Below are 111,141 nucleotides of genomic sequence, written 5' to 3' on the forward strand. Positions count from 1 at the left end.
GCCCGCAACGGCCAGATGATCCAGTAACACGTGCGCTCTCCAACAAAAACGACCAGACCCTAATGGATCTGGTCGCATGTTTTCGTCTACGCAGATGAATCACAAGGTTTTTTGGAGAAAAACCTTGATCGATGTCAGCCTTTTGCCTCGCCGATCAGACGCAGGATGTCCTGCGCGGCCTCGGGGATATTGGTACCCGGACCAAAAATCGCCTTCACGCCATGATCATAAAGGAACTGATAGTCCTGCTGCGGGATCACGCCGCCGCAGATCACAATAATATCCTCGGCTCCGGCTTTTTTGAGCTCTTCGACCAGTTGCGGGGCCAACGTCTTGTGCCCTGCGGCCTGCGACGAGATGCCAACCACATGCACATCGTTGTCCACTGCATCCTGTGCCGCTTCAGCAGGTGTCTGGAACAAGGGGCCAACGTCCACGTCAAACCCAATATCGGCGAAGGCCGTGGCGATGACTTTAGCGCCCCTGTCATGTCCGTCCTGCCCCATCTTGACCACTAGTAGGCGGGGGCGACGGCCTTCGGCCTCGGCGAATTCCTCGATGGATTTCTGAATGGCGGCGAAACCTTCATCGCCTTCGTAAGCAGCGCCATAGACACCGGCCAGCGTTTTTACTTCGGCGCGGTGACGACCGAATTCTTTCTCCATTGCCATGCTGATCTCTCCTACGGAAGCGCGGGCGCGGGCGGCCTCGACCGCGGCAGCCAGCAGGTTTCCACCCTCGCGGGCGGTCTTGGTCAGCGCGTCTAGCGCAACCTGGCACGCGGCCTCGTCACGGGTGGCACGAATGCGTTCCAGCCTTGCGACCTGCGCTTCGCGCACGGCAACGTTGTCGACGTCCAGAATGTCGATAGGGTCTTCCTGTTCCTTGCGGTACTTGTTGACGCCGACGATCACCTCGTCGCCCCGGTCGATCATGGCCTGACGGCGTGCGGCGCTTTCTTCGATGCGCAGCTTGGGCATGCCCGAGGCCACCGCCTTGGTCATGCCGCCCATCTCCTCGACTTCTTCCATCAGCGCCCAGGCCTTTTCGACCAGTTCATTGGTCAGGCTTTCGACGTAGTAGGAACCAGCCAGCGGATCGACCACATCGGTCACGCCGGTCTCTTCCTGCAGCACCAACTGAGTGTTACGCGCGATGCGGGCCGAGAAGTCAGTCGGCAGCGCAATCGCCTCGTCCAACGCGTTGGTGTGCAGCGACTGGGTGCCACCCAGAACCGCGCTCATCGCCTCATAGGCGGTGCGGATCACGTTGTTATAAGGGTCCTGTTCCTGAAGCGACACGCCCGACGTTTGACAGTGAGTCCGCAGCATTTTAGACCGCTCGGACTTGGCACCAAACTCGGTCATCACCCGATGCCACAAGGTGCGTGCGGCGCGCAGTTTGGCGATTTCCATGAAGAAGTTCATGCCAATGGCAAAGAAGAAGGACAGACGGCCCGCAAATTTGTCCACGTCCATCCCAGCCTGCGTCGCGGCGCGTACATATTCACGCCCGTCAGCTAGAGTATAGGCGAGTTCCTGGACAAGGTTCGCCCCGGCCTCTTGCATGTGATAGCCCGAGATCGAGATCGAATTGAACTTGGGCATCTCGTTCGACGTAAATTCGATGATATCCGAGATGATCTTCATCGACGGGTTCGGCGGATAGATATAAGTATTACGCACCATGAATTCTTTCAGAATATCGTTCTGAATGGTGCCCGACAGGACCGACTTGTCGTGCCCCTGCTCTTCGCCCGCGACGATAAAGCTGGCCAGGATCGGGATCACCGCCCCGTTCATCGTCATGGAGACCGAGACCTTGTCCAACGGGATACCGTCGAACAGGATTTTCATATCTTCCACACTGTCGATGGCCACACCAGCCTTGCCGACGTCACCAACCACGCGCGGATGGTCACTGTCATAGCCGCGGTGCGTCGCCAGATCGAAAGCAACCGAGACGCCCTGCTGACCTGCGGCCAGATTACGGCGGTAGAAGGCGTTGGATTCCTCGGCAGTCGAGAACCCCGCATACTGGCGGATCGTCCACGGCCGCCCCGCATACATCGTTGCCTTCACCCCGCGCGTAAACGGACCGAACCCAGGCAACGACCCCATATGCGGCAGATCGGCAGTGTCATCCTGCGTATAGAGCGGTTTGACGTCGATGCCTTCCAACGTTTCCTTGGTCAGGTCTTGCAACGGGCGGCCGCGCAGCTCTTTTTCAGCCAGCGCCTGCCAGTCTTTCGTATCGGTCATAGCGATATCCTTTTCTCAATTCGGGTCGCGCTGGGGCTTGGCCTGCGCGTGGTTGTGTTCGGACGGGTCGGCTTAGGCAGCGTAAAACGCAAAATTTTGAACCTTTGATGCAATTCGCCGGTCGCATTCATCGTCGCAGGGGCTATATTCAATTCAACAGGAGGCCCTATGACACGAACGCTTGCCCTTGTTTTCTCGGCACTATTCCCGCTGGTCGCCTTGGCCGCGGACGGATCTGCTCCGGCGGAAGACGAATTTGTTCGCCCCACTGGTGATAGCGATCTCAGTGAGTTTCTTTGGGTCAACCGGCCCATCGTCGTCTTTGCTGACACGCCCGCCGACCCGCGGTTCCAACAACAGATCGACATGCTGGTCGAAGGCGAAGCGGCGATGCGTGACCGGGACGTGATCGTGCTGACTGACACTGACCCGTCGGCCCAGTCCCCGATCCGTTCGCAGCTGCGGCCGCGTGGATTCCAAATGGTGTTCGTCGACAAGGACGGTGTGGTCAAACTGCGCAAACCGTCCCCTTGGAGCGTGCGTGAAATCGGTCGATCCATCGACAAAACTCCCCTGCGCGAACGCGAGATTCGCGAGCGGCGGCAAGGCGGCTGAACGCGTTCGCCACGCCCGAAGGATCCGACACAGAACGCCGGACCCGCTTGGATATGTGGCAAACGCGCAGTCATGATCACTCGAACTCGATGATCACATCGTCCACGGCAAGGCTGTCGCCGGGGCCCGCGTTGACCTTGGCGACCACGCCTTTTTTCTCGGCGCGTAGAATGTTTTCCATCTTCATCGCTTCGACCGTGCACAGAGCCTGACCTTCCTGCACCTCTTGCCCCACTTCGACGTCGATCTTTACGATCAAGCCGGGCATCGGGCAGAGCAGCATTTTCGAAGTGTCGGGCGGCAGTTTCTCGGGCATCAGCTTGGCCAGTTCCGCCTGACGCGGCGTGCGGACATGAACCTTCAGGTCAGCACCGCGATTTCGGATACGGAAACCGCCTGAGATTTTTCCCACCTTCAGTACAAGCGGGCTGCCGTCGACGTCCAGTAATGCAAGCTGATCGCCCGGTGTCCAATCCGATGCAACTCGCATCACCGTACCATCCACGAAGGTTACCGTTGAGCCATCGTGATCCGCATCAATGGCAACCTCGAAATCCTGACCTTGCAGAGTGACAACCCAATCGGTTCCGACCTTGCGCTCGTGATTGTCCATACGGCCCGAAACACGGGTGCGGCGAATCTCGGCAACACGGTGCATCGCCGCGCAGGATGCCGCGATACGACGCAGGTCAGCCTCGGGCAACGTTACACCTTCGAACCCGTCGGGATATTCTTCGGCGATGAAGGCAGTTGTCATGTCACCGCTGACAAATTTTGGATGATCCATCACGGCGGACAGGAACGGCAGGTTGTGGCCGATGCCTTCGACCTCGAAACTGTCCAGCGCCACTCGCATGGCTTCAATCGCGGCTTCACGGGTCGGAGCCCAGGTGCACAGCTTGGCGATCATCGGGTCGTAGTACATGCTGATTTCGCCGCCCTCATAGACACCGGTATCGTTGCGCACGGCAGCTTCGCCATTGGACGCGTCGCCTTGCCACTTGCCATTGTCCAACATTGGACCGGCGGCGGTTTCCTGCGGCGGGCGATAGCGGGTCAGACGGCCAATCGACGGCAGGAAGTTGCGATACGGATCCTCGGCATAAAGACGGTTTTCGATGGCCCAACCGGTCAAGGTCACATCGTCCTGCGTGATCGACAGGGGCTCACCCGCCGCAACACGGATCATCTGCTCGACCAGATCGACGCCGGTAATCAGCTCGGTTACTGGGTGCTCCACCTGCAGGCGCGTGTTCATTTCGAGGAAGTAGAAATTCTTCTCGCCATCCACGATGAATTCCACCGTACCCGCGCTGGCGTAGCTCACAGCCTTTGCCAGGGCGACAGCCTGTTCACCCATCGCCTTGCGAGTTTCAGGATCAAGGAAGGGCGACGGAGCTTCTTCCACCACTTTCTGGTTCCGGCGCTGGATCGAGCATTCGCGTTCACCCAAGTATATCCCGTTGCCGTGGCTGTCGCACAACACTTGAATTTCGATATGGCGCGGCTGGGTCACAAATTTCTCGATGAAAATCCGGTCGTCACCAAACGAGTTCGCTGCCTCGTTCTTGGAGGATTGAAAGCCTTCGCGCGCTTCTTCGTCGTTCCACGCGATCCGCATGCCTTTACCACCGCCACCGGCGCTGGCCTTGATCATGACCGGATAGCCGATGTCGTTCGAGATCTTCACCGCCTCATCCGCGTCTTCGATCAGCCCCATGTAACCAGGGACAGTCGACACGCCCGCGTCCTGAGCGATTTTCTTCGAGGTGATCTTGTCCCCCATGCTTTCAATCGCACCAACCGGGGGGCCGACAAAGGCGACGCCTTCGGCTTCCAGCGCCTCGGCGAATTTGGCGTTTTCCGACAGGAAGCCATAACCGGGATGAACCGCCTGCGCACCGCTTTGGCGGATGGCGTCCATAACCTTGTCGATCACGATATAGGACTGGTTCGCAGGCGGCGGGCCGATATGAACGGCCTCATCCGCCATCGACACATGCAACGCTTGCCTGTCCGCGTCCGAGTATATGGCGACCGTGCCGATACCCATCTTGCGTGCAGTCTTGATGACCCGGCAGGCGATCTCACCCCGGTTGGCGATCAGGATCTTGTTGAACATGGAACGTCCTTTGTCTTGATGTTCTGGAAACGCAAAACGCCGCCGCGGGGCGTAAACCCTGCGACGGCGTGATGCGCGATGACGAACGGGGCGACGGACGCCCCGAGTTTTACGTTAGTAACAGTTCTTCTGCGTTTTGCAGTAAAGCACGTTGCCTGCAGCCCCGACGACGGCGCCAAGCAGCGGGTCGGCACTGACGACGGCTGCGCCAACGGCCCCCGCGCCGCCGCCAAGTAGCGCCTGTTCACCGGTCGAGTCACCGCAGGCCGCAAGACCCGCGCAGGTCGCGACGACCAAGTAGAATTTTGAGAATCGCATGTGTTCTGCCCCTTTAGGTTTCTTGATGCATTGGGACGCAGATGCGGGAACCAAGCGCTGTTATTCAATAACAAGCGATATAATTCGGAATTTTGCGCAGATTTATGCCGCCTTACGCTTGCACTATGCGCAAAGAAAAACGCGGGCAGGATTTTGTGGGTTTCACAAACCTGCCCGCGGAAGGAAGGGGTACGGAATAGTAGGTGCTTGTGCGGCGCAGGCAAAGTAGAGCCGCACGGCCCGTTCACATTGCACGGCGCCAATGAGGCCGCAAACAAAGTATTGTTTCCAGCCAAGATTCCGGCTGGAAATCGCCCATAAGGCGAAACCCCGCGCAGAAACGTGCCGACATCCGGTAGTGCGAACAGAGAGATATCCCCCTCTGACACCGTCACACTTTCGTTACAAATCTCAGTCTCTGCGCAGCTTTCTGCACTTGCATCATCACGATCCGATCGGTTGGCCTTGTATGAAAAAGTATTCACGAACGGATGGTTAACTGATCTGTTCACCTTGGCGTGTAAAATCCAACCATTTTGAACAAAATTGCTTGAGAAAAACGGAGCTTTTTCTACCGTTCTCGTGATTTCCCCAGCTGACGTTTGCGTGAAACTTTGCTCGTGCACACTCGCACACAAGGGAACACCCATATGATTATAAAGAGAAAAACGGCATTCCTGCTTGCTGCCTCTGCTCTCACCATGACCGGATCGCTGGCTTTTGCTCAGGATGCTGAAACCCAGGCCGAACTGGACGCACTGCGCGCCCGGATCGAAGCACTGGAGTCCGTTGGACCAGGCTCTACACCCGGCGAATTTCGGATCGGTGACACCGCCCTGGACGTCTATGGTTACATCAAAGCCGACTTCTTTTATGACTTCGACTTTGATCAAGGCGACACGGCATTCGTGAACGTCATTGGTGAGCCTTCGGCCGCCACCAGCGGCACATTCGGTTCGACCCTCCGTCAGTCGCGGATCGGATTGTTGACCTCTACTCCTAGCGGGATTGGTGAAATTGGCGGTCAGTTGGAGCTCGATTTGTTTGCCTCGAACGGCACCGCCGAACTCCGCCTGCGCCACGCCAATATCCGTATCGGAGACAACTGGCTCATTGGTCAATACTGGACCAACTTCCAGCCGCTGGATACCTACCCTGTCTCGGTAGAATTCAATGGTCCGGTCGGCATTGCCTTTGCGCGTGTGCCACAGGTCCGGTACACGAATGACTTCGGTACCAAGACATCCTTCGCGCTCTCGGTCGAAGAGAACGTCAGCGGGTCGAACTCGGATGATCCGGTGCTGACCGCCTCGGCCGAATACAATGACGGCAGGTTTATCGCACGTGCAGCACTCCTGTACGGCAAGGCAGAAGGCGGCGGAGTTGAGGTTGACCAGACTGGTCTTACTTTGTCCGGATCTGCCAAACTCTGGGAAGGCGGCCTGTTCCAGGTCAACTACACCACCGGCGAGGCTCTGGGTCCTTACCTGATCGGTCTGGGTGACCCCGTGGTCGGTGGTGAGGCCAACGACGTCGACGGCTATACCATTGAGCTGCGCCAGCAGCTGGGTGAAAAATGGAACGTCGGTGTCGCATACGGTAAGGAAGACTATGACCTGCCTACCTCGACCGGTACGCTGGCCTTCACCGAACTTGAAACGGTCCACGTCAACGCTTTCTACCAGGCTACTGAAAACCTGACGTTCAGCGCCGAATACATCTTTGGCGAGCGGAATGACGCAAGCACAGGTCGGACGTTTGATGGCGATCGTGTACAGGTCGCGGCCCAGCTGAACTTCTAAACACATAACACCACCCTGCCCGGTCCCGGGCAGGGTTTTTTCCAAAGTTTCACCCGATTGGATATGTGCGGCAGCAGGTTGCACGGATCAACGCACCCCGTCGAAAATATCGGGGAACGACATCCGCGCCGCATCCACGTCAATCACCAGAAGCGCGTAATAACTGACCGGATCAAACGGGTCTTCGGCCGCGACAACCTCGCGTTCGAACAACCAGCTCAAGCGGCCGGCGTCTAAATTACCACGCTCGAAAGGCTGATCTCCGAAATTCTGCCACAACGCCTCCATGAACGCTGCGTCCGCGCGGCGGTCGGCCGGCTTACGATCACGGAACCGCTCGCGCCGTGTGATTGGCGTTACGCCTTTGGGATTGGCGCGTCGAATGGTGAACTGAAAATCTGTTCCGGGCAGACGCCCGGGGAATCCACGGTGCTTTAGCATGCTTGCACCTCTTTGTTAGACAAAATCGGGAAAGCAATCTCGTACCCGAGTGCAAACGGGGTCATTTCGCGCACCTCCAAAGCCGCTTTGGTGTTCAGAAACGCTCGGACGTGGTGAAAACGGGGTTTCATGGTCAGAGCCCCTCCCAGATACATTGGGATTGCTCCAACCGGTAGGCTTCAAAGAACTGAGTTGCGTCAGGCGCAGATCGTCCGAATTCAATAGGCCGATCAGACAGCGAGATCACGACCCGCGCCGGATCGAGCTCGTATTTCGCGACATAGGCCACTGCGAGGGTTTGGCACAGATGCTCCATATCGGCCGAAGCCACATCATACCCTATGCGCCCAACGGTCGACCCTATCTTGGGCGCAATAAAGCGGAACCTAACCCACAGCTCACCCGGATTGTTGTCCAGCAGCACATCGCTCAGATGCACGGGCTGGCCCGAGGGGACTGGCAGCAGGTTATCGGATTGGGCGAATGCAGGCGACGACCACGACAGAACGGCCAGTACAAAAGCGCGACCCCAGACCCACAGGTGGGCTCCTCTCTCCGGGATCGCGCGCGCATGGCTTTCGGCCAGCGCGTGTTTGTATCTGGTAAGACGTGTCATTTAGCAGCTTTGGCCTCAAAGTCAAATATACCGGCTGGCTCCCTTGAATGGTCTGCCCGCAGAGGGGCAAGCCATTCAGTTCTTCCTTCTTACAGCGGAATGTTGTCGTGCTTTTTCCACGGGTTTTTCAGCTGCTTGTTTCGCAGGCTGGCAAACGCACGTGACACACGACGGCGGGTGGATTGCGGCATGATCACCTCGTCGATGAAGCCGCGTTCAGCCGCGACAAAGGGATTGGCAAAGCGGTCTTCATAATCCTGCGTGTGCTGCGCGATCTTTTCGGCATCGCCCAGATCGGCACGGTGGATGATCTCGGTCGCACCCTTTGCACCCATCACCGCGATCTCGGCAGTAGGCCAGGCATAGTTGAAATCGCCGCGCAGGTGCTTTGACGCCATAACGTCATAAGCACCGCCATAGGCTTTACGGGTAATCACGGTGACCTTTGGAACCGTCGCCTCGCCATAGGCGAACAGCAGCTTGGCGCCGTGCTTAATCACACCGCCATATTCCTGCGAAGTGCCTGGCAGGAAGCCCGGAACATCCACAAATGTCAGGATCGGGATTTCGAAACAGTCGCAAAAGCGAACGAACCGCGCCGCCTTGCGCGAGCTGTCGATGTCCAGGCACCCGGCCAGAACCATCGGCTGATTGGCCACGATGCCAACCGTCTGCCCTTCTAACCGGATAAAGCCGGTGATGATGTTCTTGGCATAGTCTTCCTGGATTTCGTAAAAATCGCCCTCATCAGCCACCTTGGTGATCAACTCTTTCATATCGTAGGGCGTGTTGGGGTTGTCCGGGATCAGAGTGTCCAACGAACTTTCAACCCGCTCGGGGCTATCAAAGAACGGTCGCACCGGGGGTTTTTCTTGGTTGTTCAGCGGCAGGAAATCGACCAGACGGCGCACCTCAGCCAGTGCCTCAACGTCATTCTCGAACGCGCCATCCGCGACCGAGGATTTTTTGGTGTGGGTCGACGCCCCGCCCAGTTCTTCGGCGGTGACAACCTCATTGGTGACGGTTTTCACAACGTCGGGGCCGGTCACGAACATGTATGACGTGTCTTTGACCATGAAGATAAAATCGGTCATAGCCGGGCTGTAAACCGCCCCGCCCGCGCACGGCCCCATGATCACGCTGATTTGCGGCACGACGCCCGAAGCCATGATATTGCGCTGGAACACCTCAGCATAACCGGCCAGCGAAGCCACGCCTTCCTGGATTCGTGCACCGCCTGAGTCGTTGATTCCAATCACAGGTGCGCCGTTCTGGATCGCCATATCCATGATCTTGCAAATCTTCTGCGCATGGGTTTCCGACAGCGAGCCACCAAACACAGTGAAGTCCTGACTGAACACATAGACCATCCGGCCATTGATCGTGCCCCAGCCAGTCACCACGCCATCGCCCGCAGGCTTTTGATTTTCCATCCCGAAATCGGTGCAACGATGGCTGACGAACATGTCGAACTCTTCGAAACTGCCCTCATCCACCAGCAGTTCGATCCGCTCGCGTGCAGTCAACTTGCCACGGCCGTGCTGCGCGTCGATGCGCTTTTGCCCACCTCCAAGACGGGCGTTGTTGCGACGGTCTTCAAGCTCAGTCAGGATGTCTTTCATGGCGCTAATTCCCTGTGAAATTTGGCGCGACACTATACGTAGACCCATCAAAGCCAAAGCATCTTTCGGCAAATTTGCAAATCTTTGAATACTAAGTTACTGAATACTGTAAACTTGCTAAGTTTCACATTGAAACGCGGTCATGGATGGCTTTCCGTGAAACCCTCATTATACCTGTGAACCATGCAGTTCAGTTCACCTGTGGCCCGTCGGTCGCCACCCACCATTTTCACGCTGGTTTTACTGTCGGGGCTGTCCGCCCTCAGCCTTAACCTGTTCTTGCCCAGCCTTCCGAATATGGCGCTGCATTTTCAAGCTGACTACAAGGTCATGCAGCTGTCTATTGCGTTGTACTTGCTGATCAATGCAGTACTTCAAGTCCTGATCGGACCGATTGCGGACAAAGCAGGACGACGGCCCGTATTGATTTGGGGGTTGTCGCTGTTCCTGATTGCCACGCTGGGTTGCATCTATGCCCCAACGATCGAGGTTTTTCTGGCTTTCCGAATGTGCCAGGCCGTTGTGGTGGTCGGCATGGTACTCAGCCGCGCGGCAGTCCGGGACCTGTATGATCAGGATAAGGCGGCCTCGATGATAGGCTATGTGACTATGGGCATGGCCATCGTGCCGATGATCGGCCCTGCCATAGGCGGCCTGCTAGAAGAAAGCTTTGGGTGGAAAGCCAATTTCTGGCTGCCGTTTGGCTTGGGCGCTATGACACTGGCACTGACCTTCGTTGATTTCGGCGAAACTTCCGCCAAAAGCGGTAAAACGCTGATACAGCAATTCCGGGAATATCCAGAATTACTGCGCTCACCTCGATTTTGGGGGTATTCCTTGTCCTCCGCCCTGTCTTCGGGTGCGTTTTTTGCTTATTTGGGCGGCGCCCCCTTCATTGGCACTGAATTGTTCGGACTTACCGCTGCGCAGGTCGGCATCTATTTCGGCGCGCCTGCTGTCGGGTATTTTGTCGGCAATTTTCTCAGCGGTCGGTATTCGGTCAGGTTCGGCGTGAACCGAATGGTTTATTGGGGGTGTTGGCTAAACGCGATGGGTGTTGCCTTTTCGGCAATCTTGTTTCTGGCAGGTCTTGGCAGCGCACTTAGTTTCTTTGGCCTCATGACCTTTGTGGGCCTCGGAAACGGTATGACCATCCCCAACGCCACCTCGGGTGCCCTGTCAGTACGCCCGCATTTGGCCGCCACCGCATCCGGCTTAAGCGGTGCGATCATGTTGGGCGGTGGCGCCGGTCTGAGTGCTCTGGCCGGAGCGTTGCTGACCCATGAAACCGGCGCTATGCCGCTGTTGTGGCTGATGCTGGCGACATCGGCGCTGGCGATCTGCGCGATCATGTCAGTCATCCGACGCGAAAGGCAACTGGGCCTGTAACACGGCTTGCGCCCACCAGTTTGCAAAGTTAGCTTGCGACAATAGAAAAGTTGCAAAGGCACACCATGGCCACCCAAAAGCTATATGCCGGGGCAAAACTGCGCGAAATGCGCACGCGCCTGACCCTAACGCAAAAGGAATTCGCCACGAAATTAGGCGTTTCCCTACCTTACCTGAACCAGATGGAGAACAATAACCGGCCGATCTCGACCACCGTTGTTCTGGCGCTGGCGCAAGAGTTCGGCATGGATGTGACCGAGTTGAGTACAGGCGACAGCGAACGTCTGGTTTCGGACATGCGTGAGGCGCTGGCCGATCCGGTATTCGACGACGCCATGCCACCGCTGGCCGATCTTCGCCTGACGGCCTCGAATGCTCCTGCGCTGGCCCGTGCGTTCATCGCGTTGCATCGAACGTATCGCCAAACCCATGAACGGCTCGCTTCGCTGGACGAAGCATTGGGCCGCGAGGACGCGCAAATTCAGGCCAGCCCTTGGGAAGAGGTGCGCGACTTCTTCCACTACTGCGACAACTACATCGATGCGGTCGACCGCGCTGCAGAGCGTTTTTCGACCCGCGCCGACGAGGCCGGAGGCGTCCGGAGTGAAGCGATCAACAACCTTGGTGAACGCGACATTCGGGTCCAATTTGTCGACATCCCCGAAACGCGAAAATATGACGCTGACAGCAAAACACTGCAGCTTTCGTCACGGACCGCACCGCAGACACAAGTTTTTCAATTGCTGCTGCAGGTGGCGCTCATAAATCAGGACAAATTGCTCGAAGCCACGCTGGACTTTGCCAAGTTCCAAAGCGAAGAGGCCCGCGCCATCGCCAAGATCGGTCTGGCCAACTATTTCGCAGGGGCCTCGCTGATGCCTTACGACGCCTTTCTGACCGCGGCGCAGGAGTATCGACACGATCTGGAACTGCTCAGCAACCGATTTGGCGCGTCGATTGAACAAGTGGCACATCGGCTTTCCACGATGCAACGCCCCGGCGCCAAGGGCATCCCGTTTTTTTTCGTCCGTGTCGATCAGGCTGGCACGATCACAAAACGTCACTCGGCCACCCGTCTGCAATTCGCCCGGTTCGGCGGCGCCTGCCCGTTGTGGAATGTCCACCGCGCCTTTGAAACGCCCGGCCATTTCCTACGGCAACTGGCGGAAACACCGGATGGTGTGCGCTATATCTCACTGGCGCGGGATGTTTCGAAATCGGGCGGTTCCTACGGCGCGCCGGTGCGCCGCTATGCCATCGCCCTGGGATGTGAAATCCGCCATGCCGAGGCATTGGTCTATGCTGACAATCTCGATATCAACAACGCCAGCGCTTACGAACCGATTGGCATTTCCTGTCGCATCTGCGAGCGGCAAACCTGCCACCAACGCTCGGTGCCGCCGCTGGAACGCCGTCTGTCTATTGACGCGCATACCCGCGGCACCTTGCCCTACAAAGTCACCTGACCTGAAAAACTTCGGGGAGTCGCGGCCTGCCGCGACGGGGGCAGCGCCCCCGCCCTATGGCTTCAGGCTTTTGACAAGATCGCCCAGATCTCATCCTTGAGCGCCGCGCGTTTCTTGCGCATCTCGCCCTCGGTTAGATCCTCCATCGGTTCGATATTGGTTTCAGCCCGATGCACGATGCGATTGATCTCGTGATACTCATCCGCCAGTCGGGCAAAATGCGCATCCGATTGTTTGAGCTGGCTCATCAGCTCGACCTTGTCCGGAAACTCTTCGGCCAGTTCATGCGGGGTGTGGGACATTCCTGTTCGCTCCTGAAATTAAATCGTTGCGATTCAGGTCTATATGCCTTTCCCACACCCTGCTTTGACGCGGATCAAATCACCGCTGTGCCGTGGCCCATGCCGGGTGAATCCACGGGCGGTCATTGGCCTTTGGCAGCGCCTCTTTGCCCAGCAGGTGATCCGACACTTTCTCACCCACCATGATCGATGGGGCGTTGAGGTTGCCGTTGGTGATCTGCGGAAAGATTGAGCTGTCGGCCACGCGCAACCCGTCCACACCGATCACGCGACCTTCCGGATCGACCACTGCGTTTTTGTCGTCGGCCCGGCCCATACGACAGGTACCGCAAGGGTGGTAAGCACTTTCGGCATGTTCGGCGATGAACCCGTTCAATTCCTCGTCGGTCTGCACATCGGCACCCGGTTGGATTTCTTTGCCCGAATAGGGTTTGAACGCGTCTTGTCCGAAAATCTCGCGAGTCAGGCGAATGCATTTTCGGAAATCCTCCCAATCCTTTTCGTGGCTCATGTAGTTGAACCGGATCACGGGCGCATCCTCGGGCTTGTTCGAGCGCAACGTGACCGCCCCACGCGAGGGCGAGCGCATAGGCCCCACATGCGCCTGGAATCCATGCCCCTCAGCCGCCGCCTGCCCGTCATACCGCACGGCAATGGGCAGGAAGTGATACTGTATATCCGGGTATTCCACACCCGGATTCGAGCGGATAAAGGCCGCACTTTCGAACTGGTTCGACGCGCCAAGGCCGGTTTTGGTGAACAGCCACTGTGCCCCGATCAGGCCCTTGCTGAACAGGTTCCAGTGCTTGTACAGCGTGATCGGCTGCAGCGAGGCCTGCTGGATATACAGCTCCAGATGATCCTGCAGGTTCGCACCCACTCCGGGGCGGTCTGCAACGACTTCGATTCCATGCTCGGCTAGATGATCCGCCGGACCGATGCCCGATAACATCAGCAGCTTGGGCGAGTTGATCGAGGACGCGGCCAGAACCACCTCGCGCCGGGCGCGGATGATTTCCTTCTTGCCACCCCGCACCAATTCAACCCCGGTTGCACGGCCATTTTCCATGACCACACGCGCGGCAAGCCCTCGGACGATATCGCAGTTCTCACGCTTGAGCGCGGGCTTCAGATACGCATTCGCCGCCGACCAGCGCCGTCCTTTCCAGACGGTCTGCTCCATCGGGCCGAAGCCTTCCTGCTTTTCACCGTTATAGTCTCCGGTGACTTCATAACCTGCTTGTTGCCCAGCATCGACAAAGGCCTGGAACAGAGGGTTCTCACGCGGGCCACGAGACACATGCAGCGGTCCGTCTTTCCCCCGCCACGCAGGATCGCCACCGTGGCCACCATCGTGCCAGGTCTCCATCCGTTTGTAATAGGGCAGCACGTCCGAATAGGACCAGCCGTCAGCGCCCATCTCGGCCCAGGTGTCAAAGTCGCGCGCGTGACCGCGTACATAAACCATCCCGTTGATCGAAGATGACCCACCAATCACCTTGCCGCGCGGGCAAGCCAGACGGCGGTTTTTCAGATGCGGTTCAGGCTCGGACTGATAACCCCAGTCATAGCGCGACATGTTCATCGGATAGCTCAGCGCCGCCGGCATCTGGATGAACGGCCCCGCATCGGTGCCGCCATGTTCGATCACCAAAACCGAGGCCCCTGCCTCGCTCAGGCGATAAGCCATCGCGCATCCTGCGGAACCTGCGCCAACGATGACGAAATCTGCTTCCATTATTAGGTCTCCATACCCCGCCGAACTAAGTTTGCATTTTCGGCGGGGTGTCTTCGATTAGGTTGATAAGTCTATTCGCCACGCGGAAAACGGGCGTTTTCCTCAACGACGTTCAGATCCATGTGATTGCGCATGTAGCGTTCCGACGCCTTCTGCAGCGGCTGATAATCCCACGGATAATAGCCACCCTGCCGCAGTGCCTCGTATACCACCCAGCGGCGGGCCTGGCTGGCGCGGACATCCGCGTCGAACTGATCCAGATCCCAGCGGGCTTCGGACTTGGCGCGCAGCGTTTCCAGCGTTCCGGCATGCGCCGGATCTTCGGCCAGATTGGCCTGTTCGTGCGGGTCAGCCTCAAGATCGAACAGCTGGTCCGGGTCCAGCGCACAGCGGTTGTATTTCCACTTACCGTAGCGCAGCGAAACCAGCGGGGCGTACGACGCCTCAGCCGCGTATTCCATCGCAACGGGCGCAGTACGTTCAGCCCCCTTGGCGAGCGGAACGAGGTCTTCCCCATCGGTCCACGGTTCGATCTCGGCCATATCCACACCCGCCAACGCGCCCAGTGTCGGCGTGACGTCGATTGTCGAGACCGGCGTGTCGATCCGGCCGGCAGGCAGATCAGGAGCGGAAATCAACAACGGTACGCGTGACGAGCCTTCGAAGAAGGTCATTTTGAACCACAATCCGCGCTCACCCAACATATCGCCGTGGTCCGAAACAAACAGGATGATCGCCTCTTGCCGCGTGCTTTCCAGCACTTCAAGTATCTCGCCTATCTTGTCGTCCAGATACGAAATATTGGCGAAATAGGCACGGCGCGATTTGCGGATATCCTCTTCGGTGATGTCGAAGCTACGCCAATCATTGGCGTCGAAAATCCGTTTGGAATGCGGGTCCTGGTTGTCATAGCCAAGGTCCGAGACTTCGGGCAGCAGATGCTCGCAATCCTCGTAGAGGTCCCAGTATTTCCGGCGCGCGACATAGGGGTCATGCGGGTGGGTAAAGCTGACGGTTACGCACCAGGGGCGGTCATCCTTCCCACGCGCCAGATCATACAGCTTGGTCTTGGCGTTATAGGCGACCTCGTCGTCGTATTCCATTTGGTTGGAAATCTCAGCCACGCCCGCGCCCGTCACCGAGCCCATGTTGTGATACCACCAATCAATGCGCTCACCCGGTTTGCGATAATCGGGCGTCCAGCCGAAATCGGCCGGATAGATGTCGGTGGTCAGGCGATCCTCGAACCCGTGCAACTGATCGGGGCCAACGAAATGCATCTTGCCGGACAGGCAGGTGTAATACCCCGCACGGCGCAGGTGGTGCGCGTAGGTAGGAATGTCGCTGCGGAACTCAGCCGCGTTGTCATAGACGCCAGTACGTGAGGGCAACTGGCCAGACATAAAGCTGGCGCGTCCCGGCGCGCAAAGCGGCGAGGCCGTGTAGGCATTGGCGAACCGGGTCGACCGTTCCGCCAGTTTCTTCAGATTGGGTGCATGCAGCCAGTCTGCGGGACCGTCCGGAAAGAGGGTCCCGTTGAGCTGATCCACCATCAGGATCAGAATGTTCGGTTTTGTCATTTTTCAGCCTCGAGCAGAGTGTTCAGGACACGCATCGCGTGGTTCACGGCCAGTTGCGGTTCTTCAGGGGCGCTTAGTGCTGCGCGAATATACAGTCCGTCAATCAAGGCGATCATGTTCTCGGCAGTCTCGACCGGATCGCTTACCAGCGAGCGAAGGGCATCAATCAGATTGGATCGGACGCGCGCCTGATAAATTTGCCATAGGCGCAGCGCGTCATCGTTCGTCTGGGCCAGAACGTAGAACGTCATCCATGCAGCGATGACGTCAGGCGTAAAGCACGAAGGTGCAAAGCTGGCCCGAATGATCGCCTGCGCCCGCTCCTGCGGCGCGGCGACCTTAAGCTCATTGCGTGCTTCGGCACCGAAATCGGACAAGATGCGCCGCATCGCCGCCAGAAAGATCTGATCCTTGCCGCCAAAATAGTGATGCGCAAGGGCGCTGGACATTCCGGCCCGTTTCGCAATCTGGCTGACGGTCACATCGAGGGATTTCTTGGATCCAAGCTCGGCAATCGTCGCCCGGACGATTGCATCACGGCGGATTGGCTCCATTCCGACTTTCGGCATAGCTCTCCCCTCCCTACAATTGGTAAGGAAAACGCTACGGTGTTTTTATTGACTCGTCAATCAATAACCATTTTCGCACGCTGAAACCCGCTAGAGTTTTGGGGCTATACTGGGCGTGGTCAGGTTGCTGCGGTTCAGAACAGCTTCGCGCCAGGCGATAAAGCTGACGGCGGACAGGATCAGCGTACCCCCGGCAACGACCCAGATGTCAACACTTTCGTGAAAGACCAGCGCGCCCAGCAGCGTGGCCCAAATCAATTGCAGGAAGGTCACCGGCTGCGTGACCGCTACCGGAGCGGCCTGTAGGGCCAACGTCATGAAATAATGCCCTGCTGTGGCAAAGCAGGCGACCAGAAACAACACCCCAATGTCACGCAGGCTGGGTGGCTGCCAGACCGCAATGGCAAAGGGAATCAGCGCCAGCGTCACCCAGATCGACAAATGGGCCACGACCACGGCCGGAGGAATGTCACGTACCAGCAGTTTGGCCAGCAAATAGGAGCCGCCAAGCAGCAATGCCGTTCCCAGCATCGCCAGATGACCGGTCGACACCTCTCGGAAACCAGGGCGCAGGATGATCGCCACGCCGACCAGCGCTACCAGAATCGCCGCGATCCGGCGAAAGGCCAGCGGCTCACCCAAAAACAGAGCAGCGCCCAATGTGACATAGACCGGAGTCATGTAGTTCATTGCGGTGACCTCGGCCAAGGGAATTTGGGTCATTGCGTAGAACCACAGCATCACCGCAAAGGCGTGAATGATGCCTCGCAGCCCGAACAAGGTCAGATGCCGCCTCGTCAGATGGGTCGACAGGATCGAACGCAGGGCCGGCAGCAAAAACACCAACCCCAGAGCGTAACGTATGAAGGCCGCCTGAATCGGGCTCATGGTCGTTCCCAGCGATTTGACCAGGGCCGTCATTACGACAAAGGACAGCCCGGCGGCAAACATCCAGAACATGCCCGCTAGGGGCCGGTATGAGGCGGCAGAGGTTGTCATGCCGAAACCTGAACACTGAAACCAGCGCAGGCACAACCCTTCACATGACAACAAGTTTTAGTGCAATGCCCAGCATTACGATGCCGATGACAACATCCAGAATCTGCCAAGCGCGAGGTCGGGCGAAAATCGGGGACAGCACCCGCGATCCATAGCCGAGCGAAAAGAAGAACACGAAACTTGACAGCATCGCCCCACTGGCAAAGGCCAAACGGTCATCATACTGGGCCGAGATCGACCCGATCAGCACAACCGTATCCAGATAGACATGCGGGTTCAGCCAGGTAAATGCCAGCACGGTCAGCAACACAGATCGCAGGCTGGCGCGTTGGCCTTTGGACACATCCATCGCCGCCCCACCCTGCCACGCAGATTGCAAGCTGCGCAGCCCGTACCACGTCAGAAAAATGGCCCCTCCGTACCTCATGACGGTTTCAAACCACGGCGCCGCTGCTGCCAGCGCACCGAACCCTGCAACACCCGCAGCAATCAGGATGGCATCCGACACCGCGCAGGTCAGGACCAAAGGGAACACATGCTCGCGCCGCAGCCCCTGACGCAGAACAAATGCGTTCTGTGCACCAATGGCCAGGATCAGGCTGAAGCCCAGGGCAAAACCGGCGATCAGGGATGTAGACATGAAACCTCCTGTGTTCTGAGGCATTGACTACGGATGTCGGCGCACCCTATCAAATTAAAGATGTTGACCTTAGTTAAGTTTGGCTAATGCTGCTGGATCCCAATCACCTGTCGGCTTTATCGTCGATCCTGCGGCATGGCAGCTTTGATGCCGCTGCGGCGGAACTTGCGGTGACGCCTTCGGCCATTTCTCAGCGGATCAAGGCACTGGAGGATCGCGTGGGCGCGGCGTTGATCAATCGCGGACCGCCCTGCACCGGCACGCCAGCCGGGCTGCGTATCGCCCAACATGCCGAAGATATCAGATTGCTGGAAGCCAAGCTGGCCCGCGAACTGACGCTGGATCAAGGCACTGGCCCGGCCCGTGTCCGTGTGGCGGTGCCAGCTGACGTTCTGGCCGCCTGGTTCATCGACGCCATGGCACAGGTGGACGGGCTGTTGTTCGATCTGGTGGTGGACGATCAGGACCACTCGGCCGAGTGGCTGCGTCGCGGCGAGGTCAGCGCTGCCATTACTGTCGGAGACCAACTGGTTTCGGGGTGCGATACCTATGCATTGGGTGTGATGCGTTACATCGCGACGGGCAGTCCGGCCTTCATGCAGCAGTGGTTTGCGGAGGGTGTCAACGAACGCACGCTGGCCCTTGCCCCTTGCTTGACATTTAATCGCAAGGACGGTCTGCAACGCACTTGGATTATAGAACAATTGGGGCGCCGGATTACTCCGCCTTCACATTTTCTGCCTTCCCCGCAAGGATTTGTGGACGCGGCTATCGCCGGGCTGGGTTGGGGCATGAACCCGATCGGGCTGGCGCAGCCAGCGCTAAGCGACGGTCGGCTTTGCCCTCTGCTGCCCGACGCCCCCCTCGACGTGCCCTTGACTTGGCAGGTGGGTCGCGTTCTTTCGCCCGCACTGGCGCCACTGACCCGTGCGGTTAAGCGAATTGCGGCAGAAGCGCTTCTTCCTGTGCAATCATGACAGTCCGGATCAGGCGGCCGTGACCTTTTTAGCGTTGGGCAAGACCACACGGTAACAGGTGATGGCAGCGAACAGGCTGACCAGAATGATGAACACAATTGCCCAGGCGACCTCGTGCATATGCGCGACACCTGCCAAGGCCGCCGACAGGATCACCGCCGTGATCCGGCAAATACTTTTGATCGCAGCTGCTCCTTTCACACGCTGATCCTTGGGGGCCACATCCAGATAGTACAGCTGCCGGGCTCCGCTTATACCGGTAACGGCCACGGTCACGACGAACAGGGCAATGGCATGCAGGTGCACTGCATGATCGACACCCAGAAAATGCACCGTAACAAGTATGGCACCAGTCACGGCAACCATAAGGTTTCCGGTCACCAGGACGGCGCGATGGGATTTCATATTCACCAACTGCCACAGCGGTGCCGAAACCAGATATCCCGAAGCGGACGAGATGATCATGGCGGTCAGCCCCTTGGCCGAGGCATGATGCGCCTCGGCCGCAATTAGGGCAAAGAACGGCACCGACAGGGACACCACGACCAGGGGCAGACGCATCATCAGAAACCGTCGGAACCAAGCCTGGTGGAACATGTCGGCTATATCGGTGAAATTCTCCGAGAGCTTTCGTTTCCGCGCCTGTTTCGGCGCACCCTTGACCTTGGCTCCTCCCACGATTTCCGAGATCGCAAGAATAGACAGCGCTGACAGAACGAAAAAAGTCACCGAAACCGCAATCACTGCGGAATGCCGCGAAAACGGCGGGTTTTCCTTGGTGATTTCATGCACCAAAAGCGCCAATCCGATGGCCCCTAACCCGCCGATGCCAAGTTGAAGATAATGCATGATCATCCGCGATTTGGACTGCACGTGGTCGCCGATCAGATCCGTTAACATTAGCGACTGGATCTCTTCGATCAGGCCGATCACAAAGAATGCCGTGACAAAGGCCAAGGCAATCGCGGGAACATACCCGGTCGCGGCCACCACAACGGCCATGACAAGACAGGCACCGATCCCAACCTCGGTCAGTGCAATTCCGTGTTTCTTTTGCTGCCGCGCCGAAATAGGCTGCGCTAGAAAAATGTCCGAAATCATACTGCCAAGCATTCGGATAGACACCAGCGCGCCTGCGATGAACATGGGCAATTCCAGCGATACCGCCAGAAACGGCAGGACAATAGACGGGCTGCCAAGCGTCCACGCGACCTGAGACAGAATGCTCTGGCCGGTTAGAACCGGGATATTCCGTTTCGGCGTGCTGGGTGGGCTGTCGGTCATTCGCTCAATCAGATTATGCGCCGTGTGGGCAAAGAAATTCGGATAAAGCCTATCGGGTTCTGACCAACCGGCCAATAACCCAAAACCAACAAAGGAAAAAACCCGACCAGAGGCCGGGTTTTCCATCAGAACTTCAGAACGCTTAAAGCTGCGCCATAACCTCGTCTGTCGCTTCGAAGTTGGTCGTTACGCGCTGGACGTCGTCGTCATCTTCCAGCGCATCCACAAGCTTCATCAGCTTTTGCATGTCTTCCAGCCCCAGCTCGGTCGTGGTGGTGGGTTTCCACACCAGCTTGGTGGAGTCAGATTCGCCCAGGGCAGCCTCAAGCGCGCCCGACACCTCGTTCAGGTCGGTATCGGCACACCAGATGATGTGGCCATCTTCCGAGCTTTCGACATCTTCGGCACCCGCTTCGATTGCCGCCTCAAACAGCGCGTCAGCGTCGCCTGCGGTCGCCGGATAAACGACCTCACCCTTGCGTTCGAACATGAACCCGACCGAGCCGGTCTCGCCCAGATTGCCACCGTTCTTGGAGAACGTCGAACGCACGGTCGACGCGGTCCGGTTGCGGTTGTCCGTCATCGTCTCAACGATCACAGCAACGCCGTTGGGGCCATAGCCCTCGTACCGGATTTCTTCGTAGTCGTCACCTTCGCCTGCAACGGATTTTTTGATCGCGCGGTCGATCACGTCCTTGGGGACCGAGTTCGACTTGGCCTCTTTCACCGCCAGACGTAGGCGGGGGTTCTTATCGGGATCGGGGTCGCCCATTTTGGCGGCAACGGTGATTTCTTTCGACAGTTTGGAAAACAGCTTGGACCGCGCGGCGTCCTGACGTCCCTTGCGGTGCTGGATGTTGGCCCATTTGGAGTGGCCTGCCATGGTGCGTCCTCGTGATAGTGATTGCGTGTTCGGCGCTCATATAGACGTTTGCGAGGCATGGGATCAAGAGAGCGGCTTGCGAGACGCCCCCCTGCGGGTATGGTGACGGCATGACGACAGATCAGATTATTCTTTTTGCCCTTTTCGCCACTGTGTTTGGAATGCTTCTGTGGGGGCGGTTCCGCTATGACCTTGTGGCATTTACGGCGCTACTGATCGGCGTTGTGCTGGGCGTCGTGCCCGTCGATGACGCCTTTGCGGGGTTCGGGCACCCTGCGACTATTATTGTGGCATTGGTTCTTGTCGTCTCAGCAGGGCTGGTCCGATCCGGGGCGGTGTTTCTGATCACGCGCACATTAGTTGATGCCTCGCGCGGGCTTGGAGCGCATATCGCACTGATGGGGGGGATCGGAGCTGTTCTGTCGGCCTTTATGAACAACGTGGCCGCGCTGGCACTGCTGATGCCGGTCGATATCCAAACCGCTCGCAAGGCGGGGCGGTCGGTGGGCTTGACCCTTATGCCGCTGAGCTTTGCCACCATTCTGGGTGGCATGGCTACCCTGATCGGCACGCCCCCGAATATTATCATTGCCTCGATCCGGCAGGAAACGCTGGGCGAGCCGTTCAAGATGTTCGACTTTGCCCCGGTCGGCGGTCTGGCGGCCATTGCCGGGCTGGCCTTTGTATCGTTGATCGGCTGGCGGCTGATCCCGAACCGTGGCCCGCAGGAAGAAACATCCGAAGCGTTGGCGGAATACATCGCTGAACTGACTATCCCTCCGGAATCGACGCATATCGGCAAGCGGGTCAGCGAATTGTACGAGGCCGCCGAGAAAGCCGACGTCGCCATCCTTGGTCTGATCCGCGATGGCAAGCGGCGCTATGGGCGGTCTGCCCACGCCACGCTGAAATCGGGGGACGCGCTGGTACTTGAGGCACGACCCGAGGCGCTGGATGAATTTCGCGCGGCGCTGAACCTCGATTTCTCGGACACGCGAAGGCAAGAATTGCTGACAGCCGAGGGTGACGGGTTGGAAGTGATCGAGGTTGTGGCCACCGAAAGCTCCCGCATCACCGACCGAACCGCGCAAGGGTTGGGGCTGGCCTGGCGGCAAAGCACCGTTTTGATGGGTATTTCCCGCCAGGGTCGCCGCATCACCGAACAGGTCCGCAAGACCGAGGTGGAAGCGGGCGATATCCTGCTACTACTCTGCCCCCGTGACCGCAGTGCTGACGTGACTGAGTGGCTGGGCTGCCTGCCGTTGGCCGAGCGCGGCCTAAACGTTACCGCCAATGATAAGGCTTGGTTGGCCATCGGGCTGTTTGTCGCTGCGGTGCTGGCCGCAAGTGTCGGGCTGATCTACCTGCCGATTGCGCTGGGGTTCGTCGTAGTCGCCTATGTGCTGACTAAAATCTTGCCGATTGCCGATCTGTATAATCATATCGAATGGCCGGTCGTTGTGCTGCTGGGATCGATGATCCCGCTGGGCAGTGCGCTGGAGACATCAGGTGGTACCGAATTGATCGCCAATGCGCTGGTGCAACTGACAGATGGGCTGCCCGCATGGGCGATCCTGACGGTATTGATGGTTGTTACAATGACCCTGTCGGATGTGCTGAATAACACCGCCACAGCCATTGTCGCCGCCCCCGTGGGCATCCAAATGGCGCGCACGCTTGAAGTCTCGCCCGACCCGTTCCTGATGACGGTTGCCGTGGCAGCCTCGGCCGCGTTCCTGACTCCGATCGGACATAAGAACAATACGCTGGTGCTGGGCCCCGGAGGCTATCGGTTCGGAGATTACTGGCGCATGGGGCTGCCGCTGGAAATCATCATCGTTGCAGTTTCCGTTCCCGCCATCCTTGTCTTCTGGCCGCTTTGACGGGTAAGGGCTCTGCATGAAACGATTTCTCATCCTGCAATTGCGCCCCGAGACCGAAGCCTCGGACGCCGAATACGCCTCGATTCTGGACAAGACTGGCCTGTCGCCGGACCAGACCCACCGTATCCGTCTGGACTGCGAAGACCTGCCTGAGGGTCTGGATGTGACAGATTATGCTGGCGTAATCGTCGGCGGAGGCCCCGGCTGCGTCAGTGACGATCCGGCGACGAAATCCGAAATGGATGCGGGTATCGAAGCGGCCATCATGGGGTTGATGCCGCAGATCACCGAAAACGATCACCCGTTCATGGGCTGCTGCTATGGATTAGGCATTCTAGCTGCACATCTGGGCGGCGATGTCAGCAAGAAACAGTTCGGAGAACCTGTCGGCCCCTCGACCTGCCAAATAACCGAAGAAGGCGCAAGCGACCCTTTGACCACTGGGCTGGGTGAAAGCTTTGAGGCTTTTGTCGGCCACAAGGAAGCCGTGCAGTCCCTGCCCGACGGTTGCGTGCATCTGTTGGCCTCAGACCCCTGCCCGTTTCAGATGATCCGCTGGGGCCAGAACGTCTATGCCACACAGTTCCACCCAGAAGCCGACGCGCAGGATTTCGAACAACGCATCAATATCTACAAGGATTTCGGCTATTTCCCGCCCGAGGACGCCCAGCGCCTGATCGATATTTGCCACGCGGCAGACGTTACCAAACCCGGCGAAATCCTGCGCCGTTTCGCCGAACGCTACATGTGACCCAACGGCGTTATTGCCTGTGACTTCCCCCCTCGCATAGGCTGACCCGAATGGCTTTGGGAGGAGTTGTTCTTGGATCTGCTAATAAATGTCGGCCTGCCGGTTTCGCTGGCCATCATCATGCTGTCTCTGGGCGTTGGACTGCACGTTGCTGATTTCAAACGCGTACTCAGCCGGGGCTACCCCTTCGCCATCGGTGCACTGAGCCAGGTTGTGCTGTTGCCCATCGTGGCGTTCATCATCGTCAAACTGTTCTCCTTGCCGCCCGAAATCGCGGTGGGTTTCATGCTGCTCAGTTTTTGCCCCGGTGGCGTGACCAGCAACATCTTGTCCAAACTGGCTAAGGCTGATGTTGCGCTGTCGGTCAGCCTAACCGCCGTGATCAGCCTGCTTTCTATGGTAACTGTTCCCGTCCTGGCAGCTTGGACTATCAGTCATTTCATGGGCGAGGACGCACCCGAGGTTTCGATCACCGGGTTGGCCGTCGCCATGTTCCTGATTACCACCCTTCCCGTGGCAGTCGGCGTCAGTCTGCGCCATTTCGCTACCAGTTTCGCCGAACGGATCGACGCACCGCTGTCGAAAGCGGCCACCGTCCTTTTTGTTCTGATCGTGATCGCCGCTGTGGCGGGGAACTGGCAATTGCTGCTTGACAACTTAGGCATCATGGGTGCGGGGCTGGTAACGCTGAACATCGCACTGTTGGCGATTGGGCTGGGGATCGCCCGTGCCGCGAAGCTGTCGTGGAATGAAAGCAAGACAATCTCAATCGAAACCGGCATTCAAAACTCGACACTTGGAATCACCCTGGCGGCGTTGATCACCGCAACGGACACTGGATTCAGCCCATTGGCCCTGCCAGCAGCCGTATACGGGATCATGATGTATGTCGTGGCCCTGCCCTACATCGCCTGGCTCCGCAGCCGCTGAAAGGACAAATCATGACCAACAACACTGCTGACGCCATCGTCGTGGGCGCCGGGTTGGCCGGTCTGGCCGCTGCGGCCGAACTGGGGGATCGCGGCAAAAAGGTGATCGTGCTGGATCAGGAGCCCGAGCATTTTCTGGGCGGTCAAGCGCATTGGAGCCTGGGTGGCCTGTTCATGGTCGACACGCCGGAGCAGCGCCGGATGGGTATCAAGGACAGTCAGGATCTCGCGCTGCGCGACTGGATGGGCAGCGCGCAGTTCGACCGCGAAGAAGATGCATGGCCCCGCAAATGGGCCGAGGCCTATGTGGAATTCGCCGCAGGAGAGATGCGGCCGTGGTTGCATGAGATGGGTCTGCGCTGGTTCCCAATCGTTGGCTGGGCTGAACGTGGCGGGTCATATGCGGATGGTCACGGCAACTCGGTACCCCGGTTTCACATCACTTGGGGCACCGGACCGGGCGTTCTGAAGAACTTTGTTCGCCGCGTGCGCGAGCACATCAGTACCGGACTGATCGAGTTGAAGTTCCGCCATCAGGTCAGCCACATCATCATGCAGAACGGGTGCGCCAAAGGGGTCTCGGGCGAGGTTCTGGCCGACGACACGGCCCCTCACGGTGCCAAGACCAACCGCGATGAAGTGGGGGAGTTCGAGGTCTATGCCCCTTCGGTCATCGTCACCTCGGGCGGGATCGGCGGCAATTTCGAGATGGTGCGCAAAAGCTGGCCCCGCGACCGGCTGGGCGAGCCTCCCAAGGACATGGTGGCTGGTGTTCCGTTTCACGTCGATGGCCGCATGATCCCCATCAGCGAAAAGGCCGGCGGTCACGTGATCAACGGCGACCGGATGTGGCACTATACCGAGGGCGTGCGGAACTGGAATCCGATCTGGCCTTCGCATGGCATTCGTATCCTGCCTGGCCCCAGTTCGATGTGGTTTGACGCCCATGGAAACCGGTTGAAACCGCCCTTCATGCCGGGGTTCGACACGTTGGGCACGCTACAGGAAATTCTGAAAACCGGCTATGAATACAGCTGGTTCGTGCTGACCCAAAAGGTGATCAAAAAGGAATTCGCCCTCTCCGGGTCAGAGCAGAACCCAGACATGACCGACGGTGGCTGGCGCGAGGTGTTGTTTCAGCGTGTGCTGACCGGGTCAAAAGCCACTGCGCCCGTCGAAGCTTTTAAGGAACATGGTGAGGATTTCATTGTCGCCAACACCCTGACCGAACTGGTCAGCGGCATGAACCAGTTGGGCGGGGGTTTGATTAACGAGGCTCATCTGCGCGCCCAGATTGAGGCGCGGGATAGCCAGGTCGACAATCCCTTTACCAAAGACGCACAAATGGCGGCCATTCTGGCTGCTCGCAACTATCGCGGCGACAAGCTGATCCGCACCGCCAAGCCGCACAAGTTCCTTGATCCCGCCAACGGCCCGCTGATTGCGGTGAAGCTGCATGTTTTGACGCGCAAGACCCTGGGCGGGCTGCAGACCAACCTCGACAGTCAGATGATTGGCGCGGATGGTCAGGTTGTGCCCGGCCTGTTTGCGGCGGGCGAGGTCGCCGGGTTCGGCGGCGGTGGCTATCACGGCTACAACGCGCTCGAAGGCTCGTTTCTGGGCGGCTGCATATTCTCTGGCCGCAATGCCGGGCGATCAAGGGCCGTCGCCTGACGGCCCTGCTTTACTGGGTACGCACGAATTTGATAACCGGCTCTCCTGCGGCATCCAGAAAGGCCAGAGCATCGCCTTCGACCGCATAAGTGGTGACGCTCTGCAAGGCTTGGAAGAATTGCCGCTCGACCTCTTCCAAGGCCGGCGGGCAAGCCATCAGCGTGGCCGCCATATTGTCAGGGAATGCGATATTCGCACCGGAAATGTCGGCCTGCCCGTTGAACCGGTTGCAGCCACCGCTGCCGGAGAAGGCACCGTCTTGGGCAAAGTTAATCTCGGGGCGGCGCTCGGCCTCAATCGGTGAGCCATTCAGCGCGGCGGCTGTCCACCTTGTGTTGTCCAGCATGCTTCCCCCCTGCACCTGCACCAGCATAAGGTCTGCAGAATTCCCCGCCCCTTCGGTCAGAACCGGATAGGCCGTATCGGTGGTGAACAACAAGTCTTGCCCCTGACTGATCGAGGCCCGCACCACATAGCGGTGCCCGTCTTTGATCAACGCATCATCGAAAGTCAGCTCAAACTGAGCGGGCACGCTGTCCATAGCATACCGTTTTGCGGCAAGGGACACCGCCGGCGCATCCGCCAGGGAAACATCCTGAAGCTCAACATAAAGCGTCGCATCGGGTGGCACGGCAATGCGTTCACGATACGCTGCGGTTCCTGTTACGGTTCCAGCATGGCTTTGGCTGCCCAGAATAGTCAGGACAAGAGCGCAGGCTACGATGGCCTGGCCGAGCTTTGGAAATGGCATGACACAATCCTTTCACTTCCGTCTTGGTGAAAAGATCGTGGCTGGATCAGCATTTACAAGACCTGCCGATCCAGATCGGCGATTCCACGCCTGCCTTACAAGGGCCAGATCAGCGGGATCAACAACGACGCAAGCAGACCAACGGTCAAGTTGAGCGGAACACCAACCTTCATGAAGTCGACAAATCTGTACCCGCCCGGACCATAGACCATCATATTGGTCTGATACCCAATCGGCGTCGCGAACGAGGCCGAGGCCGCGACCATCACGGCCACCACAAGAGGGCGCGGATCAATGCCGACCGCTTGCGCCAGCCCTATGGCGATCGGTGTCACCACTACGGCCACCGCGTTGTTTGACACCAGCTCGGTCAGGACCGAGGTCAGCAGGTAGACAGCCCAAATGATCAGGAAAGGCGGCAATGCGCTGAGGCCAGGTGCAATCGCTTCGACAATCAGCGAAACGGCGCCGGATTTGTCCAATGCAGCTCCTATGGCCAGCATCGAGAAGATCAACGCCAGCAATCGGCCTTCGACAAAAGAGAATGCCTCATCCGCGTCGATGCACCGCGTGATTAGAACCACTGCAACAGCCAGAACCGACAGCAACAGGATCGGCGCGACACCAAGGGCGGCCAAAGCGACGATGCCTACCAGCGACCCGATCGCGATGGGCGCATGGCTGCGCCGGAACGCCCGCGCCGACGGTTGCGAAACATCGACCATACCCATGTCGGCGGCCAGCTTCTGAATGTCGGCAGGTGACCCTTCCAGCAGCAACGTATCCCCGACCCGCACCACCAGATCGTCCAGCTGACGTCCGATATTCTGGTTCCGACGGTGCACCGCCAACACATAAACACCATACCGACGCCGCAGACGCAGCGTGCCCAGCGTCCGGCCCACCATGCGGCAACCGGGGGTGATCAGAACTTCGACCGTCTTGGTTTCAACCGCCGAAACCTGATCGACGCGCTTCAGTTCCTTGTTGGTTTGCAAGCTCAGCAGTTCGGTCATCTCGGTTCGCAGAACGACGCGGTCGCCAAGTTTCAGCTCAACCCCTTTGAGGTTACGCCGTAACGAGTCATCCCCACGTATCACGTCGATCAGGCGCACGCCGGGGCGCTTGAAAAGCTGAACCCCTGTTACTTCGCGTCCGATCAGGTTGCTTTCGGGGGGGATGACGGCCTCGGTGAAGAACTTCATTTTGGACCGGTCGGACAGCAGCGTGGCCATGCTGTCCCGGTCCGGCAGCAGGCGCGGTGCGATAAAACGCAGGTAAACCATGCCATAGATCACCAGCGCGATGCCCAACGGAGTCACCTCAAAAATGGTGAAAGCGGTCATTCCCTGCGCCCGGGCCACACCATCCACCAACAGGTTGGTCGAGGTTCCAATCAGGGTCAGCGTGCCACCCAGAATTGCCGCATAGCTCAGCGGGATCAGCAATTTCGAAGCTGGCACATTCAACGTACGCGCGATCTGCACAAAAACCGGGATCATCACGACCACCACCGGGGTATTCGATACCACTGCCGAGGCCAGCACAACGAATGCCATAAGCAGCCCGATGGCAAAACGCGGGTTCACCTGTGCCTGCTTCTGCGCGGTCGAGGTAAACGCATCCAGTGCCCCGGTGCGCACAAGTGCCCCCATGATGATGAACATCGCCGCAATCGTCCACGGCGCCGGGTTTGACAGCACCGCCAACGCGCTCTGATAGGGCAAGATGCCCGTCACGAGCATGATGGCGACACCGCCAATGGCGACGACTTCGGTCGGGTAGGCCTCGCGCAGAAACATGACGAACATGCCCGCGACGACCATAAGCGCCAATATCGCGCTGCCTGTTTCTGTCAGTTGAAGGAATTGCATTCTTGGTATTCTGTCCGAACCCTGGCCTGGCTTGCGCGCCCGGCGGCCAGTTTCACGCATTGCGAGCGGCAGAGCAAGCCTGACATCGCCTTATTGCGGTCCGGCCTGCTGCAAACGTCCGCCAACGCGCACCATTTGAACAGACTTTGCCTGCCCGTTGCTGTCATCGGTCTCGACGAAGACACCGCTTAGCGTTGCCTCACCATTGGCCGGAGTGAAGCGCGCCTTGGGCATGCCGGTGATAAAACGGCGCATCGGCTCGACCTTGTCCATCCCGATCACCGAGTCATAGTCGCCGCACATCCCCGCATCTGTCAGATACGCCGTGCCACCCGGCAGGATCTGCGCATCTGCAGTCGGGACATGCGTATGCGTGCCGACCACAAGGCTGGCACGTTTGTCGCAATAATGGCCCATCGCCATTTTTTCGGACGTCGCTTCGCAATGCATATCCACGATGATCGCCTGCGCCTGCCCGCCACGCGGGTGGGATTTCAGAATGGGTTCAACGGCTGAGAACGGATCATCAAAGGGCCGCTTCATAAAGACCTGCCCCAGCACCTGCACCACCAAAACCTTACGCCCGCCCGACGCGGTATACAGCCGATGCCCCCGGCCCGGCGCGCCCTTGGCGAAATTTACCGGGCGCATGATACGCGGCTCATTCTCGATGAACTGCAGCATCTCTTTCTGATCGAACGCATGATCTCCCAGCGTCAGACAATCCGCGCCCGCGTCCAGTAGCAACTTGGCGTGATCGCCAGTCAGACCCATCCCGTTCGAGGCGTTCTCGCCATTGACCACAACGAAATCCAGCCGCCATTCGTCGCGCAGACGTGGCAGATGTTGCTGTATGGCCGTGCGTCCCGCGCGGCCCATGACGTCACCCAGAAAAAGTATCCTCATCCAACCTGTCCTAAGTGTGGTAATGACCAAGCACAAGTGATTAAGCTGCCTGCATAATCTGCCAAAGCCTTTAAAATAGGAGAATCTTGATGACTCGCACCCTTTTGGCCGTTGCTGGCCTGTCAGCACTTGCTGCCTGCGACGAAACCCCAACGACCGATTCCACCACTCAGCTGGCAAATCCGGCGGCGACCTATTGCATCGACAGCGGTGCCCAATATGAGATCCGCGACGGTGACAACGGCCAAACCGGCGTTTGCATTCTGCCGGATGGGCGCGAAGTGGACGCGTGGGAGTTCTTCCGTGAGAACAATCCGGGCTGAGGCAATCAGGTCGAGAAGGTCAGAACCCGACTTTCGGTAATCACCATATCCAGCGGCTGATCCGTGGGCTCCAACGGCAGCCCTTCGGCCTCTTGCGCGTCAAAGGCAAAGCCAATGGCCAGCGTCGGACGCTTGGCGCGCAACCCCTGCAGCGTGCGGTCATAAAAGCCGCCGCCGTAACCCAGCCGCCCGCCCTGCGCATCGAAAGCGACCAGCGGCACGATCAGGATCTCGGGGTCGAAGTAATCGTCGACCTCGGGCACCATGGCCCCGAACGGGCCGTCTTTCAGCGCGCCTTCGGGCGTCCAGCGCGAAAATTTCAGAGGCTGACCTGCGGCCTGGATAACCGGCACACCGACCGGACCATAAGCCGAAGCCTCGGCCATCGCCGCCACCGGATCAATCTCGGTGCGGATCGGCATGTAGCCAGACAAGGGTACGCCGCGATGACCTGCCAACACTTCGGACAAGCGCCCCGCCGCTCCGGGCAAACGGGTGTCAAATGCAGCCTTGCGGCGCGCAAAAGCCGCCTTGCGCGCGGCGGCTTTGATTTCGGTAAGGTCGGTCACAGTAGCACCACGCTGGCAAGCCCAAGGAACAGGAAGAACCCCATGACGTCCGTTGTGGTTGTCACAAAGGTGCCGGATGCAAGCGCCGGGTCAGCGCCCAGTCGGTCCAGCACCACTGGTACTACCGTACCGATGAACCCGGCGATGATCATGTTCACGACCAAGGCGGCACCGATCACGACACCCAGCATCGCAGAATCGAACCACATCATCCCCACAGTCCCCAAAACGATGGCGAAACACAGGCCGTTCAGCAGCCCCACCAACAATTCCCGCCGGATCACGCGCAACACGTTCGAACCCGTAAGGTCGCGCGTCGCAAGCGCCCGCACTGCAACTGTCAGCGATTGAGTACCCGCATTCCCCCCCATCGACGCCACGATCGGCATCAAAATGGCCAGCGCGACCAACTGATCAATCGCCGCTTCGAATTGCGAGATCACCAGCGAGGCGCAGATCGCTGTGCACAGGTTCACCGCCAGCCACGGCAGACGCCGTTTGCTGGTCGCGGCAACGCTGTCGGACAGCGAACTTTCATTGCTGACCCCGGCAAGGTGCAGCATGTCCTCTTCGTATTCCTCATCCAGAACAACCATCGCGTCGTCGATGGTGATCACACCGACTAGCCGCCCGTCACCGTCGACCACAGGTGATGAGATCAGGTGATATTGGTTGAACGCATAGGCCACGTCCTCTTCGTCCTGATCGACGGGGATGGTGTGAAACTCTTCTTCGGCGATGTCGTGCAGCGGTACCTCGCGCCGGGCGGCCATCAGCTTGCCCAGCATAACCTGCGCCACCGGTTTCAGCCGGGGATCGACCAAAACAACGTGATAGAACTGTTCGGGCAGGTCATCATTGGCCCGCATGAAGTCGATAGCCTGCCCAACGGTCCAATGTTCGGGCGCCATGACAACTTCGCGCTGCATAAGGCGACCAGCCGAGTTTTCAGGATAAGACAGTGCCTGTTCTGCTGCGATCCGCTCAGAATCCTCAAGCGCGTCCAGGATGGCCTCTTGCTGTGGTTCTTCCAGATCTTCCAGCAGGTCAACGACGTCGTCGCTCTCCATGTCCCGCACGGCGTCGGCCAGAACGTCTGGGCGCAGAACTTCGATGACCTCTTCGCGGATGGCTTCGTCCAGTTCCGACAGGATGTCGCCGTCGAATTCCTTGTCGTACAGACGGATCAACTGGGCGCGTTCCTGGGGGCTGATCTGTTCCAGAAGGTCAGCGATGTCCGCGGCGTGCAGCGGGTCCATCAACTGGATCAGCTTGTCGCGATCGTCTACCTCGACCGCGTACAGGATGTCTGCCACAGTTTTGCGATCCAGCGCATAGACGTCTTCGTCACTTGTGGACTCATTTACGGGTTCATCAAAGCCTGTCGTCATGTCTGCCCCCGTTTCGCGCGCTCATTGCCCCCTAATTAGAAGAAGCAGCTACCGGAAAACAATGACAATGCGCCGATTTACCGACAAGTTTCACCCGCCTATGCTGTTTCACAGTCCCACACAGGCGGAGATGGATGAAAATGGCGAAAAAAACGCTGCTGAAAGGGCGCGTCTTGAGCTTCACTGGTTCTCCCTTTGAAGGCGAACCAACCGAGGCCGTCAAAATCAGCGAGGCTGTTCTGATCGAAGACGGTCGCATATCTGCGGTTGCAGACGCCGACAGCCTGCGCGCGACCCACCCTAACGCCAGCGTCGTGGATCACGGTCAGAAGGTGATCATGGCGGGATTCGTCGACGCGCATGTACACTATCCTCAAACCGCAATGATCGCGAGTTGGGGTAAACGCCTGATCGACTGGCTGAACACCTACACCTTCCCCGAAGAGATGAAGTTCGGCGATTCGTCCTATGCCTCTGAAATCGCCAACCGCTACCTTGAACTGACAAGCGCGCACGGTACCACGACAATGTGCAGCTTTTGCACCATCCATCCCGAAAGCGTTGATGCGTTTTTCACCGCTGCTCAACAGCGAAACCAACGGGTTGTGGCGGGCAAAACCTGCATGGATCGCAATGCGCCCGAGGGGCTGCGGGACACGGCACAAACGGGTTATGATCAGTCCCAGGTGCTGCTTGAGAAATGGCACGGCATCGACCGACTATCCTATGCCATCACTCCGCGCTTTTCGCCCACCTCCACGCCAGAACAACTCGAAGCCATGGGCGCGCTTTGGGCCGAGTATCCGCATTGCCTGATGCAAACTCATCTGAGCGAGCAAACTGATGAGATCGCCTGGGTCCGCGAGCTATTCCCCGAGGCGCGCGACTATCTGGATACCTATGAAAAATTTGGCTTGCTCGGGTCAAACGGCCTTTATGGCCACGTCATTCATCTTGAGGCCCGCGAACGCGATCGCCTGCGCGAAGTTGACGCGGCGCTGGTCCATTGTCCGACCTCGAATACTTTCATTGGCTCTGGTCTGTTCGACATGAACGGTTTGATGCGGGATGGTCATCGCGTCGGGCTGGCGACGGATACCGGTGGTGGGTCCAGCTTTTCGATGCTGCGGACGATGGCTGCGGCTTATGAAATCGGACAGCTGCGTGGAACACCTCTGCACGCGGCGCAGCTACTGTGGCTCAGCACTGTCGGATCAGCGCGCACGCTTCGGCTGGACGATTGCATCGGCAACGTGGCAGCGGGGATGGAGGCCGATCTGATCGTGCTCGACCTCGCCTCTACCCCTGCCATCGCCCAGCGCGAAGCCTGCGCCGAAGACCTGTGGGAGGCCATCTTCCCAACCATCATGATGGGCGATGACCGGGCGATCACAGAGGTCTGGATCGCCGGTCAGCGCGTTTCTAATTAGACTTGCAGCGCGCGAGCCAGCTGGTTCTGCCTTTCGATCACACGAGGCATGTCCAAAGTGATGACATGCCCATCGCGCACGATCTGGCGGCCCTCGACAAACAGGTGTTTGACATTCTGCGGCCCGGCCAACAGCAAGGCCGCCGGGTCCCAACTGCCCGCGCTTTCGATCCCACTTGTGTCCCAAATCGCGATATCGGCGCGTTTCCCGGGCTCCAGACGTCCACAGTCGGGACGGTTCAATACGTCGGCACCACCGCGCGTCGCAATCTCCAGCACTTCGCGCGACGACATGGCGTCTGCACCGTTTGCGACCCGCTGCAGCAACATAGCCTGTCGCGCCTCGAGGATCAGGTTGCCGCTATCGTTGCTCGCCGAACCATCCACGCCCAAACCAACAGGCACACCCTGATCTCGCATCGCGCGTACAGGCGCGATACCCGAGCCCAGACGGCAATTGGAACAGGGACAATGCGCGACACCGGTTTGGGTTCTAGCGAACAAGTCAATCTCAGCGCCATCCAGCTTGACGCAATGGGCATGCCAGACGTCTGGGCCGGTCCAGCCCAAATCCTCGGCATACTGCCCAGGACGGCAACCAAATTGGGACTGCGAATAGGCGATATCCTCATCGTTTTCCGCCAGATGGGTGTGCAGCATAACGCCCTTATCCCGCGCCAGAATTGCTGCATCGCGCATCAGGTCACGGCTAACGGAAAAAGGCGAACACGGCGCCAGCCCGACCCGGCACATTGCGCCCTCGGTTGGGTCATGAAACGCATCGACCACGCGGATCATGTCATCCAGAATCGCCTGCTCTTTTTCTACCAAGGCGTCTGGGGGCAACCCTCCGTCGCTTTCTCCGATACTCATCGCGCCGCGCGTCGGATGAAAACGCAATCCGATCTCTGCAGCGGCGGCAATGGTGTCGTCCAGCCGCGCACCGTTGGGATACAGGTAAAGATGGTCGGAACTAAGCGTACAGCCAGATAGCGCCAGCTCGGCCAAACCGATCTGGGCCGAGACAAACATTTCTTCGGCCCCAAACCGGGACCAGATAGGATAAAGCGTCTTGAGCCAACCAAACAGCAGCGCATCCTGCCCACCGGGCACCGCGCGGGTCAGGCTTTGGTAAAGGTGGTGGTGGGTATTCACCAGCCCCGGCGTGACGACACATCCTTTAGCGTCATGCACCTCTGCGGTTGTTTGCAGCCCGTGGCCGATCTGGTCGATCTGTCCATCACGGATCAGGATATCAGCACCAGAAAGTTCACGGCGTGCATCATCCATCGTCAGGATAGTGTCTGCGTTCTTGATCAGGATTTCGGTCATATTGCCCTCCTTGCATCCGCCCGTTTCGTGCAAGAAGGCAAGGGCTGGCGGAAAACGGGCATAAGAACCAGCCGGGCAGAGATTACCCGACCAGCCTTAACCCGACAACCTGTTTCAGCAATTGCGCAGAAGTTCCAGCGCCGCCGCATGCAATTCAGCATTTGCCGCAGCCAGCACCCGCCCGCCTTCATGGGCCGGCCGACCTTGCCAATCTGTCACGATACCGCCTGCAGCCTGGATCACCGCAATCGGTGCCTGTACATCATAGGCATTCAGGCCCGCCTCGATCACCAGATCAACCTGGCCGGCCGCCAGCAGAGCATAAGCATAGCAATCCATGCCGTACCGGGTCAGTTTCACTTGTTGGGCCACGGCCTCGAACCCGGTCCGTTCTTCGGGGGTGCCGACTTCGGGGAAGGTTGTGAACAAAACCGCCTGATCCAGACTGGAGGTCGCGCGCGTCTTCAACGGCATTGTCCCGGTCGGACCGGTCGCCTTCGCTACGTCCACTGATCCAACAAAACGCTCTCCTATATAGGGCTGGTCAATAACGCCCAAGAATGGGCCTTCTTGATTGCTAAGCGCTATCAGCACGCCCCAAGTAGGTGTGCCGCTAATAAAGCCGCGCGTGCCATCAATCGGATCCAACACCCAAGTCCGGCCTGAGCGACCCCGAACTTGGCCGAACTCCTCACCAAAAATCCCGTCGTCGGGGCGGTGAAGGGCCAGAACCTCGCGCATGGCTTTTTCCGCATTCCGATCCGCTACCGTAACCGGATCGAAGCCTTCAGCCAGCTTGTTCGAAGTTTCAAGGTTAGCTTGTCTGAAAAACGGAAGAATGGCCGCGCGTGCCGCGTCGGCCATTTCTTCGGCTACTTCCAGATCGCTTAAAGTAGTCTCTCGCATGCGTTACCCGTGCGGTTCGCACGTAACAGAGTCAACCCCCGTTTGATCAGGCGACGTCGCTCAGGACCCGGGCAAGTTCAAACAGGCGGCGTCGTTGATTTTCCGGAATCGCATAGTAAGAGCGCACCAGATCCAGAGCTTCCTTGTCCCCCATCAGATCGGCCGGAACTGATTTCTTGCCAGTTGCATCTTTTTCCGCCTCTTCCAGGCCTTCGAAGAAAAAGCTGACAGGAACGTCCAATGCCTCGGCAATGTCCCACAGGCGCGACGCGCTGATCCGGTTGGCGCCTGTCTCATATTTCTGAATCTGTTGAAACTTAATACCAACCTGTTGCGCCAACTGCTGTTGGGTCATGCCAATCAGCCAGCGGCGATGCCTGACGCGTTTGCCCACATGGACATCGACGTGATGGGTCATTGGTATTCTCCTCTTAACTACACACACAACTAATTCGGGTGTGCGACATGCATGTACTACCGCAACACTAGCGAGCCGCCCTTAATCACTCCCTAATGAGGAACATGCCCCCCCAAATCAGCACCTGGGGTAATATTGCGCTTTTTGGGCTTTTTTTCAAGGAGGTTGAATCTGTTTCACCGGGCACAGGACTATGGTTGTACCTGCCGTAAGGTAAGCTTTCCCTGCCATTTTGCGCGTTGCAGGTACGAGGTGACGGGTAAGAGATTGACAATCCCCGCCCGGCACGAGCCTATGCGCCAAACCACAGGAGCGCGACCATGCTAGCCTATAGAATTTCATCCCAGGGCGAGACCGCCCGTCTTTGCGATGTTGATGTGCCTGTCCCGCAAGAAGGGCAGGTCCGCGTCGCGATTAAGGCGTGTGGTTTGAACTTCGCCGATCTGCTGATGCAGAAAGGGACCTATCAGGATACGCCGCCCGCGCCGTTCACTCAGGGAATGGAGATTGCTGGTGTGGTAGAAGCAACGGGTCCTGGCGTTGCGCAACTGAAACCCGGTGACCGGATTGCGGTCTATTCAGGACAGGGCGGCTTGGCGGAGTTCGGGGTATTTGATGCGGATCGCGCGATTCCTCTGCCCGATTCTGTCAGCTTCGAAGATGCTGCCGCGATTCAGATCGCTTATGGAACCAGCCACCTCGCCTTGGATCACCGCGCCCACCTGCAACCCGGAGAAACCTTGCTGGTCACCGGCGCGGCAGGTGGAGTTGGCCTAACGGCGGTCGAGATCGGCAAGCTGATGGGCGCAACTGTGATTGCCCAAGCGCGTGGAGCGGACAAATTGGCCGTCGCTCAGGCCGCAGGGGCGGATCACCTGATCGATGCGTCCGAGGATTTGCGCACTCGGGTCAAGGAACTGGGCGGGGCAGACGTGGTTTATGACGCCATCGGCGGCGATGTGTTCAAAGCAGCGTTCCGCGCCACCAATCCCGAGGGCCGCCTGCTGCCCATCGGCTTTGCAGGCGGAGACGTACCGCAGATTCCCGCCAATCACCTATTGGTCAAGAACCTGACCGTGATCGGCTTTTACATTGGCGGCTACCTGACGTTTCGGCCGCAGATCGTGCGCGACAGTTTTGACACGCTGTTTCATTGGTGTGCCGAGGGACGGATTAAGCCCCATATAAGCCATGTGCTACCACTGACCGAAGCAGAGAAAGGCCTGCAGTTGCTGCGCGACCGCACAGCAACCGGCAAGGTCGTTATTACCCCTTAACCGACCACGGCCTTCAGGGGCGCACTGCCCAGTATGCGGAAATTCTGCCGAACTAACGCCGCCAGCGCCTCGACCAGTGGGCCACGTCCGGTTTCACCTCCGTACAGGTTGATCATATGTGCAGGCAGGTCGGGCAGCACGCCGCCATCGTCGATCTGAACCAAATGCGCGGCCTCAGTTCCGTCGAGCATGGCGTGGACAGCCAGGTCAGCGGCGACGGTCGCCTCGATGGTGCGGTCATTTTCGGTTTCAACCGACAGCTCCCACGGGATGCCAGCCTCGTCCAAGGCCGCGATGACCTGCGGCCGGAACATGCAGCGGCGGCCAAGTGCAATGGGAATTGGCCGCTTGCGCCACGCCGATCCACCCGGTGCCCCGATCCAGCGCAACGGCAATTCGGCGATGGTTTCGGCCCCGCCGCCCGCGTTTGCCTCGGTCGTGAGGATCAGATCACACTCGCCACGCTTGAACATTTCCTTCAATTGCATCGTGTACGAGGACACAAGCTGAACCCGCACCCGTGGGAAATCCACGTTGAACCGTTGCAGAACACGTGGAATCGCCGGGTAAACGATGTCGTGTGGTACGCCCAGAACAACTTCGCCCTCAAAAGCCTGATCGGTGAGTTTCGAGATCACCTCATCATTCAGAGCAATCATTCGGCGGGCATATGCCAACAGCTGCTCTCCGGACGCGGTCAGCGCGATGGTTCGGCCGCTACGATCTAGCAGTTCCAGGCCCAATAGCTCTTCCAGACGCTTCAGCTGCATTGAAACGGCGGATTGCGTCAGGTGCAGGAAACCGGCTGCACGCGTTACGCCGCCCTGATCCGCCACAGCAACAAATGACCGCAGTGTCGTAATGTCCAAATTCCGCATGTTCACGAATCCTTATGCATCACTTCAAAAACATTCATTTTCAAAATGTCTCATAGTGCGCCATATAAATCAAGGAACTTGATGAGATGGCAAAAACTCATCGAGGATCAACGAAAGGACAAAGATTATGACCCAAATTGCGATCCAAAGACCTTGCCCGCCCCGCCGCCGCTTTGGCCTGACCATGTTGCTGGATGCGTTTTCGCTGCGCCGTCAACGTTGCACTCTGGCAAGGTTGGATGCCCGCGCGCTGGAAGATATCGGAATCACCCGCGAGCAGGCCGAAGCCGAAGCTGCCCGACCCATCTGGGATGCACCGGAATTCTGGCAAAAATGAATCTGACACCCATGTTTTCTTGCTGAATGGCGACCCGCTGCCGCAGGTCGCCATTTTGTTGCGTGTTTTAATCGGTTTCCGTCTCTAAACTCTTGAAACACAGCCCGCAGTTGCCGATATTTGCTGGGAACGGGGTCTGGGTTTCGGACCGCGAAAAGAATTATGTGAAGGGAGACCCTTTAATGGCACAATTTGACACGATCCGGACGGCGGCCGGCGCGCGCGCTGCCCAGATTGACGAGGGCCTGCGCGCCCATATGAATAAAGTCTACGGCACGATGTCCGTGGGCATGCTGATTACTTTTGCAGCAGCCTGGGCGATCGCCGGTCTTGCAACAACAACTGACCCGTCAGCGGCCGCAGCGCAGTTGAGCGAGGGCAAATACCTGACATCGTTGGGTTACACCCTGTTCGCGTCACCGCTGAAATGGTTGATCATGTTCGCCCCGCTGGCGTTTGTCTTCGGCTTCAGCGCCGGTATCAACCGCCTGTCCGCAGCGGGTGCACAGACGGTTTTCTATCTCTTTGCCGCCGTTATGGGTGTGTCCATCAGCTGGATCTTTCTGGTCTTTACCGGACAGTCGATCATTCAGGTGTTCCTGATCACCGCAATCGCATTTGCGGGGCTGTCGCTGTACGGGTACACGACGAAAAAGGACCTGTCCGCGATGGGCACGTTCCTCATGATGGGCGTAATCGGCCTCATCGTAGCGATGGTCGTCAACATCTTCCTGGCGTCTTCCGCTATGGCATTTGCTATCTCGATCCTAGGCGTGCTGATCTTTGCAGGTCTGACGGCCTATGACACGCAGAACATCAAGAACACTTACCTTCAGATGGCCCATTCGGGCGATCAGGAATGGCTGGGCAAAGCCGCTATCATGGGTGCGCTGAGCCTGTACCTGGACTTCATCAACATGTTCATGTTCCTGCTGCAGCTGTTCGGCAGCCGCGAGTAAGGCAAAAGCAACATTGAACTTCAAAGGGCGGGCCTTTTCGGACCCGCCCTTTTCTTTTGAAAGGTGGGAAAGCAACCTCTACACTCTGAGATCATTAAGACCGGCACATGCAAAAAGGCCCCGTCCGAATGACGAGGCCTTAGAAAACACAAAGAAAAAACTCTAGCTGCAGTTCAGTGGCACCGCAAAACCCGAGCTTCTGCCGGAAGATCCTTTGCGGAACACATCACCCGCGGACAGGCAGCCAGTAAACTGCTCAACATTTTGGCCAAATCTGGCACCGATTGCATTGTCGACGCGTGTGCTGTTGTTCGGGGTGCGTAAAACACCGTACAGGGTGCCGTTCACCTTGACGGTGCTAAGGTGCAGGTTTGTATCTTGCCCAGTCAGAACCACCGAGTCGGTATCGCTACGCCCACCATTGTCGATGGCGACACGGGCAACTTTCTCTAGTTCGGATTGATCCGTCGTGACCGCTAGAGTGGGAAGAACAGCCAGTTCAGCTGGCACATTGGTCGCAGGTGGAAGGAAGCTCACGGCACCCGGCGCATCCGACAGCGTGCTGGGCTCACCATCGATACCCGTGAAACCGATGCCTTGACGGTTATACGGATCTTCGCAGGCCGCTAGGGCCAGTATGATCGTAGAGGAAAACAAGATTTTTTTCATGACGGCCAACATTTTGGAACGAGTTGTTGAAGCGTAGAGGCAAGCTCTTCAAAAAAGCAACCCGTCGACGATCCGATTGCACCGACCTCTGATGCTTCGTTGCAACGGCACGTAACGCCACACGCGTCCTACCCTGCAAGGCACAAGCAAAGAAAAAGGGCTCTGCCGCGGCAGAACCCTTTGAAACTGTCCAAGCTGGACGGCAGATTACTTAATCTTGCCTTCCTTGTACTCGACATGCTTCCGAGCGACCGGATCGTACTTACGAATGGTCATTTTCTCGGTCATGGTGCGAGCGTTTTTCTTGGTCACGTAGAAGTGGCCCGTGCCCGCGGTCGAGTTCAGACGGATCTTGATTGTCGTCGGCTTCGCCATGGTTATCTCCTGCGTCCGGAAAGGCAGGGGCCTTTCGGTTGAATTCCTATGAGCGTGCGCTTTTACCCGGTCGCGCAGCCGAGTCAACCGGATTCCGCCCGCAAAGCACACAATTCCTGCCTTTGCGCCCTCGCCCGGTTTGGAGCGATCACGGTTCTGTGATAAGGTCCCGCCATTCTATCCCGCAAAGAAGCCGACAACAGGCTCATATTTCGAAACGGCAGCACCAGGCGAAACCCTCTGTGAGCAGAGGTTTTAAGCATGTTTTTGGGGGCTATCATGACGGAATGGGAAATTCAGGGCGAGGAATTGGCCAATTGTAACTGCAACTTTGGTTGTCCGTGCCAGTTCAGTGTTCTTCCAAGCCACGGCAATTGCGAGGCCGTCGTCGTGTTCGATATCGAATCCGGGCACTATGGCGACACCGATCTTGCCGGAGTGCGCGCGGCTGGCGTGTACCACTGGCCCGGCCCTATTCACGAGGGCAACGGCCAGATGCAGTTGGTCATTGACGAAAGCGCCAGCGCCGATCAGCGCGCCGCTATTGAGGCCATCATGAAAGGTGAGGACACCGACGAGATGGCGACCATGTGGTACGTATACAGCGCCATGGCCCCGACAAAACATGAAACTCTGTATGCTCCGATTGAGCTGAAATGGGACCGGGACGAGCGCGCTGGGTACGCCAAGGTTTCCGGTGTCTTCGACGTAGAGGTCAGCCCGATCCCGCATATCGTTTCGGGCATGCCGCACCGGGCCTCGATCCAACTGCCCAATGGGTTTGAGTATCGTCATGCCGAGGCAGCTTCGGGGACGGCCAAGACAACGGGCGGCGCAATTAGCCTGACCTTTGACGCGACACACGCGCATCTGGCGCATCTCAACATCTCAGGTCACGGGGTCCTCGGCGCGTAGCGGGGGTTGAAATGAGCGCATCCCCTCCCCGACCCGGAGTAGTTGACCGGGTGCTGCGGCGCGACAGTGGCATCGTTCTGTTCTGTGTTCTGCTGATCATTCTGGGCGCGTCTTGGTATACGATTGCGGGCATCGGTATGAACATGTCCGCCATCGACATGACCCGGATGGCCGGTCCGATCGGCGAGCCGATGCGCATGGCGGCTGAGGCACGCTGGACCCCGGTCTACGCCATACTGATTTTCCTGATGTGGTGGGTCATGATGATTGCCATGATGACAACCAGCGCTGCGCCAACCGTGCTGTTGTACACGGCTATCAAAAGGATGGGGCCAGACAAATCGCGGGCGTCGCATCTCAGCCTGATGTTTCTGGCAGGCTATCTGGTCGCCTGGGCAGCGTTCAGCATCCTCGCAACCGGGGCGCAATGGGGGCTGGAAAGCATCGGTCTGTCTGATGGGCCGATGATGACAATCCATTCAAAGTTTTTCGCTGGCTGTGTCCTGATCGCTGCGGGATTGTATCAGATGTCCAGTCTCAAAACCGCCTGCCTGCGCCATTGCCGCAGCCCGGCCCAGTTCCTGGCGGATCACAACCGGCCCGGTGCCTATGGTGCGTTTCGTACCGGTGCGCTGCATGGCGTGTTTTGTCTTGGCTGCTGCTGGGCACTGATGCTGCTGCTGTTCGTGGGCGGTGTGATGAACCTGTACTGGATCGTCGGCATCGCCGTTTATGTCGCGTTGGAAAAGCTGATTCCACGAGCGCGGTGGCTTGTTCCGCTTACAGGTCTGGCACTGATCGTTGCGGGCATTTGGCTGGTCGCAGACCCGTTTTTCGCGACAGGCTGAATTACGCATAAAGGCCAAAGGACCGGCCAATTTTCGGGTCCTGCATAAACTTTAAACAGGAGGTAGACATGCCAATTTTCATTACTTACGCGTCCTATTCGCAGGATGGTGTCAAAGGAATGTTGAAAAAGCCCGTGGACCGTTCGGGCGCGGTCAGGGCACTGCTGAAGAAAGCTGGCGGCAAGATGTTGGCGTTTTACATGACCACGGGTGACAATGACGTGGTGGTCGTCAGCGAGTTGCCGGAAGGCACAGATGCCGTTGCGATCGGTATGGCCGTTGCAGCATCAGGCGCGGTGTCGAAGGTTGAAACCGTACGTGCGTGGAAGGCGAAGGACTTTGTCGCCGTGACCAAAAAGGCCGCCAAACTGACCGGAGCTTACAAAGCGCCGGGCCGGTAATCAGGAATACGCGCGGAGGGCCTGTAAGCCGGATCTTGTTCCGGGGTTGCCCCCTTCGATGACCATTCCTCTAGGCCGTGCATTGCTGCGCGACTCAAGCTGCCAACCCGGTCCCTCTCAGCCAAGACGCGCTTAGCGGCGGTATCGGCTGACGCCGACCGGCCCGCGCGGGGACCCTATTTGGCATTGCTCCCGGTGGGGCTTGCCGTGCCGCCGCTGTTGCCAGCGGCGCGGTGGGCTCTTACCCCACCGTTTCACCCTTACCCAGGACCGAAGTCCTGGGCGGTCTGATTTCTGTGGCGCTTTCCGTCGGGTTACCCCGCCCGGGCGTTACCCGGCACCGTTGTCTTGTGGAGTCCGGACTTTCCTCTCGGGCTTACGCCCCAGCGGCCATCCGGCCCTCCGCGCGGGGTCGTGGGTATGCTTTGGGTAGGGTGGCGTCAAGAGCAGATAGGGGGTGAAGGGGTCAGCCCCTTTTTGGCCTTCGGCCAATTTAACCCCGAGGTACTATTGGCCAGATGAAGAGCGGATCAGGTTTTTTTGGTCAATGGCGCAAGATCGTCCGGTTCCAATGGACCCTTGCCCCATGGGCGATACCTGAGGCGCACCGCTGCAAGTAGCGTGTCATCGTCCGCCTCGGCCGTGTAACCTGCGGCGTGCGCCAAGGCTTTGAACGATTGTATCGGGGTGTTGCCGAAGTCGTTTTGAGAGCGTCTTCCGGCAAGGTTCATATGTTCCAGCCGCTGCCACGGAAATCGTGCTCCGGGATCAGCTTTGCGCCCCGGTGCCATGTCAGAATGGCCAATGACATGTTCTGGGGGGATCGACCACCGGTTCATGATCTGACGCAGCAGAGATTCCAGCACGTCCAGTTGTGGCTCGGAAAAAGGGTGCGCGCCGGTGTTGTCCAGTTCAATCCCGATCGAACGGGAATTGATATCGCGCTGGCCGTGCCACTCGCCTGCACCGGCGTGCCATGCCCGATCCTCTTCCCGTACCATCTGCCAAAGCGTACCATCCCCACCAATCAGATAATGCGCAGATACTTCATGGGCGGGGTCACACAAACGGTCCAGCGCTGCCTCGGCGCTTTCCATTGCCGTATAGTGCAGTACGATAAACGATGGCGTCAGCCCATCCCTGCGCTCACCAAAATTGGGGGACGGGTGCCAGTTGGGTGTCAGTGGCTCAGTTGTTGACGGCACTGCGGAACGGGCTGGGATCCCAGCCACAAGCATAGCCATCACCATCCGGATCAAGACCCTTGCGGTCACGCTGAGGGCCGCCGCTGGACAGGAACTCGATCTGAGCCTGATCCGGAGACGGGAAACGGGCGCAATTGCGCTGAGCTTTGGCCTGAAGGTTCAAACCGGCGCGGCTGTAAAGCTTGGTTCCGACCGGGTTAGATGTGTTCAGCGCGTATTGCACGATATTGGGCTGGCCGTACGTTCCGCGTTCCGGGACGGTGGTCGGCGCAACCACCTCATAGGTCTGGCGGTTCTGTTCGATCAACGCTGCATCGGATTCGATGGTGCGGCGGTCAGAGACCGCTCCGAAATCCTGTTCGTCTGAAATCCCGTTGTTGATGGGGTCTTCGACCGGCGACGGTGCTGGTGTGATCGTGCTTTGCCCGGACGTGTTTGCCAGCGCGGCCGCCGTCTCCGAAGCGAGGTCGGCATTTTCGCCGGTCGGCAACGGGGCAACAGCACCGGGCGCACCCAGCTGCTGTTCAGACACTTCGGCAGGGCCAAGCAGAGGGTTGCCCGTATACCCTTGCCCGGCCAGCTGCGCCTCGCGCTGTGCTTGATAGGAAGGCGTGTTGAAATCCGTGCCACCTATCGGGGCCACCGTATTACAGGCGGCCACGAACCCGATTGCGGGGATCAGAAGCATAAAGCGCATCCAGCTGCTCCGTCTTTCGTTGTCTTGCCTGACCTGAGGATTACCACCATTTGCCCGGCTTGGCCACAAACCCGGCGGCGTTTTCCAGCGCATAGGCGGTGTTGAGCAGATCACCCTCTTCCCACGGACGACCGATCAACTGCAAGCCGAGCGGCAGACCTTGCTTGTCCAGCCCAGCAGGCACCGCGACACCCGGCAGACCGGCCAGGTTCACCGTCACGGTGAAGACGTCGTTCAGATACATCTGAACCGGATCCGCTTCGGTCATTTCACCCAGGCCGAACGCCGCGGACGGCGTTGCCGGGGTCAGGATCGCATCGACACCTGCCGCAAAGACATCTTCGAAGTCTTTCTTGATCAGGGTCCGGACGCGACGTGCTCGGTTGTAGTAGGCGTCGTAGAAGCCAGCCGACAGCACATAGGTCCCGATCATCACGCGGCGCTGTACTTCGTGGCCAAAACCTTCGGCGCGAGTTTTCTCGTACATCTCAGTGATGCCGTCACCCTGCGCCAGCTGTGCGCGACGGCCATAGCGGACGCCGTCATAGCGGGCGAGGTTAGAGGATGCCTCGGCCGGCGCAATCACATAATATGCAGGCAGCGCGTATTTCGTATGCGGCAGCGAGATATCGACGATTTCGGCCCCAGCGGCTTTCAGCATCTCGGCACCGTCGGCCCAGAGTTTCTCGATCTCGGCGGGCATACCATCCATACGATATTCTTTGGGAATACCGATCTTCTTGCCCTTGATATCGCCGGTCAGCATCGCCTCGAAATTCGGCACGGCCATTTCGGCGCTAGTGGAATCCTTGGGGTCGTGGCCGCACATGGTTTCCAACATGATCGCCGCGTCGCGGACGTTCTTGGTCATCGGGCCTGCCTGATCCAGCGAGGATGCAAAGGCCACGATGCCCCAGCGCGAGCAACGACCGTAAGTCGGCTTGATACCGGTGATGCCAACAAAAGCGGCAGGCTGACGAATCGAGCCTCCTGTATCGGTGCCCGTTGCGGCCAGACACAGGTCGGCGGCAACAGCCGACGCCGAACCACCCGATGAACCACCCGGTGTCAGTCGCGCGTCATCGTTACCACGACGCCAGGGGCTGACCGCGTTGCCATAGACGGAGGTTTCGTTGGACGAACCCATGGCGAATTCGTCCATGTTCAGCTTGCCCAGCATCACGGCACCCGCATCAGCCAGTTGCTGAGAAACAGTGGATTCGTATTCCGGCTTGAAGCCTTCCAGAATCTTCGAAGCTGCCTGTGAGGGCACGCCCTTGGTGCAGAACAGATCCTTGATGCCAATCGGCAGGCCACACATCGACGGCGCGTCGCCACCCTTGATCCGCTCATCCGCTGCTTTGGCGCGTTCCAACGCAATCTCGGGCGTTTTGTGGACAAAAGCGTTCAGTGCGTCAGCGTCGTCAATCGCCTTGAGGCAGGATTCGGTCAGCTCGACCGAGGTCACATCACCTTTACGCAGCGCGTCGCGGGCCTCGGCCAGGCCCAGTTTGTTCAGATCGCTCATGTCTTACTCCACCACTTTGGGGACTGCGAAAAAGCCTTCGCGCGCGTCGGGGGCGTTGGCCAGAACCTTGTCCTGCTGGTTGCCGTCGGTGACCACATCCTCACGACGCTTCAGGCGCATCGGCTCGACCGAGACCATTGGCTCGACGCCTTCGACATCGACCTCATTCAGTTGCTCGATGAACCCAAGAATGGTGTTGAACTCGGATGCCAGCGCGGGCAGCGCGTCATCCTCGACCTTGATCCGGGCCAGTTTGGCCACCTTGGCGGCGGTGCTTTGGTCAATCGACATCGGAAAACCTCATATGCGTTAGGGGGCATTTACCCGTCTGATGCGCGGGTCGCAAGTCCACCGAAGGGCGGATGTGAGCCTGTTTCCCTCTCGGGTGTAGATAGCCATTCAAAACTGAATAGCCCGTATACGCAAAAGTAAACTAGTTAGTTCAGCTTTTGCCTTGAAAAAGTGAACTAAACGGTTCACCTCATAGAGCACGGCACAGCCGAAAACCGGAGAAAGAAAATGAAAACCTTCATTACCGCAGCTCTTTTGACCGCAACCGTTCTGAGCACCCCCGCCCTGGCCTTTGGCCCTAGCACGCAAACCCTGATCCCCGACCTCTCGTTCCCGACCCCCGCATCCGAGACGGTGACGCAAGACAGTGCCAAACTGGGCAAATAAGATGACGTGCGCGGCCGGGTCAGACTCCCCCTGCTGACCCGGCCAGGATACAATTGCCTGCTGCATCCGATGAAACCAACCGCTACGATGGTGCGAGTTATCCCGCCGGACTGCATCACGAATCCGGCAAGCCAACGGAGCGGAAGATGAGCGCACGCAAGCAAACGGTTCTGGACGCAATAGATGCGGCCAACCAGCAGGACCCCACGATCGAAGACGGCCAGCCCGCCGCCCTGCTATACGGCCAAAGGATGAGCGCCGAGTTAGACAGGCTGTTTCCTGACGCCTCGGACCCGTTGCGGATCGCGGCGCGTGGGCAGCATGTGGAACGCTGGAAGCTGGCGCGCAGCGAATACCCCGAAGGTCGCACCGGATATCTGACCTGGCGCAAGGCGCAGGGTGAGCATCACGCCGAGGTTGTCATGGGATTGATGGAACAGGCCGGATACCGCACGGATGAGGCCGAATCCGCCGGTCGTATGCTGCGCAAACAGGGCATCAAGCGTGATGATGAGGTTCAAGCGCTGGAAGACGTCATCTGTTTTGTATTCCTAAAGTGGTATTTCGCGCCCTTCGCGGAAAAGCATTCGGCTGAGAAAATTCAGCGTATTGTCGAAAAGACAGCGCGTAAGATGTCAGGTGACGGTCGGGCGCGGGTTCTGTCCGAATTTGATCTGCCGGAACATCTGGCCGCCGCGTTTCAGGTCTGAGACGCGCGGGCCAGATGCCTGCGATAGACCTCGATCATCCAACCCAGCATGACGGCGTTCAGGATGTGCCACATGAAATGCGTGCCCAGTGACACCTGCGCGCAAATAGGGTCATCCAAGGCGCGAAAGGTGATCGAGGCGATCAGGATCATCGCCCCGATGGCCAAACCCCGCGCGGTTTCCGGCACCCGGTTGCGTAGAAGAAACGCGTAAATCAGGATCAGCAGCGGAACCGGGGCATAAGCCGCTGATCCACCCAGCCCCGGAACAAGTTGAAACACAGGCACGGTCAGCGCGGCATATGGTATGAACAGGGCCGTCACGATTAACGCGATCAGCGGTCTAAGCCGCCAGACGTCCCGATTGATGGCGAAGATATAGACCAGAATATACAGCAGGATCGGCACAACATCCGCCATGGCCGCCCAGGCTTGCGCGTGGGTATGAAACAGAAAACTGCCAATACCAATGGCGGCCAGAATGACCACCAGAGCCATTGCCAGCGGCATTCCCTGCCCCCGCACGCGCCGCCACATAACAAAAGCCGCAATCAGAAACGCCGCGTTTGTCACGGCGTTTATCGGCTCGGCCCAGTAGGCGGGCGACAGACGCTCGCAATAGCCGTCAATTTCCTGAAACCAGTCCATGCACTTTTACATAGCCGATGCTAGGTTGAGGCCAACAGTATGTTTGAGAGGATTTTTTCTATGAATATCATCTGGCTGGGTCACGGCAGCTTCCGCATAGAAACCGGGGGGCAGGTTCTGTTGATCGACCCCTGGCTGACCGGCAACCCGGTGCTGTCCGAGGATCACCATGACAACGCGCTGGATGGTGCGACGCACATTCTGCTGACGCACACACATTTCGATCACGTTGCGGACGTGGTGTCGCTGGCCAAGCACCTCAAAGTACCGGTTGTCGGCCAATACGATCTTATGGGATATTGGAGCGAGACCGAAGGGCTGGAAACTGTCGGCTTCAACAAGGGCGGCACAGTGGATTTGAATGGGGTCAAGGTGTCCATGGTGCCTGCCTCGCACAGCTCGACCTTTTCAACTCCGGACGGCCTGCGGACCGGTGGCAGCGAGGTCGGTTTCATGATCGCTTCGGACGATCACATGCTTTACGTGTCAGGCGACACCGACATCATGGCGGATATGGAGTGGATGGGCGATTACTACAAACCCGACATCGGCATCCTGTCTGCGGGCGGGCATTTTACCATGGACATGAAGGGCACGGCCTATGCGGCCAAACGATATTTCAACTTCAAGACGGTGATTCCCTGCCACTACAAAACCTTCCCGATTCTGGAACAGTCTGCTCAGGCGCTGATTGATGGGTTGCCGGAGGTGGACGTGATCGAACCGGAGTTGATGAAACCCATCACTCTTTAATATCGCGGCGTGCGGCGAAGAAGGTTTTCAGAAGATCGGCGGCCTCTTGCGCTGCGATACCGTCGTAAATTTCGGGGACATGGTGCGCCTGTTTATGGGTAAAAACCCGCGCACCATGAGCCACGCCGCCGGATTTCGGGTCTGCAGCCCCATAATAGATGCGCCGAATTCGCGCCGCGGCCAAAGCAGCCGCGCACATGGCACAGGGTTCCAGCGTGACGTAAAGGTCATGATCCGGCAGTCGTTCGGACCCAACCTCAGCACAGGCCGCACGCAGGGCCAGAATCTCGGCATGAGCGGTGGGGTCGTTCAATTCGCGTGTCCGGTTGCCCGCCGCAGCCACGATCCGGCCGTCGGGCGCGACAATTACGGCCCCTACCGGAACCTCTCCACGATCTGCCGCAGCGCGCGCCTCGACCAGCGCTTTGTCCATATGCGATTTGAACGTCATGCCTCTGACTGCATCAGAAACCTGTCTTTCGCAAGCGGGCGGGATGCGCTATGGGCTGCGAATGACCAAAACCCCTCCTCCCGGCGACCGGATCGCCAAAGTCCTTGCCCGCGCAGGCGTTGCCTCGCGCCGTGAAGCGGAACGCATGATCGAAGCTGGCCGCGTGGCCGTGAATGGCAAGACCATCGACAGCCCGGCCCTGAACGTGACCGCCAAGGACAAGATCGTCGTCGACGGCAAACCAGTGTCGGAACCCGAACCCTCGCGCCTGTGGCTGTATCACAAGCCATCCGGTCTGGTGACGACGACGCGCGACGAAAAAGGCCGCGCCACTATTTTCGACAACCTGCCCGAGGACATGCCCCGCGTCATGAGCGTGGGTCGGCTGGACCTGAATTCCGAAGGCTTACTGTTGCTGACCAATGATGGCGGCATCAAACGCAAACTCGAATTGCCCTCGACCGGTTGGTTGCGCAAATACCGCGTGCGGGTGAATGGTCGACCGAAGGACGAAGATTTTGCGCCCTTGCGCAAGGGGTTAGTAATCGACGGTGAGCGTTTCTTGCCGATGGACGTATCGCTGGATCGCCAGCAAGGCGCAAACGCGTGGCTGACCATCGGTTTGCGCGAAGGTAAAAACCGCGAGATTCGCCGCGCGATGGAGGATATCGGCTATGCCGTGAACCGCCTGTTGCGGGTGTCTTACGGCCCGTTTCAGCTGGGCAGCCTGAAACCCGGTGAGGTTGAAGAAATCCGCCGCCGTGTGATGCGCGATCAGCTGGGATTGGAGGCCGAACCCGAAACCAAGCCCAAACGCCCTGCCCGCCCGCAACGAAAACGGCCACCGGTCGGCAAGAAATCTCGCAAGTGACGCTGGTTTAGCAACCTTCCCCCTAGCGCCAAGCCCGCGCATCGCCTAAATTTTCCGTAAGTTATTTCACGGGGGAACGCCATGTCAGGGACCGGAGTGCAAAAACTGGCCTATGCGGCCCTTCTTGTGCTGATGCTCGGTGTTTGCACCGGCGTTCTTGGGGGCCTTTAGCGCATGGCAAAGCGGTATGGCGGAAAATTCAGCCCCGAAGGTGGCAGGTCTGACGACGACCAGCCGCAGCGCGGGCAATTTCATGGCGCGCGGGTCGAACCGGCAGGCGCGCGGGCCAATATCCTGTTTCTGCCTGCCATCCCTTTGGTGTTTTTGTCACTGAACGACGGCGCAGTCGGGATGACGATCGGGCTGGTCGCCGCTGGTCTGCTGACCGCCGCTGCTTTTCTGTTGCGCGAAGGCCTGCGGGCCGAGGCTGCGTTTAACGCGCGCCGCACCGCGCGACGCCCAGCATTTCCACGCAAGGTTTTCGCAAGCGTACTGACCGGGGTTGGTGTCGCTGTGGCCGCGTACCGAACTGAATACCTGGATGCCGAGACCGCGGCGCAAGCCAGCCTCCTGGCCCCGATCCTGTTCGGGGTGGTGGCAACGGTTCTGCATTCTGTGTCCTTTGGTCTGGATCCGATGAAAGATAAGGGTATGGAGGGTATCGATACCTTTCAGCAAGACCGCGTGGCCCGTGTGGTTGAAGATGCCGAAGCCCATTTGACAGAGATGACCGATGCCATCAAACGTTCGGGCGACCGCCGGATCGAAGCACGCGTCGAACGGTTTCAGGACACCGCCCGCGATCTGTTCCGTACGGTCGAGGAAGACCCGCGCGATCTGGCCGGTGCCCGTAAATACCTGACCGTCTACCTGCAAGGTGCTCGGGACGCGACAGTGAAGTTCGCCGATGTCTATGCGCGCACGCGGGATGCGCAGGCTTTGGCTGACTATTCGGCCTTGCTGGACGATCTGGAACAGAATTTCGCGGCTCGTACCCGCAAGTTGCTTTTGGATGACCGCAGCGATCTGACGGTTGAAATTGACGTGCTGCGCGAACGGCTGCAGCGCGAAGGCGTCCGGTTGGACTAATCGGACCATTTTTTGAGAGAGGATTACCCCATGTCCGACGCGATCAAAAACAAGGCAGTCGAAGCAGAAACGCTGGTACAAGAAGTGACGGCCGTTGCGTTGCCTGAACCCACGGCTCAGATCATCTCGCTGGAAGAAGCAGACGACCCTGTTGGCGCTGAAATCCGCAAACGCATGGATGAATTGGACATGGGCAACACCAATTCGATTGTATCCTTCGGATCGTCCGCGCAGGCGGAATTGCAGGAAATCAGCCAGGCCATGCTGGCGGATGTGCGCAACAAGGATGTGGGTCCCGCCGGGGACAGCCTGCGCAATATCGTCACCACGATCCGCGGCTTTTCAGTCAGCGAACTGGACGTGCGTCGCGAACGCAGCTGGTGGGAGAAACTGCTGGGCAAGGCCGCGCCTTTCGCCAAGTTTACCGCGCAGTACGAAGAGGTTCAGGGCCAGATCGACAAGATTACCGACGACCTACTGGGCCATGAACACACGCTGCTGAAAGACATCAAGTCGCTGGACCTGCTGTATGAAAAAACACTTGGGTTCTACGACGAATTGGCACTGTACATCGCGGCGGGTGAGGAAAAGCTGACCGAACTGGACAGTCAGGACATCCCCGAAAAAGAGGCCGAGGTTCAGGCCGCGCCCGAGGATCAACAGGTGATGAAAGCGCAGGAGCTGCGTGACATGCGCGCCGCGCGGGATGATCTGGAACGTCGTGTGCATGATCTGAAGCTGACGCGGCAAGTAACGATGCAGTCGCTGCCCTCGATCCGTTTGGTACAGGAAAACGACAAATCGCTGGTGACCAAGATCAACTCGACTTTGGTCAATACCGTGCCGCTGTGGGAAACTCAGCTGGCGCAGGCGGTCACCATTCAACGCAGCGCCGAAGCCGCTTCGGCCGTGCGCGATGCCAACGATCTGACCAATGAACTGCTGACCTCGAACGCGGCCAACCTGCGCGAGTCGAACAAGATGATCCGCGAGGAAATGGAACGCGGTGTGTTCGATATTGAGGCGGTCAAACAAGCCAATGCCGATCTAATTGGTACCATCAACGAAAGCCTGGCAATAGCCGATGAAGGCAAGGCCAAACGTGCCGCTGCCGAACAGGAACTGCAGAAGATGGAGGCCGAACTGCGCGACACCCTCGCCGCTGCCAAAGCCCGCAAGGATGGGATCGGCGACAATGCCGGAACGGCGGTACCGGGCTGACGGCGGGCTGCGCGTGCGGATAACGGGATATCTGAAACCTCTGTTGGGTTTTGTCGCGCTTTTGGCATTGGCCAATTGCGATGAGGCGCTGACGTCTTCTGTCGTTCCTCAACCGCGACCAGTAGCACCCGCCCCTGCGCCCAACGCCTATGTCCCCCCGTCCGCAGCCAGTCAGGACCTGGCCCGGTTCTATCAGCGGGTCGAACGAGACCTGCTGACCCGGGACATGTTGCGTGTGGACGGAGGCGGCCCTGATACACCCTATGACGCAGACGATCTGGCCCGCAATTTCGAGGCCATCGCATTTTACAGCGAATACCCCGATCACGCGGTAACCACGCGCCTCCAACGAACGGAAGGGCAACTTAGTCGGTGGGCCGGGCCCGTGCGAATTCAAGCCGAGTTCGCTCCATCTGTGGCTCCCGAAGCGCGTGAAAAGGACGCGGCCGAGGTTGAGGCATTTGCAAATCGGCTTGCCAAATTGACGGACCATCCAATCTCGGTCGTCAATCGCAAAGCCAATTTCCATGTCTTCTTTGCTGGCAAGGATGACAGCGCTTACGTGGTTAAACGCTTGAAACAGCTGATCCCCGGCATCAGCACGCCTTCACTGGATTTGGTTGCAAATCCGCGTGCCAATATTGACTGCCTCGTTTTCGCATCCCCTACTAAAAGCTCGCCGTTTAAATTTGTACGGGCCGTGACGCTCATCCGGGCTGAATTGCCGGATCTTACGCGCCGCAGTTGCATTCACGAGGAAATCGCGCAGGGGCTTGGGCTATCCAATGACAGCCCCGCCGCGCGGCCTTCGATATTCAACGATAATGATGAGTTTGCGTTGTTGACCAGCCATGACGAAAAACTTCTGACAATGCTTTACGATCCACGCCTTGAACCCGGTGTAACGGTTGAAGACGCGCGGCCCGTGGTTCGGATCATTGCACGCGAATTGATGGGCCAGCAGCTCTGAGCCCAAAGGAAAGGAGACCCCAATGGGTATTTTCGATTTTCTGACCGGAGAATTTATCGACGTCATTCACTGGGTCGACGACACCCGGGACACCATGGTCTGGCGGTTTGAACGAGAGGGCCACGAAATCAAATACGGTGCCAAGCTGACGGTACGCGAAGGCCAAGCAGCGGTGTTCGTGCACGAAGGGCAGTTGGCGGATGTGTTCACGCCGGGTCTCTATATGCTTGAGACCAACAACATGCCGATCATGACGACCCTGCAGCATTGGGATCACGGCTTTCAATCTCCGTTCAAATCCGAAATCTATTTCGTCAACACAACCCGGTTCAACGACCTGAAATGGGGCACCAAGAACCCGATCATGCTACGCGACCCGGAATTTGGTCCGACCCGCATCCGGGCTTTTGGCACCTATACAGTGCGCGTGAAGGATGCCGCGAAATTCCTGATCGAAATCGTGGGCACCGATGGTGAGTTCACAATGGATGAGATCAGCTTCCAGATCCGCAACATCATCGTGCAGGAATTCAGCCGGGTGATCGCAGGATCGGGCATCCCGGTTCTGGACATGGCCGCCAACACCGCCGATCTGGGCAAGCTGATCGCAGCCGAAGTTTCTCCGGTGCTGGACGGGTACGGCCTGGAGATGCCGGAATTCTATATTGAAAACATATCGCTGCCACCTGCAGTTGAAGCGGCACTGGACAAGCGGACCTCGATGGGATTGGCGGGCGATCTGGGCAAGTTCACCCAGTATTCTGCGGCCGAGGCAATGACAGCCGCGGCCAACAATCCCGGTCAGGGTGGCGGCATGGGCGCCGGGCTTGGTATGGGCATGGGCATGGCGATGGCACAGCAGATGTCGAACATGGCAGCGGGTCAACCCAGCGGCCCGTGGGGCCGTTCCGTCCCCGCTGCGCCGCAACCGGCAACGCATGCCGCACCACCTCCTCCACCTCCGGTCGAGCATGTGTGGCACATTGCGGTCGATGGACAGACCAGCGGGCCATTCTCGAAAGCCAAGATGGGTCGCATGGCCACCGACGGAGAGATCACCCGCGACACCCATGTCTGGACCGCCGGTCAGGACGGTTGGAAAAAAGCCGGAGACGTTCAGGAACTGGCGCAGCTGTTCACCATCCTGCCGCCTCCACCTCCGGGTGCGTAACCTTTCAGCTGCCAGCGCATAGGGCTGCATGATGAGCGAAGAACACAGATTTCCCTGCGAGCAATGCGGTTCGGACTACCGGTTCAATCCCGGCGATGGCAGTCTGACCTGTGACCATTGCGGTCATTCCGAAGTAATCGGCGCTGGCCCTTGGGGCGATGCCAGTCTGAAAGAACTGGATTTCGACGCTGCCATCGCGGAGCAACTGCCTGACAGCGAGATCGAGGAAACGCGTGTTCTGTCCTGCCCCAACTGCGCGGCTCAGGTCGAGTTCGATCCGGCCACTCACGCGGCTGAGTGTCCGTTTTGCGCCACGCCTGTGGTAACGGATACTGGCGTCAGCCGGCATATCAAGCCGCGCGGCGTGCTGCCTTTTGCACTGGACGAGCGCACTGCGCACAAGGCGATGGGGGATTGGCTGGGTCGTCTCTGGTTCGCGCCTAACGGGTTGAAGGAATACGCCCGTAAAGGCCGTAAGATGCAGGGCATCTATGTTCCGTATTGGACCTTCGATGCGGACACCCAGTCCAGCTATCGCGGGGAACGGGGCACTGTTTATTATGAGACCCGAACCGTCATGCGAGATGGTAAGCGCGTGCAACAGCAGGTGCCCAAGGTACGGTGGTCTCCGAAATCCGGGCGGGTCGCGCGGTTCTTTGACGACGTGCTGGTGCTGGCGTCTCAGTCATTGCCCAAAAGCTATACTGACGCGCTGGAGCCCTGGGACCTGCCGGCGTTGGAACCTTATCAGCCGGAATACCTCGCCGGCTTCAGGGCCGAGGCCTACACCGTTGAACTGCAAGAAGGCTACACCGAGGCCCGCGGGTATATGGCGCGGGTGATCGAACGCGACGTGCGCTTTGATATCGGTGGCGACCGTCAGCGGATACACGCGATTGATACGGATGTGCGTAACGTGACCTTCAAGCATATCCTGCTGCCGGTCTGGATGGCGGCGTATAAGTATCGTGGCCAGACCTATCGCTTCGTCGTGAACGGACGCACGGGCCGCGTTCAGGGAGAACGCCCCTGGTCCGCCATCAAGATCACCATTGCCGTTGTACTGGGCCTGCTTGTGGCGGCGGGTGTCGGGTATCTGATGGCAACCGGCCAACAGTGATGACGCTGAAAGCAGGCTATAAAATCAGGCAGTGTTAGCGCTTGAACTTCTATCAGTCTGACGCCATTCTCCGCCGCGTCAAAGCCAGAGAGGAGAGGCCAGAGTGACACTATCCGATCTGAACCGGTTGCTGGCCACGCGGTATTCTTGCCGGGCCTTTCGTCCCGATCCGGTGCCCAAGGATCAGATCGAACAAATCTTAACCAGCGCCGCACGTGTGCCTAGCTGGTGCAACGCCCAACCCTGGCACGTCACGGTCACCAGCGGTGAAGAAACCGATCAGTTCCGCGCGGCAATGCAGGCCGAGGCTGCGACGGGCATCCCCTGCCCGGACATCCCCTTTCCCACCTCTTATTCCGGCGCCTATCAGGATCGCCGCAGGGCCTGTGGTTGGGCATTGTACGAGGCCGTCGGAGTTGAGCGCGGCGATCGCGCCGCTTCGACCCAGCAGATGATGCAGAATTTCTCTCTGTTCGGGGCTCCCCATTGCGCCATCATCTCAAGTCCAGCCGAGCTTGGCACCTATGGCGCTCTGGATTGCGGTGGGTTCGTCACCGCCTTTTCACTGGCCGCGCAGGCGCTTGGCGTCGCCACAATCCCGCAGGCCGCGCTGGCTACCTACAGCCCGTTCCTCCGCAGATATTTCGACGTCCCGAAAGACCGGTTGATTTTATGCGCGATTTCCTTTGGCTATGCGGATACAGATCACCCAGCCAACGGCTTTCGCACCGACCGCGCCGATCTGAGTGAGATCGTGAATTGGATCGGATAACAACCACACCAAGCGGAGAACGATTTTGCGCGCTGTTCTACAACGAGTTTCACGGGCCAACGTCTCGGTCGACGGTCAGGTGATCGGTCAGACCGGACCGGGGTTGATGATTTTGGTCTGTGCCATGCAGGGCGACGATGAAGTAAAGGCAGATCAGCTTGCCGCCAAGATATCCAAACTGCGCATCTTCAAGGATGGCGCCGGTAAAATGAACCGGTCCGTGAAAGATATTGAAGGATCCGCGCTGGTGATCAGCCAGTTCACACTGGCTGCCGATACATCACGCGGTAACAGGCCGGGATTTTCCGAGGCCGCCGCACCGGATGTCGGCAAACACCTGTATGAGGTCTTTGCCCAGCGGTTGCAGGCGCATGGTGTGCCGGTAGAGACCGGGCAATTCGGCGCAGATATGGCGGTTGAGCTGGTCAATGATGGACCGGTCACGATTTGGATGGAAAGCTGATGGATAGTAAAGAACAGGCAATTCGCATCTGGCAGGCCGGGGTCGACGCCGTTGGAGGTTACGCCGCGACCAGCAAAGTTTTGCAGGACATCCCCGAACCCGATCAGATACTGGCTGTCGGCAAACCCGCCGCATCCATGGCCCGCGCAGCATTAGAGCATTTCGGACCGCGCCCGACGCTGGTTGTCACCAAGGATGACCACGGGCGCGATCTGCCGGATCACGTCAAGGTGATAGAGGCCTCGCACCCTGTTCCGGATGCACGCAGTCTTCAGGGTGGTCAGGCCCTGTGTCAGGCAGTTGAGGCAATGAAGCCAGGATCGCATCTGTTGTTGCTGGTTTCGGGCGGGGCATCCTCGCTCGCCGAGGATCTATTGCCGGGTAAAACGCTGAGTGACCTGGAACAGCTAAACAAAAAGCTGCTGTCCGAGGGGCTGGACATCACCGCGATGAACGCGGAACGGCGTAAGCTGTCGCGGATCAAGGGAGGCGGTTTGTTGTCTCACTTCCAAGGCGACAAGGCGACTGTTCTGGCGATTTCAGACGTCCCGGGCGATGATCTGAATGTAATTGGCTCGGGGATCGGAGCCTTGCCGGATGCGGTTGATTTTGCTGCCACAACTCAGATCGTAGCATCAAACGCTCATGCCCGCGCGGCCGCGGCGGAATTGGCTCAAGACGATGGCACAACAGTACATGCCAACGAAGAATGCCTGCACGATGATTTCCTGAATATCGCCGAAACCCTCGGCGAACGCATCCGCACCATGTCCAAGGGTGTCATGATTTTTGGCGGTGAACCAACCGTCATTTTGCCGGAAAATCCAGGTCGTGGGGGGCGTAACCAAGCGCTGGCTCTGGCCCTGGCGCGCGAGATTGCGGGTTGCAACGGAATCACGGTTGTTGTCGGCGGCACCGACGGCACGGACGGTCCAACGCAGGCTGCCGGAGCTGTGATAGACGGAACCACATGGGGCGACGGCGCAGATCTGGCGTTGCAACAGGCCGACAGCGGCAGCTATCTGGACGACGTCGGGGCTTTGCTGGTGACGGGGCCAACAGGAACCAACGTGATGGATTTGCTTGTCGCGATCCGCACATGATTTGACGGTTTTCGGACTGCCCGGATTGCAAAACATCCGGACAATATCTTAATGACGCCGCCCTCTAACGCGCTACGCAATATCGAAGATCTTCCCGACGTTGGCATCGAAATGCCGGATGGCTGTCGCCTATCCGCACGCGTGTGGCGTCCCATTGATGCGGTGGAAAACCCCGTCCCCGCCATTCTGGAGTTTCTACCCTATCGCAAACGCGACGGCACCTCGGTGAGGGATGAGCTGACCCATCCGTGGTTCGCCGAACGCGGCTATGCCTGCATTCGCGTGGACATGCGCGGAAATGGCGACAGCGAAGGGGTGATGGAGGACGAATACACTCAGCAAGAGCTCGATGACGCCGTGGCCACCATCCAATGGCTGGCCAAACAGCCGTGGTGTACGGGCAAGGTTGGAATGATGGGCATCAGCTGGGGCGGCTTCAACGCGCTTCAAGTAGCGGCGCTACAGCCCGAGCCCCTGAAAGCGATCATCACCTTATGCTCGACGGCTGACCGTTACGCAGACGATATCCACTATAAGGGTGGCTGCTTGCTGAACGAAAACCTGGGCTGGGGCGCGACCATGTGGTCATACTCCTCGCGCCCGCCAGACCCGGAGCTGCGCCCCAACTGGCGCGAGCTGTGGTTGGATCGGCTGGAGAACGAACCCTTTTTGCCCTCTGTCTGGTTGCGCCATCAACGACGGGATGAATATTGGCAGCACGGCTCGGTTTGCGAGGATTTCAGCGCCATCCGGGCGGCAACGCTGGCGATTGGCGGCTGGGGCGATGCGTATAAGAACACTGTGCCGCTACTGGTCGAACAGTTGGAGGCCCCGGTCAAAGGCATCGTTGGACCGTGGGTGCACAAATACCCACATTTCGCAGTGCCTGAACCCCGGATCGGTTTCCTGCAGGAAGCGCTGCGCTGGTGGGACCACTGGCTTAAAGGCTTGGATACCGGTGTCGATTCTGATCCCGATTATCGCGCCTATCTGATGGACGGCGTGCGACCGCAACGATGGTATAGCGTACGACCTGGGCGCTGGATCTCGGAAAGTGATGGGGCCACCTCTGACCTGCCCCGCCTGACGCTGGGGTTATCGAATGCCGGGCTGGGTCAGAATGGTCCACTGCACCAACGTGTTCTCTCGCCACAGACATGCGGCATGGAGGGCGGCGAATACTGCGCAATTTGGCTTGGTCCAGACATGCCCGGGGATCAGCGCGCCGACGACGCGCTGTCAGCCTGTTTCGATGGCGCAGCTTTGACTGAGGATCTGGACATTGTCGGTGCGCCGCGCATCCGACTGCGCCTGAGCGCGAACAAACCGCAGGCGCAGATTGCAGTGCGTTTGAATCATCTGCACCCAGATGGCGCGTCAACCCGCATCACCTATGGCGTTCTGAACCTGTCGCACCGGGACAGTCACGCCGAACCGACACCTCTTGCCCCCGGCACCAGTTACGAAATTGCGCTGGACCTGGACCATATCGCCTATCGCGTTCCCAAAGGACACCGCCTGCGGGTCGCGATTTCAAGCGCTTATTGGCCGTTGATCTGGCCATCCCCTGAAATTGCCGAACTGCATCTGACCGAGGGCACACTTAGCCTGCCCCACCGTTCAGCCACACCTGACACATACGCGTTCCCGCCCCCGGAATCGGCCCCGCCGCTGGATCAATCCACTCTGCGAGAACCGAACAATTCCCGACGGGTCGAGATGGATATGAACACCGGCGAAACCCATCTGATCATCGACGATGACTTCGGATTGGTTACCAACAACGACCATGGCTTGACCCATGGCAGCACGGCCTTTGAACGCTGGTCGATCCATCCGGAGGACCCTCTTTCAGCCCGCGGCTATTGCCGCTGGACGCAGGAAATCAACCGGAACGGTATCAACCTGAGGACAGAAACGTCTTGCGAAATGTGGTCAGATCGAACGACATTTTACCTGAGGGCGGAAATGAATGCCTTTGACGGCGAAAGCTTGGTATCAACAAAGCAGGTGGAGGATACCGTTTCACGCGATCAAATATAAATCATCCGTCAGTTTGGTGCAGACATTTACCCTTGCCCGTCTGACCGAAATGCGCCTACTTTGACTCATGCGTCAATAAAAAGTCCGCAAAGGACGAACAATCCAATCAACTGGGAGATCTTTGAATGAACGAACAACTCACTCACATGACCAAGCAGGTTACAGCTGGCAAGCTGACCCGCCGCGAATTCATGGGGAAAGCGGCGGCTCTGGGTGTCACCACGGCAATGGCCAGCACCCTGTTCGCGGATGCCGCGCGCGCGGCAGACCCGAAAAAAGGCGGTGATCTGAAAATCGGCCTGTTTGGCGGTGAATCCACCAACTCACTGGACCCGGCAACCTACGCCAGCTCGGTACCATACATGAATGGCCGTCACTTTGGTGACACGCTGGTTGAAGTCGCGCCTGACGGTACGATCGAACCGCGCCTCGCCGAAAGCGTCGAGGGCAGCGCGGATGCCAAGGTCTGGACGTTTAAACTGCGCCCGGGTGTCGAATTCCACAACGGCAAAACCATGACCAGCGAGGACGTGCTGAAAACCATGCAGCGTCACTCGAACGAGGACTCCAAGTCGGGTGCACTGGGCGTCATGAAAGGCATCGAGTCCATGAAAGCCGACGGCGACACCTTCCAGGTGACGCTGGTTGAGGCAAACGCCGACCTGCCCTATCTGATGTCGGACTATCACCTTGTGATCCAGCCCGATGGCGGTATGGACAACCCCGGCGCAGGTATCGGAACCGGTCCATATCAGGTCGAAGTCGATGAGCCCGGTGTGCGGCACCTGTTCACCAAGTTCGCAAACTATTGGAATGACGATGGTTATTTCGACAGTGTCGAAAACGTGGTGATCAACGATGCAACCGCGCGTACAGCGGCGCTGCAAGGTGGTCAGGTTCAAATGGCGAACCGGATTGAACCCAAAGTCGCTGATCTGCTGGGCCGTGCGCCCAACATCACCGTTCAATCGACCCCGGGTCGCGGTCACTATGTGTTCATCATGCATTGCGACACCGCACCGTTCGACAACAACGAACTGCGTCTGGCACTGAAATACGCGATCGACCGTCAGGATCTGGTAGACAAGGTACTGCGTGGCTATGGTTCAGTCGGGAACGACATGCCTGTAAACGCGGCCTATCCGCTGTTTGATGAGTCCATCGCACAGCGCGAATTCAGCCTGGAAAAAGCGGCTGAGCATTACAAGAACTCGGGGCATGACGGTTCGCCGATCATCCTGCGCGTGGCCGATGGTGCCTTCCCAGGTGCTGTGGACGCCGCTGCCCTGTTCCAGCAAAGCGCCGCTCAGGCCGGTATTCCGCTGGAAATCAAGCGTGAACCCAATGACGGTTACTGGTCCGAGGTCTGGAACGTGCAGCCCTTCTGCGCCTCGTATTGGGGTGGCCGTCCGGTGCAGGATCAGATGTACGCGACCGCGTATCTGTCGACCGCAGACTGGAACGACACTCGTTTCAAGGTACCGGCCTTTGACGAAATGCTGTTCAGCGCCCGCGCCGAACTGGATGCAGAAAAGCGCAAAGGCATCTACAGCCAGATGGGCCAGATGGTTCGCGACGAAGGCGGCTTGATCTGCCCGATGTTCAACAACTTTGTCGATGCAACCAGCAATGTGCTGGCGGGCTGGGAAGAAGATCCCAACGGCGAAATGATGAACGGTCAGGTTTCGCGCAAGATGTGGTTCGCATAATAAAGGCCACGGATCATGCATCCCATCATCAAACTGGTTTCCCAGCGCCTTGCGCTGGGACTCCTGCTTCTCTTCGGTGCATCGGCTCTGATTTTCGGCCTCACTGAAGCCCTTCCTGGGGACGCGGCGCAAGCGGTCCTTGGTCAATCCGCAACCCCCGAGGCGCTGGCAAACCTGCGCGAGGAAATGGGCCTCGACCGCCCCGCCCTGACCCGCTATTTCGAATGGCTGGGTGGCATTGTTCAGGGCGATCTCGGTCAATCTCTGACCAATAAACTGGATATCGCCGATTCGGTTGGCAGCCGTCTTGGCAACACTCTGTTTCTGGCCTTCTGGGCCGCCATCGTTTCGGTTCCACTGGCCATCTTTCTGGGCCTGCTGGCCGTGCGCTATCGCAACCGCTGGCCGGACAAGCTGATTTCGGCGGTTACACTCACCACTATCTCGATCCCCGAGTTTCTGATCGGTTACGTGCTGGTCTATTTCGTCGCTGTGAAACTGGGCATGTTCTCGCCCCTTGCGATGATCAATGACAGCATGTCCTTTTGGCAAAAACTGAATTCGATTGCTCTGCCCGTTATCGTTCTGACGCTGGTTGTTCTGGCGCATATGATGCGCATGACCCGCGCTGCGATCCTGAACGTGATGCAGTCTGCATATGTCGAAACCGCAGAGCTGAAGGGTTTGAGCAATTTTCAGGTTATCTACCGCCACGCGTTTCCGAACGCAGTCGCACCCATCGTTAACGTGGTGATGCTGAACCTGGCCTATCTGGTCGTTGGCGTCGTCGTGGTTGAGGTGGTGTTCGTCTATCCCGGCATGGGGCAGTACCTAGTGGACCACGTGACCAAGCGTGACGTTCCGGTGGTTCTCGCCTGCGGCGTTATCTTTGCCGCGATCTATATCGGACTGAACATGATTGCAGACATTGTTGCCATTCTGGCCAACCCAAGGCTGAGGCATCCGAAATGAAGAACATCCCTATCTCTGCAATGATTGGGCTGGCCTTCACCGCCCTGTACTTCATCATCGCCCTCCTTGCTCCTCTGCTGGCCCCCTATGGCATGGCCGAGGTCGTGGGCGACGTGTGGGAGCCGTCCAGCTCACAATTCTGGCTGGGTACTGACAACATTGGCCGCGACCTTCTCAGCCGCATGATCTACGGCGGGCGTACGACGATCTTTATCGCCACTGCTGCAACAATCCTAAGCTTCGTGACCGGTTCGATCCTTGGCTTTCTGGCTGCAGTGCTGGGTGGCTGGGCCGATCAGGTCATGTCCCGCACAGTGGACCTGATCATGTCGATCCCGACATTGATCTTTGCGCTGGTTGTTCTGGCCATGGTGCCGGTGACCATCCCTGTTCTGATCCTCGTCATGGGCCTGCTGGACTCCACCCGCGTCTATCGTCTGGCGCGTGCCGTTGCCGTGGATATCGCGGTGATGGATTATGTCGAGGCCGCGCGCTTGCGTGGTGAAGGCCAGACTTGGGTCATCTTCCGGGAGATCCTGCCCAACGCCCTGTCGCCGCTTGTCGCGGAACTGGGTCTGCGGTTCATCTTCATGGTTCTGTTTGTCTCGACCCTGTCGTTCCTGGGCCTGGGCGTACAGCCGCCGCTGGCAGACTGGGGCGGCATCGTGAAGGAAAACAAGGACGGCATCGTTTATGGCATCGGTGCAGCACTCTACCCTGCTGTAGCCATCGCAACGCTGGCGATCTCGGTCAACCTTGTAGCTGACTGGGTCCTGAACCGTACCACATCGCTGAAAGGAGGCCGGGGATGAGTGATACCCTTCTCAAGGTCCGCGACCTCAAAATCGGCGCGACCGTTTATCCGCCGGGTGAAAAACCCCATGACATCGAAATCGTGCACGGGGTCAGCTTTGACCTCGCGCCCGGCAAGGTGCTGGGGCTGATCGGTGAATCCGGCGCTGGTAAATCGACCATCGGACTGGCCTCAATGGCCTATGGCCGGGGCGGCGTGGAAATCACCGGTGGTGAGGTTTGGGTCAACGGGCGCGATATCCTCAAGACATCGCATGGCGATATCCGCAAGCTGCGCGGGGGTGAGGTCACGTATGTGTCCCAGTCCGCCGCGGCGTCCTTCAACCCTGCCAAAAAGATCATGGATCAGGTGGTCGAGGCTGCGGTGGAACAGAAAAAGTTCGGCCGTAAAGAGGCCGAAGGCCGTGCCCGGGAACTGTTCGCCAAGCTGGGTCTGCCCGATCCTGATAATATTGGCGAGCGCTATCCGCACCAGGTTTCAGGTGGTCAGCTGCAGCGTTGCATGACCGCGCTAGCGCTCTGCCCCGAGCCTGATCTGGTGGTGTTCGATGAACCCACCACGGCGCTGGACGTGACAACTCAGATCGACGTTCTGATGGCGATCAAGGAGGCCATTGCAGACACCGGCGTTGCCGCGCTTTACATCACCCACGACCTTGCGGTTGTGGCGCAGGTCAGCGACGACATCATGGTGCTTCGGATGGGCAATACGGTCGAGTATGGCAATACCGACCAGATCATCAACAATCCGCAAGAAGAGTATACCAAGGCGCTGGTCTCGGTCCGCTCGATCGAGCACGAAGAGAAGAAGCCCACACCCGAAGCGGTGCTAAGCGTCGACGGCATCACCGCGCGCTACAAAGGGTTGAATTTCGACGTGTTGCACAACGTCAATGTCGAGCTTCACCCGGGACAGACGCTGGCTGTGGTGGGCGAATCTGGTTCGGGCAAGTCCACGCTTGCGCGGGTGATCACCGGCCTTCTGCCGCCACGTGATGGTGAGATCACCTTTGCCGGTCGCAAGATCAGCCCTGACCTGAAGGGGCGCACCCGCGAAGACCTGCGCGAGTTGCAGATGATCTATCAGATGGCTGATGTGGCGATGAACCCACGCCAGACCGTTGGTACGATCATCGGCCGCCCGCTGGAGTTCTACTTCAACATGCGCGGCGCGGAAAAGCGCAAGCGGATCATTGAACTGCTGGATGAGATCGAACTGGGCGAAAAGTTCATCGACCGCTATCCGGCTGAACTCTCGGGTGGTCAGAAACAGCGTGTTTGTATCGCGCGGTCGCTGGCCGCCAAGCCCAAGATGATCATCTGTGACGAGGTCACCTCGGCGCTTGATCCACTAGTGGCGGACGGTATTCTCAAGCTATTGCTCGACCTGCAAAAGATCGAGGATGTGGCCTATCTGTTCATCACCCACGATCTGGCGACGGTGCGTGCAATCAGCGACAGCATCGCGGTGATGTATCAAGGCCGCGTGGTTCGTTATGGCCCCAAAAGCCAGGTGCTGAGCCCGCCGTTCGACGATTATACCGACCTGCTGCTCAGTTCGGTGCCCGAGATGCATCTGGGTTGGCTGGAAGAGGTTGTCGCCCATCGCAAGATGGAGAGTGCGGGCAACTGACCCGGACCGTGAGAGGTTGAAAAACTGAAAATCCCGGCGCTTTGTCTGATGACAGGTGTCGGGATTTTGCTATTGGGGGCGGGAACAGGCAGCCCCGGGATAACGAATCCCCTAGGGTCGCCTGAAGGATACTAAGAAAGGGTCAGGGAATGGACCGCAAACTCCTCCTCATCATTCTGGACGGTGTTCCATGGCGCAATTTTCGCCGCCTGTTCGGCAACCTGGAAGGCTGGGTCGACAGTGGCGAGGCACAAGTCTGGAAGCATCGCGCGGTGCTGCCATCGACCTCGGCCAGTTGCTATGCCTCAATCCACACCGGCGTCATGCCGCAGGAACATGGCTGCACCGGTAACAGCAACGTCTTTCGCCTAAGCCACAAGGACGTCTTCAGCCAGGTCCGCGAGGCGGGCGGCGTGACCGGCGCCGTGACCCACAGCTATTGGTCGCAATTCTTCAACCGTCACCCCTTCGACTATGCCCGCGACATCGAATACGACGAGCCTGAGAGCAAGACGATCAACCATGGCCGGTTCCACTCAATGACCGGCTATGGGCAGGTGAACCAGATGACGCCCTCGGACGTGGATCTGTTTGGGACGCTGACCAATCTGTGCCTGCGCTTTGGGTTAGACTACGGAATTCTGCACAGCTGCACGCTGGACAGCATGGGTCACCGTTTCCATCACGATTGCGAGGAAATGGACCATGCTTGCTTCGTCATGGACGAAATGCTGGCCCCTTTCATCCCGCGCTGGCGGCAACTGGGATATGAGGTCATCGTAACCGCCGACCACGGGCAGGATGAACGAGGCCATCACGGCGGGCGCGGACCACTGCAACAGGAAACAGCACTGTATTATTTCGGCGATGCCAAAGGCCCCCAGGCTGATACGGTGATCGACCAGTTGCAACTGGCACCCACGATCCTGAACCGTATGGGCGCACCAATCGCCGAGACGATGAAAGCCAAGCCGTTCCTGAAGTAATCAGTCGTAGGGCCAGATCTGTTGACCCAGTGCCTCAATGGCGACGGATATCCGCTCAAAACTGTCTGCGGCGCGTTTAACTGAGGTGCGCGCCCGCAGATACCCATGCACTAGGCCGGGCTCATTCACCCAATGCGCCCGCCCGCCCGCTTCGGTGATCCTGTTGCAATAGGCCGGGCCGTCGTCGCGCAACGGGTCACAATCGGCAGTGACCACCACGGTGGGTGGCAGGCCCGAGAAATCGACGTCCTGCAGCGGCGCAAATGTGGGATCGCTTTGGGGCGCAGGCCCGCCACAGCGCACTTGCTCGTAGTACCGGATTTCTTCCAGCGTCAAAAGCGGTGCCTGAGCATGTTCGATGTATGACCCTGCGGATGTGTCTCCGCCCAGACCGGGATAGATGAGGACCTGCCCCAGCACCCCCTCAAGCCGTCCCCGCGCATGCTGTGCCACGGCGGCAGCCAGATTGCCGCCCGCGCTGTCACCAGCCAGAATCAACGGATCGCCGAATTCCTGTACCACCCAGTTTGTCGCAGTCCAGCTGTCCTGAAACTGCGCCGGGTGCACATGTTCGGGGCACAGGCGATAATCCACGGCGACAACCCGATACCCGGTCTGAACGCACAGTTCAGCGCAGACATCGTCATGACTGTCCAACCCACCAACGACGAAACCACCGCCATGAAAATAGACGACGGTTCGTGTTGGCTCTCCGGCGGTATAAACACGGACAGGCACGCCACCGGCGGACCTGTCCTGTACATCCAGACCAACGGGTCGGGGTTGGCGAAAGTCCTGACACATTCTGTTGTAGACATTGCGCTGATCTTCGATCGACAGATCAACAGCGTCATCAGGATAGCTTTCAGCCGTTCGTCTTATGAACGCCCAGGTCTCTTCATCGATCAGACGTTCATAATCCATTTTCCCTCCCGGTCAGGCAGCCCATTCCCATGGCCGGGTGAACGATCCCAGCACCTTACCAACATCGTCGTCCGAGCAGCCGTTCGCGTCAAGCTGCGCGACAAGTCCGCGCTTCTTGTCGTCATTCACAGACACAACGCGCGCGTCCAGCCCGGCCTCAGCCAACGCACCGTTGTAGATGCGGGTGATCGCCTGCTTACGCAACTCGGGTTTGAAGACCTTGCCTACTGCGGTTTTTGGCAACTCGTCCAGAATGGTCATGTGCTTGGGTCTTGCGGCACGTTCGTGGACATGCACGCCGCAGTAGTCCATTAGTTCCTTTTCGGTCACACTGGCCCCGTCGACCAGTTCGACAAAGGCGCAGGGCACCTCGCCCGAGTGCGCGTCGGGCTGACCGATGGCACCGGCAAATGCAACCGCGTCGTGGCCTAACAAGGCCTCTTCGATTTCAGCCGGGTCAATGTTGTGGCCGCCACGAATGATCAGGTCCTTGGCGCGGCCGGTGATCCACAGATATCCATCTTCGTCAAAACGGCCCAAATCACCTGTGCGCAGGTATTTGTCGAAGTGATAGAGGTTCTCGTTCTTGTCCGCCTCGGTATAGGTGTGACCGGCATAGACACCGGGGTTCGAGATGCAGATTTCGCCAATCGCATCCGCACCGCATTCCTTGGGTCCGTCCGGTCCGTCTTGCAGAATCTTCACATCAGTATAGGGGAACGGAATCCCGATCGACCCGATTTTCTTTTCTCCATCCACCGGGTTGCACGATACCAGGCAGGTCGCTTCGGTCAGGCCGTAGCCTTCGACGATGGTCACACCGGTTGCCTCTTCGAACCGACGGAACAGTTCGACGGGCAGCGGGGCCGAACCCGAGAACGCGGTTTTCACGCTTGAGATATCGGCATCCACCGGGCGTTGCATCTTGGCGGCAATCGCGGTGGGAACGGTGATGATGAAACTGACCTTCCAGCGCTCAATCAGTTTCCAGAAGTTGTCGAACACGCCATCGCCGCGATACCCGGCAGGGGTTGGGAACACCACATGCGCACCCGATGACACGGCGGCCATAACAATCACATGCACAGCAAAGACATGGAACATCGGCAACGGGCACATGATCACGTCTTCGTCCGAGAATAGCAGCGTGTTCCCAAGCCAACCGTTATAGATCAGGCCCGAATATTTATGCTGCGCCACCTTGGGCATACCGGTCGTACCACCAGTATGGAAATAGCAGGCGACGCGGTCTTCCTTGCTGTCCTCGAAGGTCAGCGTCGTGGGCTGTTTGGCCAGTTCTTTGTTGAAGTTCTTGTAATCCGCATGAGCAAGATGTTCCTTGTCACCCATCTTGGGACGCAGGAACGGTACCAGCCAGGATTTCGGCGGCGTCAAATAGCGGTTGAGGTCGATCTCAAAAATGGTTTTGACGTTAGGCGCATGACGCACGGCCTCTTCGACCTTTTGCGCAACATCGGCCTTGGGGAAGGACTTCAGCGTAACCACGACCTTGGCACCGGTTTCGCGCAGGATCGCGGCGATTTGCTCGGGCTCCAACAACGGGTTGATCGGGTTCACGATCCCTGCGACCGCTCCGCCCATCATGGTGATCAGCGTCTCGTTACTGTTGGGCAGCACATAAGCCACCACATCCTTTTCGCCGATCCCCAGCGAGCGGAACAGGTTGGCGGCCTGATTAACCTTACCCAGCAGTTCAGACCAGGTCAGCGTTTCGGCCTTGTCGGTCGGGCCGGACAACAACTGAAAGCTGATCGCATTGCTGTTGGGAAACTTGCTTGCCGTGCGCGACAGTAACTGATGGAAGGTGACCGGAACGTCGCGGTCCTCCCACGGCATTTCCTGCTCCATCCTTGCCTTGTCTTCTAAACCCACAAAGGCCATGTGGTTCCTCCCTTATCTCTCCCGTGTCCGGCACGGGTTTTGTATCCACCGCCAAGATGGAAGCAAAACCGCGCGGGTTCAAGAAAGTGCTTAGCTGCGAAGGCCGGAAAGAGGTAGAATTACGCTGCGGAGCGAATTGTCGTGCCCCAGCGTCACGTTATTCAGCTGCCATGCCGTCGGTGAACTGCAGACGCGCCAATCTGGCGTACAGTCCGTCTTGCGCCACCAGATCGTCATGGGTGCCCTGCGCCACAATCCGGCCAGCCTCCATCACCACGATCCGGTCGGCTTTTTTGACGGTTGCCAGCCGGTGCGCCACAATCAGCGTTGTGCGCCCGGCGCGCATCTGATCGACGGCCCCCTGTACAGCGCGTTCGCTTTCGGCGTCCAGCGCCGAGGTCGCCTCGTCCAGCAGCAGAACCGGCGCGTCACGCAAGATGGCGCGGGCAATTGCGACGCGTTGCTTTTGCCCGCCCGACAGCATCACACCCCGTTCACCGACGAAACTGTCATAGCCTTCAGGCAAGGCCGAGATGAAATCGTGTGCGGCAGCGGCACGGGCGGCGGCTTCAACCTCGGCATCCGTCGCATCAAGGCGACCAAAGCGGATGTTTTCGCGGGCCGAGGCAGCAAAGATGATCGGGTCCTGCGGCACCAGCGCCATGTGACGGCGGAACTCGGCCCGGTCGATGTCACGCAGATCGACGCCATCCAGACTGACCTGTCCCGAGGTCGGATCATAGAACCGCTGGATCATCTGGATGACAGTTGTCTTGCCCGCCCCCGAGGGGCCCACGAAGGCCACCGTCTCGCCAGGTTTCACCTGCAGCGTCAGATTTTCCAGCGTGACAACATCGGGGCGCGACGGATAGCGGAAGGTGACATCATCAAAGCGAATCTCACCCCGGACCGGCGCTGGAAGCGCCTTGGGATTGGTAGGGTCGGTAACCGTGTCCTCCGCATTCAGCAATTCCACCAAGCGCTCTGTCGCACCTGCGGCGCGTTGCAACTCGCTCCAGATTTCGGACAGAGCTGCCACGGAGCCAGCCATGATGATCGAATAGATCACGAACTGGATCAGAACCCCCTCGGTCATCACGCCGTTGCGGACGTCATTTGCGCCCATCCACAGCACGCCGACAATGCCCGAAAACACCAGAAAGATAACGATCACAGTAAGAACCGCGCGGGTCTGAATGCGGCGTAGCGAGACGGCATAAGAGGTTTCCGTCATATCCGCGAACTGTTTGCGACTGGCCTGTTCATGAGTGAAGGCCTGCACCGTTTGCACCGCGCTCAGCGCCTCACCCGCGTTACCGGACGAGGCTGCGATCCAGTCCTGATTTTCTCGGCTGATTACCCTCAGACGACGCCCCAGCACCAGAATCGGTACCACTACAACCGGGATTAACAGCAACACCAGACCCGTCAGCTTGGCCGAGGTCAGCAACATCAAAACCAGCCCACCGAAGAACAACAGCATGTTACGCAGCGCGATGGACACCGACGAGCCCAACACCGATTGGATCAGTGTCGTGTCGGTCGTAATCCGGCTCAGGACCTCTCCGGTCATGATACGTTCATAAAATTCGGGGCTCATGCCGATAACGCGGTCGAACACGGCCTCGCGGATGTCGGCAACGACACGCTCGCCGAGTTTGGTTACCAGCGCATAGCGCAGGCCGGTACCCACGGCCAGAACCGCTGCAATGCCAAGTGCTGCCAGAAAGTACCACTCCAGCAGATCGCCATCTTCGATGCGAAAATTATCGACCACGCGGCGCACGGCCAGCGGCAGCGCCAGGGTCATGCTTGCCGTCAGCACTAGGGCCAACGTCGCCCCGGCCATCAACACTCGATAAGGGCGCATGAATGGCCACAGTGACGCAAGAACGCCAATTTTCTTGGACCGGGCGCGCTCTTCACTAGCGCCTGGTGCTGGTTGCTGTGTTGGACTGGCTGGGGCGGTTCTTGCCATGCGTGGCCCTTAATTCATGTTCGCATTCTTGTGATCGCTTCTTGGCGGCAGCGGACGACGGGGTCAAGCAGCGCGTCACAAATTGCCCACCAGTCAGGGCTATTTGACGCAGAATTTCGGGGCTGATTTGGAGCGGGCGGCGGGAATCGAACCCGCTTCATCAGCTTGGAAGGCTGAGGTAATAGCCAGTATACGACGCCCGCTCAGCGGAGGTCGGTTTAAGCGATGCGTCTGGTGCCGTCAAGCGCCGTTCGACGGTGGAAATCAATTTCTGTCACTCTGTTTTAGCGAAGGCGGCAAGCAGCCTTTCTTCAATTCTGGTCGCAAAGCCACGAACAGGAATCGAGGCCGGCTGAAATCCGGATCATCGACTCGGCACGTAGCGGCTGCGCACTCGGTTGACCGATCAGCGACGCCGGATAAGACGTCGCAGCGGCCAGCGCATTTTGAAGCGGTACGCCCGATTTATTGACCAGAGTTTGGATTGCGGTTGTCAGGTCCAAATCCGCCCCGGCAAGCGTTCCATCCTCAAGTGTCAGACGTCCATCCGTCCGTGTGATCCGGCGTCCCTCCAACTCGAATGCGGATTGAACCGTACCCGCAACGGCCATCGCATCGCTAACCAGAAAAATCTGTCCGGGGACAGTTTTGGCGGCCCAGGCTGCGCGGATCACTTCGGGGTGGACATGGATACCATCAGCGATCAATCCAGCAGACAACCCGCCAATGGCCAGTGCTGCCCCCACCAGACCCGGTTCTCGACTACCCAGTTGGCTCATAGCGTTAAACAGATGTGTGACACAGCGGGCACCGGCTGCAGCATAGCGCTTACACGTTGCGAAATCTGCATCGCTATGGCCCAGAGACACCAGAACACCAGCTTCGGACAAAGCCTGCACCTGTTGCTCAGACACGGATTCGGGCGCAAGGGTCACCTTGAGGCACGGCAATTGGTCTGCCGCCATAATCAGCGCGGCCAAGTCGGCGTCTTCCATCGGACGGATCAACGCCCCGTCATGCGCCCCTTTTCGCGCAACCGAAAGGTGTGGCCCTTCAAGATGCAGCCCGGCCACACCCGGAACCCGCGCCCGAACCGCCTGTACGGCAGCCGAAATGGCAGCGCTGGTTTTCTCGGGCGTGTCTGTGATCAGCGTCGGCAACAAAGACGCCACGCCCAGACGACGATGCGCTTGCGCGATCTGCCGGATCGTATCGACCGTTGGATCATCATTGAACATCACGCCGCCGCCGCCGTTCACCTGCAAATCAACGTAACCGGGGCTCAGGATATCTCCGTTTAAGTCGATGACCTGCCCTTCGGGTTTCACAGTCTCCTCAGACTCAAGCGCGGCCAAAGAGCCCTGGCGAAAGATCATGGCATGGTTGAAATGCAGGCGTTCGCCATCAAATAGGGCGCCGTTGAGAAATGTCGTTGAGTCCGAGGTCATACCGTCTCTGTCACCTTTCTCAGATGGCGCGGTGTGTCAGGATCGATCCCGCGTGCCTGCGCCACGGCCTCGACCATGCTGTAAAACGAAGTGATAGCGGCTATGGGGTCGGTCAGCCAGTGAGCGGTTCGGGTCACCGGTAAACTATACGCTTTAGTGACTTTATCGGTCGCCGCAAAAACGGCCGCGCCTTTGCCAGCCAATGCATCGGCAGCCTCGGCCGTTGTCTGTTCTGCGGCGTCTGCGGCTGCAAAAACGATGGTTGGAAACCCTTGCTCAACGATTGATACCGGACCATGCAGAACCTCAGCCGCCGAATAGCTTTCGGCGTGAATCTGACAGGTTTCTTTGATTTTCAGCGCGGCTTCATTGGACACTGCAAAAGATGGACCGCGGCCTAGCGTAAACAGCGATCGGCCGGTGATCGCATCAGCTGCTGCCGACCAGTCGCACTGCGCGGCTTGCCTTAGATGACTGGGCAAGGATCGGATAGCTGCAATCAGTGTGTCATCCCCCTTAATCTCTGCCAACAGCCACAACCCCGCCACCAGCGAGGTAACAAAAGTTTTGGTCGCGGCCACGCTCAGTTCCGGCCCCGCATGCAGCGGCAAGACAGCATCTGTCACTTCGGCCAGGCGAGACCCCGTGTTGTTGGTGATCGCTACGGTCGTTCCGCCTGAGGATTGCAACGATCGGCTCATGCCCACGATGTCCGGGCTTTGACCGGACTGCGACACGGACAGGCACAGGGCCCCGGCTGCTTGCAGGTCAGCGCCATAGATCGATCGGACCGAAGGACCGACCGAAGCCACTGGCAGGTTCAGCAGCAATTCGGCTGCGTATTTTAGATAGGTGCAGGCATGGTCGGACGACCCCCGCGCCACCGTAATCAGAAACCGGGGGTCGGCCTCTTTTACCCGCCCTGCCGCGTCCTGAATATTGGCCGCGCCGTGGCTCAGCAATCGGTCAACGGCGTCGGGGATCTCCAAAACCTCCTGCCGCATTTTCGAACTGTGTTCTGACATGCTTATCTGGCCTTTCCGGCTATAGCCGCAACTCGGCGACAAAGTCATACGTGTCGCCCCGATAGAGGGATCGGGTCAGCTCCGCGACCCGCCCGTTTTTGAGAAATGATACGCGTTCGATGTTCAGCCCTGCGGCCCCTTCGGGCACCTCCAGCAACTCGGCCTCGCGCGCCGCAAGGTTGAGGGCCGATATCTTCTGCACCGCACGCACAGGTCGCCGACCCAGACCTTCCAGCACTTCATACAGCGAGGTGGTGACCTCGATCGGGTTCGGCAGAATGTCCAGTGGCAGCGCGGCACGCTCCAGCGCCAGCGGGCGGCCACCCGCCTCACGCAAGCGATAGATGCGCGATATTTGTTCGCCCTCTTTCAGGCTCAAGGCCTTAATTTCCTCTGGCGTTGGCGCAAAGACACCGCGCTCCAGCCATTTCGAGGTGGTTTGCATACCACGGCTCGACATGTCCTCTGTGAACGAGGTCAAATGGGTCAGCGATTGCTCGACCCGCGCCACACGTTCGCGAATGAACGAGCCCGATCCCTGGCGTTGTTCGATCACGCCTTCCTGCACAAGCTCCTGAATCGCCTTGCGAACAGTGACGCGTGACAGATCGGTGATTTCAACCAGTTCACGCTCCGACGGCAACGAGGAATTTGGGGGCAGCACACCGGTGTCGATTCCCTCTTGCAGCCTGTGCCTCAGCTGAACATAGCGTGGGCCTTTTTCCGGGCTCAACCACTGGTCGGCGCGCAAAAATTCAGAGATGCTCATGTCGGATCTCCTTCGCCAGTGTCAGTGCCCCTGTGAGCGGTTCAGCAAGTGGCGGACGAATGGCCGATTGCATGTCATCGGGCAGGTACTCTGAATATTGACCAGCGATTCCACCCGTCAGGCAGATCGCCCGGCCTTCCTGCCAGCCCAATCGCCTTGCGGTTTCTGCGATATAACCTGCCCCGGACTGCAGAATGTGAACGGCGACGACATCGCCTTTTTTCGCAGCCGACGTCACAGCAGGTGCGAGGGCCCCGAACTGTGCCGGCGTAGCCGTGCCAGCAAAGCGTACAATGCCCGCCGGACCTTGAAGGTCGGCCAATAGCTTTTGCGTCAGGCTGGTTTCGACCTGCGTGTCATCATTTGCGCATAGAGTTTCGGCCAAGGCCCTACGCCCTACCCACTGGGCCGAGGCCTCATCCCCCAAAACCGAGCCCCAGCCTCCGGCAAAGCGCATCGCGCTATCCGTCTGCACCGCAAGGAAGGACCCGGTGCCGCAATGTGCAATCAAACCATCCTGCACGCCCAACGCCCCCCGCACGGCGGCAGGCCGGTCATCCTCGATCCGCGCGCAGGTCAGGCCCAGCGCATCCTTTAACCGCCCGGCGATAACGGCATCGGTAACGCCTGCCAGACCAACAAAGGCCGGCAGGTTGAGCACATCCCCGGCGCCAATCCCAACCTGCAGCGACAATTGATCCAGCCCAGCCCGAATCTGCGTCAGCGCGCTGTCAAAATTTGTCGTAACATTGGCTGCACCGGTTTCAACGCAATGGACCACGCCCCCGATTTCACAGGCAACGCGGCACCGCGTCCCCCCGCCATCGACGGCCAGCACAGCATTATTCCGAGACTCATTCATAACAATACCATTATAATACCTTTAATCGATAGGGAAGACCGTATTCGGGTAAAAGCGGGCGATTTTTTTATAAAGCAACGAAATTATAAGCAAAGTCTCAAGGCGAAATAAATTTCTAGACAAGTGGTATTAAATAGGTATTATATGAGGAACACATGGGAGGATTCTCTTGACGCTGCCGTCGACCGAACAGTTGCACCCCGATGCCACGCGCTTGACTCAGAGCGACCTGGCCGCTTCGGCGCGCGCTCTGGCAGATGGTCAAATCACCGCTGCTGCAGCCATCCGTGACGCCGAGGCTAGCATCGTCCAAGGGGCCAGGGCCATGGCGGAAACTATCCGTGCAGAGGGCGTTCTGCACTTTGTGGCCGCCGGATCGTCGGGCCTGATGGCAGCTGCTGACGCACAAGAGTTGGGCGGCACATTCTCGATCCCCCCTGCCCGTCTGCGCATTCACATGGCAGGCGGCCTGCCCACCGGGGTCCAAATGCCGGGCGGGGCCGAAGATGCGACCGAAGGGCTGGAACAGGCCTTGGGCACACTGCAATCCAAGGACACGGTGATTGCGGTCTCGGCCAGCGGATCTACCCCTTACACCGTGGCCGCCATGAACATTGCCCGAGCTATGGGCGCGACCGTGATTAGCATTGCCAACAATGCGGGCAGCCCGCTGCTGCTGGGCGCTGACATTCCCATTCTTCTAGCCACTCCGCCCGAGCTGGTCTCGGGCTCCACACGCATGGGTGCCGGTACAGCGCAGAAGATTGCGCTGAACATGCTGTCTTCGCTTATGGCCGTCGAACTTGGCCACGTGCACGGTGGTATGATGGTCAATTTACGCGCCGACAATGACAAGCTGAGAGGCCGCGCCGTAGGGATCGTTGCCCGCATTGCCGAAGTAGACGCGAAGGCCGCGCAGGATGCATTGGACACTGCGCACGGTGACGTAAAGCCCGCCATTCTGATTGCTGCACAAGACCTGTCGCTGGCCCAAGCTGACGCACGCCTGCGAGCCACTAACGGAGTTCTGACCGCAGCACTGGCCAAGGATTAACAACTAAAAAACGGGAGAGAGAAATGAACCACATGAGACTTAAACTCGCCTTACTGGGCACGACCCTGATAGCCACATCGGCCTATGCCGAGGACGTAACCCTGACCATCGAGAGTTGGCGCAATGACGATCTGACGCTATGGCAGGACCAGATCATTCCTGCGTTCGAGGCGCAGCACCCCGGAATTAAACTAGTGTTTTCTCCGTTCGCTCCGACGGAATATGATGCCGCATTGAACGCCAAGCTCGAAGCTGGCTCTGCTGGAGACATCATAACGTGCCGCCCGTTTGATCGGTCTTTGGGCCTGTATGATGCTGGGCATCTGGCCGACTTATCCGGCTTGGACGCAATGTCGAACTTTTCGGACGTTGCCAAATCCGCTTGGCAAACAGATGACGGCGCAGCCACTTTTTGCGTTCCAATGGCGTCTGTGATCCACGGCTTTATCTTTAACAAGGATGCGTTCGAAGAGTTGGGCGTCGAAGTGCCGACTACTGAAGACGAATTCTTTGCCGCCCTCGAAACATTTAAGGAAGACGGCACCTACATTCCCATGGCCATGGGTACCACTGACCAGTGGGAAGCCGCCACAATGGGCTACAACAACATCGGCCCGAACTACTGGAAAGGTGAAGAAGGCCGTCTTGCATTGATCGAAGGGTCGCAAAAACTGACTGACCCACAATGGGTCGAGCCGTATGAGACCTTGGCGAAATGGAAAGACTATCTTGGGGACGGATATGAGGCGCAGACCTATCCCGACAGTCAGAACCTCTTCACGCTTGGCCGTGCCGCCATCTATCCTGCTGGCAGCTGGGAGATTTCAGGTTTCAACACCCAAGCCGATTTTGAATTGGGCGCGTTCAAGCCACCGGTCCGCAACGCAGGTGATACCTGCTATATCTCGGATCACACCGATATCGGGATTGGCATGAACGCCGCCACTGAAAATCGCGAAGCTGCCGAGACATTCCTGGCGTGGGTGGCAAGCCCTGAATTCGCCGAAATCTTCGGCAACGCCCTACCCGGCTTTTTCCCTCTTTCGAATGCGCCGGTCGAATTGCAGGACCCTTTGGCCAAGGAATTCGTCGGATGGCGGGATGAATGCGAATCCACCATCCGGTCGACCTATCAAATCCTGTCGCGCGGCGAGCCTAACCTGGAGCTTGAGACATGGAACGCCTCAGCCAATGTCGTTCGGGGCGCAGAAAGCCCTGCTGACGCCGGTCAGCGCCTGCAGGAAGGGCTATCCAACTGGTACGCTCCGCACCAGTAATCCCACACATACCCGGGCGGCGGTGATCGCCCGGGTAAACCGGACACCCCATTGAAAGCAATCCAATGAACCGCCCCCGCTTCCGCTGGCATATCGTCGTGTTTCTGGCACCGGCCGTGCTTGTATATACCGCGGTCATGATCTTTCCGCTGTTCAACACGCTGCGTCTCGCGCTGTTTACCGAGGTCGACCAGACCCGCATGTTCGTTGGGCTACAGAACTTTCACACGCTGTTCTTTGACCCGGTCTGGTCTGAACAGTTTTGGAATGCGCTGGGGAATAACTTCTGGTTCTTCCTAATCCATATGCTTGTGCAGAACCCCATTGGCATCGCGCTGGCGGCGCTGTTAAGCCACCCGCGCCTGCGATTTGCGGCGTTGTACCGCTCGGCTATTTTCATCCCAACAATCCTCAGCTTTGTGATCGTCGGATTCGCATGGAAGCTGATTCTGTCGCCGATCTGGGGCATCGCACCCTCGATGCTGGATGCCATCGGATTGAAATCGCTGTTTGCGCCGTGGCTGGGGAAAGAAGAATACGCCCTGACCACGCTGGCGCTGATCTCGGTCTGGCAGTTTGTCGGCATCCCGATGATGCTGATCTATGCCGCTTTGCTGACCATCCCCGAGGAAATCCTAGAGGCCGGAGAGATTGACGGCATCACCGGCGCCTCGGCCTTCTGGAAGATTAAACTGCCACTGATCCTGCCCTCGATCGGGATCATCTCGATCCTGACTTTTGTGGGCAATTTCAACGCGTTCGACCTGATCTATGCGGCGCAGGGTGCGTTGGCAGGGCCGGATTTCTCAACCGATATTCTGGGTACGTTCATGTACCGCACCTTCTTTGGCTTCCAATTGCAACTGGGCGACCCGCATATGGGGTCTGCCATCGCCGGGGCTATGTTCGCGATCATCCTTGTGGGCGTCTGTATTTACCTCTTCGGCATCCAGACCCGGATGCGCCGGTATCAACTGTGAGGGCCCAGCGATGAACAAAGCACGTCAAAACCCCCTCAACACCGCCGCGATGCACGGAGCATTGATCCTGTACACGCTGATTGCCCTGTTCCCGGTTTTTGTCATCCTGATCAACAGTTTCAAAACCCGCCGCGCGATCTTTCGCGAGCCGTTAGCCCTGCCCAGCGCGGACAGCTTTTCATTGATCGGGTATGAGACGGTAATGAAGCAGGGGGACTTTTTCCTCTACTTCCAGAACTCGATGATCGTCACGGTCGCATCTCTGTTCTTCATCCTGCTGTTCGGCGCCATGGCGGCCTACGCGCTGTCCGAATACCAGTTCAAAGGCAACCTGCTTATGGGGCTGTATCTGGCGCTAGGGATCATGATCCCGATCCGCATCGGTACCGTGGCAATCCTTGAGATGATGGTGGCGACCGGTCTGGTGAATACGCTCTGGGCGCTGATCTTTGTCTATACTGCGCAAGGGTTGCCGCTGGCGGTTTTCATCCTGTCTGAATTCATGCGGCAGGTCAGCGATGACCTGAAAAACGCAGGGCGCATCGACGGGTTGTCAGAATACACGATCTTTTTCCGGCTGGTGCTGCCTCTGGTCCGCCCGGCGATGGCAACTGTGGCGGTGTTCAACATGATCCCGATCTGGAATGACCTGTGGTTCCCGCTGATCCTTGCCCCATCCGAGGAAACCAAAACGCTGACGCTGGGCAGCCAGGTCTTTATCGGCCAATTCGTCACTGACTGGAACGCGGTCTTGTCGGCGCTGTCGATGGCGATCCTGCCGGTGCTGATCCTCTACATCATCTTCTCGCGCCAGTTGATCCGCGGCATTACATCCGGAGCTGTCAAATGACCCGTGTTCTGATCGCAGGCCTGGGCAATATGGGGCTGAGCCATGCGCTGGCCTATCACCACCACCCCGATGCACAAATCGTCGGGCTAGTGAACCGATCCGGGCATGTGGACCACCCTGAGCTTTCAGGCTATCGCGCGTATTCGGATTTCGAAACTGCTCTGGCCGAGACGAAATCCAATTTGGTGGTGATCGCAACCTATTCCGACAGTCACGCCAATTACGCCTGTGCTGCGATGGAGGCCGGTGCCCACGTCTTCGTTGAAAAACCGCTGGCCACCAACGTCGCTGATGCGCGACGGGTGGTCGAGACGGCCACGCGACTGAACCGTAAGCTGGTGGTGGGCTATATCCTGCGCCATCACCCCTCATGGATGCGGCTGATTGATGAGGCCCGAAATCTGGGCGGACCTTATGTGTTTCGCTTGAACCTGAACCAGCAATCCTCGGGCGCAGAGTGGGAAACGCATAAGGCGCTGATGCAAACCACCTCCCCCATCGTTGATTGCGGCGTGCACTACGTCGACGTGATGTGCCAGATCACCGACGCGTCGCCCGTTCGGGTCCACGGAATGGGCCTGCGCCTGTCCGATGAGATCGCCGAAGACATGTATAATTATGGACAGTTTCAGGTGATCTTCGAGGACGGCTCGGTTGGCTGGTACGAGGCCGGATGGGGCCCAATGATGTCTGAAACCGCCTTCTTCGTGAAAGATATCGTGTCGCCCAATGGGTCGGTTTCGATCACCGATGGCAACAAGGGCGCGTCGGCAGATATCGACGGTCACACAAAAGTCGGTGGCTTACTGGTCCACACGCCAAGCGGAGACCGCACCATCGAGATGCCTGATGAGCCCGGCCATCAGGAACTCTGCGATTCCGAGCAGGCCTACATGCTGCGCGCAATCGCAGAAGATATCGACCTGACGCGGCATATGAATGACGCCGTCCAATCCCTCGCCATTTGCCTGGCTGCGGATGAAAGCATTCGCACCGGCCAGCCCGTTTCCCTTGAGGAGCCCGCAAAATGACCGCCCTGACGCTGAGCAATGTGAACAAGTCCTTTGGCAATGTGCATGTCCTCAAAGACATCACACTTGAGGTAGAAGAAGGCGAGTTTGTCGTCTTCGTCGGCCCTTCGGGTTGCGGCAAGTCTACCTTGTTGCGTGTGATTGCAGGGCTTGAGGATGCGTCCTCGGGCGAGATCAATATCGGCGGTCAGCAGGTCAATCTGGTGCCGCCGTCCAAGCGCGGGATCGCGATGGTATTTCAGAGCTACGCGCTTTACCCGCATCTCAGCGTACGCGGAAACATGACGCTTGCGCTGAAACAAGAGAAACAGTCGAAGGCTGTGATCGAAGAACGTGTCGCCACTGCCAGCCGCATGCTGAATCTTGAGCCCTATCTAGATCGTTACCCTTCGGAATTATCGGGCGGTCAACGCCAGCGTGTGGCCATCGGGCGGGCCATCGTGCGCGAACCAAAACTGTTCCTGTTTGACGAGCCGCTCTCGAATCTAGACGCCGCCCTGCGGATGAACACGCGGATCGAGATCGCCAACCTGCATCGTGCGCTGGATGCCTCGATGATCTATGTCACTCATGACCAGACTGAGGCGATGACGCTGGCTGACAAGATCGTTGTGCTGCGTGACGGGCGAGTAGAACAGATCGGCACTCCGATGGAGCTGTACAACAACCCTGCTAACCAGTTCGTAGCCGGATTTCTGGGCTCACCATCCATGAATTTTCTACCCGAAACTCTGCTGGGCGATAGCGGTCAGAATACCATCGGCATCCGCCCCGAGGACCTGTTCCTGTCCAACGATGGCCCGCTAGTCGCGCGCGTCAGCCACGTGGAAAAGCTAGGCGGGGACACGAACGTCATCGCCAAAGTTCACGACCAATCCGTAACCGCGCGCCTGTTCGGCCAGCACGCCATTTCCGAAGGCCAAGAATTGCGATTCGCCTACGCTGCTGAAAAGGCGTATCGGTTCGATGCCTCCGGTCAGCGTTTGCGCTAAATGTCGCAGGGCGCATGATTTCGACATCGCCCGCGAATCCCTGCGGAAAAGGCGTTTGCCCTTTTCATCACTTTAATAACCTTGCAGGATCGGATGATCCTCTTAGTTGGGCTGTTATCAACTTGTCACATAGAAGTCCTAAATGCCTTTCATCTGCTATTTTCTGACAGCCAGGAGCCATCCATGAAAGACATTGATCCCGCCACCCTGTCCGCCGATGACTGGGATGAGCTGCATTTCCCCCGCCCCGAAGAAAACGATTTTGACCGCGTCGTAGAAAGTGCCATTTCGCGCCGCGGTTTCCTGGGTGGCGTGCTGGCGTTTGGATCCGGTGCCGCAGCTATGGGCGCGGGCCTGATGGGGTCAACCGCCGCCCACGCCGTCACCGCCTCGCGCTTTGCCTTTACCCCGATTGCCGCGCAGACCGACGGGACTGTGCACGTGCCTGAAGGGTACGAATGGAAGATGTTGATGCGCTGGGGTGATCCGCTATTTTCCGACGCTGATGGTTACGACCTGACCGATGGCGGCCCGGTTGAGAAATCGGACCGTATCTTTGGCGAGAACACTGACGGGATGGAGACCTTTTCGTTCCAAGGGCACGAACTGATTGCAATCAACCACGAATACCCCAACCGCAAAATCAACCTGCCCGCCTCGCAGGAAGGTGTTCCTGCCAGCGCCGACGACGTTCTGAAATTCCAGAATATTCAGGGCGTGACCGTAATGGAAATCACCGAAACGCCCGAAGGCTGGAAGGTAGTCAAAGACAGCCCTTTCAACCGCCGTATCCACCACAACACCCCGATGAAGATCGTAGGTCCTGCCGCGGGTCATGACCTGCTGAAAACTGAAGCTGATCCGACCGGCACCGCCTCGCTGGGCACCATGAACAACTGCGGTGCTGGCAAGACGCCTTGGGGTACTTACTTGACCTGCGAAGAGAATTTTAACGGCTATTTCGGATCATCCGATGAAAATGCCAGCTATGACCAGAAGGTCGCGGACGGCATGAAGCGTTATGGCGTCAAAGCCGAAAGCTGGAACGGATACGAGCTTTTCGACCCGCGCTTTGACACCTCAAAAAATCCCAACGAACCCCATCGCGCAGGTTGGATCGTGGAAATCGACCCGACCAAGCCGGACAGCACGCCGATCAAGCACACCGGCTTGGGTCGTTTCAAGCACGAAAACGCCGAGGTGACTCTGGCCGCAGATGGCCGAGTAGTCGTTTACATGGGTGATGATGAACGGGGCGAGTATCTGTACAAATTCGTCTCGACCGGCACCTACCAGCCAGGTAGTGAAACAGAGAGCCTGCTGAATGACGGCACGCTCTATGTCGCTAAGTTCAACGACGATGCGACCGGCGAATGGCTGCCCCTTACGCCAGAAACGACTGGTATGGACGATCCTGAAATCCGGATCTTTACCCGTATGGCCGCATCCAAAGCCGGAGGCACCACCATGGACCGCCCCGAATGGGTCGCGTCGAGCCCGGTCGCGGTCGAGGCCTATTGCTGCCTTACCAACAACAAAAACCGTGGCGTCAAACCAAATGCTGGTGGTGATGACACCTCGGTCAACGCAGTCAACCCGCGCGAGGCCAACAAATACGGTCAGATTGTGCGCTGGCGCCCGGCAAATGACGACCACGCCGCCGAGGCGTTTGACTGGGATCTGTACGTGATGGCGGGCAATCCCACCGCGCACTCGGACGACCGCGCCGGTTCTCCGAATGTAAATGAAGGCAACCTGTTCAACTCGCCCGACGGTATGGTCATCGACTCGACCGGCCTGATCTGGATTCAGACAGACGGCAAGGACAACAACGAGGGTGATTTTGCTGGCAACGGCAACAACCAGATGCTGGTTGGTGACCCGGTAACCGGCGAGATCGTCCGCTTTATGACCGGTCCGAACGGGTGTGAGGTCACAGGTTTGGCTTGGTCCACCGACTTGCGCACCATGTTTGTGGGCATCCAGCATCCAGGCAGCAATTGGCCCGATGGCGGTACGCCGCGATCGTCGGTGATCGCAATCAAGCGCACTGATAATGGTCTGGTCGGCTAAACACGATAGAATGCGCCCCTGTCCTGCAGGCGGGGGCGCTGTTTCAAAGTTCCTGCCCCGGAGGCGCCAGAGGCCCTCCGGGCGCCAGAAGGTGACGCTCCGACAGCCATGGGTTCAGTTCCAAGGCTTGGTTTAAAGCCTCGCGGGCCTCATCAATCCTTTGCAACCCCAACAAGGTGAGAGCACGCCCACTGATAGCCGCTACATGGTTTGGTGAAAGTTCGATGGCCTTGTCCAGATCGGGCAATGCGGCTTGGAAGTCCTGCCGCAGATAATTCGCAAAAGCACGCTGGTTATACCCCTCGGCATAAAGCGGGCAATAAGCGACCAGCTTGTTGAAATCCTCGATCGCGCCCAGCAAATCCCATGCGTTGCGCCGCGTCATACCTCGGTCCAGCACCGCTTGCGCGCTTTCATCCGGCGCGTCCGTCCAGAATTCCCACAACTGGTTCGACAGGGCACGGGCGGCCTGTTCGTTTTCCGCCTGCTGGATTTGCGCGATGACGCTGCTGACATCAGCGGTGTGATCCGGTGCGACAGGGCAATCCTGCGCATGTGCAGTTGTGGACGTTATTAACAGGATGGTGGCATAGGTGATCTGTTTCATGACCCAATGGTGACGCGTGCAAGACTTTCGTCAACCCATCCCATCAATGGCACCGGACACACCCGTCTCTTTCACCGCTTCCATCGCGACGAAGGTCGATGTGTTGGCCACGTGCGGCAGGGATGAGATTTTCTCGGCCAGCACAGCACGATATTCCGACATCGAGGCGGTACGGATTTTCAGCAAATAGTCGAAATTAGACGCAATCATATGGGCTTGCTCGATCTCGGCCACCTTGCGCACTGCCGCGTTGAACTCAGCCAGGGCCTTCTCGCGCGTATCCGTCAGGCGCACCTCGACAAAGGCGACGTGATCCAGACCAAGTCGGATCGGGTCAAGCAGGGCACGGTATCCGGTTATGATCCCCTCGGACTCAAGTCTTTTCACACGTGCTTGAGTTGGAGACTTTGACAACCCAATACGCCGCGCAAGGTCGGCGACCGAGATACGACCGTCCTCGGCCAGAATCGCCAGAATCGATCGGTCGAATCGGTCCAGATCGGGACGGTCTCTTTGCATCGTTAAACCTCGAAATTTCAGTTTATTCGCCTTCTCATCTGGGAACTTAAGGCGATTGTTCTGAAAAATCGACTGTATACTCTCCAAAAGCCCGGAGGATACATGACACACAGCCTGCGCACCCATATCGACGGCCAGACCTATGCCGATCAGTCCGTAATTCTGGATCACCTGATCGCACAGGCCGACCTGTCACAGACCGACCGCACCGCGATCTGCGCAGCTGCGGCGCAGTTGGTGCGCGACATCCGCTCCAGCACCTCGCCCGGCATGATGGAGGTGTTTCTGGCCGAGTACGGCCTGTCCACTGACGAGGGAATCGCACTGATGTGCTTGGCCGAAGCTCTATTACGTGTTCCTGACGCCGACACCATCGACGCGCTGATCGAGGACAAGATCGCGCCGTCGGATTGGGGCAAACACTTGGGGCAGTCCTCGTCCTCACTGGTGAATGCGTCAACATGGGCGCTGATGCTGACCGGCAAGGTATTGGACGAAGGCAAAGCGTCGCCCGTCGGAGCCCTTCGCGGGGCTATCAAGCGATTGGGCGAGCCGGTGATCCGCACGGCCGTTGGCCGCGCGATGAAGGAAATGGGCCGTCAATTCGTTCTGGGTGAAACTATCCAATCCGCCATGGACCGTGCCGCCGGAATGGAGGCAAAGGGCTACACTTACTCCTATGACATGCTGGGCGAGGCCGCGCGCACCGAGGCTGACGCCGCGCGCTATCACCTGTCTTATTCCCGTGCCATTGCGGCCATCGCCGATGCCTGCACCCACGACGATATCCGTGCCAATCCCGGGATATCGGTGAAGCTGTCAGCTCTGCACCCACGCTATGAACTGGCGCAGGAACAACGGGTGATGGAGGAGCTTGTTCCCCGCCTGCGTGCCCTGTGTCTGCTGGCCAAAGCTGCTGGCATGGGTCTGAATGTAGACGCAGAAGAAGCCGACCGCCTGTCACTGTCCTTGCAGGTGATAGAGGCGGTTATGGGTGAACCCGCGTTGGCTGGTTGGGACGGCTTTGGAATCGTCGTTCAGGCCTATGGTCCGCGTGCCGGGCTCGTTCTAGATACACTTTATGACATGGCCGAACGCCATGACCGCAAACTGATGGTACGGTTGGTCAAGGGGGCCTATTGGGACACAGAGGTCAAACGCGCGCAGGTCGAAGGTGTCGAAGGATTTCCGGTATTCACCCGTAAGGACGCGACCGATATCTCGTACATCGCTAATGCGCGCAAGCTGCTGGACATGACCGACCGGATTTACCCGCAATTTGCCACCCACAACGCTCATACGGTCAGTGCAATCCTGCATATGGCCGATACACAACCGTTCGAATTTCAGCGTTTGCACGGTATGGGTGAGACGCTGCACCAGATTGTCCGGGGTCAGAGCAACACACGCTGTCGGATTTACGCACCCGTCGGAGCGCATCGCGATCTTTTGGCCTATCTGGTACGGCGTCTGCTTGAGAACGGCGCGAATTCGTCCTTCGTGAACCAGATCGTCGACGAAAATGTTCCGCCCGAGGACGTCGCCTCGGACCCGTTTGACAACATTCTTGAACCCAAGCCACCGCTGCCAACCGGCCCTGAACTTTTTCAACCCGAACGGCCCAATTCGAAAGGATTCGATCTGCAACATACGCCGACGCTGGATCGGATCGACGCCGCCCGCGATGCGTTTCGCGCGCATCAATGGTATGCGCAGCCGCTTCTGTCCGAGGACGCCAAGCCTGACGCTGACGAACCCGTCACCAATCCGGCGCACCCGCAGGACCGACCGGGCGCAGTTGCCGCAGCCAGCGCCCAGGATGTCGAGCTCGCATTAGCCTCGGCGTCTCCATGGAATGCTCCGGCCGAGCAACGCGCGCAGATATTGAACGCGGCGGCCGATCTGTACGAAGAGAACTATGGAGAGCTATTCGCTTTGTTGGCCCGTGAGGCGGGAAAATCCGTCCCCGACGCAGTCGCTGAGCTGCGCGAGGCGGTCGACTTTCTGCGCTATTACGCGGCAAATATCCCGGTGGCCAAACCGGCCGGCACGTTCACCTGCATCAGCCCCTGGAACTTTCCGCTGGCGATCTTCACCGGGCAGATTTCGGCGGCACTGGCTACTGGCAACGCCGTTCTGGCAAAACCTGCGCCGCAAACGCCATTGGTCGCACACCGGGCTGTGCAACTGCTGCATGAAGCCGGAGTGCCTCGCGACGTGCTGCAACTGCTGCCTGGCGGGCCGTCCGTCGGGGCAGCGCTGACCTCGGACCGACGCGTGTCGGGGGTGGCTTTTACCGGCTCGACCGCCACCGCACTGAAAATCCGTTCAGCAATGGCAGAGAACCTGAAACCGGGCACGCCTTTGATCGCGGAAACTGGTGGGTTGAACGCCATGATCGTGGACAGCACCGCACTGCCCGAACAGGCTGTGCAATCCATCATTGAAAGCGCCTTTCAATCTGCGGGGCAGCGGTGTTCAGCCCTGCGGTGCCTCTATGTGCAAGAAGATATCGCCGACGATCTGCTGACCATGCTGACCGGCGCGATGGAGGCTTTGCAGGTCGGCGACCCATGGTTGTTGTCGACCGATTGTGGCCCGGTCATTGATCAGATCGCGCTGCAGGGCATTGCGGACCACATTGCAAAAGCGCGCACGGAAGATCGGGTATTGAAGGAACTGAATACCCCCCCTGAAGGGACATTCATCGCCCCAACCCTGATCGAAGTCCCCGGTATCAGCACACTAGAGCGTGAAGTGTTTGGCCCGGTTCTACATGTCGTGCGCTTCAAAGCTGCTGAGATTGATCAAGTCATCGCCGACATTAATGCCACCGGCTATGGGCTGACCTTCGGCCTGCACACTCGCATTGATGACCGAGTGCAACACATCACCGAGGCCGTCCACGCGGGCAACATCTATGTCAACCGCAACCAGATCGGAGCGATCGTTGGCTCTCAGCCTTTTGGTGGCGAAGGGTTATCGGGCACAGGCCCTAAGGCGGGCGGGCCGAACTATATGACGCGTTTTTGTGCCCCCGACCGTCAAAACAGCACGGCGAATTGGGACAGCACCATGAGCGAGATACCCGATCCGCAAGGTCAGCCCGCTGCGATCCGCACCCAGTCACTGCCTGGCCCGACGGGCGAATCCAATCGGCTGAGTGAAATTCCCCGCGCGCCTCTTCTGTGCATGGGTCCGGGTCTCGATGCCGCAAAGGCGCAGGCCGAGGTGGTCATGTCGCTGGGTGGCATCGCCATTCAAGCGACCGGTATGGTGGACCTTCACAGGCTGGAAAACATTACAGACATCTCGGGTATCTTGTGGTGGGGCGACGACGAAACTGCGCGCGAGATCGAGCGTCATCTGGCCCGCCGCGATGGCCCGATCCTGCCGCTGATCCCCGGTCAACCCGACCGAGCGCGGGTTATGGGCGAGCGTCACGTCTGTGTCGACACCACCGCCGCCGGTGGCAACGCGGCCTTGTTAGGAGGTGCGGCGTAACCGTACCTTGACGCTGGGCTGGGAAAAGCCCAGCGTCCCCCCATGTTTCCGATCCGTGACCACAACCCTTCGGGGCGCACACCCTATGTCGTTTACCTGCTAATGGCAGCCAATATCCTGATTTTCTTCAGCTATGTGGGGATCATGGATAATGCGCCGCTGATCAACAGACTGTATTTCGACTATGCCATCATCCCGGCGCGGATCACTGATGGGTTTGCGTTCGAAACCCTTGTGACTTCGATGTTTCTGCACGGCGGATGGATGCATCTGGCCGGAAACATGCTGTTTCTCTGGATATTCGGGGACAACCTGGAAGATGAGATGGGCCACCTGCCCTTCCTGCTATTCTATATGTTGGCTGGTGTAGGTGCGGGCCTGATCCACGTTTCTACAGCGCCCGACTCGGTGGTGCCGACCATCGGGGCTTCAGGTGCGATTGCCGGGGTGATGGGGGGCTATCTATTGCTGTTTCCCAAGGCGCGCGTCGACGTTCTGCTGATCCTGATCGTCTATTTCCGGGTTTTCACAATCCCCTCCTTCATCATGTTGGGCATCTGGCTAGGCCTTCAGTTCATGGGCAGCCTTGCCAGCAATCCGGACGAAGGAGGCGTCGCCTATTGGGCCCATACCGGAGGGTTTTTCGTCGGTCTGATCCTGTGCATCCCGCTTTGGCTGAAACGAGGCGGACCCGCATATTGGGGCCGCACCCACGGTCACCCGCCCCACCCCGAGCACAAATACAAACTATCGCAATCCCGCATTCCACGGGTTCCGCGAAAATAAACTTATTCTTCGGACGATTTCGGCGGTCGACCACCGCTGAGCTGCGTGATCTCTTTCGCTGCGTTCCAGACCAATTCCCCTAGTTCCGTGGCCCGGTCGGCGATGAAGCGCGCAGACGGACCAGACACGGAGATCCCGGCGCAGGGTTCGCCCCTATCATTGTAGATGGCGGCGCCGATGCAGGACATGCCCTCGTACCGCTCTTCATGATCATGCGACCAGCCGCGGGCGCGGGTGTTTGCCAAATCCTCCTGCAACCCCTCGCCTGGCAGTAAGGTGTGCGAGGTGAAACGAACGGCATCAGCCGCCAACGCCTTACTTGCTGCGGAATCGCTCATTGCAGCCAGTATCGCCTTGCCGGTGCCGGACGCATACATCGGGGTCCGCGCACCCGGCGGGAAAAACGCTCGGATCGGGTTCTGTGTTTCAACCTGACCGACAAAAACCACTTCGGCCCCGTCCGGCACCGCCAGATTGGCTGTTTCGCCACTATCCTGCATCAAACGCCTCAGGATCGGCCGTCCGATTTCAATCACGCTGTTTCGACGCAGGAACGAAGCACCAGTGCGATATGCCTCTATCCCGATCATCCATTCCTGCCGCTCGTCATCAAAGGCAGCAAAGCCATGTTTCTGCAACGTCGCCAGAATGCGGTGCGTGGTGGCCGTAGGCACATCCACCTCGCGCGCCAGATCGCTTAACGCCGCCCGCTCCAATCGCGCCACGGCGGTCAGGACAACCAGCGCCCGATCCAGCGACTGCATGGTCCCCGCCGAGCTTTCCTTGAACAGCGATTTGGGCCTGCCGCGCGGTCTTTTTTGGGCTTCCATCCCTGGCTTCTCCTTTTCAACCCGGCACAGTTTTTTTCACCTTAATTCCTCGGCTTTGAAAATGAAAAACAAAAAATGACGTGTATTCAGAGGATTATTTATTTAATCGCAAAAATGAAAATATTTTTCAAGAAAATTGCGCAGAACAGCGATTTCAACGACACTTAATTGCAAATCGGAGGATTTAGTTATGTCCAATCAAAACCCGGTATTCATTCCCGGCCCTACCAATATCCCAGATCGCTTGCGCTTGGCGATGCAGGTCCAGACACAGGACCACCGCGCACCTGATTTTGTCGAAACCTTCGCCCCCGTGCTGGAGGACACCAAAAAGGTGTTCGGCTCTAAAGAAGGTAAGATCATCACCTTCCCCGCCAGCGGTACAGGCGGCTGGGAGGCATCGGTGACCAATACGCTTAGCCCCGGCGACAGCGTGCTGGTTGCGCGTTATGGCATGTTCAGTCATCGCTGGATCGACCTGTGCGAGCGGCACGGTCTGGATGTACGCATCATCGAATGCCCCTGGGGCAGCGGCGCACCGGCGGATAAGTTTGCCGAAGCTCTTGCCGCAGACAAAGAACATAAGATCAAAGCGGTTCTGGTCACACATAATGAGACGGCGACCGGCGTACGCTCGGACATCGGCGCAGTTCGCAAGGCAATGGATGCCAGCGACCACCCAGCAATGCTGTTTGTGGATTGCGTCAGCTCGCTGGCCTCGATGCCGTTCGAGTTTGATAGCTGGGGCGTCGACATCGCGGTTTCGGGCTCGCAAAAGGGCTTCATGCTGGCAACCGGCATGGCGATCCTGTGCGTCAGCCCCAAAGCGCTGGCCGCGATGGAAACGGCCCAATTGCCGCGCACCTTCTTTGATTTCCGCGACATGATGAACGCAAATGCGTCAGGCGGGTTCCCCTATACCCCACCGCTGCAGCTGATCTATGGTATGCGCGAAAGCCTGAAGATGCTGTTCGAAGAAGGGCTAAACAACGTATACGCCCGCCACTTCCGTCTCGCCGAGGGGGTCCGCAAGGCGACCGCCGCCTGGGGGTTGGAGTTGGTGGCGCAATCGCCCGAACTGTATTCCGATACGGTCAGCGCGATTTACGTACCTGATGGCTTTGACAGCAATGCGCTGACCGATCACGCTTTCAACGCTTATGGTGTAAGCTTTGGTATCGGATTGGGTGAAATGAACGGCAAAGCCTTCCGTATTGGCCATCTGGGCAGCTTGACGGATGTAATGGTTCTGTCCGGTCTGGCCACGATCGAAATGGCGATGGCTGATCTGGACTATCCAATCAAATTGGGCAGCGGTGTTGCGGCGGCGCAGGAATATTTCCGCTCCGGCAGTGCCAAGCCGATGCAATCCGCAGCGTAAGGAGGAGCTTGATGTTGGACGCACAGACTACGGCAGACCGCCTGACGCTGGACGACATGCGCGAAGCGCACGACCGGATTCGGCCTCACATCAAACGCACCCCAGTGATGCGTTCTGATTATCTGGACGAGCTGACCGGCGCACAATTGTTCTTCAAGTGTGAGAACTTTCAGGAGGCCGGGGCCTTCAAGGTGCGCGGGGCCTGCAACGCAGTATTTGGGCTTAGCGATGAGATGGCCGAAAAAGGGGTGTGCACGCATTCCAGTGGCAACCATGCCCTGTCGCTGTCTTACGCTGCTGGTCGGCGCGGCATTCCCTGCAACGTGGTCATGCCCCGCACCGCTCCGCAGGCCAAAAAAGATGCTGTGCGCCGGTTTGGCGGCACGATCACCGAGTGCGAGCCTTCAACTTCGTCCCGCGAGGCGACCTTTGCCGAAGTTCAGGCGCGGACCGGTGGTGAGTTTGTGCACCCGTATAATGACCCTCGGGTCATCGCCGGACAGGCGACCTGTTCCGCGGAATTGCTGGAGCAAACGGGGGGAGTGGATGCGGTTATCGCGCCTATCGGGGGCGGTGGAATGGTGTCAGGCACTTGCCTGACCGTGTCGAACCTGGCCCCTCAGACCGCTATTTATGCGGCCGAACCCGAACAAGCCGACGACGCCTACCGGTCGTTCAAAGCCGGGCACATCATTGCCGATGATGCGCCAAAAACAGTTGCCGATGGGTTGTTGGTGCCTCTCAAGGAAAACACCTGGCACTTTGTCTCGAAGAACGTCACCGACATTTTCACCGCATCCGAGCAGGAGATTGTCGATGCGATGAAACTGACCTGGAAATACCTGCGCGTCGTGATGGAGCCCAGCAGCGCCGTGCCGTTGGCCACCATCCTGAAAAACCCCGAGGTGTTCAAAGGCAAACGCGTTGGCGTGATCATTACCGGTGGCAACGTGGATTTGGATAAACTGCCCTGGATCAAGGGCTGAGGAGGAGTAAAAATGAATAAACCCGTGAATTTGGACGATTTCGAAGTCGGCTATGACATCCCTGCCGCTATTGGCATGGACGAGTCTGAGATTCAGACCCCCTGCCTGATCCTTGATCTGGACGCGCTGGAGCGGAACATCAAGAAAATGGGCGACTATGCCAAGGATCATGGCATGCGCCACCGCGTCCACGGCAAGATGCACAAATCGGTCGATGTCGCCAAGCTGCAGGAAAAGCTGGGCGGTTCTGTTGGCGTCTGCTGTCAGAAGGTGTCCGAGGCCGAAGTATTTGTACGCGGCGGCATCAAGGATGTTCTGGTCTCTAACCAGGTACGCGACCCGGCGAAGATCGATCGGCTGGCTCGTCTGCCCAAGCTGGGCTCGCATATCATCGTCTGCGTTGACGATATCGACAATGTTGCAGATCTTTCAGCTGCGGCCGTCAGGCATGGCACGGAACTCAGCGTCTTTGTCGAGATCGACTGCGGTGCGGGACGCTGTGGTGTCACAACCACGCAGGATGTCGTTGCGATTGCTCAAGCGGTCGAGGCAGCGGACAACCTGAAGTTCAAGGGCATTCAGGCCTATCAGGGTGCCATGCAACACATGGACAATTACGAAGACCGTAAGGCCAAGCTGGATGTCGCCATCGAAATGGTCGACAACGCCGTCAAGGGTTTGAAATCCGTCGGGATCGAACCCGAACTGGTGTCGGGCGGTGGCACCGGATCGTATCAGTTCGAATCCAACTCGGGCGTTTACAACGAACTGCAGTGCGGGTCCTACGCATTCATGGATGCGGACTACGGTCGTATCCTCGACGAGCAAGGCAATCGGATCGATCAGGGTGAATGGGAAAACTCGTTCTTCATCCTGACAAGCGTGATGAGTCATGCAAAGGCTGACAAAGCCATCGTCGATGCGGGCCTCAAGGCGCAATCGATTGATAGTGGTCTGCCCTTTGTCTACGGGCGCGATGATGTCGAGTACATCAAGTGCTCGGACGAACACGGCGTGATATCTGACCCGAATGGTGCGCTGAAAGTAAACGACAAACTCCGTCTTGTACCGGGTCACTGCGATCCCACCGCCAATGTCCATGACTGGTATGTTGGTGTACGCAACGGCAAGGTCGAAGCCCTTTGGCCGGTCTCGGCCCGCGGAAAAGCTTACTAGTAAGCCCATTTGCTGACTGACGGGGCGGTGTTTCGACCCGCCCCGTTTTGCTTGTGACCCAAAAATATCAAAGAAAGGCACAAACGATGATCATCGTTCCCGAAAAGGAAATCGGCGCTCTGCTGGGTCGAAAAGAAAGTTACAGTGCCGTCGAGCAGGTATTTGCTGCGATGGCCTCTGGGGATGCATATAACTTTCCGGTGGTGCGCGAAGCCATCGGTCACGCCGATGCCCTGTATGGCTTTAAAGGCGGGTTCGATCGCGCCGGAATGACGCTGGGCCTAAAGGCCGGGGGATATTGGCCGAACAATCTGGAAACTCATGGGTTGATTAATCACCAATCAACCGTGTTTCTGTTTGATCCCGATACCGGGCGCGTGAAGGCCATCGTTGGGGGCAATCTGCTGACCGCGCTGCGCACCGCTGCAGCTTCTTCGGTATCGATTAACCACTTGGCCCGTAAGGACGCCAAGGTAATCGGTATGGTGGGTGCTGGCCATCAGGCCACATTCCAGCTGCGCGCGGCGCTGGAACAGCGTGACTTTGAAAAAGTCATCGGCTGGAACCTGCACCCCGAGATGCTGCCTAACATCGAAAAAGTTGCAAACGAAGCCGGACTGCCCTTTGAAGCGGTTGAGCTGCCGGGCCTGACCGAGGCTGACGTGATCGTCACCATCACTTCGTCCTTTGAGCCGACATTGCTGTCCGAACACGTTTCTGACGGGACACACGTGGCCTGCATGGGGACAGATACGGTCGGCAAGCAAGAAGTGGGTGCGGATCTGGTCGTGCGCGCCAGTGTCTTTACCGATGAGGTCGCGCAGGCGATCACTTTGGGTGAAAGCCAGCATGCCGTGGCTGCGGGCGACAAAGCCGAAGCTGACATTCACCAGATTGGCGCGGTCATCAACGGCACCCATGCGGGCCGTACATCGGATACCGAAGTGACGCTGTTCGATGGGACAGGCGTCGGGCTTCAGGATCTGGCGGTTGCCAGCGCCGTTGTTGATCTTGCCGTCAAACAAGGCATCGCCATCGAAGTCGACTTCTGAACAAAAAAACGCGCGCCCGATTGTCGGGCGCGCGATAATTACTTTGCGATAGCTCGCAGGGCTAAGGCGTCAGCCCCGGATCACCTTGGCGAACTGATCAAAGATCGGCTCATTGGCGCAGATCACCTCACCATCCTCCAGCACGCTGCCTTCTGGGTTCAGGGCTTGGACAAAGCCACCGGCCTCTTTCACGATGATGATCCCAGCGGCCACATCCCATGCGTTAAGGCGACGCTCCCAAAACCCTTCGTAGCGACCTGCGGCCACATAGGCCATGTCCAGCGCCGCTGCGCCCCAGCGGCGCACACCGGCGCAGGCAGGCATCAAGCGGGCCAGATCCTGCAGCGTGGCAGGCAGGTCCGAGCGGCCTCCAAAGGGCAGACCTGTGGAAAAGATGGACTCGATCATGCGGTGACGGCCCGACACACGGATACGGGTGTCGTTCATCCACGCGCCCTCGCCCTTTTCGGCAAAGAACATCTCGTCCTTGGCGGCGTCGTAGATCACACCCGCCACGATCTTGCCCTTGTGCTCCAGCGCGATCGAAACCGCCCAGTGCGGCAGGCCATGCAGGAAGTTGGTGGTGCCGTCCAACGGGTCAACGATCCAGCGGCGGGTTGGATCTTCGCCGTCAATCGCGCCGCCCTCTTCAGCCAGCCAGCCATAGGTCGGGCGCGCGCCCAGCAGTTCTTCTTTCAGGATTGCCTCGGCGGCAATATCGGCTTTGGAAACAAAGTCACCCGCGCCTTTCATCGACACCTGAAGGTTCTCGACTTCACGAAAATCCTTGACCAAAGAACGCCCCGCCTTACGCGCGGCTTTGATCATGATGTTGAGGTTTGCACTGCCAACCATTGTCCAAAGGCTCCTGTCCGGTCAAACCGCGCGTATACTGGTGCAACGCGCCCTTGCCAAGAGGAATGATGCGCATAGCAGACCCGCGTTTTATGCCTATTGCTCCTGCAGCTTGCGCGCCTCGGTGCCTGCCAGTTCGATCAGCTCCTGCACATAAGGTTTTTCAAGGTCCTCAGTGCGCACGGCCGCGTACAAGGTGCGGGTAATTCCGTCTTCGGTCAGCGGGCGGGTGACATAGTCCGAATTGTACTTTACCTCGCGCACGACCCAGTCGGGCAACGCCGCAACGCCCCGGTTCGAGGCCACCAACAAGAGGATCACCGCCGTCAACTCCACCTGTCGGATCGCAGCCGGTTCGACACGGGCCGGGATCAGCAACTGGCTGAACACATCCAATCGCGTGCGTTCAACTGGATACGTAATAAGAGTTTGCCCCCGGAAATCCTCGGCTTCGATGAACTCTTTCTGTGCCAGGGGGTGCGCGGACGACGCGACAAAGACGGCGTCATAGTCGAACAGTTCGATGAATTCGATGCCGGGCAAGTCCTCGGGGTCGGACGACACGACCAGATCGACCTCTTCTTTCTGCAAGGCAGGCAAAGCGTCAAAGGCCAAACCTGGGCGGATATCGACGTCCACATCGCCCCAAGATTTGCGGAAAGATTCCAGTACTGGGAATAGCCATTCAAAACAGGCGTGGCATTCTATTGCGATATGCATTCGCCCTGCTCGCCCATCGCGCAGTGAGGAAAATTCTTGTTGTGTCGCCTCGATTTGCGGCAAAATCTGTTCCGCCAGACGCAACAGACGCAGCCCCGCCGCAGACAGCTTCATCGGCTTGGACCGACGCAGGAACAGTTCAACCCCGGCCTGATCCTCGAGCCCTTTAATCTGATGGCTCAGCGCGGATTGGGTGATGTTGAGCTGATCCGCCGCGCGGGCCAAGCCGCCGCATTCATGGATGGCCTTAATCGTTCGCAGGTGCCGGAATTCGATGTGCATTGTTACGTGACTCATGTTGTTCTTGAGTAATATGAGTTTGTCTCACAATCCGTAAACTGGCACAAGGACCACAGATAGGACCTGTGAGGCAGACATGACGACACCAGAGATTTCATTCGAGTTTTTCCCTCCGCAAACGCTCGAGGCCTCATTCCGCCTGTGGGATACAGTTCAAACGTTGGCCCCACTTGAGCCGCGCTTTGTTTCAGTCACCTATGGTGCAGGCGGCACCACCCGCGAATTGACCCGCGATGCCGTGGCCACCCTGCACAAATCATCCGGCCTGCAAGTAGCGGCGCACCTGACCTGCGTCGACGCCTCGCGCCAGGAAACGCTGGAGATCGCCGATACGTTCGCGCGCGCCGGGGTTCAGGACATTGTCGCCCTGCGGGGTGATCCACCCAAAGGTCAGGACCGGTTCGAACCGCATCCGGAAGGGTTCGCAAACTCGGTCGAGTTGATCGAAGCCCTGGCCGAAACCGAGATGTTCAGCATCCGCGTCGGTGCCTATCCCGACAAACATCCAGAAGCGCAGGACTTTTCAGCTGACATCGACTGGCTCAAGGCCAAGCTGGATGCCGGTGCGGACGAAGCCCTGACGCAGTTCTTTTTCGAGGCCGAGACCTTTCTGCGTTTCCGCGATGCCTGCGAAAAGGCCGGGATCAACAAGCCGATCGTGCCCGGCATCCTGCCTATCGAGAACTGGAAAGGTGCCCGCAACTTTGCCCGCCGCTGCGGCGCGCATGTCCCCGACTGGATTGAAAACGCCTTTGAAAAGGCGATTCGAGATGATCGTGAGGATCTGCTGGCCACCGCATTGTGCACCGAATTGTGTTCGGACCTGATCGACGAAGGCGTGGACAAGCTGCATTTCTATACCCTGAATCGGCCTGAACTGACGCGCGACGTGTGTTTTGCACTGGGTATTACACCAAAGGCCGAATTGCAGAACGTCGCTTGATTTGATCCCTGATTGGTAACTTAGCCCGGACCTTGGCAAGGCTCCGGGCTTTTTTACTTGATCTCGGGCTAAATCCGGGCGTGGACAATAGAGCAACCCCTTGTGGACTGTCCCTCAAATAGCGATAAATTTTTGATAAAGTTTGACAAATTCGTGAAGCCACTCAAACTGAATCTGTAGTGTTTGTTTAAAGAGTAAATTGGGTATGGAGCCTGTTGAAAAGATAAATGCACGCGCTGACGCGCTTGAGGCTCTGGGATTGGACCAAAGCGCCGGATCTGACGAAATCCGGGACGCTTGGCGCCACATCGCATTTCATGCGCATCCAGACCACAGAAATGGTGACTGCACCCATTTCGCCCGCGCCAAAGAGGCTTATGACTTTCTACGTCGCGAAGGGTTAACTGCCAAAGGGCGGACCACAGGTGTGCCGAGACGGCCAAAGCTGCGTAAACGTGTCATTGAACTGGAAAGCGCCGATATTGATGCTTGCCGCGTGTTGCTGAACACGGCTTTGGCGCATAGCCCGGATGGCACAGACCCGGAGTCGCAGAACACGATCGAAGCGGACCATGTGCCCGAGGCCGTTGGGTTCTATGGTCGCCACTTAACTTACTTTGTCCCGACGCCAGTTTGCGAGGGATCCAATCGGGTGGCACTGCCGACTTCGGTTCTGGCCTCGGCCCGGCGAACGGAAACCGAAGTGCTGAGTTTTCAATCCAATGACTCTGGTGCCGGTGAAGTCGTAGTTCCCGATACGATCACAGAACGAAAGTTCCCTGGTGCCAAGAGTGTTCGCATCAAGTTTGATGCGGATCAGCAGATGCGGGATGATTTCTGGCTGGCGAGTTGACGTGGAAAACCCGGCCTGGGGTCGGCCGGGTTTGACTTAGGCGAATGGTAGCTTAGTTTGCGATCGGCCCTTCCGAGGTGAATTTCGGAATAACGCTGCTCGATGCGCCATCGGCTTCGATCCCCGGCCAGTTGCCTTCGGCCAGATTGATGTTGCCGGGAACATCCTCTTCCCAGAAGCCAACAACAACATCGGTGATGTTCAGATACAATTGGTCATCAACAATCCGCCACAGGTTCGGGTTTGCCGGAACCTTGCCACCTTTCGACACGCCGTATGCACAGTGTCCATCATAAGCCGGGGCGTAATAGGCTGGGTTTTCCAGGAACTTGTCGCGGTTCTCTTCCGTCGAGAACGCCCAGGTCGCTCCGTTATAGTCCGCAGTGATGTCGGACCGGCCGCGAACGGCTTCGGGCTGGGTCTGACCAACTGGCACCTGATCCAAGCTGCGATAGGCAACAACGTCATAGCCTGAGACGGCGTATCCGGTGCCATCAACGTATTGATCACCGGCGAATGCCGGCATGGCAAGGGTCATAGCTGCTGCGAAAGTCAGGGCAAAGCTTTTCATGTGGTCAATCCTTTTGTCCTCGGAGTTGGGCGATTGATGAGAGAATAGATATTTTCGCCCCGATGGGCAGGCCTGCTCGCGCCGCTGTGACCTCGAATGAAAAAACGTGAGAGGTTCAATCCCGTTTGTTACAAAACTGCCCCAACTTCCGGGGTTGGACTCGGGGCTTTGCAACATTACCTGTTGGGGCGGACACAAATTCACCCGAACTTTGCTGAGAAAGATAACAGATGAGCGAGCAATCCCCATATACGCCACCCGCAGTCTGGACATGGGACAGCGAAAGCGGCGGCACATTCGCCAATATCAACCGCCCCATTGCCGGGGCCACCCACGACAAGGACCTGCCGGTCGGAAAACACCCGCTGCAGCTTTATTCTCTCGCCACCCCGAACGGCGTTAAAGTCACCGTGATGCTGGAAGAGCTGCTGGCGCTGGGTCATCAAGGTGCCGAATACAATGCCTGGCTGGTTAATATCGGCGAGGGTGACCAGTTCAGCTCGGGTTTTGTAGGCGCCAATCCGAACTCAAAAATCCCTGCTCTGTGGGATCGTTCGGGTGATGAGCCGGTGCGCGTGTTTGAAAGCGCCTCGATCCTGTTCCATCTGGCTGAAAAATTCGACGCTTTCCTGCCGAAATCGGGCCAGGACCGGACCGAGGTCATGAACTGGGTGTTTTGGCAGATGGGCAGCGCGCCGTATCTGGGCGGCGGCTTTGGCCATTTCTACGCCTACGCGCCCGAGAAATGGGAATATCCGATCAACCGTTTCGCGATGGAGGCCAAACGGCAGTTGGACGTGCTGGATCGGCAACTGGCTGAAAACACCTATGTCGCGGGCGAAGACTATACCATTGCCGACATCGCGATCTGGCCGTGGTATGGCCAGTTGGTTTTGGGCCGCCTTTACAGCGCAGGAGAGTTTCTGGACGTCGAATCCTATAAGAACGTGATGCGTTGGGCCAAGGCGATTGACGCGCGCCCCGCCGTTCAGCGCGGTCGCATGGTCAACCGCTCGTTCGGTGAGCCGCACACCCAGCTGCACGAACGTCACGACGCCAGCGACTTTGAGACCCGCACACAAGACAAGCTGGAAGCGGCCGCAGAATAATTGCCGTGCCCCGCGGTTCGTTGGATCGCGGGGTTACCCAGACCACTTATTTCAGAATCGGTGGCTTGTCCGGATCGCTGCCCGGCGTAACCTGTTCGAAGATCCGCGCCTCGGGCTGTGGAAGGTCGAATCGCAACCCGACCCGCGCCAGCGCAGCCGACGCTGGATCATGCGGGCCAAAGAAGCCAACATCCATAGCGCCTGCCTCGACCCCGGAAAATGTCAGCGCCTCGGACGCGGCTTTGGCCAGAGCTGGTTCAGCCCCCTCGACCGCACCAACAAAGCCCAAAAGATGCCCCGAACCGCCCTCTTCCGTTTTAGTCCCGACCAGAAACGCGGCTTCGGCTAGTCCGACGGCCGTGGCCAATTTCGCATCCAGCGCCTTCAACAGATCATCCGGCAAGCCCTTTGGCGGCAGAAACTCGGCCAAGCGTTGCTGCACCTCTTCCGGCGCATGTTCCAATGTGGAGGCCAGCCAACCCAATGCCTCGGCCGGGATCAGCATCGACGACGGCGCGACCTCAAGGTTAAGGCCCAGCCCGATCCCCTGCCCCGCCAGCATCGAGGACAGCACCCGCCCCGACAACGCCACATAGGGCACAAGGCGCTCGGCGAATTGGGCCAAACGGTCATGGCGGTCAAAGACCAGTACAAAGCGTCCATCGGCGACGTCGAACAATTCCGGCGAGATATTTTCGTCCCGCGCCTCTTCGGCCAGCAGTAAAAACAATTCGGAATCTGCAAGGCGTTCAAAGAACCGCAGGCGCGCCGCGTCATCTTGCGGGCTGGCCTCCATCGCGGCATGGGCGGCATCCAGAGCTGTGGTTTCAGTCATTCAGAACCTCTTGCACCCGCGCGCGCAGAACCGGGAGCAGTTCGGCTTCGAACCACGGGTTTTTCTTCAGCCATGCCGTATTCCGCCAGGACGGATGAGGCAAGGGAAAGACACGCGGCGCATGGTCTCGCCAGTTGCGCACGGTTTCGGTCACGGCGGAGCGCAAACCAAGGTGATATTTATGCGCATGTCCCCCGACCAGAACCGTCAGCGGCACCTCTCCCAACTCATCCATCACCCTGTCATGCCATGTCTGGCCACAGATAGGCGGCGGCGGCAAATCGGCCTTGCGTTCGTTATAGCCGGGAAAGCAAAAGGCCATCGGGACAATTGCCACGCGGCGGCGGTCGTAGAACACGGTCTCATCGATACCCAACCAGTCGCGCAGCCGATCACCAGAAGGGTCGGTGAACGGACGCCCCGAGGCATGGACCCGCGCGCCCGGAGCTTGACCTGCGATCAACAACGGCGCTCCAGACCTGAACCAAACCACCGGGCGCGGTTCATGCGCGGTAAACGTAGCCTGAAATTTGTCCGCACAAATGCGACAGGCCTGAATCTCTTTCTGTAACGAATTCATCAGATCGCAAGACTTCCTGCATCAAACTGGTTGACGGTCGATGGGAAAGATAGTCAACGGGCGGTTCAAGGCCAACCGGTGCAAAAGTCACAATCCCAACAGGGGAGCATTGGTACGCATTGATCATTTGTTTCATAATTCGACATAATGTAGCCAAACTAGACCAACAAATTAGCCGCTGGTTAATCAACCTGAGTAGCGCGCAATACAAACGCCAGAGCAGCAGGCCGTGAATGCTTGAGTTTGAAAATGTCAGTAAGTCCTTTTGGACCGGGACCCGCCGCAAGGTAATCCTGGATCGGGTCTCGTTCCGGATCGAACTAGGCCGGTCGATTGGCATTCTTGCCCCCAATGGCACCGGAAAGACGACACTGATCAACATGATGGCCGGGCTGGAAAAACCGGACGAGGGTGCGATCCGCAAGTCCTGCCGCATCTCGTTCCCCATGGGATTTTCTGGCGGCGTGGTCAAAAAACTGTCAGCCTTGGAAAACGCCCGCTACATCGCCAAAATCTATGGAATGGATCCGGATTACATCGAAGCGTACTGCAGCTGGCTTTGCAATCTGGGTGAATATTTCAACCAGCCAATCGGGACCTATTCCACCGGCATGCGGGCGCGTTTTACCTTTGCCCTGATGCTGGCGCTGGATTTTGACATGTACCTGATTGATGAGGGCATGCCCTCATCCACGGATGTTGAATTCAACCGAAAAGCAGGTGACATCCTGCGAGAACGTCTGCGGACGACGACATTGGTGATCGTTTCCCACAGTCCCGACGTACTTGAGAAATTTGCGCAGCAGGCCGCCGTTCTATTGGACGGTCAGCTTTACATGTTCGACACCTTGGAAGAGGCAAGACAGCTATATGACTACCAAACCCAAGGCTAAAAAATACCGCTGGCGCCGCAATCGTCAGGGCGCGGATTCCGCGGACGCCAGGGCCGACGCGATCTCGCGTATCAGAAAAGCAACGGAAACGGTTGAGGCGGCGAATGACCCTTCTCCCTCAACTGATATTGAGGCGATCAAGCGCGAAGGACTAACCGGTCGGCAATTGCGCATAGCGCGACGTCTCGCGCAAAAAAACGGCCTAGCAGCCACGTCAGATTACGACGCGGTGCGGCTGCTGCGTGAGAAGGGCATCGATCCGTTCGAACGCACCAATCTGCTGGACTTGGCGGCCGAGAAGGATAAGGCGGACAGCCCCGCGAAGGACAAGATCAGGATTCAGTTGCCCCAGACCATCTCGGATTCCTCCCAAGGTCTGCCCGGCCCCGAATTGAGCCCGGCAGAACGGCGAAATCTTGAAATCGGTGAAATTCAAAAGGACATCGCTCGCCGCCGCAAACGCAAGCTGTTTGCGTTGTTTGCACGTCTTGCTGCCTTCGTTTTGCTACCGACCCTGATTGTGGGCACTTATTTCTACCGGTTCGCAACACCGATGTACGCCAGCGATTCTGCTTTTTCGATCTTGCAGGCAGATGGTGGTGGTGGCTCCATAGGCGGACTGTTTACGGGAACGCAATTTGCCACCGCGCAAGATTCCGTCGCCACTCAGGAATTTCTGGAATCAAAAGACGCGCTGGTTCGACTTGAGAATGACACTGATTTCTCGGCAATCTTCAAGCAGGAGTGGATAGATCCGATCCAACGTCTGCCTCAGGACGCATCCCTTGAAGATACCTATAAGTTGTTCCGGCGGATGATCACCATTGGGTATGACCCCAGTGACGGCATCATCCGCATGGAAGTTGCCGCACCAAGCCCCGAAATTTCGGTCGAACTTTCCACTCTTTTGCTGTCCTATGCCGAAGAAACCATCAACGGTTTGACTGAATTGAAGCGCGAAGACCAAATGCGCGACGCCCGAGCCGGTTTTGAACTGGCTCAGAACGAACGCCGGAAAGCTCAGGAAGAACTGATCGAGTTGCAGTTGCAGGGGGCGGTCCTGGATCCCGAAAACGTGCTTGCTGGTCTGCGGGGGCGGATCAACGCGATCGAAATCGAGTTGCAGGAGAAGGAACTGCAACTGGCCGCACTTTTGGACAACCTGCGCCCGAACGAAGCCAAGGTGGATGGTGTCCGCGCGGACATTCAAAGACTCGAGGCCGTGTTGGCAGAACTGAATGCCGAGATGTTGGACGCATCAGCAGGCGAAAACTCGCTGGCGCGGTTAAGTGTGCGCATCCAGATGGCGCAGGCCGACCTCGTCGCGCGCGATATGATGCTGCAAACCGCAATGGAACAGATGGAAACCACCCGGACCGAGGCCAACCGCAAAGTGCGTTACCTAACGGTTTCGGTGAACCCCGTCGCCAGCGAGGAACCCAGCTATCCGCGCAAGTTCGAAAATACGATTTTGGCTTTCCTGTTGTTTGCTGGTATCTACCTGATGATCTCGCTTACCGCGTCGGTCCTTCGTGAACAGGTATCCTCGTAAGACACATGAAACATGTAAAAATCTCCGATCTCACGGTCGGTAATGATCTGCCTCTGACGATCATTGCCGGCCCCTGCCAGCTTGAAACGGCCGATCACGCCCAGATGATCGCCGGCAAAATGAAAGAGGCCTGCGACGCCGCCGGTGCGCAGTACGTCTTTAAGGCATCGTACGATAAGGCGAACCGCACCTCTCTGTCGGGTGCACGCGGCATGGGGATTGATGCCGGACTGAAAGTTCTGGACGACATCCGTAAGACGATGGGCATTCCGGTCCTGACTGACGTTCATTCCGAGGCCCAGTGCGCCATTGCCGCTGACGCTGTGGACGTTCTTCAAATTCCGGCCTTCCTGTGCCGTCAGACGGATATGTTGCTGGCAGCGGGAAACACCGGTGCCGTGATCAACGTCAAGAAGGGCCAGTTCCTCGCCCCGTGGGAAATGCCCAACATCGTCGCCAAGATCGAAAGCACCGGGAACAAAAACATCCTGCTGACGGAACGCGGCTCGTCGTTTGGATACAACACGCTGGTTGCTGACATGCGGTCGCTGCCGCAAATGGCCCAGACCGGCTACCCGGTGGTGATGGACGCCACCCATTCGGTGCAGCAACCCGGTGGACAGGGTGGTTCGTCTGGCGGTCAAAGAGAGTTCGCACCGGTCATGGCACGGGCCGCGGTGGCCGTTGGTACCGGCGCTGTGTTCATGGAAACGCATCAGGATCCGGACAACGCGCCCTGCGATGGTCCGAACATGATCTATCTGGATCAAATGCCTCAATTGATTGACACATTGATGCGCTTTGATGCATTGGCCAAAGCCAATCCAATTCAGATTTAACCAAGAGCGATAGAATGACCAAACCCATCCCCGAGGTGACTCCGAACACTTGGAGTTTTCTGCGTGACCCGATGATCAAACCCACTGGGTTTCGCGAATACGACGCCCGCTGGAAATACCCCGAAGAGATCAACCTGCCGGGTATGACAGCGCTGGGGCTGGGTCTGGGCACTCAGATGCGAAAGCGCGGGATCGCGCCTGTGATCGCGGTTGGAAACGACTATCGCGACTATTCTCTGGCGATTAAGAATGCCCTAATCTTGGGCCTGATGCAGGCCGGAATTCAGGTTAAGGATATCGGCCCGGCGCTAAGCCCGATGGCCTATTTCGCACAGTTCCATCTGGATGTTCCCGCCGTGGCCATGGTTACCGCCAGCCACAACCCGAACGGCTGGACTGGCGTAAAGATGGGCTTTGAACGCCCCCTCACCCACGGCCCGGACGAGATGTCAGAATTGCGCGACATCGTTCTAAATGGCACGGGCGTCCCACACGAAGGTGGTTCGTATGAGTTCGTGGACGGTGTGAAAGAGGCTTATATCGACGACCTGGTTGGTGACTTCAAAATGTCCCGGCCATTGAAAGTCGTTTGTGCGACGGGCAACGGCACAGCTTCGGCCTTTGCCCCCGAAATTTTCGAACGAATGGGGGTCGAGGTCGTACCCAGCCACAACCGGCTGGACTACACTTTCCCCAACTACAACCCCAATCCCGAAGCCATGGAGATGTTGCACGACATGGCAGACACCGTAAAATCCAGCGGTGCCGACATGGCGCTGGGATTTGATGGTGACGGCGACCGCTGCGGTGTTGTCGATGACGAGGGGGAAGAGATTTTCGCCGACAAGGTGGGGGTGATCATGGCCCGCGATCTGGCCAAGTTGTACCCCAACGCGACCTTTGTGGCGGATGTGAAATCAACCGGCCTGTTCGCTAGCGACCCCGAGTTGCAGGCCCATGGCGTCAAAGTAGATTACTGGAAAACCGGCCACAGTCACATGAAGCGCCGAGTTAAAGAAATCAACGCTCTGGCCGGGTTCGAGAAATCGGGCCACTACTTCCTGGCCGAGCCGATCGGGCGCGGATATGACTGCGGTATGCGGGTCGCGGTTGAGATCTGCAAACTGATGGATCGCAACCCGGATAATAGCATGTCGGATCTGCGCAAGGCGCTGCCCAAAACCTGGTCGACACCGACCATGTCACCTTATGCCGCTGATACCGAGAAATATGACATCCTCAACCGCCTGGTGGACAAGCTGGTTGCCAAGGCCGATGCGGGTGAAACCTTGGCTGGCCGCGCCATCAAAGAGGTTGTTACTGTCAACGGCGCCCGGGTCATTCTGGACAATGGCAGCTGGGGTCTGGTGCGGGCTTCTTCGAACACGCCGAACCTGGTTGTGGTTTGTGAAAGCAGCCAAAGCGAAGACGAAATGCGCGCCATCTTCGCCGACATCGATGCCGTCATCCGGACTGAACCCGGCGTTGGCGATTACGACCAGACCATCTGATCCGGGATCGGGGCGCCATTGGCGCCTCAACTTTCAATCTCCGCCCAAAAGCTTCAGCAAGCCCTTCTTTGCTTCTTCTTCCAGCTTGTTCCTCAGGGCATCCTCGACGCTTTCGCTGTCGGTGACTGCGGTGCCCAACTCATCCCCGACCTTGTCCAGAACCTTTTGCTTGGCGTCTTTCTCAATGTCTTTGAGCTGACCTTCGGCGGCGGCCTCAATCACCTTGCTAAGGTCAGGTTTGATCGAAGGGTTGCTCCACGGTCCGACAATCCGTACCGGCACCGAGATACCTTGCCCAGAGTTGGCCCGCAGCGCGGTAGGTGTAAACAGGTAGTCGATCGTGCGCGCGCCAATATTGACCCGCCCTGTCCCGTCAGCGCGAAAATTGTCCAGCGACATGAGCAGATCGTTGTTGGTCAGCACGCCCTGATCCATGGCAAAACTAGCCGTCAGGCTATTATACACCGTTGTCCCACCCGACCCCTTGCCACGCCCCATCAAGCGATCCAGATCAAAGCCCGCAATCACGCCCTTACCGACGCTCACACTACCCTTACCGCTCAGCGATCGCATGATCTGGTCTTCAGTTTGACCAACGCCCAGAAACTCGAAATCCCCTGAACCTGTTCCTGTCAGGCGTTCAATCCCAGCCATCGCGGTCAAGGCTTGTTGAACATCGATGTTTTGCGCCTTCAGGTTACCGCCTACCGACAGACCATTCCGGTTGTTTGCAACCATCTGCCCATTCACCTGGCCCGAAAACAAGGTGGCCGGATTCATCCCAAGCACCGCGCGGGACCGGTCCAAACTGAGCGTCAGGTCGCTGGGCCCCAATTCTATGTCGGGCAGGGCGATGGACGAGGCCGTCAGGCGTACTTCCCCATTGGCCAGTGACAGGGCCGAGGCATCAATCGGGTCCGTGGACCATCCGCTGTCGGGCGTCGACGCTGCCCCCGATCCACCCGTTGACTTTGCCCCTGCGCGAGCCTCGGTAGCTGCGGGCGCATCGTTGTATCGCGACAGGTCAATATCCCCACTCTTGAGCCGCGCCGTGATTTTCGGTGGGTCCGCAATTTCGATATCCGTCTCGCCTGTAAAGCGATTGTGGTCCAATTGGGCCACCATGTTGCGCAATGAGATTCGGCCCTCGCTGGTATAGGTCATCTGCCCCGACACGTCGGCATTACGCCCCAGCCCCAAGGGCACCCCGACACCGGCTTGCCCAAAAGCCGCCAGCATTTTCTCGGTATTCGTAGTTTTGACTGCAAGCGCACCGTCCATCTCACCAGCTAGATTGACGCGGCCATCGAACCCAACCTCGCCGCCCGGCGCGATCAGGGCAAGTTTCAATGGCGTCACGGCGCCCGATGCATAGGCCGGCAGATCCGGTATTTTGAGGTCCACTTTCACGTGGCCACCTGGCACCGCCATCTGCGCCTCCATCACCATAGGTGAGGTCGGTCCCGGCCAACTGGCCGACAGATCAACGTTCGAGAAATTGAACTTTGTGGCGCCATCTTCGACATAGACCAGCCGCGCATTGGTCAATTCCAATCGATCCAACGTCACCGCGCCTTGTGGTGAGGACGCGGATGGCGCACTGGCACCACCGCTGGTCGTCGCCTGTGGGTTAGCAGGGGCGGCAGGGGCGCTTAACTCCCAATTTCCGCGCCCATCCGACAGCTCAAGCCGCAGCACCGGATTGTCCGCAATAACCCGCCGTATCCGTAAATCTCCGTTCAGCAGCGCCGAAGCATCTACACCTACGGCAAGTCTTTCGGCGCTCAGCATCGGTTCGGACCCTGCCCAAGTTGCATTGCCAAAGGTAACCGGACCGGTCTCCATCCCCAGAACCGGCCAGAACGACAGGTTCACATCCCCCGACAACGTCAGGTCGCGCCCCGTTTCGCTTTTGACCTGTTCTGCCAAAATCGCCGCTAGTTTATCACCAGGCATCAGCAACAAAGCACCGATGACCAGCCCAAATGCGGCCACGAATAGGAAGAGTATGCGCAACAGCCACTTCATTTTTCTGCTCTCCCCTTATTTGGCATGCGTTGAAAAGATCATTCAAAGCCCAGCCCGCATTTGCAAGGGGAAGCTTTCCCCACTATATGCCGCGCCATGACCACGAACCCGCCAAACCTCCGCCCCGACCTGGCGCCCGCCGCCCGGATGCCCGAGACGCCACGTTCGAACCAGCCCACCATTGGTATGGTGTCGCTGGGTTGCCCCAAGGCGCTTGTCGATAGCGAGCGGATTCTGACCCGCCTCAGGGCCGAAGGATACGGTATTTCGCCGGATTATTCCGGGGCCGATGCCGTGATTGTGAATACTTGCGGATTCCTCGACAGCGCCAAAGCTGAATCCTTGGACGCCATTGGCGAGGCTTTGGTGGAAAACGGCAAGGTTATTGTGACCGGGTGTCTGGGGGCTGAACCTGACTATATCCGCGAACACCATCCGCGCATCATGGCAGTGACCGGGCCGCATCAGTACGAACAGGTTCTGGATGCGGTACATTCGGCGGTTCCGCCTGATCCTGATCCCTTTGTTGATTTGCTTCCCGCCGCCAGCGTGCAACTAACACCACGCCATTACAGCTATCTCAAGATTTCCGAGGGCTGTAACCACAAGTGCAAATTCTGCATCATCCCCGACATGCGCGGCAAACTGGCCAGCCGCCCTGCCCACGCAGTGCTGCGCGAAGCCGAAAAGCTGGTTGACAACGGCGTGCGTGAATTGCTGGTGATTTCTCAGGACACCTCGGCTTATGGGCTGGACCGGAAATACGACGTGAACCCGTGGAAAGACCGCGAGGTGCGTACGCACATTACCGATCTCGCGCGAGAGCTGGGGCAGTTAGATGCCTGGGTCCGGTTGCACTACGTCTACCCTTACCCGCATGTGCGCGAGTTGATTCCGTTGATGGCCGATGCTGGGTGCAACATCCTGCCTTATCTGGATATTCCCTTTCAGCACGCCCACCCGGATGTTCTGAAACGCATGGCCCGCCCGGCGGCAGCGGCCAAAACGCTGGACGAGATTGCCGCGTGGCGCGCTACCTGCCCGGACATCACCCTCCGCTCGACCTTTATCGTCGGCTATCCCGGTGAGACCGAGGCTGAATTCCAGACGTTGTTGGATTGGATGGATGAGGCGCAGTTGGATCGTGTAGGGTGTTTCCAGTATGAAAACGTGGACGGAGCCCGGTCGAATGACCTGCCCGACCATGTTCCGGCTGAGATCAAGCAAGAACGCTGGGAACGGTTCATGGAAAAGGCGCAGGCGATTTCCGAGGCCAAGCTGGCCGCCAAGGTCGGTCATACCATCGACGTGATCGTGGACGAAGTCGATGACGAGGCCGCCACTTGCCGCACCAAATCCGACGCGCCCGAGATCGACGGAAACCTGTTTATCGACGAAGGGTTTGAAACCCTTAACCCCGGCGACATCGTTTCGGTCGAGGTTGATGAGGCCGGAGAATACGATCTGTGGGGCAAACTGACCTGATCCGGTCACCCCAGTTGGGGAAAGCGTGAGGCAAGTTTATTGGCGTTTTGCGCCGGGCTGATGGATTATGACAGGACATTCAGCCTCTATGGAAGGAGTGTTCAATGCCCTGTCCGCGCCCTCTTGGCCTGAAATGCATAACGGTGATCCTTGCCGCCCAGCTCTTTGCGATGCCTGCCGTCGCCGACAACGTCCGCTCGGGCGGGTTCATTATCATCGGGTCGAAACCGCTGAGCCTGCATCTTCGCAGCAAGCACCACGTGCAGCGATATTATGGTGCGCCCAAGGTCTATCATCCGACCAGTAATCACTCCGATCAAGCCAAGCCGAAAGTGTTTCTCCACAAAACCAAACCCAAGGTGCACTATGCCCCACCGGTCAAACAACGCCGTCACTCAGGATTTGGTTTCAATAACAAACACGCCTCGCCCTACTATCTTCCAAGACGTTATGGCATTCAGAATCGGGGATACCACTACGGCTACTCGCGACGCAGATATTGATTGAGTCAGAGCAGGCTCAGGAGGCCGATAATCCAAGCCACACCCGCAGCCACAGCCGTCAACGCAACGGCTGCACTGGCGGCATCCTTGGCCTGCCCCGCTAGCTTGTTGTGATCGGTTGAGGTGTGATCGACAGCACGCTCAATCGCTGTGTTGAACAGCTCAGCCACCAACACAAGCAAACCTAGTACCAAGATCAGGGCACGTACCCCGTCACCGATCGGCAACCAGATGGCCAGGATGCCCGAGAACAGATTTGCCCAAACCCACGCACGGAAGGAATACTCTTCGCGCCAAGTTGCGGCCAACCCTTGCCAACTCCAGCGGGTGCGGTCTTTTAGACGGGTAAAGAAATTTCTCATCAACCTGCAACTTTTCGATGTACAGAACTGAAACCGCAATGATGTGCTTCGGGCAAGAAAAAACCGCCCCTTGGGGCGGTTCATTTGGCGGGAATGTGCAAGCGGCCTTTTATACAGACCGCCCGCGAAATCCTTATTGAGCGACTGGGTTACAGACGGTCTGGCCCGCTTC

107 protein-coding genes, 1 tRNA gene, 1 other RNA gene and 1 pseudogene (2 of these 110 running past the window's edge) are annotated in these 111,141 nt (G+C 58.3%); 57 read left to right on the forward strand and 53 right to left on the reverse strand.

The annotated features are described in order from the left end of the window. Together ACR0DT_RS07660 and scpA are read right to left on the reverse strand one after the other, a co-directional pair. Positions 1-30 carry the start of a VOC family protein gene (locus ACR0DT_RS07660; protein ID WP_480710137.1) on the reverse strand. The gene continues 573 nt to the left of window position 1, outside the view, so 30 of the gene's 603 nt are visible here — the first part of the coding sequence; it begins with the start codon at positions 28-30; its stop codon lies off the left edge, out of view. 104 nt (positions 31-134) lie between these two features. After that, complete coding sequence (gene scpA, locus ACR0DT_RS07665; protein ID WP_480710138.1) at positions 135-2,261, reverse strand: methylmalonyl-CoA mutase; 2,127 nt, start codon at positions 2,259-2,261, stop codon at positions 135-137. 168 nt (positions 2,262-2,429) lie between these two features. On the opposite strand from scpA, the gene ACR0DT_RS07670 reads away from it, so the two are divergent. After that, complete coding sequence (locus ACR0DT_RS07670) at positions 2,430-2,876, forward strand: DUF4174 domain-containing protein (RefSeq protein WP_480710139.1); 447 nt, start codon at positions 2,430-2,432, stop codon at positions 2,874-2,876. Positions 2,877-2,952: 76 nt separating this feature from the next. Here the strand turns inward: ACR0DT_RS07670 and ACR0DT_RS07675 are convergent, their stop codons facing one another. Together ACR0DT_RS07675 and ACR0DT_RS07680 are read right to left on the reverse strand one after the other, a co-directional pair. Then, positions 2,953-4,998 carry an acetyl-CoA carboxylase biotin carboxylase subunit gene (locus ACR0DT_RS07675; protein WP_480710140.1) on the reverse strand — a complete coding sequence of 682 codons (2,046 nt, stop codon included), beginning with the start codon at positions 4,996-4,998 and terminating at the stop codon, positions 2,953-2,955. 114 nt (positions 4,999-5,112) lie between these two features. Continuing rightward, positions 5,113-5,316: a hypothetical protein gene (locus ACR0DT_RS07680; protein ID WP_480710141.1), complete on the reverse strand. Its 204-nt coding sequence runs from the start codon at positions 5,314-5,316 to the stop codon at positions 5,113-5,115. Between the two features lie 650 nt (positions 5,317-5,966). On the opposite strand from ACR0DT_RS07680, the gene ACR0DT_RS07685 reads away from it, so the two are divergent. Next, positions 5,967-7,118 (forward strand): DcaP family trimeric outer membrane transporter, encoded by a 1,152-nt coding sequence (locus ACR0DT_RS07685; protein WP_480710142.1) that lies wholly within the window; start codon positions 5,967-5,969, stop codon positions 7,116-7,118. An 87-nt stretch (positions 7,119-7,205) separates the two neighbouring features. On the opposite strand, the gene ACR0DT_RS07690 is transcribed toward ACR0DT_RS07685, so the two are convergent. The 4 genes from ACR0DT_RS07690 to ACR0DT_RS07705 all read right to left on the reverse strand — a co-directional run bounded on the left by ACR0DT_RS07690 (position 7,206) and on the right by ACR0DT_RS07705 (position 9,797). Beyond that, positions 7,206-7,559, reverse strand: coding sequence for a hypothetical protein (locus tag ACR0DT_RS07690; RefSeq protein WP_480710143.1), 354 nt, complete (start codon positions 7,557-7,559; stop codon positions 7,206-7,208). Then, positions 7,553-7,690, reverse strand: coding sequence for a hypothetical protein (locus ACR0DT_RS07695; RefSeq protein ID WP_480710144.1), 138 nt, complete (start codon positions 7,688-7,690; stop codon positions 7,553-7,555). The genes ACR0DT_RS07690 and ACR0DT_RS07695 overlap by 7 nt, the downstream gene beginning before the upstream one ends. Positions 7,691-7,692: 2 nt before the next feature. After that, positions 7,693-8,175, reverse strand: coding sequence for a DUF6497 family protein (locus ACR0DT_RS07700; protein ID WP_480710145.1), 483 nt, complete (start codon positions 8,173-8,175; stop codon positions 7,693-7,695). An 89-nt stretch (positions 8,176-8,264) separates the two neighbouring features. After that, positions 8,265-9,797 carry an acyl-CoA carboxylase subunit beta gene (locus tag ACR0DT_RS07705; protein WP_480710146.1) on the reverse strand — a complete coding sequence of 511 codons (1,533 nt, stop codon included), beginning with the start codon at positions 9,795-9,797 and terminating at the stop codon, positions 8,265-8,267. 183 nt (positions 9,798-9,980) lie between these two features. Here ACR0DT_RS07705 and ACR0DT_RS07710 point away from each other — a divergent pair, with 183 nt between their 5' ends. Together ACR0DT_RS07710 and ACR0DT_RS07715 are read left to right on the forward strand one after the other, a co-directional pair. Beyond that, positions 9,981-11,186 (forward strand): multidrug effflux MFS transporter, encoded by a 1,206-nt coding sequence (locus ACR0DT_RS07710; protein ID WP_480710147.1) that lies wholly within the window; start codon positions 9,981-9,983, stop codon positions 11,184-11,186. A 65-nt stretch (positions 11,187-11,251) separates the two neighbouring features. Continuing rightward, the gene (locus ACR0DT_RS07715; protein WP_480710148.1) at positions 11,252-12,652 is read left to right on the forward strand and encodes a helix-turn-helix domain-containing protein; all 1,401 of its coding nucleotides are present in this window, start codon (positions 11,252-11,254) and stop codon (positions 12,650-12,652) included. A 62-nt stretch (positions 12,653-12,714) separates the two neighbouring features. Here ACR0DT_RS07715 and ACR0DT_RS07720 read toward each other — a convergent pair whose 3' ends face one another. The 6 genes from ACR0DT_RS07720 to ACR0DT_RS07745 all read right to left on the reverse strand — a co-directional run bounded on the left by ACR0DT_RS07720 (position 12,715) and on the right by ACR0DT_RS07745 (position 18,480). Further along, positions 12,715-12,954, reverse strand: coding sequence for an HP1242/YdcH family protein (locus tag ACR0DT_RS07720; RefSeq protein ID WP_480710149.1), 240 nt, complete (start codon positions 12,952-12,954; stop codon positions 12,715-12,717). Between the two features lie 79 nt (positions 12,955-13,033). After that, a complete protein-coding gene (betA, locus tag ACR0DT_RS07725; RefSeq protein WP_480710150.1) occupies positions 13,034-14,692 on the reverse strand; it encodes a choline dehydrogenase in 1,659 nt (552 codons plus the stop codon). Positions 14,693-14,763: 71 nt separating this feature from the next. Next, positions 14,764-16,272 (reverse strand): choline-sulfatase, encoded by a 1,509-nt coding sequence (gene betC / locus ACR0DT_RS07730; protein ID WP_480710151.1) that lies wholly within the window; start codon positions 16,270-16,272, stop codon positions 14,764-14,766. Then, positions 16,269-16,841, reverse strand: coding sequence for a choline-binding transcriptional repressor BetI (betI, locus tag ACR0DT_RS07735; RefSeq protein WP_480710152.1), 573 nt, complete (start codon positions 16,839-16,841; stop codon positions 16,269-16,271). The genes betC and betI overlap by 4 nt, the downstream gene beginning before the upstream one ends. A gap of 90 nt (positions 16,842-16,931) precedes the next feature. Continuing rightward, the gene (locus tag ACR0DT_RS07740; RefSeq protein ID WP_480710153.1) at positions 16,932-17,840 is read right to left on the reverse strand and encodes a DMT family transporter; all 909 of its coding nucleotides are present in this window, start codon (positions 17,838-17,840) and stop codon (positions 16,932-16,934) included. A 40-nt stretch (positions 17,841-17,880) separates the two neighbouring features. Then, positions 17,881-18,480: a LysE/ArgO family amino acid transporter gene (locus tag ACR0DT_RS07745; protein WP_058280165.1), complete on the reverse strand. Its 600-nt coding sequence runs from the start codon at positions 18,478-18,480 to the stop codon at positions 17,881-17,883. Positions 18,481-18,566: 86 nt separating this feature from the next. Between ACR0DT_RS07745 and ACR0DT_RS07750 the strand changes: the two genes are divergently transcribed. After that, a complete protein-coding gene (locus ACR0DT_RS07750) occupies positions 18,567-19,457 on the forward strand; it encodes a LysR family transcriptional regulator ArgP (protein ID WP_480710154.1) in 891 nt (296 codons plus the stop codon). Between the two features lie 9 nt (positions 19,458-19,466). On the opposite strand, the gene ACR0DT_RS07755 is transcribed toward ACR0DT_RS07750, so the two are convergent. Together ACR0DT_RS07755 and ACR0DT_RS07760 are read right to left on the reverse strand one after the other, a co-directional pair. Then, positions 19,467-20,867 carry a permease gene (locus ACR0DT_RS07755; protein WP_480710155.1) on the reverse strand — a complete coding sequence of 467 codons (1,401 nt, stop codon included), beginning with the start codon at positions 20,865-20,867 and terminating at the stop codon, positions 19,467-19,469. A gap of 16 nt (positions 20,868-20,883) precedes the next feature. Beyond that, positions 20,884-21,624, reverse strand: a complete 741-nt coding sequence (locus tag ACR0DT_RS07760; RefSeq protein WP_480710156.1) for a YebC/PmpR family DNA-binding transcriptional regulator — start codon at positions 21,622-21,624, stop codon at positions 20,884-20,886. 110 nt (positions 21,625-21,734) lie between these two features. Between ACR0DT_RS07760 and ACR0DT_RS07765 the strand changes: the two genes are divergently transcribed. The 4 genes from ACR0DT_RS07765 to ACR0DT_RS07780 all read left to right on the forward strand — a co-directional run bounded on the left by ACR0DT_RS07765 (position 21,735) and on the right by ACR0DT_RS07780 (position 26,861). Next, on the forward strand, positions 21,735-23,507 hold the full coding sequence (locus ACR0DT_RS07765) for an SLC13 family permease (RefSeq protein ID WP_480710157.1): 1,773 nt from the start codon (positions 21,735-21,737) through the stop codon (positions 23,505-23,507). Between the two features lie 16 nt (positions 23,508-23,523). Further along, complete coding sequence (locus ACR0DT_RS07770; RefSeq protein WP_480710158.1) at positions 23,524-24,258, forward strand: glutamine amidotransferase; 735 nt, start codon at positions 23,524-23,526, stop codon at positions 24,256-24,258. Positions 24,259-24,330: 72 nt separating this feature from the next. After that, the gene (locus tag ACR0DT_RS07775; RefSeq protein ID WP_480710159.1) at positions 24,331-25,188 is read left to right on the forward strand and encodes a bile acid:sodium symporter family protein; all 858 of its coding nucleotides are present in this window, start codon (positions 24,331-24,333) and stop codon (positions 25,186-25,188) included. Positions 25,189-25,199: 11 nt separating this feature from the next. Continuing rightward, positions 25,200-26,861: an FAD-binding dehydrogenase gene (locus ACR0DT_RS07780; protein ID WP_480710160.1), complete on the forward strand. Its 1,662-nt coding sequence runs from the start codon at positions 25,200-25,202 to the stop codon at positions 26,859-26,861. Positions 26,862-26,871: 10 nt separating this feature from the next. On the opposite strand, the gene ACR0DT_RS07785 is transcribed toward ACR0DT_RS07780, so the two are convergent. From ACR0DT_RS07785 to ACR0DT_RS07795, 3 genes are all read right to left on the reverse strand, one after another. After that, positions 26,872-27,612 carry a YbaY family lipoprotein gene (locus tag ACR0DT_RS07785; protein WP_480710161.1) on the reverse strand — a complete coding sequence of 247 codons (741 nt, stop codon included), beginning with the start codon at positions 27,610-27,612 and terminating at the stop codon, positions 26,872-26,874. Positions 27,613-27,707: 95 nt separating this feature from the next. After that, a complete protein-coding gene (locus tag ACR0DT_RS07790; protein ID WP_480710162.1) occupies positions 27,708-29,486 on the reverse strand; it encodes an SLC13 family permease in 1,779 nt (592 codons plus the stop codon). 90 nt (positions 29,487-29,576) lie between these two features. Beyond that, entirely contained in the window at positions 29,577-30,392 is an 816-nt protein-coding gene (locus ACR0DT_RS07795) for a TIGR00282 family metallophosphoesterase (protein ID WP_480710163.1), read from the reverse strand. Positions 30,393-30,481: 89 nt separating this feature from the next. On the opposite strand from ACR0DT_RS07795, the gene ACR0DT_RS07800 reads away from it, so the two are divergent. After that, positions 30,482-30,715, forward strand: a complete 234-nt coding sequence (locus ACR0DT_RS07800; RefSeq protein ID WP_480710164.1) for a putative hemolysin — start codon at positions 30,482-30,484, stop codon at positions 30,713-30,715. Positions 30,716-30,720: 5 nt separating this feature from the next. Here the strand turns inward: ACR0DT_RS07800 and ACR0DT_RS07805 are convergent, their stop codons facing one another. Both ACR0DT_RS07805 and mgtE read right to left on the reverse strand, forming a co-directional pair. Beyond that, positions 30,721-31,284: a 5-formyltetrahydrofolate cyclo-ligase gene (locus ACR0DT_RS07805; protein WP_480710165.1), complete on the reverse strand. Its 564-nt coding sequence runs from the start codon at positions 31,282-31,284 to the stop codon at positions 30,721-30,723. Further along, the gene (gene mgtE / locus ACR0DT_RS07810) at positions 31,281-32,675 is read right to left on the reverse strand and encodes a magnesium transporter (RefSeq protein WP_480710166.1); all 1,395 of its coding nucleotides are present in this window, start codon (positions 32,673-32,675) and stop codon (positions 31,281-31,283) included. Before mgtE ends, ACR0DT_RS07805 begins: the two co-directional genes overlap by 4 nt. A gap of 140 nt (positions 32,676-32,815) precedes the next feature. Here mgtE and guaD point away from each other — a divergent pair, with 140 nt between their 5' ends. Then, positions 32,816-34,105 (forward strand): guanine deaminase, encoded by a 1,290-nt coding sequence (gene guaD, locus ACR0DT_RS07815; RefSeq protein ID WP_480710167.1) that lies wholly within the window; start codon positions 32,816-32,818, stop codon positions 34,103-34,105. On the opposite strand, the gene ACR0DT_RS07820 is transcribed toward guaD, so the two are convergent. The 3 genes from ACR0DT_RS07820 to ACR0DT_RS07830 form a co-directional block, all read right to left on the reverse strand. Next, positions 34,102-35,436: an 8-oxoguanine deaminase gene (locus tag ACR0DT_RS07820; RefSeq protein WP_480710168.1), complete on the reverse strand. Its 1,335-nt coding sequence runs from the start codon at positions 35,434-35,436 to the stop codon at positions 34,102-34,104. The genes guaD and ACR0DT_RS07820 overlap by 4 nt on opposite strands. Before the next feature lie 114 nt (positions 35,437-35,550). After that, positions 35,551-36,342, reverse strand: coding sequence for a histidinol-phosphatase (gene hisN / locus ACR0DT_RS07825; RefSeq protein WP_480710169.1), 792 nt, complete (start codon positions 36,340-36,342; stop codon positions 35,551-35,553). Between the two features lie 46 nt (positions 36,343-36,388). Next, positions 36,389-36,760, reverse strand: a complete 372-nt coding sequence (locus ACR0DT_RS07830) for a helix-turn-helix domain-containing protein (RefSeq protein ID WP_480710170.1) — start codon at positions 36,758-36,760, stop codon at positions 36,389-36,391. A gap of 320 nt (positions 36,761-37,080) precedes the next feature. Here ACR0DT_RS07830 and ACR0DT_RS07835 point away from each other — a divergent pair, with 320 nt between their 5' ends. After that, entirely contained in the window at positions 37,081-38,037 is a 957-nt protein-coding gene (locus ACR0DT_RS07835) for an NADPH:quinone oxidoreductase family protein (RefSeq protein ID WP_480710171.1), read from the forward strand. Here the strand turns inward: ACR0DT_RS07835 and ACR0DT_RS07840 are convergent. Continuing rightward, positions 38,034-38,915, reverse strand: a complete 882-nt coding sequence (locus tag ACR0DT_RS07840) for a LysR family transcriptional regulator (protein WP_480710172.1) — start codon at positions 38,913-38,915, stop codon at positions 38,034-38,036. The genes ACR0DT_RS07835 and ACR0DT_RS07840 overlap by 4 nt on opposite strands. A gap of 127 nt (positions 38,916-39,042) precedes the next feature. On the opposite strand from ACR0DT_RS07840, the gene ACR0DT_RS07845 reads away from it, so the two are divergent. Both ACR0DT_RS07845 and ACR0DT_RS07850 read left to right on the forward strand, forming a co-directional pair. Beyond that, positions 39,043-39,252, forward strand: a complete 210-nt coding sequence (locus ACR0DT_RS07845) for a DUF1127 domain-containing protein (RefSeq protein WP_480710173.1) — start codon at positions 39,043-39,045, stop codon at positions 39,250-39,252. Between the two features lie 182 nt (positions 39,253-39,434). Next, positions 39,435-40,211 (forward strand): Bax inhibitor-1/YccA family protein, encoded by a 777-nt coding sequence (locus tag ACR0DT_RS07850; RefSeq protein WP_480710174.1) that lies wholly within the window; start codon positions 39,435-39,437, stop codon positions 40,209-40,211. Positions 40,212-40,373: 162 nt separating this feature from the next. Here ACR0DT_RS07850 and ACR0DT_RS07855 read toward each other — a convergent pair whose 3' ends face one another. Together ACR0DT_RS07855 and rpmG are read right to left on the reverse strand one after the other, a co-directional pair. After that, the gene (locus ACR0DT_RS07855; protein ID WP_480710175.1) at positions 40,374-40,880 is read right to left on the reverse strand and encodes a hypothetical protein; all 507 of its coding nucleotides are present in this window, start codon (positions 40,878-40,880) and stop codon (positions 40,374-40,376) included. Positions 40,881-41,087: 207 nt separating this feature from the next. Further along, positions 41,088-41,255 (reverse strand): 50S ribosomal protein L33, encoded by a 168-nt coding sequence (gene rpmG, locus ACR0DT_RS07860; RefSeq protein WP_010441901.1) that lies wholly within the window; start codon positions 41,253-41,255, stop codon positions 41,088-41,090. A 279-nt stretch (positions 41,256-41,534) separates the two neighbouring features. Between rpmG and ACR0DT_RS07865 the strand changes: the two genes are divergently transcribed. From ACR0DT_RS07865 to ACR0DT_RS07875, 3 genes are all read left to right on the forward strand, one after another. Next, positions 41,535-42,170: a DUF1326 domain-containing protein gene (locus ACR0DT_RS07865; RefSeq protein ID WP_480710176.1), complete on the forward strand. Its 636-nt coding sequence runs from the start codon at positions 41,535-41,537 to the stop codon at positions 42,168-42,170. Positions 42,171-42,181: 11 nt separating this feature from the next. Then, on the forward strand, positions 42,182-43,018 hold the full coding sequence (locus ACR0DT_RS07870) for a DUF2182 domain-containing protein (RefSeq protein WP_480710177.1): 837 nt from the start codon (positions 42,182-42,184) through the stop codon (positions 43,016-43,018). A 68-nt stretch (positions 43,019-43,086) separates the two neighbouring features. Then, positions 43,087-43,419: a GYD domain-containing protein gene (locus ACR0DT_RS07875; RefSeq protein ID WP_480710178.1), complete on the forward strand. Its 333-nt coding sequence runs from the start codon at positions 43,087-43,089 to the stop codon at positions 43,417-43,419. A gap of 8 nt (positions 43,420-43,427) precedes the next feature. Here ACR0DT_RS07875 and rnpB read toward each other — a convergent pair. The 5 genes from rnpB to gatC all read right to left on the reverse strand — a co-directional run bounded on the left by rnpB (position 43,428) and on the right by gatC (position 47,140). Continuing rightward, an RNA gene (gene rnpB, locus ACR0DT_RS07880) (RNase P RNA component class A) lies at positions 43,428-43,825 on the reverse strand. A 124-nt stretch (positions 43,826-43,949) separates the two neighbouring features. Continuing rightward, a complete protein-coding gene (locus tag ACR0DT_RS07885) occupies positions 43,950-44,657 on the reverse strand; it encodes an N-acetylmuramoyl-L-alanine amidase (protein WP_480710179.1) in 708 nt (235 codons plus the stop codon). After that, entirely contained in the window at positions 44,608-45,321 is a 714-nt protein-coding gene (locus ACR0DT_RS07890) for a hypothetical protein (RefSeq protein ID WP_480710180.1), read from the reverse strand. Before ACR0DT_RS07890 ends, ACR0DT_RS07885 begins: the two co-directional genes overlap by 50 nt. A 40-nt stretch (positions 45,322-45,361) precedes the next feature. Continuing rightward, positions 45,362-46,849, reverse strand: coding sequence for an Asp-tRNA(Asn)/Glu-tRNA(Gln) amidotransferase subunit GatA (gatA, locus tag ACR0DT_RS07895; RefSeq protein WP_480710181.1), 1,488 nt, complete (start codon positions 46,847-46,849; stop codon positions 45,362-45,364). Positions 46,850-46,852: 3 nt separating this feature from the next. Continuing rightward, positions 46,853-47,140, reverse strand: coding sequence for an Asp-tRNA(Asn)/Glu-tRNA(Gln) amidotransferase subunit GatC (gene gatC / locus ACR0DT_RS07900; RefSeq protein WP_170325838.1), 288 nt, complete (start codon positions 47,138-47,140; stop codon positions 46,853-46,855). Positions 47,141-47,368: 228 nt separating this feature from the next. Here gatC and ACR0DT_RS07905 point away from each other — a divergent pair, with 228 nt between their 5' ends. Beyond that, a complete protein-coding gene (locus ACR0DT_RS07905; RefSeq protein WP_480710182.1) occupies positions 47,369-47,527 on the forward strand; it encodes a hypothetical protein in 159 nt (52 codons plus the stop codon). Between the two features lie 146 nt (positions 47,528-47,673). After that, positions 47,674-48,237 carry a DUF4202 domain-containing protein gene (locus ACR0DT_RS07910; RefSeq protein ID WP_480710183.1) on the forward strand — a complete coding sequence of 188 codons (564 nt, stop codon included), beginning with the start codon at positions 47,674-47,676 and terminating at the stop codon, positions 48,235-48,237. Here the strand turns inward: ACR0DT_RS07910 and ACR0DT_RS07915 are convergent. Beyond that, the gene (locus tag ACR0DT_RS07915) at positions 48,228-48,884 is read right to left on the reverse strand and encodes a ceramidase domain-containing protein (protein ID WP_480710184.1); all 657 of its coding nucleotides are present in this window, start codon (positions 48,882-48,884) and stop codon (positions 48,228-48,230) included. The two genes, ACR0DT_RS07910 and ACR0DT_RS07915, sit on opposite strands and share 10 nt — an antisense overlap. A gap of 60 nt (positions 48,885-48,944) precedes the next feature. On the opposite strand from ACR0DT_RS07915, the gene ACR0DT_RS07920 reads away from it, so the two are divergent. Continuing rightward, complete coding sequence (locus ACR0DT_RS07920; protein WP_480710185.1) at positions 48,945-49,637, forward strand: metal-dependent hydrolase; 693 nt, start codon at positions 48,945-48,947, stop codon at positions 49,635-49,637. On the opposite strand, the gene ACR0DT_RS07925 is transcribed toward ACR0DT_RS07920, so the two are convergent. After that, on the reverse strand, positions 49,627-50,088 hold the full coding sequence (locus ACR0DT_RS07925) for a nucleoside deaminase (protein WP_480710186.1): 462 nt from the start codon (positions 50,086-50,088) through the stop codon (positions 49,627-49,629). The genes ACR0DT_RS07920 and ACR0DT_RS07925 overlap by 11 nt on opposite strands. A gap of 61 nt (positions 50,089-50,149) precedes the next feature. On the opposite strand from ACR0DT_RS07925, the pseudogene ACR0DT_RS07930 reads away from it, so the two are divergent. The 15 genes and pseudogenes from ACR0DT_RS07930 to ACR0DT_RS08000 form a co-directional block, all read left to right on the forward strand. Beyond that, a pseudogene (locus ACR0DT_RS07930) lies at positions 50,150-50,956 on the forward strand (pseudouridine synthase); the annotation flags it as partial. 177 nt (positions 50,957-51,133) lie between these two features. Next, positions 51,134-52,048: a 5-bromo-4-chloroindolyl phosphate hydrolysis family protein gene (locus ACR0DT_RS07935; protein WP_480710187.1), complete on the forward strand. Its 915-nt coding sequence runs from the start codon at positions 51,134-51,136 to the stop codon at positions 52,046-52,048. A 30-nt stretch (positions 52,049-52,078) separates the two neighbouring features. After that, positions 52,079-53,269 carry a toxic anion resistance protein gene (locus ACR0DT_RS07940; RefSeq protein WP_480710188.1) on the forward strand — a complete coding sequence of 397 codons (1,191 nt, stop codon included), beginning with the start codon at positions 52,079-52,081 and terminating at the stop codon, positions 53,267-53,269. Beyond that, entirely contained in the window at positions 53,244-54,239 is a 996-nt protein-coding gene (locus tag ACR0DT_RS07945; RefSeq protein WP_480710189.1) for a DUF2927 domain-containing protein, read from the forward strand. Before ACR0DT_RS07940 ends, ACR0DT_RS07945 begins: the two co-directional genes overlap by 26 nt. Before the next feature lie 22 nt (positions 54,240-54,261). Next, positions 54,262-55,410 (forward strand): SPFH domain-containing protein, encoded by a 1,149-nt coding sequence (locus tag ACR0DT_RS07950; RefSeq protein ID WP_480710190.1) that lies wholly within the window; start codon positions 54,262-54,264, stop codon positions 55,408-55,410. A 31-nt stretch (positions 55,411-55,441) separates the two neighbouring features. Further along, the gene (locus ACR0DT_RS07955; RefSeq protein WP_480710191.1) at positions 55,442-56,530 is read left to right on the forward strand and encodes a TFIIB-type zinc finger domain-containing protein; all 1,089 of its coding nucleotides are present in this window, start codon (positions 55,442-55,444) and stop codon (positions 56,528-56,530) included. A 103-nt stretch (positions 56,531-56,633) separates the two neighbouring features. Further along, complete coding sequence (locus ACR0DT_RS07960) at positions 56,634-57,302, forward strand: nitroreductase (RefSeq protein ID WP_480710192.1); 669 nt, start codon at positions 56,634-56,636, stop codon at positions 57,300-57,302. Positions 57,303-57,327: 25 nt separating this feature from the next. Continuing rightward, the gene (dtd, locus tag ACR0DT_RS07965; RefSeq protein WP_480710193.1) at positions 57,328-57,765 is read left to right on the forward strand and encodes a D-aminoacyl-tRNA deacylase; all 438 of its coding nucleotides are present in this window, start codon (positions 57,328-57,330) and stop codon (positions 57,763-57,765) included. Beyond that, a complete protein-coding gene (locus tag ACR0DT_RS07970) occupies positions 57,765-58,868 on the forward strand; it encodes a glycerate kinase type-2 family protein (RefSeq protein WP_480710194.1) in 1,104 nt (367 codons plus the stop codon). The genes dtd and ACR0DT_RS07970 overlap by 1 nt, the downstream gene beginning before the upstream one ends. Before the next feature lie 51 nt (positions 58,869-58,919). Beyond that, a complete protein-coding gene (locus tag ACR0DT_RS07975; protein WP_480710195.1) occupies positions 58,920-60,911 on the forward strand; it encodes a CocE/NonD family hydrolase in 1,992 nt (663 codons plus the stop codon). Positions 60,912-61,036: 125 nt separating this feature from the next. Further along, positions 61,037-62,620 (forward strand): ABC transporter substrate-binding protein, encoded by a 1,584-nt coding sequence (locus ACR0DT_RS07980; protein WP_480710196.1) that lies wholly within the window; start codon positions 61,037-61,039, stop codon positions 62,618-62,620. Positions 62,621-62,635: 15 nt separating this feature from the next. After that, entirely contained in the window at positions 62,636-63,592 is a 957-nt protein-coding gene (locus ACR0DT_RS07985) for an ABC transporter permease (protein WP_480710197.1), read from the forward strand. After that, the gene (locus ACR0DT_RS07990; RefSeq protein ID WP_480710198.1) at positions 63,589-64,404 is read left to right on the forward strand and encodes an ABC transporter permease; all 816 of its coding nucleotides are present in this window, start codon (positions 63,589-63,591) and stop codon (positions 64,402-64,404) included. Before ACR0DT_RS07985 ends, ACR0DT_RS07990 begins: the two co-directional genes overlap by 4 nt. After that, the gene (locus ACR0DT_RS07995) at positions 64,401-66,038 is read left to right on the forward strand and encodes an ABC transporter ATP-binding protein (RefSeq protein ID WP_480710199.1); all 1,638 of its coding nucleotides are present in this window, start codon (positions 64,401-64,403) and stop codon (positions 66,036-66,038) included. Before ACR0DT_RS07990 ends, ACR0DT_RS07995 begins: the two co-directional genes overlap by 4 nt. A 149-nt stretch (positions 66,039-66,187) precedes the next feature. After that, entirely contained in the window at positions 66,188-67,024 is an 837-nt protein-coding gene (locus ACR0DT_RS08000) for an alkaline phosphatase family protein (protein ID WP_480710200.1), read from the forward strand. Here ACR0DT_RS08000 and ACR0DT_RS08005 read toward each other — a convergent pair whose 3' ends face one another. The 8 genes from ACR0DT_RS08005 to ACR0DT_RS08040 form a co-directional block, all read right to left on the reverse strand. After that, positions 67,025-67,948, reverse strand: a complete 924-nt coding sequence (locus tag ACR0DT_RS08005; protein WP_480710201.1) for an alpha/beta hydrolase — start codon at positions 67,946-67,948, stop codon at positions 67,025-67,027. A gap of 12 nt (positions 67,949-67,960) precedes the next feature. After that, complete coding sequence (locus tag ACR0DT_RS08010; RefSeq protein ID WP_480710202.1) at positions 67,961-69,850, reverse strand: acyl-CoA synthetase; 1,890 nt, start codon at positions 69,848-69,850, stop codon at positions 67,961-67,963. Positions 69,851-70,007: 157 nt separating this feature from the next. Then, positions 70,008-71,828, reverse strand: a complete 1,821-nt coding sequence (locus ACR0DT_RS08015; RefSeq protein ID WP_480710203.1) for an ABC transporter transmembrane domain-containing protein — start codon at positions 71,826-71,828, stop codon at positions 70,008-70,010. 128 nt (positions 71,829-71,956) lie between these two features. Next, positions 71,957-72,031 (reverse strand) — tRNA-Gly (locus ACR0DT_RS08020). A gap of 108 nt (positions 72,032-72,139) precedes the next feature. Next, complete coding sequence (gene nagA / locus ACR0DT_RS08025; RefSeq protein ID WP_480710204.1) at positions 72,140-73,276, reverse strand: N-acetylglucosamine-6-phosphate deacetylase; 1,137 nt, start codon at positions 73,274-73,276, stop codon at positions 72,140-72,142. Next, positions 73,273-74,301, reverse strand: a complete 1,029-nt coding sequence (locus ACR0DT_RS08030; protein WP_480710205.1) for an SIS domain-containing protein — start codon at positions 74,299-74,301, stop codon at positions 73,273-73,275. The genes nagA and ACR0DT_RS08030 overlap by 4 nt, the downstream gene beginning before the upstream one ends. Positions 74,302-74,320: 19 nt before the next feature. Next, a complete protein-coding gene (locus tag ACR0DT_RS08035; protein ID WP_480710206.1) occupies positions 74,321-75,070 on the reverse strand; it encodes a GntR family transcriptional regulator in 750 nt (249 codons plus the stop codon). Continuing rightward, positions 75,057-75,932, reverse strand: coding sequence for a glucosamine kinase nucleotide-binding domain-containing protein (locus tag ACR0DT_RS08040; protein WP_480710207.1), 876 nt, complete (start codon positions 75,930-75,932; stop codon positions 75,057-75,059). Before ACR0DT_RS08040 ends, ACR0DT_RS08035 begins: the two co-directional genes overlap by 14 nt. 169 nt (positions 75,933-76,101) lie before the next feature. On the opposite strand from ACR0DT_RS08040, the gene ACR0DT_RS08045 reads away from it, so the two are divergent. From ACR0DT_RS08045 to ACR0DT_RS08075, 7 genes are all read left to right on the forward strand, one after another. Next, the gene (locus tag ACR0DT_RS08045) at positions 76,102-76,986 is read left to right on the forward strand and encodes an N-acetylmuramic acid 6-phosphate etherase (protein WP_480710208.1); all 885 of its coding nucleotides are present in this window, start codon (positions 76,102-76,104) and stop codon (positions 76,984-76,986) included. Positions 76,987-77,009: 23 nt separating this feature from the next. Then, entirely contained in the window at positions 77,010-78,263 is a 1,254-nt protein-coding gene (locus ACR0DT_RS08050) for an ABC transporter substrate-binding protein (RefSeq protein ID WP_480710209.1), read from the forward strand. Positions 78,264-78,328: 65 nt separating this feature from the next. Beyond that, positions 78,329-79,243, forward strand: coding sequence for a carbohydrate ABC transporter permease (locus ACR0DT_RS08055; protein WP_480710210.1), 915 nt, complete (start codon positions 78,329-78,331; stop codon positions 79,241-79,243). Positions 79,244-79,253: 10 nt separating this feature from the next. Continuing rightward, on the forward strand, positions 79,254-80,093 hold the full coding sequence (locus ACR0DT_RS08060) for a carbohydrate ABC transporter permease (protein WP_480710211.1): 840 nt from the start codon (positions 79,254-79,256) through the stop codon (positions 80,091-80,093). After that, positions 80,090-81,124 (forward strand): Gfo/Idh/MocA family protein, encoded by a 1,035-nt coding sequence (locus ACR0DT_RS08065; RefSeq protein WP_480710212.1) that lies wholly within the window; start codon positions 80,090-80,092, stop codon positions 81,122-81,124. The genes ACR0DT_RS08060 and ACR0DT_RS08065 overlap by 4 nt, the downstream gene beginning before the upstream one ends. Then, on the forward strand, positions 81,121-82,116 hold the full coding sequence (locus ACR0DT_RS08070) for an ABC transporter ATP-binding protein (protein ID WP_480710213.1): 996 nt from the start codon (positions 81,121-81,123) through the stop codon (positions 82,114-82,116). The genes ACR0DT_RS08065 and ACR0DT_RS08070 overlap by 4 nt, the downstream gene beginning before the upstream one ends. A 183-nt stretch (positions 82,117-82,299) precedes the next feature. Beyond that, positions 82,300-84,189, forward strand: coding sequence for a PhoX family protein (locus ACR0DT_RS08075; protein ID WP_480710214.1), 1,890 nt, complete (start codon positions 82,300-82,302; stop codon positions 84,187-84,189). A gap of 43 nt (positions 84,190-84,232) precedes the next feature. Here the strand turns inward: ACR0DT_RS08075 and ACR0DT_RS08080 are convergent, their stop codons facing one another. Both ACR0DT_RS08080 and ACR0DT_RS08085 read right to left on the reverse strand, forming a co-directional pair. Continuing rightward, a complete protein-coding gene (locus ACR0DT_RS08080) occupies positions 84,233-84,796 on the reverse strand; it encodes a tetratricopeptide repeat protein (RefSeq protein ID WP_480710215.1) in 564 nt (187 codons plus the stop codon). Between the two features lie 30 nt (positions 84,797-84,826). Then, positions 84,827-85,315, reverse strand: a complete 489-nt coding sequence (locus tag ACR0DT_RS08085; RefSeq protein ID WP_480710216.1) for an Lrp/AsnC family transcriptional regulator — start codon at positions 85,313-85,315, stop codon at positions 84,827-84,829. Between the two features lie 102 nt (positions 85,316-85,417). On the opposite strand from ACR0DT_RS08085, the gene putA reads away from it, so the two are divergent. After that, positions 85,418-88,819, forward strand: a complete 3,402-nt coding sequence (gene putA, locus ACR0DT_RS08090; RefSeq protein ID WP_480710217.1) for a bifunctional proline dehydrogenase/L-glutamate gamma-semialdehyde dehydrogenase PutA — start codon at positions 85,418-85,420, stop codon at positions 88,817-88,819. 42 nt (positions 88,820-88,861) lie between these two features. After that, positions 88,862-89,605: a rhomboid family intramembrane serine protease gene (locus tag ACR0DT_RS08095; protein WP_480710218.1), complete on the forward strand. Its 744-nt coding sequence runs from the start codon at positions 88,862-88,864 to the stop codon at positions 89,603-89,605. A 2-nt stretch (positions 89,606-89,607) separates the two neighbouring features. On the opposite strand, the gene ACR0DT_RS08100 is transcribed toward ACR0DT_RS08095, so the two are convergent. Then, on the reverse strand, positions 89,608-90,435 hold the full coding sequence (locus tag ACR0DT_RS08100; RefSeq protein WP_480710219.1) for an IclR family transcriptional regulator: 828 nt from the start codon (positions 90,433-90,435) through the stop codon (positions 89,608-89,610). 190 nt (positions 90,436-90,625) lie between these two features. On the opposite strand from ACR0DT_RS08100, the gene bhcA reads away from it, so the two are divergent. The 4 genes from bhcA (at position 90,626) to bhcD (ending at position 95,030) form a co-directional block, all read left to right on the forward strand. Further along, complete coding sequence (gene bhcA / locus ACR0DT_RS08105) at positions 90,626-91,816, forward strand: L-aspartate--glyoxylate aminotransferase BhcA (protein WP_480710220.1); 1,191 nt, start codon at positions 90,626-90,628, stop codon at positions 91,814-91,816. A gap of 11 nt (positions 91,817-91,827) precedes the next feature. After that, positions 91,828-92,802, forward strand: coding sequence for a beta-hydroxyaspartate dehydratase BhcB (gene bhcB / locus ACR0DT_RS08110; RefSeq protein ID WP_480710221.1), 975 nt, complete (start codon positions 91,828-91,830; stop codon positions 92,800-92,802). A 12-nt stretch (positions 92,803-92,814) separates the two neighbouring features. After that, positions 92,815-93,978: a 3-hydroxy-D-aspartate aldolase BhcC gene (gene bhcC / locus ACR0DT_RS08115; RefSeq protein WP_480710222.1), complete on the forward strand. Its 1,164-nt coding sequence runs from the start codon at positions 92,815-92,817 to the stop codon at positions 93,976-93,978. Between the two features lie 86 nt (positions 93,979-94,064). Beyond that, the gene (gene bhcD / locus ACR0DT_RS08120; RefSeq protein ID WP_480710223.1) at positions 94,065-95,030 is read left to right on the forward strand and encodes an iminosuccinate reductase BhcD; all 966 of its coding nucleotides are present in this window, start codon (positions 94,065-94,067) and stop codon (positions 95,028-95,030) included. 69 nt (positions 95,031-95,099) lie between these two features. On the opposite strand, the gene ACR0DT_RS08125 is transcribed toward bhcD, so the two are convergent. Then, positions 95,100-95,885, reverse strand: a complete 786-nt coding sequence (locus ACR0DT_RS08125) for an inositol monophosphatase family protein (protein WP_480710224.1) — start codon at positions 95,883-95,885, stop codon at positions 95,100-95,102. 96 nt (positions 95,886-95,981) lie between these two features. Beyond that, positions 95,982-96,887, reverse strand: coding sequence for a LysR family transcriptional regulator (locus tag ACR0DT_RS08130; protein WP_480710225.1), 906 nt, complete (start codon positions 96,885-96,887; stop codon positions 95,982-95,984). A 94-nt stretch (positions 96,888-96,981) separates the two neighbouring features. On the opposite strand from ACR0DT_RS08130, the gene metF reads away from it, so the two are divergent. Continuing rightward, entirely contained in the window at positions 96,982-97,848 is an 867-nt protein-coding gene (gene metF, locus ACR0DT_RS08135) for a methylenetetrahydrofolate reductase [NAD(P)H] (RefSeq protein ID WP_480710226.1), read from the forward strand. 205 nt (positions 97,849-98,053) lie between these two features. Further along, positions 98,054-98,701 (forward strand): DnaJ domain-containing protein, encoded by a 648-nt coding sequence (locus ACR0DT_RS08140; RefSeq protein WP_480710227.1) that lies wholly within the window; start codon positions 98,054-98,056, stop codon positions 98,699-98,701. A gap of 52 nt (positions 98,702-98,753) precedes the next feature. Here the strand turns inward: ACR0DT_RS08140 and ACR0DT_RS08145 are convergent, their stop codons facing one another. Further along, positions 98,754-99,272 (reverse strand): YHS domain-containing (seleno)protein, encoded by a 519-nt coding sequence (locus ACR0DT_RS08145; protein ID WP_480710228.1) that lies wholly within the window; start codon positions 99,270-99,272, stop codon positions 98,754-98,756. Between the two features lie 230 nt (positions 99,273-99,502). Between ACR0DT_RS08145 and yghU the strand changes: the two genes are divergently transcribed. Next, positions 99,503-100,381 (forward strand): glutathione-dependent disulfide-bond oxidoreductase, encoded by an 879-nt coding sequence (gene yghU / locus ACR0DT_RS08150; protein ID WP_480710229.1) that lies wholly within the window; start codon positions 99,503-99,505, stop codon positions 100,379-100,381. Positions 100,382-100,427: 46 nt separating this feature from the next. Here yghU and ACR0DT_RS08155 read toward each other — a convergent pair whose 3' ends face one another. After that, complete coding sequence (locus ACR0DT_RS08155) at positions 100,428-101,216, reverse strand: SseB family protein (protein WP_480710230.1); 789 nt, start codon at positions 101,214-101,216, stop codon at positions 100,428-100,430. Further along, positions 101,209-101,796 carry a uracil-DNA glycosylase family protein gene (locus ACR0DT_RS08160; RefSeq protein ID WP_480710231.1) on the reverse strand — a complete coding sequence of 196 codons (588 nt, stop codon included), beginning with the start codon at positions 101,794-101,796 and terminating at the stop codon, positions 101,209-101,211. The genes ACR0DT_RS08155 and ACR0DT_RS08160 overlap by 8 nt, the downstream gene beginning before the upstream one ends. Positions 101,797-102,029: 233 nt before the next feature. On the opposite strand from ACR0DT_RS08160, the gene ACR0DT_RS08165 reads away from it, so the two are divergent. The 4 genes from ACR0DT_RS08165 to ACR0DT_RS08180 are packed head-to-tail and all read left to right on the forward strand — an operon-like array spanning position 102,030 to position 106,591. Next, a complete protein-coding gene (locus ACR0DT_RS08165; protein WP_480710232.1) occupies positions 102,030-102,689 on the forward strand; it encodes an ABC transporter ATP-binding protein in 660 nt (219 codons plus the stop codon). Then, positions 102,667-104,241 carry a KpsE/RkpR family capsule polysaccharide export protein gene (locus tag ACR0DT_RS08170; RefSeq protein ID WP_480710233.1) on the forward strand — a complete coding sequence of 525 codons (1,575 nt, stop codon included), beginning with the start codon at positions 102,667-102,669 and terminating at the stop codon, positions 104,239-104,241. The genes ACR0DT_RS08165 and ACR0DT_RS08170 overlap by 23 nt, the downstream gene beginning before the upstream one ends. 5 nt (positions 104,242-104,246) lie before the next feature. Then, positions 104,247-105,080 carry a 3-deoxy-8-phosphooctulonate synthase gene (gene kdsA / locus ACR0DT_RS08175; RefSeq protein WP_480710234.1) on the forward strand — a complete coding sequence of 278 codons (834 nt, stop codon included), beginning with the start codon at positions 104,247-104,249 and terminating at the stop codon, positions 105,078-105,080. 14 nt (positions 105,081-105,094) lie between these two features. Continuing rightward, on the forward strand, positions 105,095-106,591 hold the full coding sequence (locus ACR0DT_RS08180) for a phosphomannomutase/phosphoglucomutase (RefSeq protein ID WP_480710235.1): 1,497 nt from the start codon (positions 105,095-105,097) through the stop codon (positions 106,589-106,591). 33 nt (positions 106,592-106,624) lie between these two features. On the opposite strand, the gene ACR0DT_RS08185 is transcribed toward ACR0DT_RS08180, so the two are convergent. After that, complete coding sequence (locus tag ACR0DT_RS08185; protein WP_480710236.1) at positions 106,625-108,619, reverse strand: AsmA family protein; 1,995 nt, start codon at positions 108,617-108,619, stop codon at positions 106,625-106,627. 96 nt (positions 108,620-108,715) lie between these two features. Between ACR0DT_RS08185 and rimO the strand changes: the two genes are divergently transcribed. Both rimO and ACR0DT_RS08195 read left to right on the forward strand, forming a co-directional pair. Further along, a complete protein-coding gene (gene rimO, locus ACR0DT_RS08190) occupies positions 108,716-110,104 on the forward strand; it encodes a 30S ribosomal protein S12 methylthiotransferase RimO (protein WP_480710237.1) in 1,389 nt (462 codons plus the stop codon). A 104-nt stretch (positions 110,105-110,208) separates the two neighbouring features. Continuing rightward, positions 110,209-110,607 carry a hypothetical protein gene (locus tag ACR0DT_RS08195; protein ID WP_480710238.1) on the forward strand — a complete coding sequence of 133 codons (399 nt, stop codon included), beginning with the start codon at positions 110,209-110,211 and terminating at the stop codon, positions 110,605-110,607. A gap of 5 nt (positions 110,608-110,612) precedes the next feature. Here ACR0DT_RS08195 and ACR0DT_RS08200 read toward each other — a convergent pair whose 3' ends face one another. Together ACR0DT_RS08200 and ACR0DT_RS08205 are read right to left on the reverse strand one after the other, a co-directional pair. Then, positions 110,613-110,969 carry a diacylglycerol kinase gene (locus ACR0DT_RS08200; protein WP_480710239.1) on the reverse strand — a complete coding sequence of 119 codons (357 nt, stop codon included), beginning with the start codon at positions 110,967-110,969 and terminating at the stop codon, positions 110,613-110,615. 133 nt (positions 110,970-111,102) lie between these two features. Beyond that, positions 111,103-111,141 carry the final stretch of a hypothetical protein gene (locus tag ACR0DT_RS08205; RefSeq protein ID WP_170347886.1) on the reverse strand. It continues 150 nt past the right edge of the window, so 39 of the gene's 189 nt are visible here — the last part of the coding sequence; the start codon falls outside the window, past its right edge — the gene reads right to left on this strand; it ends in the stop codon at positions 111,103-111,105.

The organism is Ruegeria sp. BI11 (genome assembly GCF_056538005.1).

Excerpts from the sequence above, each read along its gene's own strand:
- scpA (WP_480710138.1), bottom strand. The coding sequence starts at position 2,261 with ATGACCGATACGAAAGACTGGCAGGCGCTGGCTGAAAAAGAGCTGCGC.
- ACR0DT_RS07670 (WP_480710139.1), top strand. The coding sequence starts at position 2,430 with ATGACACGAACGCTTGCCCTTGTTTTCTCGGCACTATTCCCGCTGGTC.
- ACR0DT_RS07675 (WP_480710140.1), bottom strand. The coding sequence starts at position 4,998 with ATGTTCAACAAGATCCTGATCGCCAACCGGGGTGAGATCGCCTGCCGG.
- ACR0DT_RS07680 (WP_480710141.1), bottom strand. The coding sequence starts at position 5,316 with ATGCGATTCTCAAAATTCTACTTGGTCGTCGCGACCTGCGCGGGTCTT.
- ACR0DT_RS07685 (WP_480710142.1), top strand. The coding sequence starts at position 5,967 with ATGATTATAAAGAGAAAAACGGCATTCCTGCTTGCTGCCTCTGCTCTC.
- ACR0DT_RS07690 (WP_480710143.1), bottom strand. The coding sequence starts at position 7,559 with ATGCTAAAGCACCGTGGATTCCCCGGGCGTCTGCCCGGAACAGATTTT.
- ACR0DT_RS07695 (WP_480710144.1), bottom strand. The coding sequence starts at position 7,690 with ATGAAACCCCGTTTTCACCACGTCCGAGCGTTTCTGAACACCAAAGCG.
- ACR0DT_RS07700 (WP_480710145.1), bottom strand. The coding sequence starts at position 8,175 with ATGACACGTCTTACCAGATACAAACACGCGCTGGCCGAAAGCCATGCG.
- ACR0DT_RS07705 (WP_480710146.1), bottom strand. The coding sequence starts at position 9,797 with ATGAAAGACATCCTGACTGAGCTTGAAGACCGTCGCAACAACGCCCGT.
- ACR0DT_RS07710 (WP_480710147.1), top strand. The coding sequence starts at position 9,981 with ATGCAGTTCAGTTCACCTGTGGCCCGTCGGTCGCCACCCACCATTTTC.
- ACR0DT_RS07715 (WP_480710148.1), top strand. The coding sequence starts at position 11,252 with ATGGCCACCCAAAAGCTATATGCCGGGGCAAAACTGCGCGAAATGCGC.
- ACR0DT_RS07720 (WP_480710149.1), bottom strand. The coding sequence starts at position 12,954 with ATGTCCCACACCCCGCATGAACTGGCCGAAGAGTTTCCGGACAAGGTC.
- betA (WP_480710150.1), bottom strand. The coding sequence starts at position 14,692 with ATGGAAGCAGATTTCGTCATCGTTGGCGCAGGTTCCGCAGGATGCGCG.
- betC (WP_480710151.1), bottom strand. The coding sequence starts at position 16,272 with ATGACAAAACCGAACATTCTGATCCTGATGGTGGATCAGCTCAACGGG.
- betI (WP_480710152.1), bottom strand. The coding sequence starts at position 16,841 with ATGCCGAAAGTCGGAATGGAGCCAATCCGCCGTGATGCAATCGTCCGG.
- ACR0DT_RS07740 (WP_480710153.1), bottom strand. The coding sequence starts at position 17,840 with ATGACAACCTCTGCCGCCTCATACCGGCCCCTAGCGGGCATGTTCTGG.
- ACR0DT_RS07745 (WP_058280165.1), bottom strand. The coding sequence starts at position 18,480 with ATGTCTACATCCCTGATCGCCGGTTTTGCCCTGGGCTTCAGCCTGATC.
- ACR0DT_RS07750 (WP_480710154.1), top strand. The coding sequence starts at position 18,567 with ATGCTGCTGGATCCCAATCACCTGTCGGCTTTATCGTCGATCCTGCGG.
- ACR0DT_RS07755 (WP_480710155.1), bottom strand. The coding sequence starts at position 20,867 with ATGGAAAACCCGGCCTCTGGTCGGGTTTTTTCCTTTGTTGGTTTTGGG.
- ACR0DT_RS07760 (WP_480710156.1), bottom strand. The coding sequence starts at position 21,624 with ATGGCAGGCCACTCCAAATGGGCCAACATCCAGCACCGCAAGGGACGT.
- ACR0DT_RS07765 (WP_480710157.1), top strand. The coding sequence starts at position 21,735 with ATGACGACAGATCAGATTATTCTTTTTGCCCTTTTCGCCACTGTGTTT.
- ACR0DT_RS07770 (WP_480710158.1), top strand. The coding sequence starts at position 23,524 with ATGAAACGATTTCTCATCCTGCAATTGCGCCCCGAGACCGAAGCCTCG.
- ACR0DT_RS07780 (WP_480710160.1), top strand. The coding sequence starts at position 25,200 with ATGACCAACAACACTGCTGACGCCATCGTCGTGGGCGCCGGGTTGGCC.
- ACR0DT_RS07785 (WP_480710161.1), bottom strand. The coding sequence starts at position 27,612 with ATGCCATTTCCAAAGCTCGGCCAGGCCATCGTAGCCTGCGCTCTTGTC.
- ACR0DT_RS07790 (WP_480710162.1), bottom strand. The coding sequence starts at position 29,486 with ATGCAATTCCTTCAACTGACAGAAACAGGCAGCGCGATATTGGCGCTT.
- ACR0DT_RS07795 (WP_480710163.1), bottom strand. The coding sequence starts at position 30,392 with ATGAGGATACTTTTTCTGGGTGACGTCATGGGCCGCGCGGGACGCACG.
- ACR0DT_RS07800 (WP_480710164.1), top strand. The coding sequence starts at position 30,482 with ATGACTCGCACCCTTTTGGCCGTTGCTGGCCTGTCAGCACTTGCTGCC.
- mgtE (WP_480710166.1), bottom strand. The coding sequence starts at position 32,675 with ATGACGACAGGCTTTGATGAACCCGTAAATGAGTCCACAAGTGACGAA.
- guaD (WP_480710167.1), top strand. The coding sequence starts at position 32,816 with ATGGCGAAAAAAACGCTGCTGAAAGGGCGCGTCTTGAGCTTCACTGGT.
- ACR0DT_RS07820 (WP_480710168.1), bottom strand. The coding sequence starts at position 35,436 with ATGACCGAAATCCTGATCAAGAACGCAGACACTATCCTGACGATGGAT.
- hisN (WP_480710169.1), bottom strand. The coding sequence starts at position 36,342 with ATGCGAGAGACTACTTTAAGCGATCTGGAAGTAGCCGAAGAAATGGCC.
- ACR0DT_RS07830 (WP_480710170.1), bottom strand. The coding sequence starts at position 36,760 with ATGACCCATCACGTCGATGTCCATGTGGGCAAACGCGTCAGGCATCGC.
- ACR0DT_RS07835 (WP_480710171.1), top strand. The coding sequence starts at position 37,081 with ATGCTAGCCTATAGAATTTCATCCCAGGGCGAGACCGCCCGTCTTTGC.
- ACR0DT_RS07840 (WP_480710172.1), bottom strand. The coding sequence starts at position 38,915 with ATGCGGAATTTGGACATTACGACACTGCGGTCATTTGTTGCTGTGGCG.
- ACR0DT_RS07845 (WP_480710173.1), top strand. The coding sequence starts at position 39,043 with ATGACCCAAATTGCGATCCAAAGACCTTGCCCGCCCCGCCGCCGCTTT.
- ACR0DT_RS07850 (WP_480710174.1), top strand. The coding sequence starts at position 39,435 with ATGGCACAATTTGACACGATCCGGACGGCGGCCGGCGCGCGCGCTGCC.
- ACR0DT_RS07855 (WP_480710175.1), bottom strand. The coding sequence starts at position 40,880 with ATGAAAAAAATCTTGTTTTCCTCTACGATCATACTGGCCCTAGCGGCC.
- rpmG (WP_010441901.1), bottom strand. The coding sequence starts at position 41,255 with ATGGCGAAGCCGACGACAATCAAGATCCGTCTGAACTCGACCGCGGGC.
- ACR0DT_RS07865 (WP_480710176.1), top strand. The coding sequence starts at position 41,535 with ATGACGGAATGGGAAATTCAGGGCGAGGAATTGGCCAATTGTAACTGC.
- ACR0DT_RS07870 (WP_480710177.1), top strand. The coding sequence starts at position 42,182 with ATGAGCGCATCCCCTCCCCGACCCGGAGTAGTTGACCGGGTGCTGCGG.
- ACR0DT_RS07875 (WP_480710178.1), top strand. The coding sequence starts at position 43,087 with ATGCCAATTTTCATTACTTACGCGTCCTATTCGCAGGATGGTGTCAAA.
- ACR0DT_RS07885 (WP_480710179.1), bottom strand. The coding sequence starts at position 44,657 with ATGCTTGTGGCTGGGATCCCAGCCCGTTCCGCAGTGCCGTCAACAACT.
- ACR0DT_RS07890 (WP_480710180.1), bottom strand. The coding sequence starts at position 45,321 with ATGCGCTTTATGCTTCTGATCCCCGCAATCGGGTTCGTGGCCGCCTGT.
- gatA (WP_480710181.1), bottom strand. The coding sequence starts at position 46,849 with ATGAGCGATCTGAACAAACTGGGCCTGGCCGAGGCCCGCGACGCGCTG.
- gatC (WP_170325838.1), bottom strand. The coding sequence starts at position 47,140 with ATGTCGATTGACCAAAGCACCGCCGCCAAGGTGGCCAAACTGGCCCGG.
- ACR0DT_RS07905 (WP_480710182.1), top strand. The coding sequence starts at position 47,369 with ATGAAAACCTTCATTACCGCAGCTCTTTTGACCGCAACCGTTCTGAGC.
- ACR0DT_RS07910 (WP_480710183.1), top strand. The coding sequence starts at position 47,674 with ATGAGCGCACGCAAGCAAACGGTTCTGGACGCAATAGATGCGGCCAAC.
- ACR0DT_RS07915 (WP_480710184.1), bottom strand. The coding sequence starts at position 48,884 with ATGGACTGGTTTCAGGAAATTGACGGCTATTGCGAGCGTCTGTCGCCC.
- ACR0DT_RS07920 (WP_480710185.1), top strand. The coding sequence starts at position 48,945 with ATGAATATCATCTGGCTGGGTCACGGCAGCTTCCGCATAGAAACCGGG.
- ACR0DT_RS07925 (WP_480710186.1), bottom strand. The coding sequence starts at position 50,088 with ATGACGTTCAAATCGCATATGGACAAAGCGCTGGTCGAGGCGCGCGCT.
- ACR0DT_RS07935 (WP_480710187.1), top strand. The coding sequence starts at position 51,134 with ATGGCAAAGCGGTATGGCGGAAAATTCAGCCCCGAAGGTGGCAGGTCT.
- ACR0DT_RS07940 (WP_480710188.1), top strand. The coding sequence starts at position 52,079 with ATGTCCGACGCGATCAAAAACAAGGCAGTCGAAGCAGAAACGCTGGTA.
- ACR0DT_RS07945 (WP_480710189.1), top strand. The coding sequence starts at position 53,244 with ATGCCGGAACGGCGGTACCGGGCTGACGGCGGGCTGCGCGTGCGGATA.
- ACR0DT_RS07950 (WP_480710190.1), top strand. The coding sequence starts at position 54,262 with ATGGGTATTTTCGATTTTCTGACCGGAGAATTTATCGACGTCATTCAC.
- ACR0DT_RS07955 (WP_480710191.1), top strand. The coding sequence starts at position 55,442 with ATGAGCGAAGAACACAGATTTCCCTGCGAGCAATGCGGTTCGGACTAC.
- ACR0DT_RS07970 (WP_480710194.1), top strand. The coding sequence starts at position 57,765 with ATGGATAGTAAAGAACAGGCAATTCGCATCTGGCAGGCCGGGGTCGAC.
- ACR0DT_RS07975 (WP_480710195.1), top strand. The coding sequence starts at position 58,920 with ATGACGCCGCCCTCTAACGCGCTACGCAATATCGAAGATCTTCCCGAC.
- ACR0DT_RS07980 (WP_480710196.1), top strand. The coding sequence starts at position 61,037 with ATGAACGAACAACTCACTCACATGACCAAGCAGGTTACAGCTGGCAAG.
- ACR0DT_RS07985 (WP_480710197.1), top strand. The coding sequence starts at position 62,636 with ATGCATCCCATCATCAAACTGGTTTCCCAGCGCCTTGCGCTGGGACTC.
- ACR0DT_RS07990 (WP_480710198.1), top strand. The coding sequence starts at position 63,589 with ATGAAGAACATCCCTATCTCTGCAATGATTGGGCTGGCCTTCACCGCC.
- ACR0DT_RS07995 (WP_480710199.1), top strand. The coding sequence starts at position 64,401 with ATGAGTGATACCCTTCTCAAGGTCCGCGACCTCAAAATCGGCGCGACC.
- ACR0DT_RS08000 (WP_480710200.1), top strand. The coding sequence starts at position 66,188 with ATGGACCGCAAACTCCTCCTCATCATTCTGGACGGTGTTCCATGGCGC.
- ACR0DT_RS08005 (WP_480710201.1), bottom strand. The coding sequence starts at position 67,948 with ATGGATTATGAACGTCTGATCGATGAAGAGACCTGGGCGTTCATAAGA.
- ACR0DT_RS08010 (WP_480710202.1), bottom strand. The coding sequence starts at position 69,850 with ATGGCCTTTGTGGGTTTAGAAGACAAGGCAAGGATGGAGCAGGAAATG.
- ACR0DT_RS08015 (WP_480710203.1), bottom strand. The coding sequence starts at position 71,828 with ATGGCAAGAACCGCCCCAGCCAGTCCAACACAGCAACCAGCACCAGGC.
- nagA (WP_480710204.1), bottom strand. The coding sequence starts at position 73,276 with ATGACCTCGGACTCAACGACATTTCTCAACGGCGCCCTATTTGATGGC.
- ACR0DT_RS08030 (WP_480710205.1), bottom strand. The coding sequence starts at position 74,301 with ATGTCAGAACACAGTTCGAAAATGCGGCAGGAGGTTTTGGAGATCCCC.
- ACR0DT_RS08035 (WP_480710206.1), bottom strand. The coding sequence starts at position 75,070 with ATGAGCATCTCTGAATTTTTGCGCGCCGACCAGTGGTTGAGCCCGGAA.
- ACR0DT_RS08040 (WP_480710207.1), bottom strand. The coding sequence starts at position 75,932 with ATGAATGAGTCTCGGAATAATGCTGTGCTGGCCGTCGATGGCGGGGGG.
- ACR0DT_RS08050 (WP_480710209.1), top strand. The coding sequence starts at position 77,010 with ATGAACCACATGAGACTTAAACTCGCCTTACTGGGCACGACCCTGATA.
- ACR0DT_RS08055 (WP_480710210.1), top strand. The coding sequence starts at position 78,329 with ATGAACCGCCCCCGCTTCCGCTGGCATATCGTCGTGTTTCTGGCACCG.
- ACR0DT_RS08060 (WP_480710211.1), top strand. The coding sequence starts at position 79,254 with ATGAACAAAGCACGTCAAAACCCCCTCAACACCGCCGCGATGCACGGA.
- ACR0DT_RS08065 (WP_480710212.1), top strand. The coding sequence starts at position 80,090 with ATGACCCGTGTTCTGATCGCAGGCCTGGGCAATATGGGGCTGAGCCAT.
- ACR0DT_RS08070 (WP_480710213.1), top strand. The coding sequence starts at position 81,121 with ATGACCGCCCTGACGCTGAGCAATGTGAACAAGTCCTTTGGCAATGTG.
- ACR0DT_RS08075 (WP_480710214.1), top strand. The coding sequence starts at position 82,300 with ATGAAAGACATTGATCCCGCCACCCTGTCCGCCGATGACTGGGATGAG.
- ACR0DT_RS08080 (WP_480710215.1), bottom strand. The coding sequence starts at position 84,796 with ATGAAACAGATCACCTATGCCACCATCCTGTTAATAACGTCCACAACT.
- ACR0DT_RS08085 (WP_480710216.1), bottom strand. The coding sequence starts at position 85,315 with ATGCAAAGAGACCGTCCCGATCTGGACCGATTCGACCGATCGATTCTG.
- putA (WP_480710217.1), top strand. The coding sequence starts at position 85,418 with ATGACACACAGCCTGCGCACCCATATCGACGGCCAGACCTATGCCGAT.
- ACR0DT_RS08095 (WP_480710218.1), top strand. The coding sequence starts at position 88,862 with ATGTTTCCGATCCGTGACCACAACCCTTCGGGGCGCACACCCTATGTC.
- ACR0DT_RS08100 (WP_480710219.1), bottom strand. The coding sequence starts at position 90,435 with ATGGAAGCCCAAAAAAGACCGCGCGGCAGGCCCAAATCGCTGTTCAAG.
- bhcA (WP_480710220.1), top strand. The coding sequence starts at position 90,626 with ATGTCCAATCAAAACCCGGTATTCATTCCCGGCCCTACCAATATCCCA.
- bhcB (WP_480710221.1), top strand. The coding sequence starts at position 91,828 with ATGTTGGACGCACAGACTACGGCAGACCGCCTGACGCTGGACGACATG.
- bhcC (WP_480710222.1), top strand. The coding sequence starts at position 92,815 with ATGAATAAACCCGTGAATTTGGACGATTTCGAAGTCGGCTATGACATC.
- bhcD (WP_480710223.1), top strand. The coding sequence starts at position 94,065 with ATGATCATCGTTCCCGAAAAGGAAATCGGCGCTCTGCTGGGTCGAAAA.
- ACR0DT_RS08125 (WP_480710224.1), bottom strand. The coding sequence starts at position 95,885 with ATGGTTGGCAGTGCAAACCTCAACATCATGATCAAAGCCGCGCGTAAG.
- ACR0DT_RS08130 (WP_480710225.1), bottom strand. The coding sequence starts at position 96,887 with ATGCACATCGAATTCCGGCACCTGCGAACGATTAAGGCCATCCATGAA.
- metF (WP_480710226.1), top strand. The coding sequence starts at position 96,982 with ATGACGACACCAGAGATTTCATTCGAGTTTTTCCCTCCGCAAACGCTC.
- ACR0DT_RS08140 (WP_480710227.1), top strand. The coding sequence starts at position 98,054 with ATGGAGCCTGTTGAAAAGATAAATGCACGCGCTGACGCGCTTGAGGCT.
- ACR0DT_RS08145 (WP_480710228.1), bottom strand. The coding sequence starts at position 99,272 with ATGAAAAGCTTTGCCCTGACTTTCGCAGCAGCTATGACCCTTGCCATG.
- yghU (WP_480710229.1), top strand. The coding sequence starts at position 99,503 with ATGAGCGAGCAATCCCCATATACGCCACCCGCAGTCTGGACATGGGAC.
- ACR0DT_RS08155 (WP_480710230.1), bottom strand. The coding sequence starts at position 101,216 with ATGACTGAAACCACAGCTCTGGATGCCGCCCATGCCGCGATGGAGGCC.
- ACR0DT_RS08160 (WP_480710231.1), bottom strand. The coding sequence starts at position 101,796 with ATGAATTCGTTACAGAAAGAGATTCAGGCCTGTCGCATTTGTGCGGAC.
- ACR0DT_RS08165 (WP_480710232.1), top strand. The coding sequence starts at position 102,030 with ATGCTTGAGTTTGAAAATGTCAGTAAGTCCTTTTGGACCGGGACCCGC.
- ACR0DT_RS08170 (WP_480710233.1), top strand. The coding sequence starts at position 102,667 with ATGACTACCAAACCCAAGGCTAAAAAATACCGCTGGCGCCGCAATCGT.
- kdsA (WP_480710234.1), top strand. The coding sequence starts at position 104,247 with ATGAAACATGTAAAAATCTCCGATCTCACGGTCGGTAATGATCTGCCT.
- ACR0DT_RS08180 (WP_480710235.1), top strand. The coding sequence starts at position 105,095 with ATGACCAAACCCATCCCCGAGGTGACTCCGAACACTTGGAGTTTTCTG.
- ACR0DT_RS08185 (WP_480710236.1), bottom strand. The coding sequence starts at position 108,619 with ATGAAGTGGCTGTTGCGCATACTCTTCCTATTCGTGGCCGCATTTGGG.
- rimO (WP_480710237.1), top strand. The coding sequence starts at position 108,716 with ATGACCACGAACCCGCCAAACCTCCGCCCCGACCTGGCGCCCGCCGCC.
- ACR0DT_RS08195 (WP_480710238.1), top strand. The coding sequence starts at position 110,209 with ATGCCCTGTCCGCGCCCTCTTGGCCTGAAATGCATAACGGTGATCCTT.
- ACR0DT_RS08200 (WP_480710239.1), bottom strand. The coding sequence starts at position 110,969 with ATGAGAAATTTCTTTACCCGTCTAAAAGACCGCACCCGCTGGAGTTGG.